The 115,343-nt window shown below is 31.9% G+C and carries 119 protein-coding genes, 1 other RNA gene, 1 pseudogene and 2 riboswitches (2 of these 123 running past the window's edge); of the genes and pseudogenes, 16 read left to right on the forward strand and 105 right to left on the reverse strand.

Translation table 11 applies throughout. The annotated features are described in order from the left end of the window. From L987_RS07060 to L987_RS07090, 7 genes are all read right to left on the reverse strand, one after another. A protein-coding gene (locus L987_RS07060; RefSeq protein WP_047503801.1) for a DegV family protein crosses the window boundary here: on the reverse strand, positions 1 to 561 show its 5' portion. Its footprint begins 279 nt before the window's first position; the window shows 561 of its 840 coding nt (coding positions 1-561); the start codon lies at positions 559 to 561; its stop codon lies off the left edge, out of view. Positions 562 to 571: 10 nt separating this feature from the next. Beyond that, positions 572 to 1,057: a dihydrofolate reductase gene (locus L987_RS07065; protein WP_011303097.1), complete on the reverse strand. Its 486-nt coding sequence runs from the start codon at positions 1,055 to 1,057 to the stop codon at positions 572 to 574. 94 nt (positions 1,058 to 1,151) lie between these two features. After that, positions 1,152 to 2,108: a thymidylate synthase gene (locus L987_RS07070; protein WP_011303096.1), complete on the reverse strand. Its 957-nt coding sequence runs from the start codon at positions 2,106 to 2,108 to the stop codon at positions 1,152 to 1,154. A 291-nt stretch (positions 2,109 to 2,399) separates the two neighbouring features. Further along, entirely contained in the window at positions 2,400 to 2,834 is a 435-nt protein-coding gene (brxA, locus tag L987_RS07075; protein ID WP_002483285.1) for a bacilliredoxin BrxA, read from the reverse strand. A gap of 37 nt (positions 2,835 to 2,871) precedes the next feature. Beyond that, positions 2,872 to 3,990, reverse strand: a complete 1,119-nt coding sequence (locus tag L987_RS07080; RefSeq protein WP_047503804.1) for a conserved virulence factor C family protein — start codon at positions 3,988 to 3,990, stop codon at positions 2,872 to 2,874. Between the two features lie 15 nt (positions 3,991 to 4,005). Beyond that, positions 4,006 to 4,263, reverse strand: coding sequence for a NifU N-terminal domain-containing protein (locus L987_RS07085; RefSeq protein ID WP_047503807.1), 258 nt, complete (start codon positions 4,261 to 4,263; stop codon positions 4,006 to 4,008). A 17-nt stretch (positions 4,264 to 4,280) separates the two neighbouring features. Then, the gene (locus tag L987_RS07090) at positions 4,281 to 4,475 is read right to left on the reverse strand and encodes a zinc-finger domain-containing protein (protein ID WP_011303093.1); all 195 of its coding nucleotides are present in this window, start codon (positions 4,473 to 4,475) and stop codon (positions 4,281 to 4,283) included. Positions 4,476 to 4,726: 251 nt separating this feature from the next. Between L987_RS07090 and L987_RS07095 the strand changes: the two genes are divergently transcribed. Further along, complete coding sequence (locus L987_RS07095; protein ID WP_047503810.1) at positions 4,727 to 5,431, forward strand: queuosine precursor transporter; 705 nt, start codon at positions 4,727 to 4,729, stop codon at positions 5,429 to 5,431. Between the two features lie 16 nt (positions 5,432 to 5,447). Here L987_RS07095 and L987_RS07100 read toward each other — a convergent pair whose 3' ends face one another. Then, on the reverse strand, positions 5,448 to 6,029 hold the full coding sequence (locus L987_RS07100; RefSeq protein ID WP_047503812.1) for an RBBP9/YdeN family alpha/beta hydrolase: 582 nt from the start codon (positions 6,027 to 6,029) through the stop codon (positions 5,448 to 5,450). A 162-nt stretch (positions 6,030 to 6,191) separates the two neighbouring features. Between L987_RS07100 and L987_RS07105 the strand changes: the two genes are divergently transcribed. Next, positions 6,192 to 6,599, forward strand: coding sequence for a ribonuclease HI family protein (locus tag L987_RS07105; RefSeq protein WP_002483280.1), 408 nt, complete (start codon positions 6,192 to 6,194; stop codon positions 6,597 to 6,599). Positions 6,600 to 6,874: 275 nt separating this feature from the next. On the opposite strand, the gene L987_RS07110 is transcribed toward L987_RS07105, so the two are convergent. The 10 genes from L987_RS07110 to L987_RS07150 form a co-directional block, all read right to left on the reverse strand. Further along, positions 6,875 to 7,756: a 5'-3' exonuclease gene (locus L987_RS07110; protein WP_011303091.1), complete on the reverse strand. Its 882-nt coding sequence runs from the start codon at positions 7,754 to 7,756 to the stop codon at positions 6,875 to 6,877. A gap of 20 nt (positions 7,757 to 7,776) precedes the next feature. Further along, positions 7,777 to 11,217, reverse strand: coding sequence for a dynamin family protein (locus tag L987_RS07115; protein ID WP_047503816.1), 3,441 nt, complete (start codon positions 11,215 to 11,217; stop codon positions 7,777 to 7,779). Between the two features lie 448 nt (positions 11,218 to 11,665). After that, positions 11,666 to 12,433, reverse strand: a complete 768-nt coding sequence (locus tag L987_RS07120) for an autolysin (RefSeq protein ID WP_047503819.1) — start codon at positions 12,431 to 12,433, stop codon at positions 11,666 to 11,668. Positions 12,434 to 12,825: 392 nt separating this feature from the next. After that, positions 12,826 to 13,461 carry an SDR family oxidoreductase gene (locus L987_RS07125; RefSeq protein WP_047503823.1) on the reverse strand — a complete coding sequence of 212 codons (636 nt, stop codon included), beginning with the start codon at positions 13,459 to 13,461 and terminating at the stop codon, positions 12,826 to 12,828. 265 nt (positions 13,462 to 13,726) lie between these two features. Beyond that, complete coding sequence (gene rarD / locus L987_RS07130) at positions 13,727 to 14,632, reverse strand: EamA family transporter RarD (RefSeq protein WP_047504288.1); 906 nt, start codon at positions 14,630 to 14,632, stop codon at positions 13,727 to 13,729. Between the two features lie 39 nt (positions 14,633 to 14,671). After that, positions 14,672 to 15,805, reverse strand: a complete 1,134-nt coding sequence (locus tag L987_RS07135) for a THUMP domain-containing class I SAM-dependent RNA methyltransferase (RefSeq protein ID WP_011303086.1) — start codon at positions 15,803 to 15,805, stop codon at positions 14,672 to 14,674. Positions 15,806 to 15,967: 162 nt separating this feature from the next. Beyond that, positions 15,968 to 16,342: RNase P RNA component class B (rnpB, locus tag L987_RS13500), an RNA gene on the reverse strand. Between the two features lie 141 nt (positions 16,343 to 16,483). Next, entirely contained in the window at positions 16,484 to 16,837 is a 354-nt protein-coding gene (gene gpsB, locus L987_RS07140) for a cell division regulator GpsB (RefSeq protein WP_002483273.1), read from the reverse strand. An 11-nt stretch (positions 16,838 to 16,848) separates the two neighbouring features. Continuing rightward, positions 16,849 to 17,415, reverse strand: a complete 567-nt coding sequence (locus L987_RS07145; protein WP_047503826.1) for a DUF1273 domain-containing protein — start codon at positions 17,413 to 17,415, stop codon at positions 16,849 to 16,851. Beyond that, the gene (locus tag L987_RS07150) at positions 17,412 to 17,750 is read right to left on the reverse strand and encodes a DUF1798 family protein (protein ID WP_047503830.1); all 339 of its coding nucleotides are present in this window, start codon (positions 17,748 to 17,750) and stop codon (positions 17,412 to 17,414) included. Before L987_RS07150 ends, L987_RS07145 begins: the two co-directional genes overlap by 4 nt. A gap of 248 nt (positions 17,751 to 17,998) precedes the next feature. Between L987_RS07150 and recU the strand changes: the two genes are divergently transcribed. Continuing rightward, complete coding sequence (recU, locus tag L987_RS07155) at positions 17,999 to 18,625, forward strand: Holliday junction resolvase RecU (protein ID WP_002483270.1); 627 nt, start codon at positions 17,999 to 18,001, stop codon at positions 18,623 to 18,625. Continuing rightward, on the forward strand, positions 18,622 to 20,796 hold the full coding sequence (locus tag L987_RS07160; RefSeq protein ID WP_011303082.1) for a transglycosylase domain-containing protein: 2,175 nt from the start codon (positions 18,622 to 18,624) through the stop codon (positions 20,794 to 20,796). Before recU ends, L987_RS07160 begins: the two co-directional genes overlap by 4 nt. 446 nt (positions 20,797 to 21,242) lie before the next feature. Here L987_RS07160 and L987_RS07165 read toward each other — a convergent pair whose 3' ends face one another. The 25 genes from L987_RS07165 to cmk all read right to left on the reverse strand — a co-directional run bounded on the left by L987_RS07165 (position 21,243) and on the right by cmk (position 46,483). Next, positions 21,243 to 21,575 carry a YpoC family protein gene (locus L987_RS07165; RefSeq protein ID WP_002483268.1) on the reverse strand — a complete coding sequence of 111 codons (333 nt, stop codon included), beginning with the start codon at positions 21,573 to 21,575 and terminating at the stop codon, positions 21,243 to 21,245. Positions 21,576 to 21,579: 4 nt separating this feature from the next. Further along, positions 21,580 to 22,239, reverse strand: coding sequence for an endonuclease III (nth, locus tag L987_RS07170; protein ID WP_011303081.1), 660 nt, complete (start codon positions 22,237 to 22,239; stop codon positions 21,580 to 21,582). Further along, the gene (locus tag L987_RS07175; protein WP_002483266.1) at positions 22,229 to 22,915 is read right to left on the reverse strand and encodes a DnaD domain-containing protein; all 687 of its coding nucleotides are present in this window, start codon (positions 22,913 to 22,915) and stop codon (positions 22,229 to 22,231) included. Before L987_RS07175 ends, nth begins: the two co-directional genes overlap by 11 nt. 92 nt (positions 22,916 to 23,007) lie before the next feature. Then, positions 23,008 to 24,300, reverse strand: a complete 1,293-nt coding sequence (gene asnS, locus L987_RS07180; RefSeq protein WP_047503833.1) for an asparagine--tRNA ligase — start codon at positions 24,298 to 24,300, stop codon at positions 23,008 to 23,010. Positions 24,301 to 24,391: 91 nt separating this feature from the next. Continuing rightward, positions 24,392 to 27,094, reverse strand: a complete 2,703-nt coding sequence (locus tag L987_RS07185; protein WP_047503836.1) for a helicase C-terminal domain-containing protein — start codon at positions 27,092 to 27,094, stop codon at positions 24,392 to 24,394. Between the two features lie 26 nt (positions 27,095 to 27,120). Continuing rightward, on the reverse strand, positions 27,121 to 28,092 hold the full coding sequence (locus L987_RS07190; RefSeq protein WP_011303078.1) for a biotin--[acetyl-CoA-carboxylase] ligase: 972 nt from the start codon (positions 28,090 to 28,092) through the stop codon (positions 27,121 to 27,123). Next, positions 28,085 to 29,284 carry a CCA tRNA nucleotidyltransferase gene (locus L987_RS07195; RefSeq protein ID WP_047503838.1) on the reverse strand — a complete coding sequence of 400 codons (1,200 nt, stop codon included), beginning with the start codon at positions 29,282 to 29,284 and terminating at the stop codon, positions 28,085 to 28,087. The genes L987_RS07190 and L987_RS07195 overlap by 8 nt, the downstream gene beginning before the upstream one ends. Continuing rightward, positions 29,277 to 30,425 (reverse strand): N-acetyl-alpha-D-glucosaminyl L-malate synthase BshA, encoded by a 1,149-nt coding sequence (bshA, locus tag L987_RS07200; protein WP_011303076.1) that lies wholly within the window; start codon positions 30,423 to 30,425, stop codon positions 29,277 to 29,279. The genes L987_RS07195 and bshA overlap by 8 nt, the downstream gene beginning before the upstream one ends. 32 nt (positions 30,426 to 30,457) lie before the next feature. Next, positions 30,458 to 30,775 (reverse strand): nucleotide pyrophosphohydrolase, encoded by a 318-nt coding sequence (locus tag L987_RS07205; RefSeq protein ID WP_037538413.1) that lies wholly within the window; start codon positions 30,773 to 30,775, stop codon positions 30,458 to 30,460. Positions 30,776 to 31,048: 273 nt separating this feature from the next. Then, complete coding sequence (locus L987_RS07210; protein WP_011303074.1) at positions 31,049 to 31,744, reverse strand: zinc metallopeptidase; 696 nt, start codon at positions 31,742 to 31,744, stop codon at positions 31,049 to 31,051. A 39-nt stretch (positions 31,745 to 31,783) separates the two neighbouring features. Next, on the reverse strand, positions 31,784 to 32,383 hold the full coding sequence (locus tag L987_RS07215) for a DUF1405 domain-containing protein (protein WP_011303073.1): 600 nt from the start codon (positions 32,381 to 32,383) through the stop codon (positions 31,784 to 31,786). Between the two features lie 4 nt (positions 32,384 to 32,387). Further along, on the reverse strand, positions 32,388 to 32,948 hold the full coding sequence (locus tag L987_RS07220) for a YpiB family protein (protein ID WP_047503842.1): 561 nt from the start codon (positions 32,946 to 32,948) through the stop codon (positions 32,388 to 32,390). A gap of 20 nt (positions 32,949 to 32,968) precedes the next feature. Continuing rightward, positions 32,969 to 34,216: a tetratricopeptide repeat protein gene (locus tag L987_RS07225; protein WP_047503845.1), complete on the reverse strand. Its 1,248-nt coding sequence runs from the start codon at positions 34,214 to 34,216 to the stop codon at positions 32,969 to 32,971. A gap of 4 nt (positions 34,217 to 34,220) precedes the next feature. Next, a complete protein-coding gene (aroA, locus tag L987_RS07230) occupies positions 34,221 to 35,519 on the reverse strand; it encodes a 3-phosphoshikimate 1-carboxyvinyltransferase (protein WP_047503848.1) in 1,299 nt (432 codons plus the stop codon). A gap of 11 nt (positions 35,520 to 35,530) precedes the next feature. Beyond that, positions 35,531 to 36,598, reverse strand: coding sequence for a 3-dehydroquinate synthase (aroB, locus tag L987_RS07235; protein ID WP_002483254.1), 1,068 nt, complete (start codon positions 36,596 to 36,598; stop codon positions 35,531 to 35,533). A gap of 39 nt (positions 36,599 to 36,637) precedes the next feature. Further along, entirely contained in the window at positions 36,638 to 37,804 is a 1,167-nt protein-coding gene (gene aroC, locus L987_RS07240; protein ID WP_047503850.1) for a chorismate synthase, read from the reverse strand. A gap of 292 nt (positions 37,805 to 38,096) precedes the next feature. Then, on the reverse strand, positions 38,097 to 38,546 hold the full coding sequence (ndk, locus tag L987_RS07245; protein WP_002483252.1) for a nucleoside-diphosphate kinase: 450 nt from the start codon (positions 38,544 to 38,546) through the stop codon (positions 38,097 to 38,099). A gap of 146 nt (positions 38,547 to 38,692) precedes the next feature. Then, a complete protein-coding gene (locus tag L987_RS07250) occupies positions 38,693 to 39,646 on the reverse strand; it encodes a polyprenyl synthetase family protein (protein WP_011303068.1) in 954 nt (317 codons plus the stop codon). Positions 39,647 to 39,672: 26 nt separating this feature from the next. Beyond that, on the reverse strand, positions 39,673 to 40,374 hold the full coding sequence (locus tag L987_RS07255; RefSeq protein WP_047503853.1) for a demethylmenaquinone methyltransferase: 702 nt from the start codon (positions 40,372 to 40,374) through the stop codon (positions 39,673 to 39,675). 1 nt (position 40,375) lies between these two features. Continuing rightward, complete coding sequence (locus tag L987_RS07260) at positions 40,376 to 40,948, reverse strand: heptaprenyl pyrophosphate synthase subunit A (RefSeq protein ID WP_047503856.1); 573 nt, start codon at positions 40,946 to 40,948, stop codon at positions 40,376 to 40,378. Positions 40,949 to 41,401: 453 nt separating this feature from the next. Next, complete coding sequence (locus L987_RS07265; protein ID WP_002483248.1) at positions 41,402 to 41,674, reverse strand: HU family DNA-binding protein; 273 nt, start codon at positions 41,672 to 41,674, stop codon at positions 41,402 to 41,404. A 168-nt stretch (positions 41,675 to 41,842) separates the two neighbouring features. Then, a complete protein-coding gene (locus L987_RS07270; protein ID WP_047503860.1) occupies positions 41,843 to 42,841 on the reverse strand; it encodes an NAD(P)H-dependent glycerol-3-phosphate dehydrogenase in 999 nt (332 codons plus the stop codon). Between the two features lie 17 nt (positions 42,842 to 42,858). Next, entirely contained in the window at positions 42,859 to 44,169 is a 1,311-nt protein-coding gene (gene der, locus L987_RS07275) for a ribosome biogenesis GTPase Der (RefSeq protein ID WP_002483246.1), read from the reverse strand. Between the two features lie 177 nt (positions 44,170 to 44,346). Next, positions 44,347 to 45,528, reverse strand: coding sequence for a 30S ribosomal protein S1 (gene rpsA, locus L987_RS07280; RefSeq protein WP_002483245.1), 1,182 nt, complete (start codon positions 45,526 to 45,528; stop codon positions 44,347 to 44,349). Positions 45,529 to 45,823: 295 nt separating this feature from the next. Further along, complete coding sequence (gene cmk, locus L987_RS07285) at positions 45,824 to 46,483, reverse strand: (d)CMP kinase (protein WP_002483244.1); 660 nt, start codon at positions 46,481 to 46,483, stop codon at positions 45,824 to 45,826. Between the two features lie 78 nt (positions 46,484 to 46,561). On the opposite strand from cmk, the gene L987_RS07290 reads away from it, so the two are divergent. Then, positions 46,562 to 47,536, forward strand: coding sequence for an asparaginase (locus tag L987_RS07290; protein ID WP_047503863.1), 975 nt, complete (start codon positions 46,562 to 46,564; stop codon positions 47,534 to 47,536). Positions 47,537 to 47,613: 77 nt separating this feature from the next. Here L987_RS07290 and ypdA read toward each other — a convergent pair whose 3' ends face one another. The 4 genes from ypdA to L987_RS07310 all read right to left on the reverse strand — a co-directional run bounded on the left by ypdA (position 47,614) and on the right by L987_RS07310 (position 52,963). Beyond that, positions 47,614 to 48,600: a bacillithiol disulfide reductase YpdA gene (gene ypdA, locus L987_RS07295; RefSeq protein WP_047503866.1), complete on the reverse strand. Its 987-nt coding sequence runs from the start codon at positions 48,598 to 48,600 to the stop codon at positions 47,614 to 47,616. A gap of 253 nt (positions 48,601 to 48,853) precedes the next feature. Beyond that, the gene (gene ebpS / locus L987_RS07300) at positions 48,854 to 50,485 is read right to left on the reverse strand and encodes an elastin-binding protein EbpS (RefSeq protein WP_052190975.1); all 1,632 of its coding nucleotides are present in this window, start codon (positions 50,483 to 50,485) and stop codon (positions 48,854 to 48,856) included. A gap of 146 nt (positions 50,486 to 50,631) precedes the next feature. Continuing rightward, entirely contained in the window at positions 50,632 to 52,011 is a 1,380-nt protein-coding gene (locus L987_RS07305) for a RecQ family ATP-dependent DNA helicase (protein ID WP_047503869.1), read from the reverse strand. Continuing rightward, positions 52,004 to 52,963 (reverse strand): helix-turn-helix domain-containing protein, encoded by a 960-nt coding sequence (locus L987_RS07310; RefSeq protein ID WP_047503872.1) that lies wholly within the window; start codon positions 52,961 to 52,963, stop codon positions 52,004 to 52,006. Before L987_RS07310 ends, L987_RS07305 begins: the two co-directional genes overlap by 8 nt. Before the next feature lie 109 nt (positions 52,964 to 53,072). Here L987_RS07310 and L987_RS07315 point away from each other — a divergent pair, with 109 nt between their 5' ends. Beyond that, positions 53,073 to 53,321 (forward strand): ferredoxin, encoded by a 249-nt coding sequence (locus L987_RS07315; protein ID WP_002483238.1) that lies wholly within the window; start codon positions 53,073 to 53,075, stop codon positions 53,319 to 53,321. A gap of 155 nt (positions 53,322 to 53,476) precedes the next feature. On the opposite strand, the gene L987_RS07320 is transcribed toward L987_RS07315, so the two are convergent. The 6 genes from L987_RS07320 to L987_RS07345 form a co-directional block, all read right to left on the reverse strand. Then, positions 53,477 to 54,022, reverse strand: a complete 546-nt coding sequence (locus L987_RS07320) for an ECF transporter S component (RefSeq protein ID WP_037538408.1) — start codon at positions 54,020 to 54,022, stop codon at positions 53,477 to 53,479. 67 nt (positions 54,023 to 54,089) lie between these two features. Next, positions 54,090 to 54,225: riboswitch (FMN riboswitch) on the reverse strand. A 224-nt stretch (positions 54,226 to 54,449) separates the two neighbouring features. Next, positions 54,450 to 56,213, reverse strand: coding sequence for an ATP-binding protein (locus L987_RS07325; protein WP_047504293.1), 1,764 nt, complete (start codon positions 56,211 to 56,213; stop codon positions 54,450 to 54,452). Beyond that, positions 56,197 to 56,922 (reverse strand): response regulator, encoded by a 726-nt coding sequence (locus L987_RS07330; RefSeq protein ID WP_011303060.1) that lies wholly within the window; start codon positions 56,920 to 56,922, stop codon positions 56,197 to 56,199. Before L987_RS07330 ends, L987_RS07325 begins: the two co-directional genes overlap by 17 nt. A gap of 126 nt (positions 56,923 to 57,048) precedes the next feature. After that, the gene (locus L987_RS07335; protein ID WP_002483234.1) at positions 57,049 to 57,786 is read right to left on the reverse strand and encodes a pseudouridine synthase; all 738 of its coding nucleotides are present in this window, start codon (positions 57,784 to 57,786) and stop codon (positions 57,049 to 57,051) included. Continuing rightward, on the reverse strand, positions 57,779 to 58,327 hold the full coding sequence (scpB, locus tag L987_RS07340; protein WP_047503875.1) for an SMC-Scp complex subunit ScpB: 549 nt from the start codon (positions 58,325 to 58,327) through the stop codon (positions 57,779 to 57,781). Before scpB ends, L987_RS07335 begins: the two co-directional genes overlap by 8 nt. Then, entirely contained in the window at positions 58,311 to 59,045 is a 735-nt protein-coding gene (locus L987_RS07345) for a segregation and condensation protein A (protein ID WP_011303059.1), read from the reverse strand. Before L987_RS07345 ends, scpB begins: the two co-directional genes overlap by 17 nt. Before the next feature lie 91 nt (positions 59,046 to 59,136). Between L987_RS07345 and L987_RS07350 the strand changes: the two genes are divergently transcribed. Next, complete coding sequence (locus L987_RS07350) at positions 59,137 to 59,643, forward strand: DUF309 domain-containing protein (RefSeq protein ID WP_011303058.1); 507 nt, start codon at positions 59,137 to 59,139, stop codon at positions 59,641 to 59,643. Between the two features lie 67 nt (positions 59,644 to 59,710). Here the strand turns inward: L987_RS07350 and xerD are convergent, their stop codons facing one another. From xerD to L987_RS07365, 3 genes are all read right to left on the reverse strand, one after another. After that, complete coding sequence (xerD, locus tag L987_RS07355; RefSeq protein WP_002483230.1) at positions 59,711 to 60,598, reverse strand: site-specific tyrosine recombinase XerD; 888 nt, start codon at positions 60,596 to 60,598, stop codon at positions 59,711 to 59,713. A 39-nt stretch (positions 60,599 to 60,637) separates the two neighbouring features. Next, positions 60,638 to 61,084: a ferric iron uptake transcriptional regulator gene (fur, locus tag L987_RS07360; protein WP_002483229.1), complete on the reverse strand. Its 447-nt coding sequence runs from the start codon at positions 61,082 to 61,084 to the stop codon at positions 60,638 to 60,640. A 103-nt stretch (positions 61,085 to 61,187) separates the two neighbouring features. Continuing rightward, complete coding sequence (locus tag L987_RS07365; protein ID WP_011303057.1) at positions 61,188 to 61,730, reverse strand: NUDIX hydrolase; 543 nt, start codon at positions 61,728 to 61,730, stop codon at positions 61,188 to 61,190. 159 nt (positions 61,731 to 61,889) lie between these two features. Between L987_RS07365 and L987_RS07370 the strand changes: the two genes are divergently transcribed. Continuing rightward, positions 61,890 to 62,804 carry an aldo/keto reductase gene (locus L987_RS07370; RefSeq protein WP_011303056.1) on the forward strand — a complete coding sequence of 305 codons (915 nt, stop codon included), beginning with the start codon at positions 61,890 to 61,892 and terminating at the stop codon, positions 62,802 to 62,804. Between the two features lie 108 nt (positions 62,805 to 62,912). Here L987_RS07370 and L987_RS07375 read toward each other — a convergent pair whose 3' ends face one another. Further along, on the reverse strand, positions 62,913 to 63,671 hold the full coding sequence (locus L987_RS07375) for an SDR family NAD(P)-dependent oxidoreductase (protein ID WP_011303055.1): 759 nt from the start codon (positions 63,669 to 63,671) through the stop codon (positions 62,913 to 62,915). A gap of 151 nt (positions 63,672 to 63,822) precedes the next feature. On the opposite strand from L987_RS07375, the gene proC reads away from it, so the two are divergent. After that, a complete protein-coding gene (gene proC, locus L987_RS07380; RefSeq protein ID WP_011303054.1) occupies positions 63,823 to 64,638 on the forward strand; it encodes a pyrroline-5-carboxylate reductase in 816 nt (271 codons plus the stop codon). A gap of 152 nt (positions 64,639 to 64,790) precedes the next feature. Here proC and rnz read toward each other — a convergent pair whose 3' ends face one another. Beyond that, positions 64,791 to 65,711 carry a ribonuclease Z gene (rnz, locus tag L987_RS07385; protein ID WP_002483224.1) on the reverse strand — a complete coding sequence of 307 codons (921 nt, stop codon included), beginning with the start codon at positions 65,709 to 65,711 and terminating at the stop codon, positions 64,791 to 64,793. A gap of 150 nt (positions 65,712 to 65,861) precedes the next feature. On the opposite strand from rnz, the gene zwf reads away from it, so the two are divergent. Next, on the forward strand, positions 65,862 to 67,346 hold the full coding sequence (zwf, locus tag L987_RS07390) for a glucose-6-phosphate dehydrogenase (protein ID WP_037538404.1): 1,485 nt from the start codon (positions 65,862 to 65,864) through the stop codon (positions 67,344 to 67,346). Positions 67,347 to 67,755: 409 nt separating this feature from the next. Then, a complete protein-coding gene (locus tag L987_RS07395; RefSeq protein ID WP_011303052.1) occupies positions 67,756 to 68,637 on the forward strand; it encodes an AraC family transcriptional regulator in 882 nt (293 codons plus the stop codon). 85 nt (positions 68,638 to 68,722) lie between these two features. Here L987_RS07395 and L987_RS07400 read toward each other — a convergent pair whose 3' ends face one another. The 4 genes from L987_RS07400 to L987_RS07415 all read right to left on the reverse strand — a co-directional run bounded on the left by L987_RS07400 (position 68,723) and on the right by L987_RS07415 (position 74,246). Beyond that, entirely contained in the window at positions 68,723 to 70,387 is a 1,665-nt protein-coding gene (locus L987_RS07400) for a glycoside hydrolase family 13 protein (protein ID WP_011303051.1), read from the reverse strand. Between the two features lie 11 nt (positions 70,388 to 70,398). After that, positions 70,399 to 71,403 carry a LacI family DNA-binding transcriptional regulator gene (locus L987_RS07405; RefSeq protein ID WP_047503879.1) on the reverse strand — a complete coding sequence of 335 codons (1,005 nt, stop codon included), beginning with the start codon at positions 71,401 to 71,403 and terminating at the stop codon, positions 70,399 to 70,401. 228 nt (positions 71,404 to 71,631) lie between these two features. Continuing rightward, on the reverse strand, positions 71,632 to 73,041 hold the full coding sequence (gene gndA, locus L987_RS07410) for an NADP-dependent phosphogluconate dehydrogenase (protein ID WP_011303049.1): 1,410 nt from the start codon (positions 73,039 to 73,041) through the stop codon (positions 71,632 to 71,634). A 68-nt stretch (positions 73,042 to 73,109) separates the two neighbouring features. Then, positions 73,110 to 74,246: a M20/M25/M40 family metallo-hydrolase gene (locus tag L987_RS07415; RefSeq protein ID WP_047503882.1), complete on the reverse strand. Its 1,137-nt coding sequence runs from the start codon at positions 74,244 to 74,246 to the stop codon at positions 73,110 to 73,112. 187 nt (positions 74,247 to 74,433) lie between these two features. Here L987_RS07415 and prli42 point away from each other — a divergent pair, with 187 nt between their 5' ends. After that, complete coding sequence (gene prli42 / locus L987_RS13725) at positions 74,434 to 74,532, forward strand: stressosome-associated protein Prli42 (RefSeq protein ID WP_150873476.1); 99 nt, start codon at positions 74,434 to 74,436, stop codon at positions 74,530 to 74,532. Between the two features lie 227 nt (positions 74,533 to 74,759). Here prli42 and L987_RS07420 read toward each other — a convergent pair whose 3' ends face one another. From L987_RS07420 to ahrC, 10 genes are all read right to left on the reverse strand, one after another. Then, the gene (locus L987_RS07420; RefSeq protein ID WP_011303047.1) at positions 74,760 to 75,749 is read right to left on the reverse strand and encodes an aromatic acid exporter family protein; all 990 of its coding nucleotides are present in this window, start codon (positions 75,747 to 75,749) and stop codon (positions 74,760 to 74,762) included. 11 nt (positions 75,750 to 75,760) lie between these two features. Next, positions 75,761 to 76,198, reverse strand: a complete 438-nt coding sequence (brxB, locus tag L987_RS07425) for a bacilliredoxin BrxB (RefSeq protein ID WP_002483216.1) — start codon at positions 76,196 to 76,198, stop codon at positions 75,761 to 75,763. 234 nt (positions 76,199 to 76,432) lie between these two features. After that, on the reverse strand, positions 76,433 to 77,716 hold the full coding sequence (locus L987_RS07430; protein ID WP_011303045.1) for a dihydrolipoamide acetyltransferase family protein: 1,284 nt from the start codon (positions 77,714 to 77,716) through the stop codon (positions 76,433 to 76,435). Between the two features lie 12 nt (positions 77,717 to 77,728). Then, a complete protein-coding gene (locus L987_RS07435) occupies positions 77,729 to 78,712 on the reverse strand; it encodes an alpha-ketoacid dehydrogenase subunit beta (protein WP_002483214.1) in 984 nt (327 codons plus the stop codon). Continuing rightward, positions 78,705 to 79,703, reverse strand: coding sequence for a thiamine pyrophosphate-dependent dehydrogenase E1 component subunit alpha (locus L987_RS07440; RefSeq protein WP_011303044.1), 999 nt, complete (start codon positions 79,701 to 79,703; stop codon positions 78,705 to 78,707). The genes L987_RS07435 and L987_RS07440 overlap by 8 nt, the downstream gene beginning before the upstream one ends. A 16-nt stretch (positions 79,704 to 79,719) precedes the next feature. After that, positions 79,720 to 81,141, reverse strand: a complete 1,422-nt coding sequence (gene lpdA / locus L987_RS07445; RefSeq protein ID WP_047503885.1) for a dihydrolipoyl dehydrogenase — start codon at positions 81,139 to 81,141, stop codon at positions 79,720 to 79,722. A 591-nt stretch (positions 81,142 to 81,732) separates the two neighbouring features. Beyond that, positions 81,733 to 81,957 (reverse strand): hypothetical protein, encoded by a 225-nt coding sequence (locus tag L987_RS14165; RefSeq protein WP_142921915.1) that lies wholly within the window; start codon positions 81,955 to 81,957, stop codon positions 81,733 to 81,735. A 224-nt stretch (positions 81,958 to 82,181) separates the two neighbouring features. Next, positions 82,182 to 83,000 (reverse strand): phosphate acyltransferase, encoded by an 819-nt coding sequence (locus L987_RS07450; protein WP_011303042.1) that lies wholly within the window; start codon positions 82,998 to 83,000, stop codon positions 82,182 to 82,184. A 143-nt stretch (positions 83,001 to 83,143) separates the two neighbouring features. Then, positions 83,144 to 84,826, reverse strand: coding sequence for a DNA repair protein RecN (gene recN / locus L987_RS07455; RefSeq protein WP_047503888.1), 1,683 nt, complete (start codon positions 84,824 to 84,826; stop codon positions 83,144 to 83,146). Between the two features lie 21 nt (positions 84,827 to 84,847). Continuing rightward, positions 84,848 to 85,300, reverse strand: a complete 453-nt coding sequence (gene ahrC / locus L987_RS07460) for a transcriptional regulator AhrC/ArgR (RefSeq protein ID WP_011303040.1) — start codon at positions 85,298 to 85,300, stop codon at positions 84,848 to 84,850. 225 nt (positions 85,301 to 85,525) lie between these two features. Here ahrC and L987_RS13505 point away from each other — a divergent pair. Next, positions 85,526 to 85,756, forward strand: a pseudogene (locus tag L987_RS13505) (IS110 family transposase); the annotation flags it as partial. 162 nt (positions 85,757 to 85,918) lie between these two features. Here the strand turns inward: L987_RS13505 and L987_RS07465 are convergent. The 9 genes from L987_RS07465 to L987_RS07505 form a co-directional block, all read right to left on the reverse strand. Then, positions 85,919 to 86,806, reverse strand: a complete 888-nt coding sequence (locus L987_RS07465; protein WP_011303039.1) for a polyprenyl synthetase family protein — start codon at positions 86,804 to 86,806, stop codon at positions 85,919 to 85,921. Further along, a complete protein-coding gene (locus L987_RS07470) occupies positions 86,796 to 87,041 on the reverse strand; it encodes an exodeoxyribonuclease VII small subunit (RefSeq protein WP_002483207.1) in 246 nt (81 codons plus the stop codon). Before L987_RS07470 ends, L987_RS07465 begins: the two co-directional genes overlap by 11 nt. After that, positions 87,034 to 88,371, reverse strand: coding sequence for an exodeoxyribonuclease VII large subunit (xseA, locus tag L987_RS07475; RefSeq protein WP_047503891.1), 1,338 nt, complete (start codon positions 88,369 to 88,371; stop codon positions 87,034 to 87,036). Before xseA ends, L987_RS07470 begins: the two co-directional genes overlap by 8 nt. A gap of 14 nt (positions 88,372 to 88,385) precedes the next feature. After that, complete coding sequence (gene nusB, locus L987_RS07480) at positions 88,386 to 88,772, reverse strand: transcription antitermination factor NusB (RefSeq protein WP_011303036.1); 387 nt, start codon at positions 88,770 to 88,772, stop codon at positions 88,386 to 88,388. Positions 88,773 to 88,885: 113 nt separating this feature from the next. Beyond that, a complete protein-coding gene (locus L987_RS07485; protein ID WP_002483204.1) occupies positions 88,886 to 89,248 on the reverse strand; it encodes an Asp23/Gls24 family envelope stress response protein in 363 nt (120 codons plus the stop codon). Positions 89,249 to 89,260: 12 nt separating this feature from the next. Further along, on the reverse strand, positions 89,261 to 90,619 hold the full coding sequence (accC, locus tag L987_RS07490) for an acetyl-CoA carboxylase biotin carboxylase subunit (protein ID WP_002483203.1): 1,359 nt from the start codon (positions 90,617 to 90,619) through the stop codon (positions 89,261 to 89,263). Further along, positions 90,619 to 91,098: an acetyl-CoA carboxylase biotin carboxyl carrier protein gene (accB, locus tag L987_RS07495; protein ID WP_002483202.1), complete on the reverse strand. Its 480-nt coding sequence runs from the start codon at positions 91,096 to 91,098 to the stop codon at positions 90,619 to 90,621. The genes accC and accB overlap by 1 nt, the downstream gene beginning before the upstream one ends. Before the next feature lie 277 nt (positions 91,099 to 91,375). Next, complete coding sequence (efp, locus tag L987_RS07500; RefSeq protein WP_002483201.1) at positions 91,376 to 91,933, reverse strand: elongation factor P; 558 nt, start codon at positions 91,931 to 91,933, stop codon at positions 91,376 to 91,378. A 28-nt stretch (positions 91,934 to 91,961) separates the two neighbouring features. Beyond that, a complete protein-coding gene (locus tag L987_RS07505) occupies positions 91,962 to 93,020 on the reverse strand; it encodes a M24 family metallopeptidase (protein WP_047503896.1) in 1,059 nt (352 codons plus the stop codon). A gap of 103 nt (positions 93,021 to 93,123) precedes the next feature. On the opposite strand from L987_RS07505, the gene L987_RS07510 reads away from it, so the two are divergent. Both L987_RS07510 and L987_RS07515 read left to right on the forward strand, forming a co-directional pair. After that, positions 93,124 to 93,711 carry a hypothetical protein gene (locus L987_RS07510; RefSeq protein ID WP_011303033.1) on the forward strand — a complete coding sequence of 196 codons (588 nt, stop codon included), beginning with the start codon at positions 93,124 to 93,126 and terminating at the stop codon, positions 93,709 to 93,711. A gap of 21 nt (positions 93,712 to 93,732) precedes the next feature. Further along, complete coding sequence (locus L987_RS07515) at positions 93,733 to 93,954, forward strand: SA1362 family protein (RefSeq protein ID WP_011303032.1); 222 nt, start codon at positions 93,733 to 93,735, stop codon at positions 93,952 to 93,954. Positions 93,955 to 94,013: 59 nt separating this feature from the next. Here L987_RS07515 and L987_RS07520 read toward each other — a convergent pair whose 3' ends face one another. Continuing rightward, complete coding sequence (locus L987_RS07520) at positions 94,014 to 94,844, reverse strand: lipoate--protein ligase family protein (RefSeq protein WP_011303031.1); 831 nt, start codon at positions 94,842 to 94,844, stop codon at positions 94,014 to 94,016. A 173-nt stretch (positions 94,845 to 95,017) separates the two neighbouring features. On the opposite strand from L987_RS07520, the gene L987_RS07525 reads away from it, so the two are divergent. Beyond that, positions 95,018 to 95,404, forward strand: coding sequence for a rhodanese-like domain-containing protein (locus L987_RS07525; RefSeq protein ID WP_011303030.1), 387 nt, complete (start codon positions 95,018 to 95,020; stop codon positions 95,402 to 95,404). A gap of 122 nt (positions 95,405 to 95,526) precedes the next feature. On the opposite strand, the gene gcvPB is transcribed toward L987_RS07525, so the two are convergent. The 23 genes from gcvPB to L987_RS07650 all read right to left on the reverse strand — a co-directional run. Further along, the gene (gene gcvPB / locus L987_RS07530; protein WP_011303029.1) at positions 95,527 to 97,005 is read right to left on the reverse strand and encodes an aminomethyl-transferring glycine dehydrogenase subunit GcvPB; all 1,479 of its coding nucleotides are present in this window, start codon (positions 97,003 to 97,005) and stop codon (positions 95,527 to 95,529) included. Continuing rightward, positions 96,992 to 98,344, reverse strand: coding sequence for an aminomethyl-transferring glycine dehydrogenase subunit GcvPA (gene gcvPA / locus L987_RS07535; RefSeq protein WP_047503899.1), 1,353 nt, complete (start codon positions 98,342 to 98,344; stop codon positions 96,992 to 96,994). Before gcvPA ends, gcvPB begins: the two co-directional genes overlap by 14 nt. A 17-nt stretch (positions 98,345 to 98,361) precedes the next feature. Beyond that, the gene (gene gcvT, locus L987_RS07540) at positions 98,362 to 99,453 is read right to left on the reverse strand and encodes a glycine cleavage system aminomethyltransferase GcvT (RefSeq protein WP_011303027.1); all 1,092 of its coding nucleotides are present in this window, start codon (positions 99,451 to 99,453) and stop codon (positions 98,362 to 98,364) included. Positions 99,454 to 99,528: 75 nt separating this feature from the next. After that, positions 99,529 to 99,640, reverse strand: a riboswitch (glycine riboswitch). After that, positions 99,637 to 100,110 (reverse strand): shikimate kinase, encoded by a 474-nt coding sequence (locus tag L987_RS07545; RefSeq protein ID WP_002483192.1) that lies wholly within the window; start codon positions 100,108 to 100,110, stop codon positions 99,637 to 99,639. (Overlaps the previous riboswitch by 4 nt.) A gap of 203 nt (positions 100,111 to 100,313) precedes the next feature. Beyond that, entirely contained in the window at positions 100,314 to 100,757 is a 444-nt protein-coding gene (comGF, locus tag L987_RS07555; protein ID WP_011303025.1) for a competence type IV pilus minor pilin ComGF, read from the reverse strand. Positions 100,758 to 101,014: 257 nt separating this feature from the next. After that, positions 101,015 to 101,470: a competence type IV pilus minor pilin ComGD gene (gene comGD / locus L987_RS07565; RefSeq protein WP_225791589.1), complete on the reverse strand. Its 456-nt coding sequence runs from the start codon at positions 101,468 to 101,470 to the stop codon at positions 101,015 to 101,017. Further along, positions 101,451 to 101,762 (reverse strand): competence type IV pilus major pilin ComGC, encoded by a 312-nt coding sequence (comGC, locus tag L987_RS07570; protein WP_011303023.1) that lies wholly within the window; start codon positions 101,760 to 101,762, stop codon positions 101,451 to 101,453. The genes comGD and comGC overlap by 20 nt, the downstream gene beginning before the upstream one ends. Positions 101,763 to 101,789: 27 nt before the next feature. Next, positions 101,790 to 102,854: a competence type IV pilus assembly protein ComGB gene (comGB, locus tag L987_RS07575; RefSeq protein ID WP_011303022.1), complete on the reverse strand. Its 1,065-nt coding sequence runs from the start codon at positions 102,852 to 102,854 to the stop codon at positions 101,790 to 101,792. Beyond that, on the reverse strand, positions 102,826 to 103,800 hold the full coding sequence (comGA, locus tag L987_RS07580) for a competence type IV pilus ATPase ComGA (protein ID WP_047503902.1): 975 nt from the start codon (positions 103,798 to 103,800) through the stop codon (positions 102,826 to 102,828). Before comGA ends, comGB begins: the two co-directional genes overlap by 29 nt. 87 nt (positions 103,801 to 103,887) lie before the next feature. Then, positions 103,888 to 104,511: an MBL fold metallo-hydrolase gene (locus L987_RS07585; RefSeq protein WP_011303020.1), complete on the reverse strand. Its 624-nt coding sequence runs from the start codon at positions 104,509 to 104,511 to the stop codon at positions 103,888 to 103,890. 5 nt (positions 104,512 to 104,516) lie between these two features. Further along, a complete protein-coding gene (locus L987_RS07590; RefSeq protein ID WP_047503905.1) occupies positions 104,517 to 104,837 on the reverse strand; it encodes an MTH1187 family thiamine-binding protein in 321 nt (106 codons plus the stop codon). Next, on the reverse strand, positions 104,837 to 105,823 hold the full coding sequence (locus L987_RS07595) for a glucokinase (RefSeq protein WP_011303019.1): 987 nt from the start codon (positions 105,821 to 105,823) through the stop codon (positions 104,837 to 104,839). The genes L987_RS07590 and L987_RS07595 overlap by 1 nt, the downstream gene beginning before the upstream one ends. Before the next feature lie 3 nt (positions 105,824 to 105,826). Beyond that, entirely contained in the window at positions 105,827 to 106,024 is a 198-nt protein-coding gene (locus L987_RS07600) for a YqgQ family protein (RefSeq protein ID WP_037538382.1), read from the reverse strand. Beyond that, a complete protein-coding gene (locus tag L987_RS07605) occupies positions 106,008 to 107,465 on the reverse strand; it encodes a rhomboid family protein (RefSeq protein WP_047503908.1) in 1,458 nt (485 codons plus the stop codon). The genes L987_RS07600 and L987_RS07605 overlap by 17 nt, the downstream gene beginning before the upstream one ends. 11 nt (positions 107,466 to 107,476) lie before the next feature. Beyond that, on the reverse strand, positions 107,477 to 108,022 hold the full coding sequence (locus L987_RS07610) for a 5-formyltetrahydrofolate cyclo-ligase (RefSeq protein WP_011303016.1): 546 nt from the start codon (positions 108,020 to 108,022) through the stop codon (positions 107,477 to 107,479). A 208-nt stretch (positions 108,023 to 108,230) separates the two neighbouring features. After that, on the reverse strand, positions 108,231 to 108,380 hold the full coding sequence (rpmG, locus tag L987_RS07615; protein ID WP_002483181.1) for a 50S ribosomal protein L33: 150 nt from the start codon (positions 108,378 to 108,380) through the stop codon (positions 108,231 to 108,233). 127 nt (positions 108,381 to 108,507) lie between these two features. Then, positions 108,508 to 110,559 carry a peptidoglycan D,D-transpeptidase FtsI family protein gene (locus tag L987_RS07620; protein WP_047503910.1) on the reverse strand — a complete coding sequence of 684 codons (2,052 nt, stop codon included), beginning with the start codon at positions 110,557 to 110,559 and terminating at the stop codon, positions 108,508 to 108,510. Positions 110,560 to 110,680: 121 nt separating this feature from the next. Continuing rightward, entirely contained in the window at positions 110,681 to 111,280 is a 600-nt protein-coding gene (locus tag L987_RS07625) for a superoxide dismutase (protein WP_011303014.1), read from the reverse strand. A 278-nt stretch (positions 111,281 to 111,558) separates the two neighbouring features. Then, positions 111,559 to 111,972 carry a Fur family transcriptional regulator gene (locus L987_RS07630; protein ID WP_002483178.1) on the reverse strand — a complete coding sequence of 138 codons (414 nt, stop codon included), beginning with the start codon at positions 111,970 to 111,972 and terminating at the stop codon, positions 111,559 to 111,561. Further along, on the reverse strand, positions 111,962 to 112,822 hold the full coding sequence (locus L987_RS07635; RefSeq protein WP_041080610.1) for a metal ABC transporter permease: 861 nt from the start codon (positions 112,820 to 112,822) through the stop codon (positions 111,962 to 111,964). Before L987_RS07635 ends, L987_RS07630 begins: the two co-directional genes overlap by 11 nt. Then, positions 112,819 to 113,592: a metal ABC transporter ATP-binding protein gene (locus L987_RS07640; RefSeq protein WP_011303012.1), complete on the reverse strand. Its 774-nt coding sequence runs from the start codon at positions 113,590 to 113,592 to the stop codon at positions 112,819 to 112,821. The genes L987_RS07635 and L987_RS07640 overlap by 4 nt, the downstream gene beginning before the upstream one ends. Before the next feature lie 156 nt (positions 113,593 to 113,748). Continuing rightward, the gene (locus tag L987_RS07645) at positions 113,749 to 114,639 is read right to left on the reverse strand and encodes a deoxyribonuclease IV (protein WP_011303011.1); all 891 of its coding nucleotides are present in this window, start codon (positions 114,637 to 114,639) and stop codon (positions 113,749 to 113,751) included. 9 nt (positions 114,640 to 114,648) lie between these two features. Continuing rightward, positions 114,649 to 115,343 carry the 3' portion of a DEAD/DEAH box helicase gene (locus L987_RS07650; protein ID WP_047503914.1) on the reverse strand. The gene runs 646 nt beyond the window's last position, so the window shows 695 of its 1,341 coding nt (coding positions 647-1,341); the start codon falls outside the window, past its right edge; the stop codon is at positions 114,649 to 114,651.

A 115,343-nucleotide genomic window follows, 5' to 3' on the forward strand; every position in this document is an offset into this window, starting at 1 on the left:
GATTGGTTTGATTTTCATCATATTACCAATTAAACCTTTCGTTTTGCTAATACGTCCGCCTTTAATTAATTGGTTTAATTGTCCTATAACAACATAAAGTTTAATGTTTTTTTGTAGTTCAACAATGTTTTCAACGATTTCATTTGTTGATAGTCCAGTATTATTCCAATCAACAATGTGTTGCACTTGGTAACCTAAACCAAAAGAAATAGACTTAGAATCAATGACAGTAACTTTACTATCAGTCATTTCGCTAGCTTGCAGTGCAGTATGATAAGTTCCGCTTAAACCTGATGTCATATGAATGCTTATGATTTCAGAACCATCTTCGCCTAGTTCATCGTATAATTCAATGAATTTACCGATAGCAGGTTGACTTGTTTTAGTATCAGCATTTTCTTCCAGTTTTTGAATATATTCTTCCGACGATATATCTATTTGGTCAATGTAGGATTCACCATCAATTGTTAAATTAAGAGGTATCACATGAATATTATTTTCATTTAAATATTCATGTGATAAATCAGATGTTGAATCAGTAACAATTTTCTTTTTTATCATAAATTTCCTCCTATGAAGTTCCCTTACGGATTAAATGTAAAAAGGTATGAGGAATCGTATTTTTTTCATCCAATACACCTTTATTTGATGATGCGACTTCCCAGTCTTTAAAAGTATATGGTGGGAAAAAAGTATCACCGTTATATTTATCTTCAATAACAGTAATATACATATCATCAACCTTATCTATCATTTCTTCAAATAAGGACTGGCCACCAAATATAAAAACATGGCCAGGTAAGTCGTAGATTTCTTCGAAAGAATGGATAACATCCACACCCTCTGGTTTAAATGATTTATTTCTAGTTAACACAACATTTCTTCTATTAGGAAGAGGTTTCCCGATAGATTCAAATGTTGCACGACCCATGACAAGCGTATTTCCAGTAGTTAACGACTTAACGTGCTTTAAATCACTAGGTAAATGCCAAGGCAATTGGTTATTTACGCCAATAACCCGTTGTTGATCATGGGCTACAAGTATTGAAAGTGTCATAATGTTCCTCCTAATATTGAAATGAAAACAGTTTAATATGAAACACAAAGTGCATTATATAATAAATTATTGATGTTTTTAAGTCATTTCCCATTTAAACTGCGATGGGTGCTTTAATCGCTGGATGTGATTCATAATCAACAATTTCTAAATCCTCGTAATCAATATCAAAAATAGATGCATCTGAATTGATATTAAGTGTTGGTGGATTATAGCTTTCTCGTGCTAATTGTGTCTCAATAGCTTCGATATGATTAGAGTATATATGTGCATCGCCAAAGGTGTGTACAAATTCTCCAACTTCAAGGCCACATTCTTTCGCGATGAGGTGAGTTAATAAACTATAACTTGCGATGTTAAAAGGAACCCCTAAAAAGATGTCTGCACTTCTTTGGTATAATTGACAACTTAATTTGCCATCTTGAACATAAAACTGAAACATTGTATGACAAGGTGGTAACGCCATTGTATCAATTTCTGTTGGATTCCATGCAGATACGATATGACGTCTTGAATTAGGATTCGTTTTAATTTGATTGATCACCGTTTTTAATTGATCATAATGATTACCATATTTATCTTCCCAATCACGCCATTGTTTACCATAAACATTACCTAAATCACCATATTTTTTAGCAAAATCATCATCATTTAAAATACGTTTTTTAAATTGGTTCATTTCGTCTTTATAGATTAGGTTAAAGGACTCGTCTTTTTGTGCCCTATGGCCAAAATCAGTCATGTCAGGTCCGTTATAGTCTTTGGATTGAACAAATTTTTCGAATGCCCACTCATTCCAAATGTTGTTATTATATTGAAGTAAATACTTAATATTTGTATCTCCTTTGATAAACCATAAGAGCTCTGTAGCAATTAATTTAAATGATACTTTTTTAGTTGTTAGTAATGGGAAGCCTTTTGATAAATCAAACCTCAGTTGGTGACCAAATTTTGAGATGGTTCCAGTATTTGTGCGATCATTCTTTTGTTTACCGATTTCTAAAATTTCTTCACATAATTGATGATACGCTTGATCAAAAGCATTTAACATTTAATCCACTCCTTCCAAAATTAATTTTATTTGTATCTTATTGGATAATTGTTATAAGTTAAAGGATTTAACATTAATTATGTAAAAATAATGTACTTTGAGTAAATTATACATCATTTTTTGTAAACGTTATACGCGTTAGTACTTATTTTTATGGAATAAATGCCAACTTACTATATCTTATTGGCTTGTTTAGACACAGTAAGTTGGCATAATGACCATTTAATGAATTTTTACGCTATGTTATTCAATACGATTTAACAGCGATATTTATATAACCATACGAACCATTTAGCAGTAATCGTCAAATGCGTCTTTAATGTCCATACAAATATCTTGAATATCTCTACCTTCAATGTGTTCACGAGGTATAAAATGTTTCAATTCTTGTCCTTTGAAAAGCGCATAGGATGGACTAGATGGAACCTGTTGGATATAATCACGCATTGTTGCAGTAGCTTCTTTATCTTGACCTGCGAATACTGTTACTTTATTTGTAGGTTTTTTATCATTTTGTTCTACAACTGTAACAGCCGCTGGTCTTGCTAAACCAGCTGCACAACCACATGTTGAATTAATAACAACAAATGTTGTATCGTCACTACCCACATTTGTCATAAAGTTAGATACTTCATCTGCGGTTTCTAAACTTTTGAAATCACGTCCAGTTAATTCACTACGCATTTGAGTTGCAAGTTCATTCATGTATGCTTCATATGCATTCATTTAAAACACTCCTTTATAAATTCATATCATCAAATTATTACGATTTATTTCTATTAGCAATTTGTTTCCACACAGAACCTAATGCTTCATCACCATTTTCAATTCTTGCTATTGCCATTTCTATTTGAAGTTTAACTTCATATGCAGGGTCATTTTCATGTGTGCGAAGTGCATCAAGTTGTTCAGGACCGCCTTCATCAAATATAAACATAGCAGCTCGCCATCTTACTATTTTATGGGGATCATCTAATGCTTTTTCCATTTCAGGCAAAGCTTGTTTGAATCCTAAATCGCTTAAACAATCACCAGCTGTTCTTCTGACTGCTGGACTTTTATCATGTAATCCTTTAAATAAATAAGGTAATACTGCTTTATCTTCTATCATACCAAGCAACACGATCGCTTCACGTCTTAATGGTGTTTTCTCTTCTTCACTAACAGCATCACCTAATAATGGGAAATCTCTCTCTGTTGGTGTTGGGAAAGCTTTTAACATTCTTAAGCGTTCTTTCCAATCATCAGTTGCTTGATAAGTCTCAAGCGTCACATGTTGGTATTTTTTTTCAGGAATAACGACATCTGTATTTAAAGCATTTTCTACAAGATGGTTTAAATCTTTTTCAGGATAAAGTGCTAGGATTTCTTCAGTGACTTCAGACATAATATCATCTAATTCACCATAACGTATACCTAAGTCTTCCCATTTACGTTGGAAAACAATATTGTCATCATCTTTTTGAGCTGCAAGCATACTATCAATATACACTTCAGGTAATTGCTTACGTTTTTCTTCGGAACTAGAAGTAAGTTTAACCTGATATGGAATCCCTTTGAACTGAAGTACTTCAGCTTTAACTTCGCCAAAGTGTTCATCTGGTGCTGGTGTATCAATAGATTCAGATTCGTCGCTTAATGTTGCTGTTACTTTAGGTAATAAAACTTCCCAATCATATTTGGGCTTTTTATCTACAGCTAAAAAATCCATAACGTAAAATATAGATTTCACACCATCAACTGCTAATACATCATTGATAAACTTGGGCTGATTATCAAGAATAGTTGTATACGTATTTGACTTATTATCTTTTCTTTTCTCATTCAAAACAATTTTCATTGTGTTGGGACTGGGCGTTGGTTCGACACGTACAATTTCCATTCAGAAAACTCCTTTTTATATTTCTTCTAAGGTTTTAGTTACTTCAGGTAATAGTGTTTCCCACTCATAGTCCGCCTTTTTATCTACGGAGATAAAATTCATTGCTTGGAAAATAGATTTTATTCCTTCGATTTGTAAAATATCGTTAATAAACTCAGGTTGATTATCTTTTACTGCAGTAAAGGTATTCGGTTTGTAATCTTCACCTGATAATTGTAAAACGATTTTCATTGTATTTGGGTTTGGTGTTTGTGATACTTCTAAAATCTCCATAATAAAATGCCTCCTAATTATTGTAACTCATTTCCTAATTGTTTAATTTCTTTGCCGATTGAACATTCATTTATACAAAAATGATGTGCTTGTGTTTTACCTTCTGACTTTCTTATATGATGTTTGAGCAAACATGATTTGCAATAAGTGTTCATTAAATCATCTATTGAAGCCATAGCTTCTTTTTCAGAATAAGTAAGAATGTTTGTCACGCTCCTATATTACTTAAAATATCATATTTCTATCGATTGATTCATTTTATAATGTTTTGACACTTGAAGACATTATATCATTTGTAACTAGGATTGTTTAATCTTTAAATTTATGAAAATAGATATTCAACTTTTTATGTACGATATGAATAAACACACTTGTATTTTTAATTTTTTCTGATAAAATTACTTAGTTGTTTATTTTGCGGTTTCTAAACTCCCGCATTATCAAAATTTAGGAGGAATTTAAATTGTTTAACGAAATATTTGGTGTACTGACATTTTTAGTTACCTTTTTATTATTAGTAGCTATGTATCGCTTTTTTGGGAAACAGGGATTAATCGCATGGATTGCAATTGGAACTGTACTTGCTAATATCCAAGTTCTTAAAACAATCGACATATTTACTATTTCAGCAACATTAGGTAATGTAATGTTTGCTTCTATATATCTTGCCACAGATATTTTAAATGATATTTATGGTAGAAAAGTTGCAAAGCGTGCAGTCTGGATTGGCTTTAGTTCAACACTTGTTATGATTATCGTAATGCAAATGTCGCTGCATTTTACACCATCATCTATTGATACTTCGCAAGGTGCGTTGGAATCAATATTTAATCTTGTGCCAAGAATTGCATTGGGATCAGTGGTTGCCTATATAATCGGACAACATTTAGATGTACTACTCTTCTCGTTAATAAAAAAAGTGTTTAGCTCAGATAAAACATTTATCATTAGAGCATATGGTAGTACGATCATAAGTAACATAATCGACACTGCTTTATTTGTAACCATTGCATTTTATGGTTCAATGCCAAATGCAGCAGTATTTGAAATTTTTATTACTACGTATCTATTGAAAGTAATCTCAACGATATTTAATGTACCATTTGGTTACTGGGCGAAATCCATGTATCGTAAAGGAAAAATTAGTAAATTAGATGAAGGTTATTAAAAAACTCTGAAATTGGTTAAATGCCAATTTCAGAGTTTTTATTATTTAAAATAGCAGTGATTTGATTTTTAAGAAAATCAAAAGTAAGATAACCATCGCAATCTTGGAAGTGTCCATTATGATGCAGTTCGACTGTTTCTGTATTTAATTGTTGAGATAATCGGTTTGTTGCATTTATGTCGACAACTGGGTCATTATCTCCAGCTATGGTCATGATATGTTGCGCATTATTATTTTCAAATTGTACTTGTGTTTGATTGATAAATTGATTCAATTCAGGGAGATTGTGTAAAGGTTCATTGAAACCTGAAATTAAAAACAGCCCTTTTATATTACTAAATACCTTTTCTTTTGATAAATAATTTAAGACAGTAACCACACCCAGGCTATGAGCAACAATGATAGAATCCTTATCGAGTTTATGATTTAAACTATGTTGAATTGCGCTGTCCCAAGCATCTAAATCGGGGTTATTAGTATTTGGTAAATATACGATTTCAGTATGATAATCATAGGATTTCATCTGTGTTGCTAACCATTCAAACCAATGATTTTCGGTGCTAGCTTGGTAACCATGTATGATGAACATATTTTTCAATATAACAGCCTCCTTTAATTCCGACCTTTATAGTATGTTATTTATTATACATCACCTTACGTCAAAATGTCTAAATATCCGATTAGTATCGTTTCACTTATATAGAACAAGTACCATTTGTTTGGTAGTATAAATGTAAATATAGTTATAAGGATGATATGAATGGCGAAAATTTATTTTGATGCTGCAACAGCTGGCAACCCTGGTGAAAGTGCCAGTGCAGTTGTCATTATCACAGAAGAAGAACGATTTCATTACACGAAATCATTGGGTCAAATGGATAACCATAGTGCTGAATGGGCATCGTTTCAGTTCGCGTTGGAATGTGCTATAGCACATAATATAACAACTGGCCTTGTATATACGGATTCTAAACTTATCGAAGATAGTTTTAATAGAGGGAATGTAAAAAATGAAAAATTCAAATCTTACTATAATGAAATTATAAAATTAGAACAAAAATTTGAATTACTCTTTGTTCGTTGGGTACCGAGAAACCAAAATAAAGAAGCGAATCATCATGCAAAACAAAGTTTATATCAAATAACCAAACATAACAAAAAATCATAACGCTATCTAAAGCTACTACAAAGAAGCGGTTATGAATCGAAAAACGAGACTGAGACATTAATAGTTGCCTCAGTCTCGTTTTTAAATAAAGAAATAACTGTATAATCCTGCACTTTATCATCTTATTTGTCGATTCAAAAAAATGAGTTAGGTTTGTAAATTTTTAAATTAGCCACCTTTAATCATTTGGTGCAAAAAAACATTTTCTATCAAAATCTTTTCCTGTGTCTTGCCTACTACATTATTCACATTGTTATGATAGTTAAATTATGAATTTAACTGAAATGTGTGGATAGATATTTACCAGAAACATACAACTCATGTTCTTTACATATATTAAGAATTTTAGTAAGTTCTGTTCCAAATTGCATCTTATCCAGCAAATCGACTGTATTTAAAGGCACTTTGGTATGAATTTCTGCTAATGTTTTTGACAATTTAAGGTTATCGATATTAGCTTCGATTTTAGTTCTTTGACCTGGTGTTAATTGGTCTAATGCATTTAAAACAGATTCTACAGACCCGTGATTTTGAATGAGTTTAATTGCTGTTTTTTCACCAATCCCTTTCACACCTGGATAACCATCAGCTGTGTCTCCCATAAATGCTTTGACATCGATTAACTGTAAAGGATTCAACCCGTATTCACTTTGAAAACGATCTAAAGTATAGCGGTTATAAATATTAAAGCCTTTTTTAGTTAGCCATATTTCTACATTAGGATTAATACATTGCAAAATATCTTTATCACCTGTTACGACATAAACTTGATTTTGATCAGAATATTGTTGTGCAAGTGTACCGATAACATCATCAGCTTCATAATTTTGAACGCCAATATTTACAAATCCAAATTGATTAGAAACTTCTTTGACATAGTCAAATTGTGGAATCAGTTCTTCTGGTGGTGCAGGTCTATTTTGTTTATATCCATCAAACATATCATTTCTAAATGTTGATTTACCCATATCCCAGCACACTGCGACATGAGAAGGCTGTATTTCATTGATAGCGGTAAACACATGGCGAACAAATCCTTGAACACCATTTGTAGGTATACCTGATGAATTTCTCATAAATTGTTTATGCAAACTTGTTGCAAAGAAGTGGCGAAATAATAAAGCCATGCCGTCTATTAGTAATATTTTTTTGGTCATATTGTGTCCTCTTTCTATTTTTACAATAATGCTTTTAATTTTTCGTTTGTTTCTTGTAATTGTTTAATAAGAGCGTCGTCCATTTCAAATGCTAATAGTTCTTGAATTTGATGATGCGCTTCTTTTTCTAATGTTTTGAATTTAGTTTCAGCATTGTAATCCATTGTAGAGACAATGTCGCTCATTGCTTGTTTTAAATTTGCAATACAAGGTGCTAAAAGTGCTATGGTTTCGTGTGTGATTTGTTCTTGAATCGCACTTTGAGATTTAGGTTGCAAAATCGTTTTCTTAGTTAAACCTTTTGGTAAAGCATTGAGCATGGTTTCTAAATCAATTTTTAAATAAGGGTCATCAAGTTCAATAATTTCTTGACTAAACTCAGGTTGTATAAATACATGTACTTGTTCAAGCTTTTGTTTTAATGGTGCAATCTCTGCATGTACTTGTTCATGAAAATACTTCTTGATACGTTCTACTAAAAGGGACTGTTCTAAATATAGACGTTGGTGAATCTGATCTAAGTAAATTTTGGTTGATTGACGTTTTTCATCATTAAAATTACTATTTTTTGTCATTTGTCCATTGTAAATAGATTTAACCTCGTCTTGTAATTGTAGTTTTAATCGTTCATTTAAATGGTATAGTTGATCTTCTACTTCATTTGATGTGCGTTGTTCAGCAATTTGTAATATATTATTGTTGAAAATTGAAGAATTTTTATATTCTTGTAGCTTTTGTTTTCTTTGTTCAATTTGTTTTTTATTATTGTTAAATTCTTCAATCATTTGCTCATAAGCTTCAGAAATATTTTTTAATTGATTTAACAATTGTTGCTGTAAGATATCTTTGGATTCGATTTGAGTAAAGTGCTGAATACTGTCTTGAAGGCGTTTGATACCCTCATTGCCTGATTTCAGTGCTTCTCTACTTGATACTGCAAAAATATCTGAATCCATATTGACTTGACTTAAAGCATCACCGACATACTCAATAACAGCATTTAAATCCTCTTCCGTTTCTGCTAAATCAGTAGCATTGACAATCATTTTAAAGGCCTGATTTTCGTTCAATTGATTCATTTCTTTCATATGTTCAATAAAACGTTTATCATTTTCCGTAAATGAATGATTAAAATAACTAACATAGAGTATTAAATCGGAAGAAGTTAGTACTTTTTCTGTCTCATTCGTATGACGCTGATTATTTGAATGTAAACCTAATGAATCTACTATAATTTTATCTTTCAACCATTCTAAAGGTAAATTTAGATGAACTGTATTAACAAACGTTGCATATTCATCCTCTGCACTCCACTTTTTAATTTCATCTTGTGCAATCGTATGTGTTTGCCCATCTTTGAGCATGTCTTGGTACATATCGTAATGCTTTTCAACAGCGTTCACAAAAGCTAACTTATTTTTCTCTAATGTTGCTTTCAATTTATTCGTGTTTTTAGATAGAAAATCTTCAATTGTTTTAAATGTTTTATTTTCTACTTGAAACACATGATTTAATTCTTCTAATAATTGTTTAGAGGATTTTAATGTGATTTGGCTTTCATGACCATAAGTTAATTCGGTCATTGCAGCTGTCGTTGGGTTGGGCGAACTCACTAAGTATGCATCTCCTAAGAGTGCATTGATTAAACTACTTTTACCTGCACTAAATGTGCCAAAAACACCAATTTTTATTATTTTCTTATCTAATCTCTTAAGCGTTTCTTCTATATCTGATTTTGTTTGTTCGAATAATGGCACATCTTTTATGGTATTCAAGGCATTTTTAATATTTTGAGTATTATTGGAATGCTTCTGCTGTTTACTTACATCAGATTTTGTTTGTTTCTTTAGATTAGTTTTGTTGTTTTTCGGTGTGAAAGTAATTTCTTTTCTATCTATCAATTTATCAAGAGAATCGTCCATGTGAATATAGTAATGCATATAGTTTTGTGTTTCTAATGACTCTCTTAAGCTACGCATTTCTATAAACTTCTCATAATCATTGTAATCATCTGCTTGTTCTGTACCAATATCATTAGCTTGCGCATGGCTTATAGCTTTTTTAAATAATGGATCTGATGCTTTAGCAATATGTTGTTTAAGTGCTTTCATCAAATCGTCGCAGAAAGTTAATACATATTGATTACTAATCGTTATTTGCATTTGATATAAATCGTTAATCAATGATGAAGGGATAGTGTAATGTTGATTTAAAATCTCATCATTTATATCAGATGAATTGATGAATCTCGTTAAAAATGACATATCTTCTCTTAATGGTTGTCGTATTTCTTGATTAACTTTATCTTGTAAGTGTTCTAAGACTGTAGTTAATCGTCGTTGTTGTTCTTCTTCTGTCTTTTTCTTTTTATTAAATAATCCGCCAACACTAAAATCTTTTGTGCGACTTTCTAAGTATATTCTGATTTTTTCTCTTGTGTCATGCGTCATGATATAAGCATTATCGATGATTGCTTTTCTCTTTTGCTTTAAAAAATCATATAATTCTTCAGGATTGTTTAGCAGTTTGGCTTCTTCACTAACTACCTGATGTTGTTTGAAATTAAGATAAGCTTGATCAAAATCCGCTTCATTAATATCTAACTTATCTAGTAAATCCTGAATTTCATATTGTACATAAGATAATTGTTCGTTAGTAATAAATTTAACAATGTGTTCTACATAAGCAGCTATAGATTCACGATGCGTATCTTTCTCTATTAAATAATTAGAAAGTGACGTGATTTCATTATGCTCATGTTCATATTTTGAAACGTAAAATGTTTGATCTAGGTCGATTTCCCACTCATTGATGGATTTATCTACACGACGCTTAAATGTTTCGAAACTAATTTCTTCTTCATTATGCTTATCTATCTGATTTATCACAAATACGACTGGTACACCTGCTTGATTAAGTTGTTTCATAAACTGAAAGTTTAATGCTGATTGTACGTGATTATAATCTACAGTATAAAATAATATATTACTTGTATACATAAATTCTTCAGTGCTAGATTGGTGCGTTGCAACATTTGAATCTACCCCAGGTGTATCTTGTAATGTGAAGCCTTTATTAAACTTAGTTGATGGAAATTTAATTTCAACAGATTCTACATCGAAATTCTCGCGATTCATTTGTTTCACTTCATCGTAGTTATTTAAGATTGTGTATTGTTGATGGCTTAAATTAGCAATGATACCAGGTTGTTCAGCAACAGATACAATTGCGGTATTACTAGTAGTTGGTACAGGTGAGCTTGGTAAAATACTTTCTTCTAATAACAAATTGATTAATGTGGATTTACCAGCCGAGAAGTGACCAACAAATGTCGCTGTATATTGTTCTAAAAACACCTTTTTAATAACCTGATTGATAATGTGAACCAGTCTATCGTTTTTAGATTTTTCTACTTCTTTTTTTAATTTATATAAAATATCGAGTTGCTCAGTATTAGACATCTTTCGTATCCCCTTTATTACTTATATGTAATTAATCCTTATTGTATAACAAATGATTGCATGTCTAAAGTAAGTATTTGAAATTAAATTGTTTCATTGCAAATTTTATCAAACAACTTAGAACTTTTTTGAAGTTAATTAGCATTAGTCATTGAATAAATAATTACTTAAAGTGACAGTCTATATTTTTATGCACCATATTCAATTTATGACATTACAAAATTATTTATTGTCATGCTAACTACACCATATTTTAAATATATTCACTTTACATCTCAAAACAACAGGGGGCATTTGTTTATGCACCCCACTTTTAACATTGGATATTATAGCTATATAAGAAAAGGCTATTTTGTTGAACTATAAATAACACTTTTTTTAAGTATCTTAATTATCCACTGTATTTTATTATGAAATAATTTAGTGCAAATGAATGACTAGGCATAACTTACATATGATTATAATGATAGGTCACTAGTTCGAAAAATTGTTGCATATCATATCCCCATTTTCCATAATAAGCGATAGTATCAACATGTGTCGTACCTCCCCAATACTGTCTTACTGCATTATGACTAATGATTGTACCTATCCCCTTATTCTTATCTGCAAAGCTAGGGGTCAAACCATTTTGTTTTAACATATATGTAGCAAGCCACGCTTGATTATTTACTGATCTTGCAAAGTCGTCAAATGTATAAGCACGCACAACCTCTATCTGATAAAAATATGGATTAGTCGCTTTGCCTGCACCCCAAACGTAGTATTCAGATGGTGCGGTAAGATGAATTTCTTTGTTATCTACAAATGCATGTACAAAGGCAGTGTTATATGTGTCATACATCCGATGAACCCACTGTTGTAGCGTTCGATTATCTTCGCCTACTTCATGAATGACAACACCTTTATAAGTACCATATTTATATGGCAATTTAGGAAGTGTATTCATTCTACTGTCCTTTATCACGTTTGAGTGATTTATATTATTTTGAATTATATATTGATTGACATCGGGGTAATTAATAAGTGTTGAAGTATCTTTATTTTGGGAAGGCTGATTCGCATTTAGTAATATATCATTTATTTTAGTAGTTTGTGTCATCACAGCAGAATGAGACTCATTAAAATTTATTAACGGATTTGTGGCATAAGTAGCAGGAGCGAAAATAACTGATGTTAAAATTAGGGAGACAAACAGCAAAAATATTTTTAACATAGAATAAAACTCCTTTCGTTTTTTTTAAATAAAAAATATTGTACAATACAATAATTATAATACTCCAAAAAACCATGATTACAAGTGTATTATTCCACCTTGAAAACGCTATATATAAAATTATGTGTATTCATGCGCTCTGTCGTTGCAATAATCTGGACTTGCATGGAATTCGACAAATTAGTGAATTTAAAGATGTTGAAGTAGCAGTGAAAATGCTACGACTTCAATAAGTTAATATTTAAAATTATAATCATGCGCTAAGGATGGTTTAAACATAAAAAAACTGAAACATTAATTTATGTCTCAGTCTTTTTTATCAATTTATTAAGTTATTAGTAATTATGCATGTGCTTTAGCTTGAATCATAATTATTTTAAAATTGACTTATTCTACTTCCATCTAGGTTTGTCAAAATCAGTATTGGGTTTATTAATCCCTATATTATCTCTTGAATAAAGGGCTGGATCTTTAGCAATTTGTACTGCAATGGCTGCCACACTCTTTCTAGAAACTTCTGTCCCTTTAAAAGGTTCATCTTTTTTGGTGATTTCATAATCGATTTCGTTCGTATGTGTTAACCAGGCAGGTCTAAAAATAGTGTAATCTAAATCAGTTTGTTCAATGATATCGGCTGCTTTTCTATAAATTACTAAATAATCACTAATTTGATCTTGTACCCATAATCCGAAATTCCCTGGTACTTCATTATATATACCAATGGAAGTAACGAAAATAAGTCTTTTGACATTATTCGCATTCATTGCACCTACAATGGTCTGTGCTTCTTTATCTAATTCACCAGATAACGAAGCTAAAACGATATCAACGTCTTCCATAGCACGATTTACATCTTCAAAATTTGTTGCGTCACCTTCTCTAACGCGTATACGATCAGAAGCGTAATCAGGCAATCGATTTGCATCTCTTAAAAATAAGCGCAAAGTATAGGAAGTGTTTTCTAAAAATGAATTGATCGCCGCTTTAGAAACAGCACCATTAGCTCCCAATATTAATACTTTAGTCATTTAATCACTCCATTTCTTTTATTGTAATACGAGATATGTTGTCCATATCGTTTATAAGATATTTTTAGGTTCGTTTATATTATAATTATAAATGCTTGAAAGTTCACATTTTCTGTTTAATGACACTTCATAGTACTCACAATATTATAGTTATCCTATTTCTAACTACTTAAACGTAATCAATGAATTCGATTGTATACGCTTAGATTTTAAGGTATTAAAAAAGCCTCTTATTCGCCACGACGAACAGAGACTTTTAGTAAGGCTAATGAATGATCGGATTTTTATCTTTCTTAATTTTAAAATATTGAGAAATACTATATATAATAATACCAATCCATATAAATACAAATGTGATTAATTGATCAATATCAAATGGTTCTTTGAATAAAAATATTCCTAGTATAAACATTAAAGTTGGTCCTATGTACTGAATAAAACCAGTTAAAGATAAAGGAATACGTCTTGCACCTGCCGAGAACAAAATAAGTGGTATAGCTGTAACCGCACCTGAAAAGATTAACCAAAATGAAGAACTATTCATCCCAAAAGATAAACCACCATTTTGCCAAATATACCATAAATAAATGAATCCAGCGGGAGCAGTAACAATACATTCAATTGTAATGCTACTTATTGCATCGATAGGGACTATTTTTTTAATTAATCCATAGACACCAAAAGAACCTGCAAGTAACAATGAAATGCCTGGGAAGACGCCCATTTTCAACGTCATATAGAGTACTCCGATAACCGCTAGGCCTATGGCTATCCATTCAAGCTTATTAAAACGTTCTTTTAAAAATATAAGCGCCAACAAAATACTGACCAGTGGATTGATATAATAACCTAAACTTGACTGAAGTACATGTCCATTTGTAACGGCCCATATAAAAGTACCCCAATTTATTGTAATAACATAACCCGCCGCAATGATAGCAATAAGTTGGATAGGATTTGTAAAAAGTTGTTTAATATCCCGTTTAAATGGAGCCGTATTTTTCGTTATGATTAAGATGAATAACATAAACACCATCGATAATACAATTCTAAATGCTAATATTTCAAATGCACCAATATCACTAATTAATTCCCAATATATAGGGAGTATACCCCAAAGAATATATGCTCCGAACGCAAAGAAAAAGCCTTTTTTAAATTCTGTATTCAATTGAGTCACCGCTTTCCAAAATACTAATTGCACTAAAAACTAAGAACGAGGCTTTTTGTCTCCCCAATATTGGTAATATGTACATTCAATATAACCATTAAATAATTTTCTACGTTTAGTCGCTTTTTTATTTACTAAAAATTCGAATTCTGTACTACTTGTAAGAATATATGTAGATAGTTGCGAATGTTGTTGCATAAGTTCTCCGATGTAGCGGTACATTTCTTCTACTTTATCTCTATCCCCGATACGTTCACCATAAGGTGGATTGCCTATTAAAGCCATAGGTTTATCTTCATCAATGGTAAGTGTATTAACATCTTTAACACTAAACTGAATGATGTCGGCTAATCCAACTTCTTCTGCATTTCTTCGTGCTATTTCTATCATTTCAGGATCGATATCAGATGCATAAATTTCTAATTTACGGTCATAATTCGCTTGTTGATCAGCTTCATCTCTCATTTCATCATATAAACGATCTGGCATAATATCCCAATTCTCAGAAACGAAATCACGGTTAAATCCAGGCGCAATATTTTGAGCGATTAAACATGCTTCAATTGCTATCGTACCAGAACCACAAAATGGATCCACTAAAGGTGTGTCACCTGTCCAGTTCGCTAAACGGATAAGGCTAGCAGCAAGTGTTTCTTTGATAGGAGCTTCACCTTGCGCTAAACGATAACCACGTTTATTTAAACCTGAACCAGAAGTATCTATAGTTAAAAGTGCATTATCTTTTAAAATGGCTACTTCAATTGGATATTTAGCGCCCGTTTCATTTAACCAGCCACTTGCTTGATATGCACGTCTCAAACGCTCAACGATTGCTTTTTTCACGATGGCTTGGCAATCAGGTACACTAAATAATGTAGATTTAACACTTCGACCTTGTACTGGGAAATTACCATCTTGTTCAATGAGCGTTTCCCAAGGTAGTGCCTTTGTTTTTTCAAATAATTCATCAAAGGTTGTGGCTTTAAATTGGCCAACAACAATTTTGATTCTATCTGCTGTGCGTAACCATAAATTACATTTAACAATGGCAGTTTCGTCGCCTTCAAAAAAGATTCTACCATTTTCAACAGTTGTGTCGTAACCTAATTCCTGAATTTCCTTAGCTACAACTGCTTCTAATCCCATTGGGCATACTGCTAGTAATTGATACATTGTTTTGCTCCTTCTTTATAATGATTTGCTTTTATTTTATCAAAAGTTATTTTAAATAGATATGACATTGCCTAAAGATGTGTATGGAACGTAGGTTTTTAATAGATTATAGCAATGAAAAAAGCTCTCCGATTTGGGAGAGCTTGGGTCTAGTGATGATATTTCTGTAAGCCATGTTTTGTACCATTGTACTGCTAACGTGTACTAGAAACACTCGTACGCAGGTGGTAACCATCTGTCTACATACTTTTAAAAGTATGTCTTATATATACGTTGAATTCCGTTAAATAAGTGCTCCTACCTAATTTGGATTGCTCACTCGAGGGGTTTACCGCGTTCCACCTTTTGCATTTCTGCAAAAGCTCCGTCACTGTGGCACTTTCAAACTAATCTAACCTTATCTAAGGACTTAGGTTATTTCGTTGCCGTCAACTTAATGCCTTGACTTATTGTTTCATCAAGCACGAACACTACAATCATCTCAGATTGTGTGAGCATGGACTTTCCTCTATATCGCTATAGCGATTACCCGAAACACCATCTTTAGAAGTATATCATTATTTTATAGCCTAAACAAATAAAAAATAAGATAAGTTTTGAACGAATTCAAAACTTATCTTTATGTAGATGTTGCTATATCTACGGTCATCATCATATTCTCTATGTGATAATAGTTGATTATTTACCGAAAACAGCTTTTTCTAGGTTGGATATTCTTTTTAATATATCAACATTGTTGTTACTACTATTATTCTTAGTTGTAGCATTGTTGTTTGAAGAGAAGTTTTTATTTTCTTGTGGTCTCGATGTTGCTACACGTAATCTTAACTCTTCAAGTTCTTTTTTTAATTTGTTGTTTTCTTCTGAAAGTTTAACTACTTCATTATCTAAATCTGCCATTTTTTGATAATCAGCTATGATGTCGTCTAAGAAAGCATCTACTTCTTCCCTTCTATAACCACGCGTCATAGTTTTTTCAAAATCTTTTTCATAAATATCTTTTGCTGATAATTTTAATGAAACTTCTGACATTTTTCTCCACCTCATTCGAAACTTTGCTCTTGAGACCACTGCAAGTCATTGATGAATTCAGTTAACTCATCGAACGTCACAATATCACAAGTATAATTTGTTTTTTCCATAAAATCAACTAACATCTGCTTAAAGAACTTTGGACTAGCTTCTTGTTCCTCATCATAAATCAAAAGCGTTGTATCAGAATGTGCTAACATAAATTGATCGGTTTGTTTAAATTGATGAGGCCCTTCATATGAAGAATGGAATACGCTATCAACAAAATCAGCATGATGCGCAATATGATTATATTTTGCTTGATTTTGTTCGTTCCATCTATCAATATGATCATAAAACGGTGTGATAATTCCTAATTTTAAATCTGGATAGGTTGCTTTCAACGCTAACACGACCTCTGCTGTCCATAGCTCTATACCCATCTGTCCTTGTATCAATACCCATTCTAATCCTTCTTCAATCAACTGTTTTAATTTATGTTCAATAAATTTTTTTAAATAGGAAACTTCAGGTGCATCATCTTTAAAAATATTAAGTTCAAACGACTTATATCCAGTAACATATACAGTTTTAATCATAAAAATTGCTCATTTCTTTGTATGTAGCTTAAATCATATTGAACAGCCTTTACTTTTTCATTAAATAATTTTCTGCTCGTACGTTTAAAGTGACATTCAACAGACAAAGATTCAATATTTGAAATAAGTAAATCGAATTTTTGTTTATTCATATATTGTAATTGAATTACTTGTTGCTCATATGTAACTAGCTTTTTAAGTTGTTGATCAATATCATTTGTGAATGGTACAACCTCAACATAAAAATCGTAATCTTCGCCAGTTGATTTGACAGTCTCGTATTTTTCTACCATTTTCAAAACATCATTTAATAATTGCATTAATAGTTGTTGCATGAGGATTCCCCCTACTTCACAAATTTACCATAAATGCCCTACTTCGTCATTTTTAAAGTGTCGTTTATCATTTATATGATTAACTATTTTATTTTGTTTCAAATATTGTTTAATTGAGCAAAGCACGTTAAAATGTATGTGATGTATTTATAAATACATTGGTTCATATTTCATAGTTTGGAAAAATTTGCTAAAGTCATGTATAATGAAACAGGTTTTGGATGACCAAACTAAAGTGGTGAAAATAAATGAATTATCCAAATGGAAAGCCATTTAATAGAAATAAGTCTCAGGTCGGACGAACTCATAAGGGACAAACGAGTAAAATTGATTATGGTGGCAGAGGTATGTCACTTGAAAAAGATATCGAACTGTCGAATGATTATTATTTAAATCGAGGTATTGCTGTAATACATAAGAAGCCTACCCCGATACAGATAGTGAATGTTCATTATCCTATGAGAAGTAAGGCAGTAATAAATGAGGCTTATTTTAGAACGCCGTCGACAACTGACTATAATGGTATTTATCATGGTCGTTATTTAGATTTTGAAGCAAAAGAAACAAAAAATAAAACTTCATTCCCTTTAAATAATATGCATGAACATCAAGTTCGCCATATGGAAGCATGTTATCAACAACAAGGGATTGTATTTTTATTAATTCGCTTTAAATCGCTCGATGAAGTGTATTTGCTCCCATATGCAAATTTCAAAAAGTTTTGGGAGAGACACATTCAAGAGATTAAAAAGTCGGTAACGGTTGAAGAAATAAGAAAAAATGGTTACTATATTCCTTATCAGTATCAACCACGATTGAATTATCTCAAAACAGTTGATAAGTTGATATTAGATGAAAGCGAGGACCGCGTATGACGGAGAAAAAGAGGACTTCTCAATCTAATAATAAGAATGGAAAGTCCGAGCAAAAAAAGAATAGGAATATAAAACGAACGATTATTAAGATATTTGGGTTTCTAATTATAGCCTTTATCGTTCTAGCTTTAATAGGAATCTTGTTGTTTGCATATTATGCTTGGAAATCTCCTGCATTTAATGAAGCAAAATTAAAAGATCCCGTGCCAGCTAAGATTTATGATAAAGATGGCGATTTAGTTAAAACAATCGATAATGGGCAACGACGAGAGCATGTCGATTTAGACGAAGTACCTAAGACAATGAAAGAAGCTGTTTTAGCTACTGAGGATAATCGATTCTATGATCATGGAGCACTTGATTACAAACGTCTCTTTGGTGCTGTAGCTAAGAACGTCACTGGTGGCTTTGGTTCACAAGGTGCATCAACATTAACACAACAAGTAGTTAAACGTTCATTCTTAACAGATCAAAAATCAATTGCACGTAAAGCTCAAGAAGCTTACTTGTCCTACAGATTAGAACAAGAGTATAGTAAAGATGAAATTTTTGAGATGTACTTAAATAAAATTTACTACTCTGATGGTGTATACGGCGTGAAAGCTGCTGCTAAATATTATTTCAATAAAGATTTGAAAGACTTGAATTTAGCGGAATCTGCTTATCTTGCTGGTTTACCACAAGTACCAAATACTTATAACATTTATGATCATCCTAAAGAAGCTGAGTCTCGTAAAGATACAGTACTTTATTTAATGGAATATCATAATAGAATTACTAAGAAACAAAAAGAAGAAGCACAAAATACTTCTTTACAAGACAATCTGGTCCAACGTTCATCTGAAGATCGCGAAGTAAGTGAAGATAATTCAAACGAGGCATACGATTCATATGTAAACTTTGTAAAATCTGAACTTATGAATAATAAAGAATTTAAAGATGAAGATTTAGGTTCTGTATTAAATAGCGGCGTTAAGATTTATACGAATATGGACAAAGATGTTCAACAAACATTACAAGATCGAGTGAATAATGGTAGCTATTATAAAAATGAAGACCAACAAGTTGGTTCTTCTATTGTAGATAGTGAAAATGGTGGCCTTGTCGCAATATCTGGTGGTAGAAATTATAAAGATATTGTAGATAGAAACTTAGCAACTGATGCCCACCCTACTGGTTCTTCACTGAAACCATTCTTAGCGTATGGTCCTGCAATTGAAAATATGTCATGGGCAACGAACCATGCGATTCAAGATGAAGAATCTTATCAAGTAGATGGTGTAACATTTAGAAACTATGATACTAAGAGCCACGGTACGGTAAAACTTTATGATGCATTACGTGAAAGTTTTAATATTCCAGCACTTAAAGCATGGCAATCAACTAAAGAAAACGCCGGAAACGATGCACCAAAAGATTTTGCTAAAAAAGTTGGGTTAGATTATGAAGGAGACATTGGTCCATCTGAAGTATTAGGTGGTTCAGCATCTGAATTCTCTCCTACTCAATTAGCTTCTGCATTTGCTGCAATTGCTAATGGTGGTGAATATAACAATGCCCACTCTATTAAAAAAGTTGTCAAACAAGATGGCGAAACGGTTGAATACGATCATACTAGTAAAAAAGCTATGAAAGACTCAACATCATATATGTTAGCAGAAGTACTTAAAGGTACATTTGAAGCATATGGTTCTGCATACGGTCATGGTGTATCTGGCGTTAATCTAGCAGCCAAAACTGGTACAGGTACTTATGGTGAACAAACTTACCAACAATATAATCTGCCAGACGATGCAGCGAAAGATGTTTGGATTAATGGTTTCACACCTAAATACAGTATGTCAGTATGGATGGGATTCAATGAAGTTAAACAAGGCGGTACAAACTCATTTGTAGGCCATGAAGAACAAGAATACCCACAATACTTATTAGAAGATGTCATGGAAAGTATTTCACCAAAAGATGGCAAAGATTTCTCTAAACCAGATTCAGTTTCTGGAGACTCAAAAGATGATTTATCTGTTAAAGGTAAACCAGATGATAATACCACTAGTAATAAACCTCAGGGTCAAGGTGGTAGCAGTAACAGTTCATCATCTTCTAATTCAAGTAATAATAATTCAACTAGTAATACAAACAACTCAAGTAACCAACAAAGTGCAGCACGTTAATTCATTTAGCTACACTCATACCCGGTATGCCATTTCATTTGGCTACCGGGTATTTTTTTGAAAATAAGGATATCTTTAAATAACACTAAGTATTCATTTTTTGATAGCAATCACTTAATTAAATAACTGCATTTGCAATAAGTACTTATATTACAAATAGCAATTATAATAAAGCGTACGCATCCATCATATATGGATGCGTACGCTTTATATTTAGAAGTTTATGATCTCGGCTGCGCATAGCAGAATTGTGGTATGTCTCGAAGTCTAGAGAATCTTATTTATACTATTTTTCTAGCTGTATGCATTCGTTACAAAATTAGTGAAAAATGTGTGTTCATATTCAAAAATAAGACACCTCATTTTAAAATGACTATAACATAGTTTTAAAATAGAGTGCCTTATGCCTTAAATTATCTACAAATCGAGCAATACGAACAAAGTAACTATAATTTTCGGTTTTTGCTTCTAATTTGATAAGAAGCATTCATTTTTATAAGTTCAGATTTTAAAGTTTTCATTTGACTGTAGCCCATAAAATGATATTTTCTAGCAATCATATAATGATAACGTTCTTCAAAATTCATTGGCACTACAGGGTATGCATCTAAATCTGAAAAATTTATAGTTTGGATATGATTAATCTGTTTAAAATATTGTTCGATTAAAGCAAAATAGTCATCTAATTTTAATTTAGCTTCTGATGATTTCAATTGCTTTGATTTCGCATATTGATCAATTTGAGCTTCTAATTCAGTAAAGTCTTCTTTTGTAATCATAAAATTACGCCTCTTTCAAATTGGCTTTATAGCGTTTTTGACCTTCTCTACAATCATTAAATAACGGACAAACATCACACTTTGGACTTCTAGCAAGACAGTGATAACGACCAAAGAATATAAGTTGGTGGTGTGTTTTATTCCAGCGCTCTCTTGGTACAACGTGGCATAACTTATCTTCAACTTGTCTCACGTTATCTTTCCATCTACAAATGCCTAAACGTTTAGATATTCTTTCAACGTGTGTATCAACTGCTAAAGATGGTTCGCCAAAAGCAACACTCATAACTACATTAGCGGTTTTTCTACCTACGCCAGCCAAACTTTCTAATTCAGCATGCGTATGTGGAATTTCACCATCAAATTGATCCAACAAAGAACGACATAATTTTTGAATATTTTTCGCTTTGTTTCTATATAGACCAATGGTACGCAAATCATTTTCTAATTCAGAAATATCTACATTTAAGTAATCTTCAGGTGTTTTGTATTTTTGAAATAAATCTTTTGTTAATTTATTAACAGAAACATCCGTCGTTTGAGCTGATAATAACACAGCAATCGTTAATTCGAAAGGATTGTCATGTTTGAGCTCACATTCAGCATTTGGAAACATATTTGCTATGACATCAACCATTTCTAATGCTTTTTTATTACTTATCATTTGGATTCTCCCCATTCAGCCAATCGAATTTAGGCACTTTTTTAATTGTATGCTTCATTTTAGGTTGATTGAATTGGCGACTAATTTTTTTAGAATCTTCAATTGTTTTTACATTATTTTTTTTCCAATTTAATAAAATACGATCGATATATTTAAAACTTAACTTATTCTGGCTCGTCGCTTCATCTAGAGCAGCTTGAATGACACTTAATTCATGTTTATCAATATCTAACCATTGGTTTAACGTTTCGATTTCAAACGGAGATAACGGCCTACCAAAGGCTTGTTCAATTTGTTGAAATAAAACATTAAATTCAACTTCCGTATTTTCTTCTTCTACTTTAATATTTACTTGTTCCATTATCTCACTTAATTTCACATAGAATTGGTTGAGGTTCATATATTCAGTAAATTTACCTTCTTCATCTTTCTCAACCTTTAATTCAAGTAAATCATGTTGTATTAAACTTTGGATGATAGTTGTGACTTCTCTAGAGCCGAATGTCGTCCCTTGCTGCAAGGATTCAATAGAAGGTTGTTTGTTTGAAGATTCAGAGGCATGTAATAGTTTAATTAATATAACCAATTCAGCTTCATTTATCCCGAGTTGGTTATAATGATCTAACAGTTCACGTCTAATAATGACGGGCCGTATTTTAAGTTGTTCACTATTCAAAGATAGATACCTCCTGTTCTATATTCATGTTATAAAAACGTCCAGCCATTGATAACTAGACTGGACGTTTTTGACACATATTCTAAAATAAATTATGGGTATAAACGGTTTAATAAGCGTGGGAATGGTGCTGTTTCACGAACGTGTTCAACGCCTGATAACCAAGCTACAGTTCTTTCTAAACCTAAGCCAAAGCCACTATGTGGCACACTACCATAACGACGTAAATCTAAATAATAACTATAACTTTCAGCATCTAATTCGAATTGACTTAGTCGTTCTTCAAGTAATTCAAGATCATTAATACGTTCAGAACCACCTATAATTTCACCATAACCTTCTGGTGCAATTAAGTCTGCACATAAAACAGTGTCCTCATTTTCTGGATTAGGCTGCATATAGAATGGTTTGATTTTAGTTGGATAATTCGTGATGAACACCGGTAAATCATAGTGATTAGCGATTGCTGTTTCGTGTGGTGCACCGAAATCTTCACCCCACTCTATATCATCAAAACCTTGTTCTTTTAAGAAAATAACAGCATCAGCGTAAGTTATACGTGGGAATGGTGTTGTTACTTTTTCTAATTTAGATGTATCTCTGTCTAGCGCTTTTAGTTCTAATTTACAATGATTCAATACTGATTTAACAACATGAGAGACATATTGTTCTTGTACTTCTAAACTTTGTGCGTGTTCACAAAATGCCATTTCTGGTTCTATCATCCAGAATTCAATTAAGTGACGACGTGTTTTAGATTTTTCTGCACGGAATGTAGGACCAAATGAGAATACTCTTCCGTGTGCCATTGCAGCGGCTTCCATATATAGTTGGCCACTTTGAGATAAGAAAGCATCTTGGTCAAAGTATTTTGTATGGAATAATTCACTTGTACCTTCTGGTGCACTTGCTGTTAAGATAGGCGGATCAATTTTTGTAAATCCGTTATCATTAAAGAATTCGTATGTGGCACGAATAATTTCATTTCTGATTTTCATAACCGCATGTTGTTTTTTTGAACGTAACCATAGGTGACGATGATCCATTAAAAATTCTGTACCATGATTTTTAGGCGTAATTGGATAATCATGTGCTTCAGATATTACTTCTATTGATTTAACTTGCATTTCGTAACCGATATCAGAACGATTATCTTCACTAATTACACCTGTCACATATAATGATGACTCTTGTGTAATTTCTTTTGCTTTTTGGAATATCTCTTCATCTACTTCAGCTTTAGCAACAACACCTTGGATAAATCCTGTGCCATCTCTTAATTGTAAGAAAGCAATCTTACCACTTGAACGTTTATTCGTTAACCAAGCACCGATTGTAACTTCTTGGCCAATATACTGTTTTGCTTCTTTTATCGTTGTATTCATAACCAGTCTCCTATAATAGTGTATTCTACTTTTCTTATCCTTATATATTTTAACAAAATCCATATATAAGTTCTAGTTGCTTGTGCTATGTTTATGGTTTCTTAGCATTTTCTTTTTTTAATTTTTTAAGGAGTGTAGAAAATTGCTTAATATCCCCTTTTTTCTGACGATATCGTTCTAATGATTGTTCAAAAAACTGTTTGTAATTACTACGAATTAAACGGTCATCAAAAGATACGATAATGCCTTTATCATTTTCACTACGAATTAATCTACCTAGCCCTTGTCTAAAGCGTGTCACAGCATCAGGTAACACATATTCTTTGAATGTAGAAGTAAACTCAGACTCCATCAACCAATATTTAGTATTATTTTGGTTCATAAACGGTAATTTAGCAATCATGACACATTTAATGCCATTTGACTGAAAATCGAAGCCTTCAAAAAATGTACCTGTACCTAACAATATGGCTTTATTAAAACTATTAAATTGTTGGACAATCTTATAGTTTTGGTTCTGTTGTTGTGTTAATACAACATAATCTTCAAATTCAGGCAATTCATTTATTAATTCTTGAACCATATGCATCATTTTATAACTCGTAAATAGGATCAGACATTTGGATTCTACAACAGATACGTATTCAATTACATAATTAACAATGGAACTTACATAATCGTTAATATTCTTATAATTATAAGATGATACATCATTTGGTATAAAGACAGTCGTTTGATTCGGTGATGTTATGGTCGTATCAATTTCATATGTGTTAAATTCAATATCTTTATTAAACCATTGTTTAAAGTTCTCAAAGGAATGATTGAATGTTAGTGTCCCTGAAATAAATGTTAGTGATTTGAATTTATCGAGCACTTGCTTCGTGAGGATTTTTTTAACATCGTAATCTTTAACATTAAGTCTTATAGTAGATTTCTGATTTAAATTTTTGATAGATAAATAACATGTGTGTTTATTTTTAAGACTTTGTTCAATATCTTTAAAACGATCATTAATATATAGAAATTGCTTTCTCACTGATTTAATTGATTTATGGCTCATACCATTAAAGAATTCTAACGTCATGTTTAATTTGTGAATAATGTCATGTAAGTCGTTTAATATAGGTGTGACATCAAAGTGATATACGAAATGAAGTTTATGGACTTCATCATCTTGTATTTCAGAAGATTGAATAATATCATACATCGTTGTAAACAATTGTTCATTCAAATCATGTATCTCATTCACAGTCGTTTTTAAGCCAAAAACATCTATAGGTGGTATGTCTAATTTTTCGAGAATACGTTGCTGTTCAAGTAGATCTATAGATTTTAGTAACTTTTCATTTTCAGTCTTACCAATCAACCCTAACTGATATTTAATATCTGCGTAACTCAATTCATTAGTTACTTGATTTAAAGCATAATCTGGCAGCCTATGTGCTTCATCTATAATACAATCATCAAATAATTGATAAATGGAGTTATCGTGAGCTGCGTGAATTAAGTGGGCATGGTTTGTGATACCAATTTGAATGTTTTGTGCATTGCGCTTAATAAAATTAAAATAATGTATATCATTACGGACTGGAACATAGGTTTCGAGTTTTTGTTCGAAATACATTTTTTGTCCGCCTTTTAAATCTAATTCCTGAATATCACCCGTGTCTGTTTCCGTAATCCAAATCAGTAATTGCATCTTCAAAATGCAAACTTCATAATTACTAGATTCTTCTTTAAGTATTTGACTTATTAACCCTAAAGCGATGTAGTCACGTTTGCTTTTGATTAGCGTCGCATTTATTTTGAAATCTAATGCTTTTTTAATCGCAGGAACATCCTTTTCTAATAATTGGTTTTGTAATAATTTTGTATTTGTAGAAATCATGACATGTTTGCCAGTTTCGATATTATACATCAGTGAGGCAAGTAGATAAGCAAATGACTTACCGCTTCCTAAAGGGGCTTCAATCATTGCTTTTTCACTATGCATGAGTTGTTCCAATATAATTTCAGATAAATATAATTGTTGAGGGCGATATGTTAACCCCAGTTCTTTAGTCACTAAAGTGTATAGTGCTTTTAAGTTACCACCGAATTGTACGGTTGGTGCTTTAAAATCTATTTGTTTTTTATATATGATTTGTTCGAATTGATCAAATCGATCACTAAGCGTTTGTTCATCATAATTTCGCACCATTTCAAATATAATATCATGTAAATCGTATTTTAGATTTTTACTTAGGTAATAAAGTTGCTTAAGTGTATCTAATGGTAAAGATTCAAATTTTTCGAATGCAATAATCATCAGTTGTGCCGTTGTGGTAGCGTCTTCATCAGCTCTATGGGCATTGTTTAAGATAATCCCATGTGCTTCAGCTAGTTCGCTTAATTGATAGCTTTTATCCGTTGGGAAAGCAACTTTGAATAATTCTAACGTATCCATGACTTTCTTTGGACGATAATTGATATGGCATTGTTTAAATGATTTCTTGATAAAATTTAAATCAAACGCCACATTATGCGCTACAAATATACAACCATCTATTTGTTTGTATATATCTTCTGCAATTTCATGAAAATACGGTGCTTGATTTAACATATCTTCTTCAATTGAAGTTAACGCTTGAATAAAAGGAGGAATTTCTAAATCTGTTTTAATCATGGAGTGATACGTTCCAATAATTTTATTTTCACGCACAAATGTTATGCCTATTTGAATAATTTCATCATAATCTAATTGGTTGCCTGTAGTTTCTAAATCTACGACAGCATAGCAAGGTTTTGCCATTCTACTTCCTCCTTTCATTATTTGAGTTATAATTCAATATCAGCGCTCATCAATTGGTGTTGTTGTTTATTCTCATCTAAAACAATTAAAAATCCATTATCATCTATATCAATGGCTTCACCTTTAAATTGAACATTATTTTCAGTGAATCTTAACTGTTTGTGCCATATATTTGAAGTAGCTATGTATTCATCACGAATAGATGAAAATGGTTCTTTAATAAATTGTTTATATCGATACTCGATTTGTGAAATAAGCACTTCTAAAAAATCATAACGATTCACTTTATCTTTCTTGTGTATTCTAATACTGGTTGCTTTTTGAGCTAATTCACCAGTAAAATCGCTTGGTTCTTGATTCATATTAATGCCAATACCACATATAACAGCTTCAATACCGTCACTATTAGCAACCATTTCGGTTAAAAAGCCACAGACTTTTTGATTATTGATATAAATATCATTAGGCCACTTTACAGAAACATCACTTTTACTAAATTGTTGAATAGCATCTCTTATACCAAGCGCCATAAATAAATTAAACTTAGTTATCGTATCGAAAGGTACATCTGGTCGTAAAACAATTGACATCCAAAGCCCTTTTCCTTTGGCTGAAGCCCACGGTCTATTGAAACGGCCTTTTCCTTTCGTTTGTTCATCACTTAGGATTAAAAACGTATCTGTATTGCCTACTAATTTTTGTTTCGCTAATAATTGTGTGGACTCTACTTGATCGAATACGTCAACATGTTCAAATAAATGTTGAGATTGAATGGTTGGCATAACGATACCTTTGTACCATTTATCTGGTAATTGAATTAAGCGATGTCCCTTATGATTAATGGATTCTATCTGACACCCTTCTTCTTTTAATTGATCAATGACTTTCTTTACAGCTGTTCTTGATATAGAAAGTTGCTCAGCAATAAATTGGCCAGAAATGTATTCAGATTCATATTGGTATAACATATAGACAACTGCTTTACTATATTTAGACACGTGTTTTCACCCACTTTTTAAGTTCAGGTTTGAAATTGACTACTTCACCTGATATTATAGCGTATTCGACTTCACGTAAGGTTTCTTTGAGCCATGGTCCGCTTTTTTTATTCGCTATTTCTAATATATCTTTCCCATTGATATCCATTTCACTTCTTGACAGCATCGGTAATTGTTTTGCAACTTCAGTAACTGTTTGGTCGTTAACTATTAATGGTGATATAGATGTAATACGATTTCGTTTTAATTCATCTAAATAGCTTAATACTTCTAGTATATCTTTTTTTCCATAGTCATAAACAAATAATTTTAATTGTGATTTTGTTTGTACTTCATCTATTTGATCGATAAGTTGAACTAATGTTTTAATACGTTTTTTTTCATTGTTGCTCACTTTTAAATCAGCAATATTCGCATCTATTTCACGCTGTTGAGATATTAAAAACGCTACAAACGTCGTAAAAGGCATGGCATTACGTAATGTGAATTTGGTGATGTCGTAGTGTTTGAAAAATGGAATATATTTAAAAGCCATAAAATGCTTTAAATTATTAAAACTTTTCGATACAAAGTCACCATTTGTTAGTTTCTTTAATTCAACAACAATGCGTTCAATTGCCAAATATTTAATATCTGCAATGTGGTTTAACATCGCGGTAAAAGTAGCTTCTTCTAAGTGAAAGCCAAATTGTGATTGAAAACGTAAGCCTCTGATAATTCTTAATGCATCTTCATCAAAGCGTTCATCAGGATTACCAACAGTTCTAATGAGGTGATGTTTAATATCCTGCTGTCCTTCAAAGTAATCAAAGATTTGATAATTAATATCCATCGCAATTGCATTCATTGTAAAATCTCTGCGCTGTACATCATCATATAAGTTTCTAACAAAAAAGACCTCATTAGGTCTACGGTGATCATCATAATCACCCTCAGAACGAAAAGTTGTAACCTCATACTGCTCGCCTTTGTATATCACATTAATTGTGCCATGTTCTCTCCCAATAGGTATGGTCTTATCAAATACTGTTTCAATTTCATCCGGCGTTGCGCTCGTTGTAATATCGATATCATGAATGGGTCTATTCATAAGATAGTCACGCACAGAGCCACCAACAAAATAGGCTTGAAAATGATGAGCTTGTAATTTTTCTAGAATTGGTTTGGCTGTTTCAAATAAAGAATTAGTCATTGTTACCCTCTAACATTTTTTTGTAATAATACTCATATTGATCTGCAATTAAATCAGATGAAAATCTATTTGCAACATCTTCTAGCATTCGCGTTTGCATTTCGTGATATAGTTCAGGATTAGTTAGTAACTGAATCGCATACGCACTTGCAGCTTCATCGTCTCCAACATTAACGATATATCCAGTATCTTCATGTTTAATTACTTCTTTAATACCACCTGCAGTTGAACCAATTGGAACCACACCAGATTTCATAGCTTCAAGCAATGTTAATCCAAAGCTTTCTTTTTCACTCAATAATAGAACTAAGTCTGAAATTTGATAGAATTGACTCACCCAATTTTGCTTACCTAAAAACAACACTGCATCTTCTAAATTAAGTTGACGTGCTTTTTCTTTCATATCCATAAGTTCAGGGCCATCGCCAAGTAAGATTAATTTAGATGGGATAGCTTTATGCACTCTTGCAAATGTATCAATAATCGTATCGATACGTTTCACTGATCTAAAATTGGACACATGAATCAGTACTTTTTCATCAGGTTGGATACCGTAACAAGCTTTTAGTTGTTCATCCTCTGAAGTTGGTGTATTGAGTTTGGTAGGAAATTCTTTTTCTCTTACAAAATTATATATAGGGACAATCTCTTTATCAGTTTCGATGATATCATAAGTTTGTTGTGCAAGTGATTGACTTACACTCGTCACCACATCGCTGCCCTCAATACCGAATTTAATTGCATTTTTTAAAGAATGGTCATAACCGAGCACTGTAATATCAGTACCGTGTAAGGTCGTCATTATTTTTATATCTTTTTGTGACATATGTTTTGCTAATATACCACACACAGCATGAGGCACAGCATAATGCATATGTAGCACATCTAAGTCATATTCATTGATGACTTCAGCGATTTTTGTACTCAGTGTTATATCATAGGGTGGATATTGAAAAACGGCATATTGGTTTACTTCAACTTGATGGAACGTCATATTTGGTAAAGGCTTTCTTATTCTAAACGGTATATTAGATGTAATAAAGTGAATATCATGACCACGCTCAGCGAGTTTGATACCTAATTCTGTAGCTATAATGCCTGAACCACCCATAGATGGATAACAAGTGATGCCTATTTTCATAAGGCGGTACATCCTTTCTCATTCATGTAAAATTATTTTCGTTCGAAACGATTTTTGTCACGTGTATTAAATTTCTCCATCGTCTCATCAAAGCTTTCAGTTAAATCGATATCTAAAGAATTGGCAATACACATTAAGACAAATAAGTTATCTCCTAATTCTGCTTTAATTGTATTATCATCTTCTGAAGCTTTTTTCTTCTTCTCACCATATACATGATTGATTTCTCTTGAAAGTTCCCCGACTTCTTCAGTTAAGCGCGCTAGGTTCGCTAATGGAGAAAAATATCCTGTTTTAAACTGTCCAATATAGTCATCTACTTCGGTTTGCATTTCTTTCATAGATTTCATAATATATGCCTCTCATTTCTAACGGTTTCTTTTATAGTATAGACTAATTTTATGTTTCATGCATTATTCCTGCAACAGTTAAGGCTTATGCTTGATTGTGAAAAAATATATTTAGAAAGCAGTAGGATACTTGTGTATCTAGATGAGGAAAAATGTACTATACATAAGGAACTCAATAATTGTATTACAACGGTCGTATTTTGATTATGAGAAAATTTAAGAATTAGCACATAAAAAAACCCAAACATCAAAGATGTTTGGGAATCAATTATATTAATCACTTGATCTAGCAATTAGAATAAATCTTGCAAGTTCTGCTAAAGCAACTGCAGTTGATGCAACATAAGTCATTGCAGCAGCTGTAAGTACTTTTTTAGCATGACGATATTCTTTTTCATTTACGATATCTAAACTTTGAATTTGTTTCATTGCTCTACTACTAGCATTGAATTCAACTGGTAATGTGACAATTGAGAACAATACTGCAAATGACATAAATGCTATACCAATCCATAGTGCTGTAGAACCTAAAGTACTTTGTAAGCTTGTTAAAATAATACCTGCAAATACAGCTAAATAGCCGATTGAACTACCAATATTAGCAAGCGGTACTAAAGAAGTTCTGAATCTCAAGAAGAAATAGCCCTGCGCATGTTGAATTGCATGACCAACTTCGTGTGCAGCAATAGCAGTACCAGCGACTGAAGGTCTGCTAAAGTTAGCTGGAGATAGTACAAGTACTTTCTTACGTGGATCGTAATGGTCCGTTAAGAAACCTTGTCCTTCTACAACATCAACATCGTAAATGCCATTAGCATGAAGTATTTCTAAAGCTACTTCTTGACCCGTTTTTCCGCTTGTAGATCTGACTTGTGAATATTTTTCATAATTAGATTTAACTTTGTGCTGCGCCCAAAGAGGCAGTACCATTAATATAACAAAGTATATAATCATATAGATAAAAGACAAAAACCTCACTCCTTTATAAACATTTTACTGTGTCCTTCATTAGTGGTCAAATATTTTATCTTTTTTAAATCGAGTTAAATTTAAATATAGAATTAACGGAATAATACTCAACCAAAAAGCGAGATAAGCAACACCTTCAATATGACTCGCGATAAAATCATAATAGGGATACTGCATAAAAACGTAATCGATAATATCGTTATGAAATACCCAGATCATAGCAATAATAAATGCTGAAATAGATATTTTAAACCTTGGATAAAAGACGAATGCTTCAACTGCCATTACGCCATGCGATAGTATAAGCATGCAACCCGTAATCGTTACTGCATCGTATTGTATAAACATGATGATATTCATAATGACTGCCCAAACACCGTATTTAATAAGCGATACAAAGGCCAAAGCCTCAAAAATGGGTGTTTGTTTACCGAATATATAGGCCAGAATGATAATACATAGAAACAGTGATGCAGTCGGACTATCAGGTACAAAGGCCTTAAATTGTATATCAGTAACACTAAGTTGACTACCGTACCATATATAACCATATACCGTTCCTAGTAAATTACAAATAAGTAAGAAGTAAAGCACACCCTTATGATATATCATTGCATGCCATAACGTTTTTATATTCATAGCGTCAGTCCCTCGTTGATGTATTTACATTTCTTAATTTAAACGTATTAAGGATTTGTGATAATTGATAAAACAACGCTTTATCATGTAATTGTAAACTTAAATCAATATTATCTTGTAAATGAGAAATAATAGAAGTCTCACTTTGCTTCGATAAAGGAATGCTGTATATATCTTGCATATATACAGCATAATAAGGTGAATTGAGTAATTGTGTTAACAATAAATTATCTAATTTATAATCTCTTTTTTGCGTGTCGCTAAAATATACTTTTATATCAAAAGACAAAGCATCATTTGCTATAAATTCAAAGATTTCATTGCTATTGATTAATTGTTGATTGTCTAGTTTAAATCTTATTGCAGGCTCTACCGTATTTTCTGTAGCTATTTCTAGTGTGTTATGATTTGGAATACGTGCATCTACAAAGTGTATTTGTTGCAATAAATTCGGTGATGACTTGATTAAATTCAATACCCATACACTAATTCTAGATTTAAACTGATAATGAAATAGAAGGTATTCAATAAAAGCTGCTTTAGATTGTTGTAGGGTATAAGTCATTCGAACCCACCTTTCCTAATTTAGAAAGATAGTAATCTTTCAGCTTCGTCGTGCCAAGTTTCATTACTAGGCTCTAATTCTAATAATTGGTCTAAAATCATTTTGGCTTGTTTAATTTGGCCAATTTCAATCAAATAATAATAGTAATCACTTAAAAATGCTGATTGTGTTTGTAACGTCGTATACGCTAATTCGAAAAAGTGTTGCGCTTCTTTATCTCGTTCTTCTTGGCCAAGTGCATAGGCAAGATGCCACATAAAGACAGGATCCAAGTCTTCTTCGTCAACATATTGTAGTAATCCTATGAGTGATTCGTAATCTTCTTCTTGTCTATATAAATCACTTAATATTAGTAAAGGTTCTTGGTATGCATTATCTACTTCTAATGCTTGAATAAGCAATTGGACACCTTCATTTGCATCGCCATGCTCTATTTGAATTGTTCCTGTAGAGACCATTAATTCTTTATAAAATTGTGTTAAGCGCAAACCTTCTTTACCAATTTCAATTGCATCTGCATGGTTGTGTTCATTTTCATATAATTGTTGTAAATAAAAATAAGCTTGTAAGAAATCAGGATCTTTAGATAATAAAGTCTGTACTAAATTAATTGCCTCTTGCGTAAGATCATTTTTTTCATAAGCAATTGCTTTTTTAAAATAGTCTTCAGAGTCCATCTCGTCTTCACTAATTTCATCAAACATTTTGATAGCATCGCTATAATTCCCACTTTGCAAACTACAGTCAGCTAGACGTGAAAATAAATTCACGCCATTTACTTCATATTCGCCTGTTTCAAGGACAGTTTCGTATTCAGACGTAGCTCTTAAATACTGTCCGTCATAGTATAATAATTCTGCTAATGCATAATGAATAATTGGATCATTTGGTTCAATGTCAATTGCTTCATCAAGTTTACTAATTGCAACTTCAAGCATATTTAATTGTTGATATAAATCAGCTTCTAACATTAATCTTTCAGTGGACATTTCCACTTCACTTAAATACTCTAAGGCTTCATCAGTATGGTTCTCAGACATTAACCCTTCGATGAAATAGATTAATAGTTCACTTTCATCAGGATATTTGTGGTAAAGCGTACGGAACACTTCTAAGCCCTGAGGCATTAAACCATAATTATATAACGTTTCACCAAGAATAAATAATGCATCGTCTTTAGGGGAACTTAATGCATCATTTACCCGTGTATCTAGGTTATCTAATTTTTGTAAGTTGATATCGTCTATGAGTTTGTAGATATCTTCCATACTATTATCCCTCTTTTTCTAATTGTTTTAACTTTGGTAAGAAACCTGGGAAAGAAACATTGACAGCATCAAATTGCTCGATTGGTAGTGCTTCATTTGATAACAATGACGCGATGGCTAACATCATTCCAATACGATGATCAGTGAAACTGTTAACTGTCGCCGTTTGTTCAAATGCAGATGGGTGGATGATTAAACCATCATTCGTTGGTTGCAATGTAAACCCTAACAAATTAAGCATATTTGCGGTCGTATCAATGCGGTTTGTTTCTTTAACTTTAAGTTCTTCCGCTTCTTTTACAATACTTGTACCATTCGCTTGCGTACAAAGTAAGGCTACAATTGGAATCTCATCAATCGCTCTAGGTACAAGGTCACCATCAATATGAATAGGTTTCATATTAGGTGAATATTGCACGCGAATTGATGCTGTTGGTTCTGGATTATCTGTTTGATTAAACAATGTGATATTCCCTTCCATTTGTGTCACGATATCTATGATACCTGAACGTGTAGGGTTAATGCCAACATTGTGAATTGTAATATCACTGCCCGGCGTAATCAAGCCAGCAACAATAAAGTATGCTGCGGACGATATGTCACCTGGTACGTGAAAATCAGCAGGTTTAATATGTTCGATACCAAGACTTGGCATTTCAATAATGTCATTATTTACAGCAATAGGTATATTGAAATGTTCAAACATCGTTTCTGTATGATTTCGTGTTGTATCAAATTCTTTAATTTTCGTTGGTTCATTAGCAAAAAGACTTGCAAAAAGAATTGCACTTTTAACTTGTGCGCTGGCTACTTCCATTTCATAAGTAATACCGCTGATAGAAGCAGGTTTAATAATCAGTGGCGTATAATTATCATTAATTCCAGTAATATTTGCATTCATGTATCTTAATGGTTTCATAATTCTATCCATTGGGCGTTTACCAATAGATTCGTCCCCAGATAAGACTGTTTCTATGCCGAGTCCGCATAATAATCCGGCGACTAAACGCGTCGTTGTACCAGAATTCCCAGTATATAACACTTGGTGTGGTGTTTTGAAATACTTATAGCCAGGTGAATCAATTTCGATTTTATCTTCATTGACTTCAATTTGAACGCCTAGAAGTTTAAATATTTCGACTGTACGAAGACAATCTTCACCTAGAAGCGGCTTATAAATGGTTGATTTTCCAGTTGCAAGCGAACCTAACATAATCGCTCTATGTGTCATTGATTTATCGCCAGGTACTTCGATTTCCCCAACAAGTGGTCCGTTAATTTTTACTAATTTACTATTTGACAATTTTTAGGCACCTACTTTTCAAAATGTGTTGTGAATATTTCAAAAGCTTGTGAAAGTGTGGCTTTATCTACGTGTTTGACTTGAGGATCCCCAATAGCATTTAAAAGCACCATTTGCACACCTTGTTGATCATTTTTTTTATCTTTTAACATTAATCCATACAATGAATTAAATTCAAATGATTGGATGACTTCTAACGGATAGTTTAGTGATTTTAAATACTGAATATAATGTGAAATATCATAATGTGTATTTAATATGATATTAGAAACTATAAATTGATAAATTATACCTATCATGACGGCGTGACCATGTGGGATTTTAAATTGATACTCAACAGCATGTCCAAAAGTATGCCCCAAATTTAGATATTTACGTACATTAGATTCTTTTTCATCTTGAACAATAATATTTAGCTTTGTTTCTATACCTTTATATAGAAAATATTCAATATCCTTTAACGAAGCAAGTGCTTGTTCATTTGGATACTGTGCTTCAATATTATTTACAGACGTTATATCGTTTAGTAAGGCATGTTTATAAACTTCTGCATAACCACTTAATATCTCAGTGTAAGGTAATGTTTCTAAAAAATTCAGGTCATAAATAACAGCTTTAGGTCTATAAAAAGCGCCTATTAGATTTTTACCATGTTTAGAATTAATCCCTACCTTGCCACCCACACTTGAATCATGTGCCAAAATAGTTGTTGGAACTTGAATGAAATCAACACCTCTTAATAAAGTCGCAGCAAGAAAACCTGTGAAATCACCAGTAGCACCACCACCGATCGCAATGAGACATGTATCACGCGTTAATTGTTTAGCTAATAATGATTCGATGGTCTTTTCATAAAATGATAAGGTTTTTGTCGTTTCTCCTGAAGGAATGATCAATTTATGCGCATTATTTTCAGAAGTGATAAAATCTAACAATTCGTGCCAATCATGGTTTACATGTTCATCGACAACAAGTACGACATCTTCATAGTCTTTGATAAACTGATGTAAATGGTCTATTGCTTGGTGTTCTACAATGATAGGATAATTATTAGATTTATAAGTTGTTTCTAGTTTCATGTAATCACCTCAATAATCTGTTAATTTTTTAGTTACATTTTAGTATTCTATATTTAATAAACGACGTTCTTTGATTTGTGATTGAAGCTGTTCAATATGATTACATTGAAATTCTTCGAGCAATGCTTTTGCTAATTCAAATGCGACTACGTTTTCAACAACAACACTGGCTGCAGGTACAGCACAACTATCAGAACGCTCAATAGATGCTTTAAATGATTCTTTAGTATTAATATCTACTGAATTTAATGGTTTGTATAGTGTCGGAATAGGTTTCATTACGCCATTAACAACGATTGGCATTCCATTAGACATGCCGCCTTCAAAGCCGCCTAAATGGTTTGAGCCTCTATAATACCCATTTGTTGTATCGTATAATATCTCATCTTGAATTTCACTTCCAGGTTTTTCAGCTGCTTTAAACCCTTCACCAAAACTAACGCCTTTAAACGCATTGATGCTTACAACACCCTGTGCAATTCGACCGTCTAGTTTACGATCATAATGTACATAGCTACCAATTCCAACCGGTACACCTTCAATGATTGTTTGTACAACGCCACCGATTGTATCACCAGCTTTTTTAGCAGCATCGATTTTATCTCGCATCGTTTGCGCGATTTCATCATTAACGACACGCACATCATTTTTATCGATATTTGATTTGATTGTATCTAAGTCATATTCTAAATCATCTTTAACTCCACCAATTTCTACTACTCTACTATAAAAGTTAATATCTAATTGTTTTAAAAGTATTTTTGAAACGGCACCTACAGCAACACGTGCTGCTGTTTCACGTGCAGATGAGCGTTCTAATACATTTCTTAAATCTCTGTGATTGTATTTCATCCCACCGATTAAATCTGCATGACCAGGACGAGGTTTAGTGATAACACGTTTCATATTATCTTGATCTTCCTCGCTAATTGGGTCTGCGCCCATTATTTTTTTCCAATGTGTGAAGTCATCATTTGTAACAATCAGTGTAATTGGGCTTCCAAGTGTATAACCATTTCTCACACCTGAAACAATCTCAACAGCATCTTTTTCAATTTGCATACGGCGACCACGCCCATATCCACCTTGTCTTTTAAACATTTCTTCATTTATATCAGCTACATTAATTTCTAAATTAGCTGGCACGCCTTCAATAATCACCGTTAGTTGAGGTCCATGTGACTCACCAGAAGTTAAATATCTCATACTTTGCCCACTCCGTTCTTTAGTACTTTAAATTAATATATGTTCTATATCTTATCATATTCAATAGTTCAAATTAATAGGAAAATTAATAATTGCTGAATATTCATAAAAATGACTTCTAATATTATTATTTTACAAGTGTAACACTTGAGTTATTTAAATTATATTAAATCCTGTACTTGATTACTATAGTCATGTAAAACGAGTGGAAAATTTGTTTTGTACATATAAAAAACTGATTAGATACAATGATCTAATCAGTTTAATTATTGGTATTTACAATTTTTAATGATTATTCGTATAACCAAGATTCTCTAGACTCTGAGTACTCACTTAACTCATCAGCCTTAAACCAAAGATTAATCTCTTTATTTGCTGACTCAACTGAATCTGAGCCATGTATAATATTTCTTCCTACTGTTAAACCAAGGTCTCCTCTAATTGTACCTGGCGTAGCTTCTGATGGGTTTGTTTTACCTATAATATGACGAGCTACATGTACTGCATCTTCACCTTCAACAACCATCGCAAATACTGGTGCAGATGTTATAAAACTAATTAAATGTTTATAGAACGGTTTGTCAGTATGTTCAGCATAATGCTCTTCAGCTAGTGATTGTGGTACAGTCATAAATTTACCACCAACTAATTTGAGACCTTTCCTTTCAATGCGAGAAATAATTTCCCCTATCAAATTTCTTTGTACTGCATCTGGTTTAATCATTAAAAATGTTCTTTCCATTGTGTGTGCTGCCCCCTGTTTGTTATGTATCAGTGTACGATTAATAAATTAATGTACACAAATATGTATTAAAAATAAAAATATGTTTTGAATCACATTCATATATTAACAGGTTATTAAAGCGCCTTCAATGTTTTTCACATAAGTTACACATTTCTTTTACCAACTTTTTTAATTAACTTTTTAAATAATGATTTTGAATCTTCGTTATCTAATTCATCAATTAAATGTAAAGCCTTATTAAGATATTTGTCGCTTACAGCTTGAGATTGCGCAATGACATCAGAGTTTCTAATTTGATCAATTAGTTTAACGAATGTTTCATGATCCGTTTCTGAATTTAATTGCTGGATTTGTTGTTTAAATGTTTCATTTTTTCTCATTTCGAAAAGCACAGGCAAAGTTAAATGACCATTCATCAAGTCACTTCCAACTGGTTTGCCTAGTTTTTTCTCAGTACTAGTAAAATCTAATATATCATCTACAATTTGGAAACTCATACCTATATAGTGGCCAATCATTTTTAGATTATGTACAGTTTTTGCGTCAGCTCCAGAGGTGATTGCACCTACTTCTGTAGACAATTGAATGAGCAATGCTGTTTTACGATTAATTCGACGTAAGTAGTTTGTTATTGTCTGATGTCCATTGAATTGATCCTGAAACTGATATAGTTCTCCCATGCATACTTCTACAATGGCGCGAGAAATAACAGCGTGTACACGATTAGCTTCAATATTGGATATATGTTCAAGTCCACGAGCGAGTAAGAAATTACCAGTGAGTATGGCTGTGTTTTGATCCCATTTTTTTGAAATCGTCAAACTGCCTCTACGTTTGTCGCTTTTATCTATAACATCATCATGGACTAAAGTAGCCATGTGAATTAATTCAAGCGTAACTGCGACACGATAAACATCTTCATTCATTTCTTTGCCGAATTGGCTACTTAAAATTACAAAAGCTGGTCTAACGCGTTTACCACCAGAAGAAAATAAATGATGTGAAGCAGCCTCGAGTACTTTATCGTGACTTTTAATTGACTGTTCTAATCGTTTTTCTATTTTTTTAATTTCACTATTTATATTTAACTTTGACACGCTAATCACCTTTGGTTGATTCATTTTTATTTATAGCCAAGGTGCATTGCTGCAACGCCACCTGTAAAGCTACGGACTTTAACATTACTAAAACCTGCTTGATTAAATAGTCTTTTCAGTTTTTCTTTATCTGGAAAATTAAATGTTGATTGTTGTAACCATTCATATTCATCTTTAGATTTTGCAAAAATTTTACCAAAAATTGGCATCACAAATTTAAAATAAAGTTTGTAACATTGTTTAAATACTGGCGTTGTAGGTTGACTTGTTTCAAGACAAACAATCATACCACCTGGTTTAAGTACACGATTTAATTCTTTCAATGTTGCTAAATAATCAGGCACATTTCTTAAACCAAAACCGATTGTTACATAATCAAATTCGTTATCTTTAAATGGCAAATTCATTGCGTCACCATGAACAAGTTGAATATTATGCATATCTTTGGTCTTGCGTTTTCCAACTTCTAACATGTTTTCACTGAAATCTACACCGATGACCTCTCCAGTGTGACCTACAGCTTTACTTAAAGAGATTGTCCAATCTGCTGTTCCACAACAAACATCTAATGCTTTAGATCCAGACTTCACATTCATTTCTTTCATTACGCGCTTTCTCCATGTTTTATGTTGCTCGAAACTTATGATGTTATTCAGTCGATCGTATTTACCAGAAATATTTTGGAAAACATCATGTACTTGTTCTTTTTTTGCTTTATTATCTGCCATATTAATTACCTCTTTTTTGATGAATTTCAGTTTTTAGTTGGTCTAAAAATGATTCTAACGTTTCTTTAGAATAATTACTTAAATATGAAGGATGATTTTCACTTAAATTTGCTATTAATTTATCGTTGATAAAAGAAGTATCAGCATTTGGAATAAATCGTTTTATTGTAATTAGTGGAAATGTATTTTCTATTTTTAATATATATGCTCCAATAGCGTTAATATCTATTGCTTCGTGGTGAATAGAAGATTTCATTTCATTTACTTCTACAATGGCTGTACTAATTTCTTTTTGATAAGTTGGATCATTTAAATTTGCTAATAATGTATAAAAATGTGCACTTAACAAGTCACCTATTAAAATAGATTTTTTAGACGATAAAGTTGTAGAAACTTCGTCTAAGTGACGCATTGCTGTATCTATTGTGAGGCAAGCTAATTTAGCTTCTTGTGGTATATCATAAGAATCAAGAATTTGTGCCAACGTTTTATTTATATAGATTGATTCATAATGATTTACACCGCGAAGTCGCTGTGTAATTTGTGTTTCTAATATGTTTAATGTCGTTTCCATGTTCACACCTCACGTTATTATCCATATACATATTAACATTATATAGAGAAAAATAAAATCAACGAAAACCATAGTTAACAATAATCGTGCATTATATATAAAAAAAGCGTAAGAACTACTTATATCATTTTGCTAAAAAAGTTTCGTCTTCTCAATTTGGAAAGAATGGCTAGTGCTTGAAATGACTGATTTAAAGCTGTTTTAATCCAATCACCAGTTGTTCACATTATAATTCAGACTAAAACGAATGTGCTTGTCTTAGTCTGAACTGTGATTTATTTCATCGTATGTATTAATTTTAGTTTCATTGTATCTTAAATCATTGTGAATATATAGTTTGTAGTTAACACAAATGATATCATAAAGTTTTTGTTTATATTGATAAGTATTTAATTAAAAGATTAATAAAAAAAGAAAAAGCCCCTTAAAAAGGGCTTCACTTTTAGTAAAGAATTATTTTACTGCGTCTTTTAAAGCTTTACCAGCTTTGAATGCTGGAACTTTGCTTGCAGGGATATCAATTTCTTTACCAGTTTGAGGGTTACGGCCTTTACGAGCAGCGCGTTCGCGTACTTCAAAGTTACCGAATCCAATTAATTGTACTTTTTCACCTTTAGAAAGTGATGATTGAATTGATTCGAATACTGCATCTACAGCTAAACCAGCTTCTTTTTTAGTTAAATCAGCTTGCTCTGCTACAGCATTGATTAAATCTGTCTTGTTCATTATGAATTCACCTCCCCTAGGGTTTATAATGATACTTAATATCATTATGGTATGACTTTAACACAACGATTACTGCTACTGCAATGATTTATGCGCAAAAAACGTTGAAATAATAGGATTTTGATAGCAAATTGTTATATATTTTATGAAAAGTGTAATTATACTCTGTTATTCTGCTTTCTTTCCTCGTCCCATCAAATCTTTAACGCTTTCATCTACGGGTCTATTTTCGAATAATACTTTGTATAGAGCGGTTGTTATTGGCATATCAACATTGACTTCTTTTGATAAATGGTAAACTGATTTTGTAGTATATACACCTTCCACAACCATATTCATTTCATTTAAAGCAGTATCAAGTGATTTTCCTTCACCTAATTTATAGCCTAATGTATAGTTTCTGGAATGTGTTGAAGTACATGTCACAATTAAATCGCCAATACCACCTAAACCAAGAAAAGTAATAGGATTTGCACCTAATTTTTCGCCTAAACGACTAATTTCAGCCAAACCTCTAGTCATCAATGCCGCTTTAGCATTATCTCCGAAGCCCATTCCTGAAATTACACCGCTTGCAACAGCGATGATATTTTTTAGAGCGCCTCCGAGTTCAACACCTACGAGATCTTCATTTGTGTAAACACGTAAATAATCATTCATAAATAAATCTTGTGTTAGTTGTCGTACAGATTCTGATTTTGAAGAAGCTGCTACTGTTGTAGGTTGTTTAATGACTACCTCTTCGGCATGACTTGGTCCTGATAGTACGCCAATTCCTGCATTATGTTTAGGTGAAATAGAAGCTTCTAACATTTCAGATACGCGTTTATAAGTATCATTTTCAATACCTTTAGCAACGTGTATAAACGTTTTCTTACTAGATAATAACGAATCAATTGTTTGAGCTACTTCTCTCATCGCTTTGGTAGGTAGTGCCATTAAATAAATATCAGCAAAAGCAACAGCGGTTTCAATATCAAGTGTTGCTTCAATATCTTCATTTAACTCAGCGGTTTTTAAATATTTACTATTAATGTGTTGTTCATTAATTTCATTTATTGTGGTTTCGTTTTTCCCCCACATCAATACTTGATGTCCATTTTCGGCTAAGACATTTGCTAATGCTGTACCGAAACTTCCAGTACCAAAAACGGTAACTTTAGACATGCTATCCCCTCCGATGATTAATTTCTCTTTCTTGCTATAATATGCACTGGTGTACCTTCAAATCCAAATGCAGCCCTGATTTGATTCTCTAAATAACGTTTATAAGAAAAATGCATCAATTCTACATCGTTGACAAAAACGATAAATGTTGGTGGTTCAATTGCAACTTGTGTAGCATAAAATACGTTTAAACGACGTCCTTTGTCTGTAGGTGTCGGGTTCATTGATATAGCATCAGTAACAACTTCATTAAGTGTAGAACTTTGAACACGTTTTTTATGATTCTCACTGGCTTCTTTAATATATGGGAATAACGTTCTAAGACGTTGTTTTTCTTTAGCTGAAACAAATGCTATTTCTGCATAGTCCAAGAATTGAAACTCTTTACGTACTTCATCCTTGAATTTTTTCATTGTATTTGTTTCCTTATCTACCGTGTCCCATTTATTAACTACGATAACGATGGCTTTTCCTTCTTCATGCGCATATCCTGCAACACGTTTGTCTTGTTCTATGATACCTTGTTCAGCATCTATGACAATAAGTATGACGTTCGATCTTTCTATTGCTTTTAGTGCACGTAAAACGGAGTATTTTTCAGTATTTTCATATACTTTACCCTTTTTACGCATGCCGGCAGTATCAATTAATACATAGTCTTGATCATCATAGCTATATTCAGTATCTACAGCATCACGTGTTGTGCCTGCTACATTGGAAACAATGACGCGGTCTTCACCTAAGATAGCATTCACTAAACTTGATTTGCCCACATTTGGACGCCCTATAATTGATAATCTAATTGTATCGTCATCATATGGATCAGGTTCTTCTTCTTTAAAATGTTTAACAACTGCATCTAATAAATCACCTAGACCAAGTCCATGTGAACCGGATATTGGGTATGGATCTCCAAAGCCAAGAGAATAAAAATCATAAATTTCATTTCTCATTTCTGGATTATCGACTTTATTAACGGCTAACACGACAGGTTTTTTTGATTTATATAACATTTGTGCAACCATTTCATCACTTTGAGTTAAGCCTTCTCTTACATTAACCATGAAAATGATAACATCAGCTTCATCAATTGCAACTTCTGCTTGAGCTCTTATTTGAGTTTGAAATGGTGCATCTCCAATTTCAATACCACCCGTGTCAATGATATTAAAATCGTGCGTTAACCATTCACCTGATGAATAAATTCTATCACGAGTCACTCCTGGCGTATCTTCTACAATCGATACACGCTCGCCTACGACTCTATTAAAAATTGTCGATTTACCAACGTTTGGCCTACCAACAATTGCTACTATAGGTTTAGTCATAACTAACTTCCTCTCTTTTTTAATCTCTATAATTCTATCATACGGGTTAGATAAATAAAAAGAAATATTAAAACAATATGACTGTTATAGTTATTACATTGTAATTTTATGGCAAAAAAAGAAATCTTGCCCTAGTTATCATTAGGACAAGATTTAAAATTGGCATCATACTTTGTATTAAAACTTAAAGTCTTTTAATTTATCACCGAATACATCACCCAATGTTGGATTATCTTCGTCATCAGAACCATTATCTAAATAGGATTGTGTTGTTTCACTATCACTTTCGATAACATTTTCATTTGGTAAGGTAGCTTTTATAGATAACGAAATACGCTCATTCTCTACATCTACACCAAGCACTTTGACACTTACGACTTGGCCAGGTTCTAACGCTTCACTTGGAGAACCAATATGTGAATGACTAATTTCAGAAATATGCACTAAACCTTGTACACCAGGTTTAATTTCTACAAATGCACCAAAGTTAGCTAATCTTACGACAGTGCCTTCGATTACATCGCCTTCGTTGAATTCACCTTTAATTGATTCAAATGGGCTAGGTAACGTATCTTTAATAGATAAAGAAATGCGTTCAGAATCTTTGTCTACAGATTTAATTTTCACATTTACCGTTTCACCAATTGAAACCACATCTTCAGGAGATTTTACATGTTCATGTGATAATTCAGAAACGTGAACAAGTCCATCAACGCCACCTATATCTACGAATGCACCAAAGTTTGTAAGTCGAGCGACTTTACCTTCTATAACGTCACCTTCATTAAGTGATTCCAATAATTCATCTTTTTTCTCTGCATTTTCCAATGCCTCTACTGCTTTACGACTAAGAATGACACGATTATTTGCAGGGTCTAATTCTTCTACTTTTAATTTAAGAACTTGACCTTCAAAATCAGAGAAATCTTCAATGAAATCTGTAGAAATTAATGAAGCCGGAACAAATCCTCTTTGACCAACATCAACCACTAAACCACCTTTAACAACTTCAGTGACTTTAGCTTCAATTGTTTGGTTATTGTCTAGTTGTTCTTGTAAAAATTCATATGATTTTTCAGTTTCAAGTTGACGTTTCGAAAGGATGTAAGCACCCGTTTCATTCTCTTCGTCATATTCTACTTTAGTAACATATGCACCAATTTCATCACCAACTTTGACAGCATCACTAGGATTATCAATATGATGTGTTGAAAGTTGACTTATTGGGATAATACCGTTAAATTTTGCACCATTAACAGCAACAATTACTTGCTTTTCTTCAATTTCTTGAACTTCGCCTGTAACTTTATCCCCTTCTTTAATGTCATTAATCATTGATTCGTTAAACTCTTCAGTCATCTTGTCTGCCTCCTTATTACACTACATATTTATAACATCTTATAATCTGACAAAATTGTCAAGAAATTCCACTTTAATTAAGGAATTCAAATATTAATTGTTAAAATGCTGTAAAATAGGGTCATTTAGCTAACTAAATTTTAAATAACTTTACCTATTTTTTACAATTTCACTTTATATGCAGCTCGTATTAGTATAAAAATTCATGTAAGTTTTATACCCGATAATTGTATTATATAACCTTTTTACACAATTTGGAAAGAAAGGGCTTTATATATCTAGCTATTATTTGAGATTAACTAATTTTATGAACAAGTGCTAATATTTCTTGTGTAACAATTTCTATGCTCTTTCCTGTTGTATCAACTGTAATCGCATCATCTGCTTTTTTCAAAGGTGATATGTCACGGTTCATATCATATTGATCTCGATCAGCAATTTCTTGCTTAAGTTGTTCAACATTGGAAACAATACCGCGTTCTTCATTATCTTTTTGTCTTCGAACTGCACGTTCTTCAACTGAAGCAATCATATATACTTTCAAATCTGCATCTGGTAATACAACGGTACCAATATCTCTTCCATCCATTACGATGCCTTTTTTAGCTGCTAATTCTTGTTGTTTGTTTACAGAAAATGTTCTAACCGCTTCTTTAGATGCAACATAAGAAACATGATTGGTTACATCGTTTTCTCTTAAATAGTCAGTGACATCTTGATTATCTAAAATAACTCTTTGACCTTTGTCTTTATCATAAGTTAAAGACAATTCAGTAGTTTCTATAAGTTGATCAAAATCTTCAGGTTTGTTTTGTTGTAAGTATTTGTAAGTTATTGCGCGGTACATTGCGCCTGTATCTACATAAATCATAGATAATTTAGCTGCTAATAATTTAGCGATGGTACTTTTTCCAGCCGCAGCAGGTCCATCTAGTGCGATATTTAATAATTTCATTTTTGTAACCCTTCCTTGTTGTTTTATGAATAATATTTTATCATAAATATGTATATTATAAATAGGAGGAATGCTAGCATGAAAAATGTTCTTGTTATACATACCGGTGGAACGATAAGCATGTCACAAGATGAAGCTAACAAAGTGGTGACAAATAAAGATAATCCTATATCTAATCATCAAGATGTGATTGCGCAATATGCAAATGTGACAGAAATAACACCGTTCAATGTACCTTCACCGCATATGAATATTGAATATGTGGAAAAGTTGAAAGAAATTATTGAGGAAGCAACTAAAAATGAATCTTATGATGGATTTGTTATTACTCACGGTACAGATACGCTAGAAGAAACAGCTTATTTACTGGATTTAACAACAGATATTTCAAAACCTATTACGATTACTGGTGCTATGCGTTCTTCAAATGAAATAGGTTCAGATGGTTTATATAATTTCATATCTGCGATTCGTGTTGCAACAAGTGACGAGTCTTCAGATATGGGTGTCATGGTAGTGTTTAATGATGAAATTCATACTGCGCGTAACGTTACGAAAACACATACATCAAATACAAATACTTTTCAAAGCCCTAATCATGGCCCACTAGGTGTTGTCACTAAAAATAGCGTTCAATTTCACCATAAACCATATGAGCATCTTATCTTAAATGAAATAGACCATACTTTAAATATTCCATTAGTTAAGGCATATATGGGAATGAATAGTGATGTGTTAACGTTTCATAGTGATAATAATGTTGATGGCATCATCATTGAAGCGCTTGGACAAGGTAATTTACCACCAACAAGTTTGGAAGGACTAGACAAATGTTTAGATAAAAACATACCTATAATTTTAGTATCTAGATCATTTAACGGTATTGTAGGACCAATTTATGCTTATGAAGGTGGCGGTGCAACCTTAACAGATAAAGGTGTTATTTTCTCAAATGGTTTAAATGCTCCTAAAGCTAGGTTAAAACTTCTAGTTGGATTAAGTAATGATTTAACATTTAAACAATTAAAACGATACTTTGAATCACAACTTTAAAATGATTAAGTATACTATTTGAATTATAAAAAGCTGAGACAATTTTTAGTTGTCTCAGCTTTTTATATCTTAGGAATTTAAGATTCTAAAGGTGTTTGTTTTTTTGATAAGATACTTTGTGTAATAATACCGCCATGGTATTTGCCATTTTCAATAAAAATTGTATTTGCATCATTACCAGCAGCTATGACACCAGCTATATAGCAATTTTCAACATTAGTTTCATATGTTTCTTTATTATATACAGGTGCAATACCATATTCATTTTGATTAATTTCAATGCCGATAGATTGTAAGAATTCGTAATCTGGGTGATAACCAATCATGGCAAACACATAGTCATTGGCTATCTCAAATGTTTGGCCACCCTGTTCATAGAAAACACTATCCTCAGTAATTTTAGTGACATTTGCATTAAATGCCATATCGATTTTTTCATGGCGTACAAGCGATTCGAAATTAGGAAGTATCCATGGTTTGATCGCTTTTGGATATTCATTGCCACGATAAATAACTGTGACATTTGCGCCTGCTTTTTCAAGTTCTAAAGCAGCATCGACTGCTGAGTTTTTACCGCCTATGATGACAACATTTTGATCGAAGTAAGGATGCGCCTCTTTAAAATAATGCATTACTTTTGAAAGTTCTGCACCTTCGACTTCAAGTTGATTGTGATGTCCATAGTATCCTGTTGCTACAGTGAGAAATCTACATTGATAAACATCTTTCGTAGTTGTAATTGTGAAACGGTTATTGATTTTTTTTACAGTGAGGACTTCTTCGAAAGCATTGATTCGTAACTGATGGTGTTTAACTACAGCTCTATAATAAACCAGTGCTTGATTTCTATGCGGCTTGCTTTCTTCAACTATAAAAGGTATGTCCCCAATACTTAATTTGTCACTAGAAGAAAAGAATGTTTGGTGTGTAGGATAATTATAAATCGCGTCTACAACATTACCTTTTTCAATAACTAATGTATCTATTCCTTTTTTCTTTTGCTCAATGGCAGCACTTAATCCACAAGGACCGCCACCTATTATGATACTTTCAACTGTTTGCATACTTTATTCGTCCTCCTTTTACCACCCATATATTATACCAATAGTTTTAAAAATTCCAAATGAAAGAATTTGAAAACTTTATAACAATTGAATTCATAAGGTTTATGCTTGAAAGAAAATTATATTATTTAATATTTAACTCGATAAATAAACATAGATAAACCCTACGCAAATATGTGCGCAGGGTTTATCTATAATTTGATAGCTACTCTATTTAATAGTTATCCATAAAAATTATCAGTAGTAAAGAAAATTATTGTGGTATCACAAGACGTTGACCATTATGAATATCGTTGCCTTGAATATTATTTGCTTCTCTGATTTTTTCTACATTTTCTGGAGTACCTTCACCATAGTATTGGATCGCAATTCTATATAAATTTTGTCCATTTACAACGTGAGTGCGTTGTCCAGAATTACTATTTGAAGATTGATTATTTTGTTGGTTGCTATCGTTTGATGCATTTTGTGACTGGTCTGATGAACCATTTTGATTGCTATTAGCTTGACCATTTTGTTGTGATTGATCGCTTTGTTGATCTTGATTGTTTTGACTATTTTGTTCATCTTGTGTGCCTTGGTTTTGATCGCTGTTAGCTTGATCTTGTGAATCGTTGTTACCTTGGTCAGAATCAGAATTGGCATTATCAGAGCTATCACTACTATCAGAATCTGTTGTAGCTTGATTATTGTCATCATCTTTAGCTTTGTCTTTATCTTTATCTGATTTACTGTCTTTATCAGAATCAGCATCTTTAGCTTTATCAGAATCTTTATCTTTGTTGTCAGCTACTTTTTTGTCATCGTCGCTGCCTTTATCATCGTTGTTACCTGTTAACGCCATACCACCAAAGATACCTATAGCGGCTAAGATTAAAATAGCTGCTATAATTGGGAGGAGTTTACCAAGTAAACCACCTTTTTTCTTGTTGTTATCTTCAGAATCATGGTTATTGTCACCATTATTACCATTTCCGCCGTTGCCGCCGTTACCATTACCACCATTGCCAGTACTTGATTTAGAATGTGAAGCAGCGGCAGCGCCAGTACCAGCAGCTGCTGCACCGCCTGCTACAGCAGCACCTTTTTTCTTAGAACCATGTTTTTCTTCGTTTTTAACGTCAGATTTGGATTCATTTTGTTCTGGTTCATTATCATTTTTATCTTTTTTGCCTTTATGCTTGCCAGCTGCATAAGCACCAGCTCCAGCAGCGGCAGCGCCACCTGCTACAGCAGCACCTTTTTTCTTAGAATCATGATTGTTTGTATTTTCATCTTGCGTTTCTGTCGAATCATTCGTTTGATTGGATTGTTCCCAATCTTGATTTTGTTGATGCGCTTTATCGTTATGGTCTTTAGAACTTGAAGCTGCATCGTTATGTTTACTAGCAGCATAAGCACCAACGCCTGCAGCACCACTACTGGCGATAGCAGCACCTTTTTTATTATTGCTATCTTTGTCAGATTGATCTTTTTCATTGTTTATATCATGACGATTTTCAGATTGCTGATTGTTTGATGATTCGTGAATCAAATTGTTATTTTGTGAAGGATCATTAGATTCTTTGTCTGCATTTGAATCTCTTGAAGAATTGTCTTCGTGTTGTAAACCATTATCACGATCACCAACTTCATTATTTTCGTTGTGATGTTCTTGGTTAGACTGCTCATCTTCTCTTTGATTTGTTGCTGTGTCTCTTCGACGTTGTCTGCGTTGAGCATTTCTAGGAGGAAATTGTTCATCTGATTTATCAGACACTTCCTCTTTTATATTGTCAACTGAATCGTTAACCGAGTCTTGAGTATTTTCTTGGTGTTCTTTTGGATCAATGGATTGACGATTTTTTTCAAAATCATCTTTAAAATTGTTGTTAGACAAATTCATCATCCTTCCTTTTTTTATTTAAGTATATACTGTTTTACCCTAAAAGATTGTAAATATGTATGACTTTTTGAAGAAAAATTACTATTAAACAAGTGTATACACCGTATTATAGCTTGATTGAAAATATGAAGTAAAGTAATTGTCTATTATTTAAATAAATTTTGTATTTTTTCATTAAAATCCATTTTTCTTTTAACTTTTTTTCTATTTAATATATTTATTGCATTAATTTCAGAATCATTATCACAGCACTGATTTGGTTTTTCGCTCAATTGTTCATTAAAAAATTCTATCATATAAGCACGTCGACATTGATCAAGATGCTTATAGCCTAACATGCGCATATATCCTAAATGTTTACGTTTGTATGAAATCTCGAATATATTACGTAATTGTTGATATGTATAATAGCTATAAAGTATTTGTAGAACTTCTGATTTTTCAGGAGGCAAAAATTGACCGAGTTCGAATATTTCAACATCCTCCATCGTTATCATATCGGTAAATAATAGTGTTTCTAATAAAAAGCGATCATCTGGTTGATAAAGACTAATGGCTTGACTTTGTCCCCCGTCACGACCAGCACGACCTATTTCTTGCATATAATTAGAAGGACTTGTAGATAAATGAAAATGGATAATTGTTCGGATGTCTTTTTTATTAATGCCCATACCAAATGCACTTGTAGCAACAATGATTGGGATTTCATTATTTAAAAATTGATGTTGTACCGTATGACGCTCTTGATAAGATAAGTCGCCATGATAAATACCAGTTAAAAAGCCATAGTTGTATATTTGTTGCGCTAATAATAGACACATTTTTTTAGATGATACATAGATAATTGTTGGACCAGCGTGTTCTAATGAAGGTAGTAACCATTTCAACTTCTCATCATCATCAGCAAAGTTTTTATGCGATAACGAAATATTATCTCTATTCATGGTTGTCTTTACGATATGAAAAGATTTATTTAATATTTGCTTTAAATCAAATGTTAAATAGGATGGTGCTGTTGCTGTTAAAGCTAATACAGTAGCGTTATGAAAATGGTTGACGATTTTGCCAACTAAGGCGTAATGCGGTCGGAAATCATAACCCCATTCTGAGAGACAGTGTGCCTCATCTAATACGATGATTCCTAGATTTATATGTTTTATTAATTTAAAGTTATGAGGTTGTAGTAGAAATTCAGGACTTAAGAAAATAAAGCGACTTTTCGTCAATTGTTTAATGTTTTGAGCCCTTTCATGTTCATCCATTCCTGAGTGAATGCAAGCTACATGATGCTCACCATGTAGTTTAAGTTGCATGACTTGATCATCCATTAATGAGATTAATGGAGAGATGATTAGTGTTGGTTGTTGATTTATATATGTTGGCAATTGATAGCATAGGCTTTTGCCACTTCCAGTTGGTAAAATACCTAATGTATCTTTCTTTTCAAGTACATGCGTTATGATTTCTTTTTGTCCAGGTTTAAAAGTATCAAAACCAAAGTGTTTTTTTAACGCTTCATTAAGCATGCAAATCACCTCTTTCAATGCCAACAATGATTAATTTAATTTCAAAATAACTAAGATCTGGAAATATAGTTTTATAATTTCTTAAACGTTCACTACGGTTTGACAAGTAATGTGGAATAAATTGTTCATAAGTTTTATGTATTAAAAATGAAGGATAATCTGTTAAATAACCTTTGATAAATAATTCTAAGATATGATCTTGTATCGTATTTTGTTTAACATTTTGTTGAGCTGCTAATTTATCAAAATGCATGCCTTGTTTTATACCTTCATAAGTTAATGTTGTCTTATGTAATAAAGCAGGTAATATAATAAGTTGATTTAATAAAGGATATTGTGAATCATCTTCTATTTCATACATTAAAGTAACTAAATCTCTTATTTCCAATTCATATAAGTGTTCTTGAGATACAGATTCAATTAAACTTACTTGTTGTCTAGTGTACATGCTTTCTTCAAAACCTTGTAAATAGTAATGGAGATAAACATGATTGTTTTTTTCTGATAACGTATGAAATAAGTTTGTAAGTTCTTCGATGAATTGAGATTTTAAATCTTCATCTGTTATTTTTTTATATAGTTGTTTAACTTGTTTTTGCACAGTACGATGTTGTGTGATCGGTACAAATTCATAAATAGCATGGCCAGTATTGGAAAGTGTCTGAGTTAACAATTGAATTGCATTAAACGTGTTCACAAGACTGTCGTATGTGTGTCGAGGATGATTAATGATACTTTGATATTGCGCTGTTTCAATGTTAAAATTATTAGAATATCGCTCAAACGACGGATATTTTAAATTAGGTAAGCTATGATACAATGACAATAGTTGTTGACTACAGGCGTCAAAAAAGGTTTGATGAGACTTTTTCCCTGTGATAATATTAAATATACTTTTTTCGGTTTTGTAATTATGTGCATTTGTGTATGCAAAATGAATTATATTATACATAGACGCTCCCTCATCTTATAAATCGAAAACATTTGAAAAAACGATAAACTGTGATTACAATAATATTTGTGTAATTATTGTAGCATTTTTGTCAAAGGAGGCGAAGAAATTGGCTAAATATACAATTGTAGATATGGATACATGCATTGCATGTGGTGCTTGTGGTGCCGCTGCCCCTGATATTTATGACTATGATGACGAAGGTATTGCATATGTTATTCTAGATGATAATCAAGGTACTGCGGAAGTGCCAGAAGAACTATATGAAGATATGGAAGATGCATTAGATGGTTGTCCTACGGATTCAATTAAAATTGAAGAGGAATCATTTGATGGCGATGCATTAAAATTTGAATAATGCTATTATTGCAAAATAGTATTTATATACAACCATGTTAGTAACGTCATCACTGTGACATTTGCTAACTTTTTATTTTTTTAAAGCGATAGATAAAACGAGTCGTGATATTAATATATCATGGCTCGTTTTGTCTATCTTTCTTTTATTTAATTTTATTTAGGTAAGACATTTTTTAGTCTGTTGTATAACAAAATAAATATGATAGAGATGACAATACCTTTAATGATGTTAAAGGGAATCACACCAGATACGATGACGATTTTTACATTTTCAACAACGTCAGATAGATTCATAATCATGCCATACAGTGGGAGTAAAACGAAATAGTTCAGTATACTTAATACAATTGTCATAACTACTGTCGCAATACTTAGTCCAACAATTTGTGACTTAATTTTATCTTTATATTTCGTTACAAAATAAGCTGTTAATAAAAAGCTAGATGCTGCTAAAAAATTTGCAACTGGTCCAACTGGATCACCTATGTTAAATAAAAAGTTGAGTAAATTTTTTATGAATTCTACAATAAGACCTGCTACAGGCCCTAAAATAAATGTTGCTAATAATGCGGGAACATCACCAAAATCTAACGTTAAATAAGGTGGCAAAAATGGTATTGGAAATTTTATAAACATTAAAATGAAAGCCACCGCACTCAACATACTTATGGTAATGAGTCTTTTTGTTTGTTGATGCATATTTAATTGTCTCCTTCCATTCATCTTACATAGAATAGGAGGAATAAATTGCACAACAAATCATGTCCTCCATCTTCTCCCATCCAGACTTTACTGTCGGCTCTAGATTTTCACTAGATCAGCCATTTTATTATATATAATAAAATGGGTCGCAGGCTTTATTTACTGCCGGTTGGGAATTGCACCCTACCCCGAAGATGAATTTCTTAAATTTTATAAATTTATCATAGCTTATTAGTCAGATAAAAACAATAGAATTGCTTAAAATAACTCATTGCCGAGCCATTGTGTGTATTGCGCATGGGATAAAATGATTAAAAATTAAATTAAATTAAATTCAAGATACCAACGAAAATAATCCGCCACAAGCCATAGTAGTACCATGCTTGTGACGGATTTGTAATAGATTAGAATTATTAAAGATAAATTAGTTTGTTTTAGGTTTTGGTAGAGTGATGATAAATGTAGTCCCTTTACCAAGTGTACTTTTAACATCTATAGTACCACCATGCTCGTGTATAATCATGCGACATATGAACAACCCTAATCCTGTTCCTTGTTTACCTCTTTTACGAGCAGTGTCTACTTTATAGAATCTATCAAATACTTGTTGTAAATGTTCAGGTGCTATGCCTGATCCAGTGTCACTAATATAAAGGATGTTTTCAGTTTGCGTTTCTCCAAACTCAATCTTTATTTCGTCACCTGGTTCAGTATATCTTGAAGCATTGTCTATAAGATTGGTTAATACTTGTTCAATTCTATCAGAATCATAATACCACATCTGATTGTGAGTATTTGGACTTAAATTCATATTTAAACCTAAATCTTTAGCATGTTTTTGATACTTTTGTTGCACCTTATCAAGCAAATGATCAATGGGTTGAACAACTTTTTTTACAGTTAATCCTTCTGCGTCCATACGAGCAACATTTAATAACTCATTCACTAATCTGTTCAAGCGTTTTGTTTCATCTAACACAATTGATAGTGACTCATGAATTTCTGCAGGTTCGGTGACGATACCATCAACGATGGATTCTGTATACCCTTGCAGTAAAGATATAGGCGTGCGTAATTCATGTGATACATTTGCAATAAAGTCTTTTTTCATTTGGTCCATATTATGTTCATTAGTCATATCACGAATGATAGCTACAATACCACTGCGACCATCAGGTTGAATTTGTTCGATATAGCTTGTAATAATTACAAAATAGCGCGTGTTAATTTCATAAACTTCAAATTGCGTTTTTTTATTTTTAAATGTAAGTTCATTTTGTTCATCAAGTTTTTCTAAAGCAAAATCATCTAACATTTGCAATGTAGTATTAGCCATTTTGTTTGAAATGATAATTTCTTTTTTATCATTAAAACCTAATACGCCTTCTACCATTGAATTGATTAGACTATCGCGGATATTTTTAGATGAAGATAACGCGTCAATGTGTTGCTGTATTTCGGAACTCATTGTATTAAATGCGCGTGATAATTCCCCTATTTCATCTCGCGAATTGACTGGGACAACTTGCGCATAATCACCTTTAGATACTTTTAACGCTTGTGTTCTTAAATTTCTTAAAGGCTTTGTAATTCTAGAAGATAAGAAGAAGGCAAAGATAGTTGTTATCGCTAAAAAGATAATCGCAATAATTAAAATGATAACGGTAATGACATTGTTTGTGTCTTCAATCGTTTTTAGGTCTTGATAAATGAATACACCACTAAACTTATTTGTGTGATTATCCGCTGATGAAATGGCTTTTGTAGGATAACCGATTAATACATAAGTTCGTTGATTTCCATTCATATTTAAGGTGACATGTTCAGAAACTTGTTTACCATTATTAAATACTTGATTGTAATCATTGCTTTTTTTAATTTCTTTGACCATTTTGTTTTTCGTTTTATCTTTATCCTGTCTATCTATATGCTTATCATTCATTATGATAAGTCCAACTGGTCCTTCGATTAATTTTCTACTATGTTGAATTGCAGTTTCTCTATTATCTGCGCTTTCTAAAAGTTGACTAATTCGTTTTGCATCTTTTAATAATGAGTCTTCTGTTTCTTGCGTGAAATAAGATTGTATAAACGTTATAAGCGCTGCACTTAATAAAATTAAAACTGTAGTCACTATAAAAATAATAGTTAACCACAGTTTAATGACGACGCTATTGAGTTGATTCATTATTTGATTTGATTTCAAATTTATAACCAACACCCCATACAGTTTGTATCATATGTGCAGCGTCCTCTGATACACGATTTAATTTCTCTCTTAAACGTTTAACGTGAGTATCTACAGTTCGTAAGTCACCATAGAACTCATAATGCCATACTTCTTTTAGTAATTGTTCTCTATCAAATACTTTATTAGGTGTTTTTGCTAGGAAGATCAATAATTCATATTCTTTAGGTGTTAAATTCACTTGACTACCATCTGCCAACACTCTGTGTGCATCGTTATCAATCACTAAGTGATCAAATTCTATTAAATCACGTGCATGTGGTTCGCTTTGTTCGGCAGTTGCCACTTGTGTACGTCTTAATAATGCTTTAACACGTAGGACCACTTCTCTTGGAGAGAATGGTTTTACGATGTAGTCATCCGCACCAGATTCAAATCCTTCTACACGATTTGTTTCCTCACCTTTAGCAGTTAACATGATAATGGGTGTTTCCTTATGCTCTCTTAATTTAGACGCAACGGTAATGCCATCCATTTCAGGTAGCATCAAATCTAATAAAATGCAAGCATAGTCATGTTCCATTGCCATTCTATATGCTTCATTTCCATCATTTGCTTCATGTATTTCAAAAGATTCTCTTTCGAGATATAGTTTCAATAATCTTCTAATACGATCTTCATCGTCTACAATTAGTATTTCGTTTGACATACGTATATACCTCCCACACGACTAACTTTCTAATTCAACCATATTATATCATAGCTTTAAGGTTAAAAGTGGTTATGAAGAAAAAGTTTGTGAAAAAATTATCATAGTTGATAATTTAAATTCAGATTAATTACCGTGTTCTGCAATTTGGCGTATCATTTTAACTTCGTGTGGCGTAAGTACTCTACCTTCACCAGCATTTAAACCTTTCAAGTTTAATGGTCCAAATTCAATGCGTTGCAATTTGGTTACTTGATGTCCAAAATGTTCAAACATGCGACGCACTTGTCGATTACGTCCTTCAGTAATAGTGATTTCAACTAATGTTGTGTTTTTATCTTTATCTTGATTTTTCACTTTAATTATAGCAGGTTGAGTAACACCATCTTCTAGTTGGACACCTTGTTCAAGCGATTTCACTTCTTCACGCATGAGATAACCTTTTAATTTTACTACATATTTTTTCTTTATTTTATAACGTGGATGTGTCATAAGATTAGTGAATTCGCCGTCATTTGTCAGTAATAATAAACCAGATGTATCATAATCTAAACGGCCAACTGGATAAATTCTTGTTTTAATTTGTTTAAAGTAGTCAGTTACAACTTTACGCCCTCTGTCATCTGAAACACTGGTGATGACTTGTGCAGGTTTATAAAATAGTATATATAATTTGTCTTCTTGTTCTAATTTGATACCCTCTACTTCGATGCTATCAGAAGGTTTAACTTTAGTGCCTAATTCAGTTTCAACTGTGCCATTCACTTTTACTTTGCCTTCAGTAATTAAAGTTTCTGCTTTTCTACGTGAAGTATAGCCACTGTTGGCAATACGTTTTTGAAGTCTTTCTGTATCTTTATTCATGATTATCTCCTTTTTGATTAACTAAGTTACTAAAGAACGCTTCGATTTCTTCATCTTCTTCGTCTGTAGTAGGTAAATCGTCTAAATGTTCAATACCAAATACGTTTAAAAATAGTTCAGTGGTATAAAGTTGATGACTTCTAGAATCGGCTTGCTCTTTAGCTTCTACTAAACCGCGAGCGATTAATGTTTTAACAGCGCCGTCTGAATTAATACCTCTAATTAGTTCAATATCACTGCGTGATAAGGGCTGATTATATGCAATGATGGATAAAGATTCCATTGCAGCTTGTGATAATTTCATTTTTGATTTTTGTTCAATTAATTGTTCGATATAATCAGATGCTTCTTTCTTGGTAGTTAATACATAAGTATTACCGTAGTGTTGAATCGTTAAACCGGGTGAATCATACGCTTCAATTAATTCTGTTAATGTTGTTGGTTCAATTTCTAAAATTTCTAGTAGTTGCTGTTGATCCAAACCTTCGTCTCCGGCTGTGTATAGTAGTGCTTCTAATATGCCTTTATCTTGCAACGCCATAGTTTACTCCTCTTAAAATATTAATATCATCAAAACTTTTTGCTTGTTCAATATTTACTATACCGGATTTCGACATTTCAAGTATAGCTAAGAAATGTGTCACTACCATTTCTATCGGTTCTGTAAAATTAAATAAGCTAAAGAAGTTAAAGGACTCATGCTGCTTTAATTTATCAGTGACTTGTGAAGTTGCTTGTTGTATTGTGAATGTTTCTTTACGTATATCTACTGTTTTAGGTGTATGGAACTCAACTCTGTTTTTTACTTTTTGATAGGCAATGATTAATTCTGTTAAATCAATTGTATTATCTGGGCTCCATGTTTCATTGGATTCTAAATGGGATAAATCCGTTGGATGTTTAGAAAAATATAAAGCACGTTCGACTTTACGTTCATTTAAAAATTCAGTGTAGGCTTTATAATTTTGATATTCGATTAAACGATCCACCAATTCGTCTCGTGGATCATCATCTAAATCTTCCACTTCATTCGTTTGAGGTAGAAGCATTTTACTTTTTATCATCAATAATTCTGAAGCCATGACTAAGTATTCACTAGCAATATTAATTTCTAATTGATTCATCGTATGTATATATTGCATATACTGCTCAGTTAATGCTTTCATAGGAATATCATAAATATCAATTTCAATTTTTTGTATAAGATGCAATAATAAATCTAATGGTCCATTAAAGGCATCTAGTTTTACTTCGTACATTTTATCTACCTCATATCGCAAGTTAAGTGCGTAATTCACTAAAGTATTATAGCATGTTTAATGAAAACATTTAAATTTGGAGCGATTTTTTATGGAAAATGCATTAAAGGAATTTTATTTTCAATTTCATACGAATCAACATTACTTTTTATGTCACGACATTTTAGAGGAAGCTTGGAAGGAAAATAAATCTTTCAGTAAGGATGACGCTGTCGTCAGTTTAATTTTATTTGCAACTGGATGTTATCACTTTCGTAGAGAAAATGATAAAGGTGCTATCAAATCTTTTAGAAAAGCATTAAAAGTTATTGAACCTTACAAAGAAGAAATCAATCTAGGTATTGATATCAAAGCATACCAAAAAGTGATTGCTGAATTAGTACATGCTATTGAAAATGGTCAAAAATTTGCACCAGTACAGTTACCAATCACTTCACAAATGCAACAAAAAATTTTAACAACGTATCCAAACTATATCATGACGGAATATGTTATTAGAGATAGTTACATTGTTAATCATCATTTAGAAAGAGATAGAACAGAAGTGAATGAGGCTCGTTTAAACGCATTATATCAAAAACAACAAGAAAGAAAATAAAAGTACTAAACCAATTGTTTGCATATAAAAACACAGGCGAGTATTCAACGAATCAACTTGTCTGTGTTTATGCACGTGGATGAAATTCATTATACATTTTTCTAATTTGTGATTTGGATACATGTGTATACAATTGTGTGGTAGATATATCAGAATGTCCTAACATTTCTTGAACTGCACGTAAATCTGCCCCATTTTCTAGTAAATGCGTGGCAAATGAATGTCTCAATGTATGTGGTGTTAATGATTTTGTGATATTAGCTTTGATAGCGTTTTGTTTAATCATTTTCCATATAGCTTGTCTTGATAAAGGTTTGCCATGCATATTTAGAAATAAGGTATTCGTCACTGTTTTCTTCAACAATTGAGGACGAATGGTTTCTATGTATGTCTTTAAATATTCTATTACTGTGTCACCTAAAGGTACAATACGCTCTTTATTACCTTTTCCAAATACTTTGACAAAGCCCATAATTAAATTTACATCTTCTAACTCAATTTGGATGAGCTCAGAAACACGCATGCCTGTCGCATATAATAACTCTAGCATTGTGCGATCTCGATACCCATTTATTTTAGCCAAATTGGGCGTTTCCAATAGTGCTAACACTTCATTTATTTCTAATACATCAGGTAATTTGCGATCATATTTGGGTGTCTCGATAAGTACAGTTGGATCTTTTGCAGCATACTTTTCTCTCAACGCAAATTGATGAAAACTTCTAATTGTTGAAATAAACCGTGCTAACGATTTAGCAGAAGCGCCATTATCATGTAAATACCCCAGACATTGTTGAATGGATGCTCTATCAATAAAATCAATATGACTAATCTTTTGTAACTCTAAAAAAGTATTATATTTTTTTAAATCTCTCCGATAAGCTCCTATTGTATTCGAGCTTAATCCTTTTTCTAATTGAATGAATTTCAAATATTCTTCAATAATCGTATCCAAGATACCACCTCTATCTTTAAAATGGTGTACGTAGCTGAGTTATTTACCCAATGCCTGGCAATCAGAACATACACCATGGAATGTCAAACGATGATCAGAAATTCTAAAATTAAAATCATTTTCGACACGTTCTTCAACTTGTGGCAATAAGTCTTCTTCAATTTCTTCTACTTTGCCACATTCCATACAAACAAGGTGGTGGTGAAAATGTTTTGCGCCTTCTTTACGTAAATCAAAACGAGCGACGCCATCTCCGAAATTAATTTTATCAACAACTTTTAATTCTGATAATAGCTCTAACGTACGATATACTGTTGCTAGACCTATTTCAGGTGCTTTGTCCTTCACTTTTAAATAAACATCTTCAGCACTTAAATGATCTTTTTCATTTTCAATTAAAACACGCAACGTAGCTTCTCGTTGAGGTGTCAATTTATATGAAGATTGTTGTAATTGTTGCTTCACGCGATTTAAACGTTCTTCCACGGAAGCCTCACTCCCCTACTAATAATTATAATCATTTTAATTTACATAATGATTTATATATAAAATACCAGTAATTGATAAAATACGCAAGTCAACTTGCTTCTTATTTATAATCATTATAATTAAGGAGTAAATGTTGTAATGCAATAATCGTTTTAGCATCTTCGAAATACTTATTTTTTAACATATCTTTAATGTCGTCTACATCGTAATATACTAATTCAATAAATTCATCATCATCGAGATGCATTTCTCCAACTTTTAAACTATTAGCCATATATATGGAAATTTTCTCATTTGAAAAACCCGGAGAACCGTACATTTCTGTAATTAGTTCTAACTCTTCAGCTATATAACCTGTTTCTTCTTCTAATTCACGCTTAGCTGCAGAAAGCCGTGCTTCGCCTTTTTCTAATTTGCCTGCTGGAATTTCTAATAATGGCTTTTCAGCTGGTTTACGAAATTGTTTTACTAAGATGACTTTGTTTTCAGGTGTCACCGGACAAACTGCGACTGCCCCATTATGATAAACTAATTCACGTTTAGATGTGTTGCCATCGGGTAATTCAACATCGTGGACTTCTAAATCAATAATTGCGCCTTTATAAATGGATTCTTTATGTATTGTTTTCTCATATAAATTCATTTTAATCACGTTCCTTTAATTTGATTTAAGTTACTGTTAAGATAAATACGTTAGTATATAGGGAGCAATTAAAATAAGTATTTCAAATGACTAATAAGTCGTATTTAGTAAAATTATTTTTAATCCCTATGATTTGAGTGTATCGAAAGGAGAAACGACATGCAAAAAAATGTTTTAAAAAGTGGTATTGAACTCTCAGAATTAGGATTAGGTTGTATGAGTTTAGGCACAGATATTAACCAAGCTGAACCAATTATAGAACGTGCAATAGAACATGGTATTACTTACTTTGATACAGCAGATATATATGATAAAGGTGTAAATGAAGATATTGTAGGAAAAACACTTAAAAAATATCAAGATAGAAGTGACATCGTCATTGGTACTAAAGTAGGAAATCATTTAGCTGATGATGGTTCTACGTTTTGGGACCCTTCGAAAGCTTACATTAAAGAAGCAGTAAAAGGTTCATTAAGTCGCTTAGGACTTGACCATTTAGACTTGTATCAATTACATGGTGGAACGATAGATGATCCTCTAGATGAAACGATTGCTGCATTCGATGAATTGAAACAAGAAGGCATCGTCCGAGCATATGGTATTTCTTCAATTAGACCCAATGTTATCGATTATTATTTAAAACATAGTGATATTGAAACACTCATGTCTCAATTTAATTTAATAGATAATAGACCGGAAGCGTTATTAGATGATGTACATGCTAAAAAAGTGAAAGTTTTAGCTCGTGGTCCAGTTTTTAAAGGATTGTTAACTTCTAACAGTAATCAAGCCTTAGATCGTAAGTTTTCAGAAGGTATTTTTGATTACACATATCCTGAATTAGGCGAAACTGTTGCATCTATTAAAGAAATCGAAAGCAATCTATCCAGTTTAACATTTAATTACTTAACCTCTCATGATGCGTTAGGTTCAATCATTGTAGGGGCAAGTAGTGTGAATCAACTGGATGAAAATGTTGAAAATTATAAACTGTCTAAAGATATCAGCTTAGAAAAATTGAAAGCAGCACGTGATCGCGTTAAAAATTTAGAATACACGCAACATTTAAAATAAGTTAACCAATTAAAGCGTATGAGTTATTTTAGATAGGAAAGTGAACTAAACTGTATCCTATTTAATCTTACTCATACGCTTTTAATATTATATAACCACTCATATTGATTAAGATTTGTTATTAAATAAAAAAGTGAAGTGCTTTTCAATAAATCGAGGTGCTAACTGATAGATACGTAAGAGATGATGCAACCAACTTGGTGCATTAATTTCTTCTTTTTGAGTGATTATCGCATTAACAATACGTTGTGCTAATTTATCGGAGTTTAGCATGATTTTTTTATATTTTTTTGAATATGTTAATGAAGGATCTGCTTTTTCATGGAATGGTGTTGCTATTGGTCCTGTATTAACTGTTAGTACATGGTAATTGGGTTTTTCAATACGGAGTGCATTTAGTACTTGATTAAATGCAGCTTTACTAGCACCGTAATGGGCAGCAGAAGCTTGTGTCAAAAATGCAGACTGACTTCCAATGCCTACGATTGTAGGCATGCGACTGAAATGTGGTTGTAATGTAGTTAATAATGAATTAAAGCTAATTACATTTAACATATATGTTTCTTGCATTTCTTCTATTGTGTGTTGATTAATTGATTTGAAATAACCTAACCCAGAACTATAGATGATACCATCGATGGATTGTCCTTTAAAATGGTTGCTAAGTTGGACGATTTGCGATGTGGACTGTAAATCACATTGGATAATCTTTAAATGTGAGGAGCCATATTTTAATTGAAGCGGCTTTAGCTTATTAACGTCACGTACCAGTGCAGTCACATAGACCTGTTTTTGTAATAGAATGTGTAAGATAGATTTACCTAATCCACTTGATGCGCCTGTTAAGACATAATGTCTACCTATCATATGTATCCCTACCCTTTGTTAATATATGGATAGTATATATGAAGTCATTACGTTATGCCATTTATTATGGAAATATTAGGCATATTGTGAAACTATGTTACTATAGATACATAAATGAAACATAAAAACTCAGAGGAAGTGAAATGTTCACATGAAACTAGTATTTTATGGTGCTGGTAATATGGCACATGCAATTTTTACAGGTATCGTTAATTCTAAAGTTATAGATTCCAATGATATTTATTTAACAAATCGTTCTAATGAAGTTGCACTTAAAGAATATGCTGAAAAGTTAGGTGTCAATTATAGTTATGATGATGAAGCGTTATTAAAAGCGGCAGATTATGTATTTTTAGGAACTAAACCTTATGATTTCGAATCATTAGCAGAAAGAATTAAACCATTTATAACAGACAAAAATAAATTTATCTCTATCATGGCTGGTTTACCCATTAGTTATATAAGAGAAAAATTGGAAGCGGACAATCCAATTGCACGTATTATGCCAAATACCAATGCACATGTAGGTCATTCAGTTACTGGAATTAGTTTTTCAAGTAATTTTGGTCCAAATTCTAAAGACGAAGTCGATGAATTAATTAATGCCTTTGGTTCAGCAATAGAGGTTCCAGAGGATAATTTACATCAAGTGACAGCCATTACAGGAAGTGGTCCAGCATTTTTATACCATGTATTCGAGCAATATGTTACAGCTGGTACACGCTTAGGTTTGGAAAAAGCACAAGTCGAAGAATCGATTCGAAACTTAATTATTGGAACAAGTAAAATGATTGAACGTTCTGAATTAAGCATGGAACAACTTAGAAAAAACATCACATCTAAAGGTGGCACTACTCAAGCAGGATTAAATGCCCTTTCACAACATGACTTAGAAAGTGTTTTTGAGGATTGTTTGAGAGCTGCAGTGGATCGTAGCGTTGAACTTTCAAGCCAGGATGAAGATTAAGGACTGACATTTTACAACAATAATAAATAGAAACATGTTTTTTCATAAAATTATAAACACCCTTTAAAGTAGAAGTTCTAAAAATTTCACTTTAAAGGGTATTTTATATATGGGATTTTAATTTCCACTATATTCATTATTATAAGCAAGTTTTAAAAAGACCACGAATCAAAATCTTTCACAAATTTAAATGGAGGTGTAGTGGGAAGTGATTTGAGTGATTTACTAATCGTTTCAACTTCTTCAATTGTGTAACGATTACTCATGTGTGTAATCAAGCTATAATCTACGTGGGCATTTTCTATTAGTGTAAATACATCCTCAATATGGCTATGATGATAATTGTTTGCTAATGATTTATCACCTTCTATATAAGTACTTTCATGAACCATAACATTAGCATGATCGGCGATGATTTCTTCATTTTGACACGGCATTGTATCACCAAATATAGCGATAACAGGTCCTTTCACAGCATCCCCTTTAAAATCTTTGGAATTATAAATAATGCCATTATATTCAAATGTTTCATTATTTTTTACATCTTGATATTTAGGCCCAGGCTCTAACCCAATTTCTTTAAGCGCCGATACATCTATTTTTCCAGATGTATAAGGTGCTTCGATACGATATCCGAAAGAAGGTATACCGTGATTTAACATATGCGCTTCTACATTAAAACCATTATTTTGATAGGATAAGTGGTTTTCGATTTCTATATATGTAATTGGATAATTTAATTTAGATTCAGATAAACGTAAAGTCGTTTCTATATATGCTTTAATTCCTTTAGGTCCAATGAGTGTTAGTGGCTTACCTTCACCACCTTGAAACGACCTACTCGTTAATAATCCTGGTAACCCAAAAATATGGTCTCCATGCATATGCGTTATAAAAATGTGATCTACCTTTCCTAATTTAATAGAATGATGCAATATTTGGTGTTGTGTACCTTCACCGACATCAAATAGCCAGATATTATTAGAATATGGTTCCAAGTTTAATGCAATTGCTTGTGTATTTCGTTCTTTTGTTGGTAGACCAGCACTCGTACCAAAAAATGTGATTTCCATGCATATGCCTCCTCTTCTTGTTCACATTTTATCATAGAAAAGAATAAAAAATATATTAAAATTTTCTTCTCTCAAGCAAAAAGGTATGAACTAAACAGATTATTGTTCTATAATATAAAGAGATTTATAAAAAGAATTGAGGTTTTGATCTTGAATACTAAAAATAAAGACATTCCATGCTTAATAACAATATTCGGAGCAACGGGTGATTTAAGTCACAGAAAATTATTCCCATCATTGTTCCATCTATATCAACAAGAAAATTTAAATGAACAAGTTGCTATAATTGGTATAGGTCGAAGAGAGTTAACAAATGATGATTTTCGTAGTCAAGTGAAATCATCTATTCAAGAACATGTTAAAGACACGAAGCATCTTGATAAATTTATGGAACATGTATTTTATCATAAACACGATGTAAGTGACGAAGCAAGCTATCAATCATTACTAGAAGTTAGTAATAAACTAGACACTGAATTTAATTTAAATGGTAATAGATTGTTCTATTTAGCTATGGCGCCAAAATTCTTTGGTGTAATTTCTGATTATTTAAAATCATCTGGATTAACAGAAACGACTGGTTTCAAACGTTTAGTCATCGAAAAACCATTTGGCTCTGATTTAGCCTCTGCTGAAGATTTAAATGAACAATTACGTCGTTCATTTAAAGAAGAAGAAATTTATCGTATTGATCATTACTTAGGTAAAGATATGGTACAAAATATCGAAGTGCTACGTTTTGCTAACGCAATGTTCGAACCACTATGGAATAACAAATATATTTCCAATATCCAAGTAACATCTTCTGAAGTATTAGGTGTAGAAGATAGAGGTGGTTATTATGAATCAAGTGGTGCATTAAAAGATATGGTACAAAACCATATGCTACAAATGGTTGCCCTACTTGCTATGGAAGCGCCTATCAGTTTACACAGTGAAGATATTAGAGCAGAAAAAGTAAAAGCGCTTAAATCATTACGAAAATTAGAACCAGAAGAAGTGAGACAGAACTTTGTCCGTGGTCAATATGATGAAGGTGTAATCCAAGGTCAAAAAGTACCAAAATATAGAGATGAAGATCGTGTTGCTGAAAATTCTACTACCCCTACTTTCGTAGCAGGTAAATTAACGATCGATAACTTTAGATGGGCAGGCGTACCTTTTTATATTAGAACTGGTAAACGTATGAAGAGTAAAACAATACAAGTTGTTGTTGAATTTAAAGAAGTGCCAATGAACTTGTATTATGAAACTGATAAAAAATTAGACTCAAACTTACTTGTAATCAATATTCAGCCTAATGAAGGTGTGTCATTACACTTAAATGCTAAGAAAAATGTACAAGGCATAGAGACAGAACCTGTTCAATTATCATATGCAATGAGTGCACAAGATAAAATGAACACAGTCGATGCATATGAAAACTTATTGTTTGATTGCTTAAATGGTGATGCTACAAACTTTACACATTGGGAAGAATTAAAATCGACATGGAAGTTTGTAGATGCAATTCAAGAAGAATGGAATCAAAATGAACCAGAGTTTCCTAATTATGAGTCAGGTTCTAATGGTCCGCTTGATAGTGATTTATTATTAAGTAGAGATGGTTTCAAATGGTGGGACGATATTCATTAAATAATATATTGCTAATCATACGAGCATCAACATTTGTAACTTTACAATGTTGATGCTTTTTTGTTAACTATTTTTTATGTTATGATTTAAGCTATTGAGTAAAAAAAGTGAATGCCAAATAACTTATTTACATTTTACCCTATTTAATATTTTTAAGATGTAAGCGGAATGAAAATGATGTAGAATATACTTAATCAGTTAAAAACATATTATATTATGTAGTCATTTTTTAAGAGTAGTAAAACACGGGATCATATGTTTTTTGTGTTATTCAGTTGATACATCGGCTGATAAATATAGAGGGTTACTTCGTGAGAAAAGTGATTCGTTGTGAATTTGATTCGTGCTCTATCAGTAGATAGTTTATGTTTTTTATTTGAATGGAAAATCTAGTTTAGGAGTGAAAGTTTTGGACGTTATCAAGCAAATACAACAGGCAATTGTTTATATAGAAGATCATTTATTAGTGCCTTTTCATTTGCAAGCACTCAGTGATTACGTTGGTCTTTCACCATATCACCTCGATCAATCGTTTAAAATGATTGTTGGTCAATCTCCGACAGAATATGCTAGGTCTCGTAGAATGACATTAGCAGCGAATGAAATTATAAGTGGATCTAGTCGATTAATGGATATTGCTAAAAAATATCATTACAGTGACACAAATGCTTTTGCAAATGATTTTAGTGACTTTCACGGGGTTTCACCTATTCAAGTCAACACAAAACGTGAAGAGCTAAAGATGCAACCACGTTTATATATTAAATTAACAACAACAGAAAAACCGCCCAATGCATATCGTTTAGAGGATGCAGCGGGCATAGCTTTAGTTGGTTATGCACAATTTATCGATTCAGAACATTTAGAGAATCCTTTTAAGGTACCAGATTTTCTTGAGGACTTAATGGAAGATGGAAAAATCAAGGAGCTACAACGTTACAATGATATTAGCCCACATGAATTGTTTGTAGTAAATTGTCCGCTAGATGAAGGTATGGAAATATTTGTTGGTGTGCCTAGTGAAAGGTATCCGTCTCATTTAGAAAGTAGATATCTTCCAGAAAGGCAATATGCAAAATTTAATCTACAAGGTGAGTTAGACTATGTTGTGAATGAGGCATGGTATTATATAGAAACAAGCTTACAAATGACTTTACCTTATGAACACAATAGTCTTTACGTTGAAGTATATCCATTTGATATCTCATTTGATGATCCATTTTGTAAAATTCAATTATGGATGCCTGTAGATCAAGAACAATACTTAGATTATGATGAAACAAACCGATAAAATATAAATAGATAGACCCACCACTCATTATTGTGGTGGGTCTATCTATTGGCTAAGCTGAGACGTTTGTAGGCTCAGTTTATTTTTATTTGTTTGTTAAATCAAGGACAAATGCTTCAAAAGGTCGTAATGCATTCATGTTAATAGCGCGGTCTTTATAGTTATGAAGTAAAATATGATTGCTATGATTGGACATATAATCAGGCATATTTAAAGATGTTATTTGATCAGTAAGATTACCGACAATTAAGATCTGCTTATCATCTAATGTTCTTGTATATGCGAATACTTGTTCATTATTTGTATCAACAAGATCAAATTTACCATATGTGTAGACATCATCAGATTTTTTCAATTGAATCATTGCTTTATAAAAATTGAGTATTGAATTTGGATTATCTTGTTGTTCAGCAACATTGATTTGTTGATAATTAGGATTTACTGGGAACCACGGTTGATGATCTGAAAATCCAGCATTTTTATTTTGGTTCCATTGCATAGGCGTTCTTGAATTATCTCTATTTTCCATTTTATGTTTTTCTAATAATGCAGACGTATCACCATTTTGCGCTTTTACAATATTGTATTCATTAACTACGGCGACATCATTAAAAGTCTCGATGCTTTCAAATGGATAATTTGTCATACCTATTTCCTGTCCTTGATAAATAAATGGGGTGCCTTGTTGTAAGAAATAAACAATTGCATGGCTTGTTGCAGATTCATACCAATACGTTTTGTCATCTCCCCATGTAGATACACGTCTAGGTTGATCATGATTTTCTATAAATAACGCATTCCAACCTACATTTTCTAGTTTCTTTTGCCATCTATTTAATATAGTTTTGTATGATTTTACATCAAATTTTACGTCACCGGTGTTCCATAAACCTAAATGTTCGAATTGGAATATCATGTTAAATTTGCCTTTATCTTCCCCTACCCAATCCTCTGCATTATCTGGATTAACACCATTGGCTTCGCCTACAGTCATAATATTATACTGACTTAGTGATTTATCTTTCATTTCCTGTAACCATGTTTGAATGCCAGGTTGATTCATATCAACATCAAATGCCGGTGCATATGTTTTACCTTCAGGTACGGATAAATCTCCAGCCTCGAATGATTTTTTTATATGTGTAATTGCATCTACTCTAAAACCATCAATTCCTTTTTCAAACCACCAATTCATCATATCAAATATTTCATTACGAACTGCTGGATTATCCCAGTTTAAATCAGGTTGTTTTTTACTAAACAAATGGAAATAATATTCTTGAGTTTGCTCATCAAATTCCCAAGTTGAACCATTAAATATGCTTTCCCAATTATTTGGTTCAGAACCATCTGATTTTGGCTTTTTCCAGATGTACCAATCTCGCTTGGGGTTGTCTTTGCTTGATTTTGATTCAATGAACCAAGGATGTTCATCTGAAGTATGATTAACAACAAGATCAAGGATTAATTTCATGCCACGTTTATGTACACCTTCTAGTAATTGATTAAAATCATGCATCGTACCAAATTCATCCATAATATCTTTATAATCACTAATATCATATCCGTTATCATCATTTGGTGATTTATACATTGGGCTTAACCAAATAACATCGATACCTAAGTCCTTTAAATAATCCAACTTTTCTATAACACCCGGTAAGTCACCGATACCATCGTTGTTTGAGTCATTAAAGCTTCTTGGATAAACTTGATATGCGACAGCTTCTTTCCACCATTGTTTATTCATAATGTTTCCTCCTAAAATTTTTTGGTTGAGCAACGATTAATGATATGCGTTGGTATGATTTTATTCATATATTCAATGTGGCTATCTTTTACTAATTTAATAATACTTTCACCTGCAGCTTTACCTAGTAATTGAGGTTGAATATCTACAGCAGTTTGTGGTGGTGCTGCGTATGCTGATATATATGAGTCATTAAAAGTTGCAGTTTGTATGTCTTCAGGAATAGTAATATTCAATTCATATAGTGCACTTAAAACGAGTTGATTAAGCATAGTGTCGGAGGTAATAATGATAGTTGGTAAAGCGTTTTCAGTAACAAGCGCCTTTAAGTGATTTATAATTTGTTGGCGACTCAAATCTGTAAACATTATACTCGGTTTTAAATTAGCAACCTTCAATGTTTGTTTATAACCTTTAATGCGATCTTTCACTACCTCATAATCACCCATCTCCGCTAAAAATAGAAACGTTTTATGTCCTAAATCTATTAAATAGCGCGTTAATAATTGTGATGCCAAAATATTATCATTATCTATATGTACCACATTTTCATTGTTGATTGGTTTACCTATAACAACATAGGGTATGGCATGTTGTTTTAATAAATTAGCAATCTCGTCGTTTTCTTTTGAATAAAGCAATATAAATCCTTCAACTGCATGAGACTGAATCATATGTTTTACTTCAGCTATGATTTCACTAGTTTGCTCACCTGTTGTAGATATGGTTGCATAATCATGGTATTTACATTCAATATAAACACCAGACAATACTTCTATAATAAATGGATTTTGTCTTGTTGCTTTGTCACCTTGCTTTTGAATAATACCAATTGTTTTTGATTTTTTTGTTATGAGCGTTCTTGCAGCATGGTTTGGCTGGTAATTAAAATCAGCCATTATTTTTTTCACTTTTTCCTGTGTGGCTACACTTATGCGACTATTACCACTAATCACACGGGAAACAGTAGAAGGAGACACGTTTGCTGCATTTGCAATATCCTTTATAGTTACCAATATAACGACATCCTTTAATTAACTAATAAAGCGCTTTCTCTTTCTAAAATAAATAATAAAGAAAATATAAACCAAAGTCAAAAGATTTGTGCAAACGTTTGCGCGAAAATATTTTTTCTTTCTCTAAAATCCACTAGCATATAAAAAAAGAGCCAAGACATTATTATTTAAACAATAATGTCTTGGACTCCTCTATGATACAAATACAATTAGAATTTTAAAATCGTATTATTCTTCAATCCATTGTGTATGGAAGACACCTTCACGGTCTTTACGTTCATAAGTATGTGCTCCAAAATAATCACGTTGTGCTTGAATTAAGTTAGCTGGTAAGTTTTCTGAACGATAACTGTCATAATAGTTAATACTTGCAGAGAAACCAGGTGTTGGAACACCATTTTGTACACCAGTTGCAACAACATCACGTAATGCGTCTTGATAATTAGTTACAATATCTTTGAAATATGGATCTAATAATAAGTTTTGTAACTCAGTATCATTATCATAAGCTTCTTTAATTTTTTGTAAGAATTGCGCACGAATAATACAACCTTCACGCCAAATCATGGCTAATTCGCCTAATTTGAGGTTCCATTCGTTATCTTCACTTGCTTTTCTCATTTGAGCAAAGCCTTGTGCATATGAACAAATTTTACTCATATATAGTGCTTTACGAATTTTTTCTAAGAATTCATCTTTATTACCTTCGAATTTAGCGTTAGGTCCATTTAATTGTTTTGAAGCATTTACACGTTCTTCTTTAATTGATGAAATGAAACGCGCAAATACTGATTCAGTAATAATTGTTAATGGAATACCTAATTCTAAAGCGTTAATTGAAGTCCATTTACCAGTACCTTTTTGACCAGCTGTATCTAGTATTTTTTCAACTAAAGCATCATCAGCGTTATCATCTAATTTTGTAAAGATATCACCAGTGATTTCAATTAGATAACTTGATAATTCGCCAGCGTTCCAATCTTTAAATGTTTGAGAAATTTCTTCATGAGACATACCAAGTAAATCTTTCATCATTGCATAACTTTCAGCAATTAATTGCATGTCTGCATATTCAATACCATTGTGGACCATTTTGACGTAGTGTCCAGCGCCATTTGGTCCAATGTAAGCTACACAAGCTGCACCATCATCAGCTTTAGCAGAGATAGATTCTAATATGTCACTTACTTTATCAAAAGCAGCCTCTTGACCACCAGGCATTAATGAAGGACCAGTTAACGCGCCAACTTCTCCGCCTGATACACCCATGCCGATAAAGTTAACGCCACTTTCAGCAAGTGCTTTATTTCGTCTGATTGTATCTTGATAGTTTGTATTACCACCATCAATTAATATATCATCATTGTCTAATAATGGTAATAAGCTATCAATTGTTGCATCTGTTGCTGGACCAGCTTTAACCATTAATAAAATTTTACGTGGTTTTTCTAGAGAATTAACAAATTCTTCTATAGAGTATGTTGGATGTATGTTTTTTCCTTCAGATTCCTTAACCATTTCATCAGTTTTTTCTGAAGAACGATTAAATACTGAAACACTATATCCACGAGATTCAATATTCCAAGCAAGGTTTTTACCCATTACGGCTAAACCTACTACACCAATTTGTTGTGTCATTTAACTAACCTCTCTTATTTAAGTTTTCTAGTATATTGTATCACAAAGCGATAATAATAATCACTTAATCAGTTCGTAGATTGTTGAGTAATTATTTCTACAATTTTAAGTAATTGTTTTGTTAATAAATTTAAAGAATTTATTGGCATGCGTTCTTCAGTTGTGTGAATGTTTTCATAACCTACGCCTAAAATAACAGTAGGAATTCCCAATTGATTAATGATATTACCATCTGATCCTCCACCTGCCAGCACAGTGTTAGGTTTTAAGCCTAATGCAGTTGCACTTGCCTTTGCTACTTGAGTTACTGTAGCTTCGTCATGAATTTTAAAACCAGGATAGCTCTTAATGATTTCAACTTCAGAAGTACATCCATATTTTTCTGCCGTTTCTTCAAACACTGTTTTCATATGCTGTATTTGAGATTCAATACTTTTATCTGAATGAGAGCGTGCTTCAGCTTTAAGTGTAACTTTATCTGCAACAATATTTGTAGCAGAGCCACCTTCAAATCGTCCAATATTTGCAGTAGTATAGTCGTCTATTTGTCCTAATTTCATTTCACTTACTGCTTTAGCTGCTATATTAATCGCGCTTACGCCTTTACTTGGGGTACTCGCATGTGCGCTCTTTCCATAGATTGTAGCATTTACTTTCATTTGAGTGGGCGCATGTGTCACAGTTGTACCTACGCCAACACTGGCATCAATAGCATATCCATAATTGGCATCTAATAAGGTTTGATCTAATGTTTTTGCACCCTCAAGTCCTGATTCTTCACTAACAGTAATAACGAATTGGATTTGACCATGAGGTATGTTTTGTTCTTTTAAAACGTTTATACATTCTAAAATAGCAGCTAACCCTGCTTTATCATCAGCACCTAAAATTGTAGTTCCATCAGAATATATGTATCCATCATCTTTAATTTGAGGTTTTACATTTAAACCGGGGACAACAGTATCCATATGACTAGTAAAATAAATTTTATCTATATGATCTAAATTTGATGTAGCAGGTAAAGTGCAAATCAAATTGTTAGCACCTAAATTTTCATTTTTACTAGCATTATCTTCTTGAACTAATAATCCTAATGATTCAAATTGTGATTTGAGATGTGATTGAATCATTTGTTCATTACCACTCTCAGAATTTATTTGGACTAATTCTAAGAATGTGTCTAAAAGTCGTTGTTCGTTAATCATCTATAATTCCCCATTCTAATATTTATATGTCTTATAGTTCAGTTTAACGAATTATATAGAGCAGTAAAACTAATATGATTCAACGTATGTAGATGCTATGTGATATAATATGTATATAAATATATATTGATGCGTATTTAATTATGTGCATGATATTGATGAAATTAGATAAGTTGGAGGAATAATTTTGAATAATAATAAAGTATTAAGAGTTATTATCGTAGTTATGTTAATAGCTGTCGTTCTTGCATTAATCTTGACGAGCGTCGTGCCATTAGTAAATTAATCGTTAATGTATTAATAAATGTGTGTAAGTAATATAATTTAATAATCGCATTTAAAATGACTGAAACATGAGTATGATCTTTACTCAAATCTCATTTGAATTATATGAGCGTAGTAATTTGCTATTAGAAAAGCATATTAAAAATATCATCAATTTAGTTACTTATACCTCAAATCAATGAAACAGGCCGAGACAAATTGTTGTCCCGGTCTGTTTCATTGATTTGTTTAAATGGTAACTTTTTGATCGCTATGTAACCTTAATGAACCGAATTGTGATTTAACAGCCAAATAGGCTTCTAATTCATTTAATAATTGTAATAAACTTGCTCTCGTTCTAAATGATTCGTGTGTTGTGGGTAACTCTGCCTCATTCAGTTCTAATCTTATTTCATATAAAGAATGTAAACGTAATGCAGTATAGTCATTGCTATTTACATTCGTAGCTACTTCGGCAAATAAATTAGAAATCTTAGTTAACATACAGTCCTTTGTTTCAATATTTTCTATAATTAAAGCCATACGATGCAATAATTCTAATTGTTCTTCTCTCATATCAAAATAATGATAATAAGAGTTTTCGTTTCTAACAAAATGGTTTTTAACATCTCTAAACGCAATAGATTTTGCTTTACGAATCGTGAATTTTAATTGTTTGAAAGAAATATCAATCGATATATTAGTTTTTTGACATGTTTCGCTAAATGTTTCAAAAATTGCTGTGAACTGTTGTTCAATTTGTTGTTTATAATGCTTTAAATTGCTATCTAAACTAGGCATAATACTATTCATTAAAAAAGCTATTCCTAATCCGACAACGAGCAATAAAATTTCATTTATAAATAAATGTAAATCGATTGTTTGAGCATTGAACACATGTAATAAAATAACACAACTTGTTACCACGCCTTCTTGAACTTTAAATACCACAGTTAGTGGTATAAAAAACAATACGATGATGCCTAATACGATTGCATGTTGCCCTAAAAGGCTGAAAGCAATAGAGCCAAATATTAAAATCATAAAGCAAGATACAAAGCGTGATACAATGGCTTGTAGTGAATGTACTTTCGTATGCTTAATGCATAAAACAACTAAAATAGCGCTTGAAGCAAAATTATCAAGGCCAATTAATTTGGCAATAATGATACCAAGCGCCATTCCAACAGCAGTTTTAATTGTTCTAAATCCAATTCTATAGGGATTTAAACTAATCATTTTTCACGCCTCTATTTTTCAACACAATAATTATCGAATAAATTTTGTAATTGTGTGATGACGTTCATTACGTCATGACCTTCTATTTGATGTCTTTCTATCATTTCAGTTACTTTACCATCTTTAATCAATGCGAATGAAGGACTTGATGGTGCATAACCTTCAAAGTAATCTCTAGCACGTTGAGTTGCTTCCTTATCTTGACCCGCAAATACTGTTACTAAACGATCAGGTAATTTATCATAATGTAAAGCATGTGTTGCTGCTGGTCTAGCAATACCGCCTGCGCAACCACATACAGAATTGACCATTACTAAAGAAGTGCCTTCTTGTTTTAATACATTATCCACTTCATCTGCACTAGTTAATTGTTCATAACCAGCTTCTTCAATTTCATTTCTAGCTTGATTAACAACGTCTGTCATATATAAATCAAAATTTAAGTCCATAATCAACTTCACCTTTCATTTCTAGATTAATACTTTTATTCTACTAATATATATAGAATACTTCAACAGGTGTGCGTTATATTGTATCATTTCCTAATATTTAAATAATCATTTTAAATCAAACCTGTTCATTTAATTAATGATATAAAAAAAGCACAATCACATGATATATAACATTAAGTTTGATATCACATGATTATACTCTTATCTAACATTGGTTAATTATTTTATATATTAATAAATGCTCGTATGTTCTATTGAATATTGTTCAATACGTGTTTTAACGAAATTCATAAATCTACCAGCTTGTAAGCCATCTAAGATACGGTGATCAATTGAAATACATAAATTGACCATATTACGAATAGCTATCATATCATCAATAACAACTGGTTTTTTAATAACTGATTCAATTTGTAGTATCGCCGCTTGAGGGTGATTGATGATACCCATTGATGAAACTGAACCAAATGTTCCAGTATTATTTACAGTGAATGTTCCACCTTGCATATCTTCTGAGCGTAATTTTTTATTTCTAGCTTTTTGTGCTAACTCATTTATTTCTCTAGCAATACCTTTAATTGATTTTTCATCAGCATTTTTAATCACTGGCACATATAATTTATCTTCATCTGCCACAGCAATCGAGATATTCACATCTTTATGCATAACGATTTCTGAATCTTGCCAACTACTATTAAGTAATGGATATGCTTTTAATCCTTCAGCCACAGCTTTAACGAAGAATGCGAAAAATGTTAAGTTGTAACCTTCACTTTCTTTAAAACTTTGCTTATGATAATTTCGCGTTTTTACTAAGTTAGTGGCATCTGCTTCTACCATCATCCATGCATGTGGTATTTCATTTACACTATTGACCATATTTTGCGCGATTTGTTTACGAACGCCATTTACAGGTATAGATGAACCAGGTGATGGTTCATTATATACTGCTTGTTTAGAAACTTTAGGCGAATCTTTAGGTGAAATGATATTAGAAGACGTTTTACTTGTACCTTCTTTGATTGCTTTTTCAATATCTTTTTTAGTTACACGACCTTCGAAACCAGTACCAACAACTTGCGATAAATCGATATCATTTTCAGAAGCTAATTTAAATACAACTGGAGAATAACGACCATTATTTTTAGCTTCACTACTTTGAGCATTAGCAGATTGATTTGTTAATTCACTATCCTGATGATCTTTTTCAATATCTTCATTTGATGTATTATCTTGTGTTTCTGATTCTGTCTCATTTTCAGTGGCAGTTTCAAGTGTTTGGTCGTCTGCATCTAATATGCAAATGACTTCGTCAACAGCAACAGTAGTACCTTCATTTACGATTATTTCACGAATTGTGCCGGCGTATGATGAAGGTACTTCTGCAGTTACTTTATCAGTAATAACTTCGCATAGTGGATCATATTCTTCAACTTTATCGCCTACTGAAACTAACCACTGTTCTATTGTGCCTTCATGCACACTTTCACCGAGTTTAGGCATTTTTATTTCCATTATAGTGCCTCCTTAGAATTCTGCGAGTTCACGCATTTTAATTTTTATCTTATCTGGATTAATCATAAACTCATCTTCAAGTGGTGGTGCGAATGGCATAGAAGGAACATCAGGTCCAGCAAGTCTCATAATTGGTGCGTCTAAATCGAATAAACAATTTTCTGCAATAATGGCAGCAACTTCAGAAATGACACTACCTTCAAGATTATCTTCAGTAACTAACAACACTTTACCAGTTAATTTGGCTCTTTCAATAATCGTTTCTTTATCTAATGGATACACTGTACGTAAATCAACTACTTCAACATTGATATCATCTTCAGCAAGCATATCAGCTGCTTGAATACAATAATTCACACAAAGTCCATAAGTGAATACTGTAATATCATCACCTTCACGTTTAACATCAGCTTTACCAATTGGCACCGTATAATAAGATTCAGGGACTTCCTCTTTTAATAACCGATAAGCTTTTTTGTGTTCGAAATATAACACTGGGTCATTAGACTCTATTGATGACAGTAAAAGCCCTTTTGCATCGTAAGGTGTAGAAGGAATTACGATTGTTAGACCAGGTGTGTTAGCAAAAATAGATTCGACACTTTGTGAATGATAAAGCGCACCGTGTATGCCACCACCAAATGGAGAGCGAATCGTAATCGGACAATGCCAATCATTATTTGAACGGTATCTCATTTTTGCAGCTTCACTCATAATTTGATTTGTGGCTGGTAAAATATATTCAGCGAATTGAATCTCTGCAACTGGTCGTTTACCTAACATCGCCGCGCCAATACTAGTACCAACAATATTAGATTCTGCAAGTGGTGTATCTAAAACACGTGCTTCACCATATTTTTGTTGTAAACCTAAAGTAACACCAAATACACCGCCTTTTTTACCAACATCTTCACCTAAGACGAATACGTCATCATCCTTAGCCATGGCTTGATCTAATCCTTGTTGAATTGCTTCTAAATAGCTTAATTTAGGCATTGATTGAGCTCCCTTCTTCGTAAACGTGAGTGTAAGTTTCTTCTGGAGATGGATAAGGTGCTTTTTCAGCCTCTTTTGTTGCTTGGTTTACGATTTCTTTATGTTCCGTTTCGATTTTTTCTAACCATGCTTCATCGATAATACCTTCTTCAAGCAGAAATGTTTTAAATTTGAGGTTACAGTCTAAAGATTTTAAACCATCTCGTTCTTCTTGAGTACGATACTTGTCATCATCATCTGATGAGTGCGCAGTCATTCTAGTACACATAGCTTCAATAAGTGTTGAACCTTCACCATTCAATGCACGTTCACGCGCTTCTTTCATCACTTTGTACATTGCAATGGGATCATTACCGTCAACATGTTCCCCGTGCATACCATAACCAATGGCACGGTCAGATAATTTTTCAGCACCATATTGCAAAGAATCAGGAACAGATATGGCATATTTATTATTTTCTATTACACAAATAAAAGGAAGATTGTGGACACCAGCAAAGTTAAGGCCTTCATGAAAATCACCTTGGTTCGAACTACCTTCACCAACCGTTGCCATTGCAATATTTGGTTTTTTATCCATTTTTAAAGCTAACGCTGCACCTACAGCATGTACAATTTGTGTCCCAACAGGTGAACTCTGTGATAATATACCTTTTTCTCTTTTCCCAAAATGAGAAGGCATTTGTTTACCACCAGAGTTTATATCATCACGTTTACCAAATGCAGCCAACATTGAGTCTAATGCTGTCATACCCATATAAGTTACAAATGCTAAGTCTCTGTAATAAGGTGAAGATATATCACCTTCACGCATAGCATATGCCATCCCAATTTGAGTAGCTTCTTGTCCTTGACAACTAATGACAAATGGAATCTTCCCTGCGCGATTTAATAACCACATGCGCTCATCTATTTTACGACCTAAGTCCATCCATTTATACATCGTTTGTAAGTCGGACGCTTCAAGTCCAACCGATTTATAATCAAACATCTTATTTCCTCCTTAATTAAACGTGAATCGATCTGTTTTCAACTTTTAAGCCTAGTTCCATTAACACTTCTGAAAGTGATGGATGGGCATGTGTTGTTAATCCAAGTTCTAAAGTTGATCCATTCATAAATTGCAACAATGACACTTCGTTAATTAATTCTGTTACGTGAGGCCCAATCATATTTAAGCCAAGTACAGTATCATTATCTTGATCGATTACGATTTCACAAAAGCCATTTTGATTTGTAACATTTTCAATAACTGCCTTACCAATCGCTTTAAACGGCACTTTAATAGCTTTTGCATTTAAGTTATTCGCTTTTGCTTGTTCTAGATTTTGTCCCATACTCGCTACTTCAGGTTGTGTGTACACACATTTTGGCATCTTATTATAATCCAATGATAAAGGTGATTTATCAAACATATGTTCAATTGCTGTAGTACCTTCTTTAGAACCTACATGAGCAAGTTGTAACTTTCCAATGCAATCACCTGCTGCATATATATGTTTGTCCTCTGTTTGTTGGAATTCATTGACGATAATATGATTGCTATTAGACAATTTTATTTTTGTGTTATTTAAGCCAATATCTTCGGTATTTGGTTTGCGACCAATTGCCACTAAAGCTTTTTCAAAATGAGTGACTTCTTCATTTAATTTAATATCAATACTTGTTGCTTCAATTGTAATTTGCGATTCAGTAAGTTGTGTATTTTCATAAAACGAAACACCGCGTTGTGTTAATTCTTTCTTTAATGTATTGGCAATTGATTTACTTTCAGTAGGTAAAATACGTTCTCCTGCTTCGATGACTGTTATGTCTACTCCCAAATCAGTCATTAAAGACGCAAATTCTAAACCTATAACACCCCCGCCAATAATGGCTAGTGATTTAGGTAACGCTTCTAATTTTAAGATGTCATCACTAGATAAGACAATTTTATGATCAAACGGCAAAAATGGTAAGTCCATTGGTTGTGATCCAGTAGCGATAAGTACATTGTTATTAGGTATTAATTCTGATTCACCATTTTCAAATTCTACAGATACTGTACCACTTTGAGGTGAAAATATAGAAGGGCCTAATATACGGCCAACGCCATTAAACACATCAATTTTATTATGTTCCATCAAATGTGTTACACCATTAAACATCTGATTGACGATATCATTTTTTCTTGATTGCATCTGAGAAAAGTTAACTCTAAAGTTATCCACATCCACACCATAATCAGTAGCATTGGATATTGTCCTCATAACTTCTGCGGATTTTAATAATGCTTTTGTCGGTATGCATCCTTTATGTAAACAAGTTCCACCTAAAAGCGATTGCTCTACAAGTGCCACTTTTTTTCCTAGCTGTGATGCTCTAATTGCAGATACATAACCTGCAGTGCCTCCACCTAGTATCACTAAATCATATTTTTCTTCTGACATTTTTTTGCTCCTAACTATAAACCTCAGCAATTTCAGCTATTGTTAATACTATTCATGTACCTATTGCCATAGTTGCCTTTGCGCTGTAACCTGGATAAATAGGTTCTATTGTAATCCAAGAAACTAAGATTTTAAATTTTTCTAAACCCTGTTCTTTAAATTTTAATGCTTCATGTAAACCATTCGACTCATTTCAGCTTAATACGCCTATGTAACTCCATGTAATGATTTTCACCTTTTGACTCACTCATATATCGAAAATATATTAATTATATGGCTTAGATACTTATTCAGTTGATTAGTAGTATTCAATCAATTGTTTAGAACACACTAATGAAACCACCTTTTTACTTAAAAAGTGATTCATTTCTTTAAGTGTAAAATTGTAATTGTATCATCTGGTTTTTGAACATTCCCGCTACATACATTTAAAAGTCATGTACTAGATAATTAATCATCGTTATCGAATATATTTTCAATTTTTTATGAACCAACTGTAATACAATTTCAAAAAAGTATGTCAATAATAGTGATATCAAGATTAAATCTTTAAATAAACATTACCTTTTAATCAAGCAAACACTTTTGAAATTAATACGTGAAAATGTCGGCATTCTTTTCCCTAAGATGTCTTCCTATCGTTATAATCATTAATGCCTCAATTACTATAAGCGCATCGGTAAAAAACATCATTAATGAACATCTAAAACCATAAACAATAATACCACTCAGTTTCGCTACATGTACACCATATTTAAAAATTTTAGGCGAATGATCAACTTGCGTTAAATAGAATGTCAGGACGTCCCATATCATAAACACAACTGTAATTTAATTTTTAATGTTATACGGAATACCTTGGTTCATTTAAAGTGAAAATATTGATTAATGCTACATGAATTCAAGTTTTAAGTTTTCAAAACTACGGTAATATTAACCAATTTATGATATCCATTTATATTTTACATCAATTAAAGGCATTATAAAATTAATAACCTATCCCGAAAAATATAATATGACACTTCAATAGAAAAATTACGTTAGTTTAACACTTTTAGCGCTAAAAGTAAGGAGTCTAATTTATTTTGCTTTGTATCTGAACGAGATGTTAATACGATTGGAAATTTTGCCCCTAATATTAAACTTGCAACGCGTGCTTCTCCGAAATAAGTAAATGATTTATACAATGCATTACCAACATCAATATGTGAAACGAGTAATGCGTCGGCGTCCCCTGCAACCGACGATTTAATATTTTTCTTAATCACGTTTTGCATACTAATTGCATTTTCAAATACAAAAGGACCATCAACGAATAAAAATTCCGATTGTTTCCGACTGAAAATTTGCTTTAATTTCACAGCATCCAAAGAAGATTGTATTTTTTTAATTGGTTTTTCTACAGACGAAAGCAAGGCAATTTTAAATTTTTCATAACCTAGTGACATTGCAAATTTTGATAAATTATTAATTATTTGTTTCTTCTCTTCAATTGTAGGACTAATATTAAAAGCTGAATCGCTCAGCATAAGCGTTTTGTGATAATTAGGGATGTGAAAACATGCTACGTGATTTAAAAAACCATGATAATCAACAAAATTTTTATTGCCTAATACAAATGTTAATAAAGTTGAAGACACAATATTTCCCTTCATTAATAAAGACGCTTTACCAGTAGCTAAATCATGTGCACACTGTTGAAATAATTTGTTCTCATCCTCAAATGTTAGGATATGAATTCTATTTAATCTTTGTACTTCGACGTCAAATGATCGGATAATTTCGGTAGGGTCTTGCGTATCATAGAGATAAACATCAATATCTGTTAGCAATAATGCATCTATAACTACAGATAACATTTTTTCATCGTTGGCAAATAAAATGGCAACATCACCTTTAACACTTTTTTAGGCTCAATTAAATGTTGATATTGCATGAAAATCAACACCTTTCTTATTTTATAAAATTAATTTTTATAATAAATTAAGAAATTACGTTTTGCTTATTCACGTAAACGTTGGTTTTGCTCAATCATTTCTTTCGCATTTTGACGTGTGAGTTCTGTAACGCTTGCGCCAGATATCATCCTTGCTATTTCCGTTACACGTTCATGGCCAGATAATTGTTGTACATGTGTAGTTGTACGGTCATCTGTAGTGTCTTTGCTTATAAATAGATGGTGGTCACTCATCGTTGCTACTTGTGGTAAATGTGAAATACATATAACTTGAATATAAGTAGCTAAGTCTTTCATTTTTTCTGCCATTTTTTGTGCAGCTTTACCAGAAACGCCAGAATCAACCTCATCAAATAATATTGCTGTTTGACCTCTTGCTTTGACAAAAATGGTTTTAAGCGCCAACATAATTCTAGATAATTCGCCTCCAGATGCGATTTTGTTTAAACTTTTAAGTGGCTCACCTTTATTAGGACTAATTAAAAATTCAACAAATTCAATACCTTCACGGTTTGGAACATCTAGTGGTTTGAATGAAATTTCTAGGTTAGCATCTTTCATTTGTAAGTTTTGAATTTCTTCTACAATATGATTTCTTAATGTTTGTGCAACACTACGTCGCTCTTTAGATAATTGTTCACCTAATTTAATTACTTTATCGTATAAAGTATCAATTTCTTGTCTTAATTGAGAGGTACTTTCTTCATAATTCTCAATTTTATCAATTTCATTAGCCAGTTTACTTTGGTAAGTAATAAGTTCACTAATATCCTTGCCATATTTTCTTTTCAAATCATTGAGTACATTCATTCTAGACTCTAGTTCATTTAAATATTGTTCATCAAACTCTGTATTCGTTAATTCATCATATAACTGATGTTTAGCGTCTTCTAAGGTGTAATAAAATTGATCCACCTCTTCTTTCAATGAATCATATTTTTCAGGTAAAATATGACTAATTGATTGTAATTGATTACTTAATTCATATAATCGATCTGTTATTGCATGTTCATCAGTTAATGTGAGGTGTGCATTATTTAATGCTAAGTTTAGGTTTTCAGAATTTTGTATACGTTTAATATCAGTTTCGAGTTGCTTAACTTCACCTTCAACCAAATTTGCTTCTTGTAATTCTTCATGTTGAAATTTCAACAAATCTAAACGTTGTAATAAAGCCTGGTCCGCAGACTCTAAATCTTCTAGTTCTTTCTTTTTGGCTTTGTACTGGTCAAAAGTAGCCACATACGAATTTAGTAATTTCTTATATTTGTCTTCAGCATAATTATCAAGAAGTTGCAGATGATATTTTTGTTTTAATAGTGTCTGTGTTTCGTGCTGACCGTGAATATCTAGTAATTCTTGCATAATCTTACGTAAATCTTGTAGAGTTACGATTTGATTATTAACTCTGCACATACTCTTGCCAGTACTGAAAATTTCTCTTTTTACTAGAAGAAAATCTTCGTCGATATCAATATCTAGAGCTTCTAATATAGAAATTGCTTCTTTGCTCTCATCAATATCAAAAATACCTTCAATAATAGCTTTTTTTTCACCATGTCGTACATAGTTAGATGAAGCACGCATGCCAATTAATTGACCAATTGCATCAATTATAATTGATTTACCAGCACCTGTTTCACCACTTAGGACAGTTAATCCATCACCAAAATGAACTTCGAGTTCATCAATAATTGCAAATTGTTTTATAGATAGCGTTTGGAGCATCCTTTTAACACTTCCTTATACTTATAATAAATTAAAGATGCGTGTTTTAATCTTCTCGCTTGCAGCATCATCTCGACATATAATTAAACAAGTATCGTCACCACAAATTGTACCTAATACATCTTCCCAATCGATTTGGTCTAATATTGCACCAATAGATTGCGCATTACCTGGTAGTGTTTTTAATACTAATAAATTACCGGTTCCATCAATATTTACAAATGAGTCAATTAAATAACGACCCAATTTTTCTAAAGGATGATATTTTCTATCATTTGGTAAACTATAAACATATTGTCCCGCTGGCGTGGGAACTTTTATAAGTTGTAGTTCTTTAATGTCTCTAGAAACGGTCGCTTGGGTAACATTTAATTCATATTCATTTAATCGCTTTACTAATTCATCTTGTGTTTCAATTTTTTCATTTGAAATTATTTCTCTTATTTTTATATGTCTTACCGATTTTTTAGCCATATATAGCACCTCTATAAACGAATATTTATACATTGATTTTACCACAAGCCATAGCATTCGACTACTAAAGACGGTTTGTAATTTTACTTACTTAAATGGATATTCCGTTGTAATTATAGTCTTGACAATACTTTTTCAGTGATTCTAAATATGAAGCATTTCAATCATGACTTATATCATATTATGCGTATGCTGAATATTTATTGAATAGTACAAAACTAAATAAAACAAGGAAATAAAAAAACGGAGACCGTTATTTTTCGTTGTGATGAATATAATTCGGAGTCAGCGACATTACGATAATCACATTATTGATTATTACTATAAATTAAAAAGCAGCCTCATGAGAAAACTCATAAGACTGCCATGGTAGCTTGTATGAATCGCTTGTTAAAAACAATTCATTATTTAGTTACCAATAATAAGCAATATGACTATCAAATGTCCCCACATTAAAATAATCATAATTACAAATATAGATTAACACCTTATTTAAAAATATTAAATCATAAGGTTTATTTAGTATACTTAATTTACTATATAACCAGTTGACTAATCGTAGGAAAGAGTCTGAAACATCCATTTTTGTCCCAGACTCTTAAATAAATACATTTGATTTTATGATTCACGATTATTAAAAAGTTCTATAATATAAACTAAATTGTCAGTATTATATTGTTTTGGTAATTGATTTAAACATTTGTAAGCTTTGTCTGTATGATGTTTCAATTTGTCTTCAGCCCCTTGTTGGCCTAAAAGTGAAACATAGGTACTTTTATCATTTTCAATATCACTACCGACAGCTTTACCAAGTTTTGCTTCATCACCATAAATATCTAATAAATCATCTTTGATTTGGAACATTAATCCCAAATGTTCACTATATGATTCTAAAGCATTGGAAACTTCATTTTCTGGTTCAGCAATATCGACTGCTGCCATGACTGCAAATTTTAATAGTGCACCTGTTTTTGCATTATGAATTTTCTCTAAAGTGTCTAGATCAATATTTGTTTCTGCACCTTCGCTTTGCATATCAAGCGTTTGACCACCTACCATACCCAGATGGCCACTAGCAAAGGATAAACGTTTAATTAATTTAACTTTAGCAACATCATTAAGTGAATCATCGTTTACAATCATATCAAATGCTTTAGTTAGTAATGCATCACCTGCTAGTATTGCTTTCCACTCTCCAAATACTTTATGGTTTGTTAATTTACCTCTACGATAATCATCATTATCCATTGGTGGTAAATCATCATGTATTAATGAATATGTGTGTATCATTTCTAGTGCAAGTGCTGATGAAAATCCTTTTTTATACTGATCTGTTAACATTTCTAAAGTTAACAGTAATAATACAGGTCTTATGCGTTTACCACCTGCTTCTAGTGAATAACGCATACTTTCTTCTAGATTAGTATTTAGTTTTGAATTTGGAATTGTTTCAGATAACAATTGATTAACTTCTTCAGTTAAATGTTCCATTTTTTTATTCATCATCACTATCTACCTTCTCAGTATCGTCATTATTGTCAGTATTTTCATCAGACATCAATTCATTTACTTTTTTCTCAGCATCTTTTAATGTTTCATCACAAGTAGCCGATAATTTCATACCACGTTGATATAGGTTTAAAGATTCTTCTAAAGAAACATTTTCATTGTCTAATTTTTGAACGATTGTTTCTAGTTCTTTCATCATTTCTTCAAAACTTTGTGTATTACTATTACTCATCATTACACCTTACTTTCTTTACTTGTGCATCAACAAAGCCATCTTTCATTGTTAACACAATATTATCATTTTCAGCCAAGTCTTTCGTACTGGTAATAACTTTATCATCCTTATTTACGATTGTATAACCACGCAACATAGTATTAGTAGGACTTAAATTATTAAGATTTTCTAGTTTTCTAGCAAGATTGTTTTTTTGATTATCAAGTAAATTATGCATGACTTTACTTAATTCAACACGTTTTTGATTATTTGTTAATTGGTCTCTTTTAATACGTTGTTTAAACGTTTTTAAATTGAAATTGTTAAAGAGTAACTGTAATTGTTGTTGCTGATTTTTAATTTTCAAATTCAAAGACAACTTAAGTTGTTTCTCAAGATCATCACGTTTTTGTATTTGTTGATCATAAAGTAGTGAAGGCGTTTGGAATTTATAATAAGATGCAACATGTTCCAAATGTTTTCGTTTTTGCTGCATATATTGTTTGATAAATCGAGTCAATGATAAATTAGCTTGCTGTAAATATTGACGTAATTCATATTGGTCCGGCGTAGCCAATACTGCTGCTTGAGTTGGTGTTGCTGCTCTTACATCTGCCACAAAATCACTTAATGTAAAATCAGTTTCATGTCCTACTGCGGAAATAATCGGTGTTTGACAATTATAGATGGCTTTAACGACATCTTCTTCATTGAAATTCCATAAATCCTCGATAGAGCCTCCGCCACGACCGATAATAATTGTATCAACATTCAAAGCATCAGCTTGATTAATTTTTTCAATAATGTCGCTTTTAGCTTGTTCTCCTTGAACAAGTGTATTGATCTGAACTTGTTCTGCTAACGGATACCTACTATTAATAGTCGTATGAATATCTCGTATTGCAGCGCCAGTTCCGGCTGTTAGCACAGCTATTTTTTGGGGGAATTTAGGTATCACTTTCTTATGATTTTGATCAAAAAAGCCTTCTTTAGTTAATTTCTTTTTTAACTGCTCTAATTTTTGATAAAGATTACCTATTCCATCCATATGCATTTTATTAACATATATTTGATAATTACCACGACGTTCATAGACAGAAACACGTGCTTCTAATAGCACTTCGTCCCCTTCTTTAGGTTCAAAATCAATTTTTGATGCATTTCCTTTAAACATCATTGCACTGATGACACTGTTTTTATCTTTTACATTAAAATACAGATGTCCACTACTATGCTTTTTAAAATTAGATAATTCGCCTTTAATCAATACGGATTGTAAATGAGGATCTTGATCAAATTTATATTTAATATATTTAGTTAACGAAGTTACACTTAAATATTCTGACATGTTATATCACTCTTCTATTCAATATTGCTCAATACACCGTTTATAAATTTGTAATGATCATCATCACTGAATTGTTTTGCTAATTCAACAGCTTCATTGATAATTACTTTTTGTGGTGTTGAACTATGTAACATTTCAAATGTAGACATTCTTAAGATAATTCGATCAGATTTTAACAATCGTGCTAAAGTCCAGTCCTTTAAATGAGGTTGGATTTTTTCATCTAGCACAACTTCGTGATCTTTAACACCAGTTACTAACCAACTGATGAATTCGAATTCTAAATCTGGATTATCATCTTTAATAAAACTGATTGCTTCTTCAATTGTTAAATCGCTATTTTTCATTTCAAGTTGAAATAGAGTTTGAAAGGCTTGCGTTCTGGATTCTTTTCGACTCATTATAAACTCCTTCAAGCATAGTATTATAGTAAACCATTAACGAAAAGAGATGCTTAAAATAGAAGCAATCGCTTTTCGCAAAATGAATTTAAAGTAAATTTGCTTTTATAATTTTAATTTATTGGTTCTATATGTGTAATATGAATATTGATTTGACTAGGTTCAATTGTTGTCATCGTCGTTAACGAATTATAAATAGCTTGTTGAATTTTTTTAGCAGTTTCCGATATATTGATACCATACGCTAATGAACAATATACATCGATATAGATGCCTTCATCATTTGTATCTACTTTAACACCGCGACTAAGCTGTTTTTTGCTAATGTTTTCAATGCTGCCTTTTTTTAATTCTTTAAAATGCCCTTGTATACCTTTTACTTCTGAAGTGGCAATACTAGCTATGACTGTTAATACCTCGGGTGCTATTTCTATTTTACCTAATTGGGAATGTGAGGTTTCTGAAACTTTGACCATGTCAATTACCTCCTATTTAGATTGATCATCCATAATATTATGTGTTTCTAAAAACTTCGTATTAAATACGCCGCTTCTAAAAATATCATTATTTAGTAAACGAATATGGAATGGGATTGTTGTATCAATGCCAAGAACAAGATACTCACCTAGTGCGCGTAAACCTGTCATAATTGCTTCTTCTCGTGTTGGTTCATGAACAATGAGTTTCGCTACCATAGAATCATAATAAGGTGGAATCGTATAATTAGTATAACAAGCTGATTCAATTCTCACACCAAAACCGCCTGGAGCTAAATATTGAGTGATTTGACCTGGAGAAGGCATGAAATTTTTATATGGATTTTCAGCATTGATTCTGAATTCCATTGCATGTCCCTCGATTTTAATATCTTTTTGTTTGAAAGGAAGTTTTTCACCCATTGCAACCTTCAATTGTAGTTTAACTAAGTCTACACCCGTAACCATCTCTGTAACTGGATGTTCAACTTGAATTCGCGTGTTCATTTCCATAAAATAAAAGTCATTCGTATCTAAGTCATAAATGAATTCTATCGTCCCAGCATTTTCATAATTTACGGCTTTTGCTGCTCTGACTGCTGCATTTCCCATTTCTTGGCGTTTTTCTTCGGTAAGTATCGGTGAAGGAGCTTCCTCAACTAATTTTTGCATTCTTCGTTGAATTGTACAGTCACGCTCACCTAAATGTACAACATTACCAAAGCTATCACCCATAATTTGTATTTCAATATGACGGAAATTTTCAATGAATTTTTCTAGATATAAGCCATTATTGCCAAATGCGGTTTCTGCTTCTTGTTGTGTCATTTTAAAACCAGTTTCAAGTTCTTTTTCGTCACGTGCCACTCTAATCCCTTTACCACCGCCACCAGCAGTTGCTTTAATGATTACTGGATAGCCAATTTCAGTAGCGATTTTTTTAGCTTCATTGATATCTTGAACTAACCCCTCGCTACCAGGAACTACAGGTACTTCTGCACGTTTCATTTCTTCTTTAGCTACATCTTTAATCCCCATTTTTTGAATTGATTCATAGCTAGGTCCAATAAATTTTAACTGGCATGCTTCACATAATTCTGCGAAATCTCCATTTTCTGCTAAAAACCCGTACCCTGGATGAACACCGTCGCATCCAGTAGAAGTTGCTATTGATAAAATGTTTGGGATGTTTAAGTAAGAATCTTTAGATTGAGTTGGGCCAACGCAATATGCTTCATCAGCAATTTGAGTATGTAGTGCGTCTTTATCTCCTTCAGAGTATATTGCCACTGTTTGCAATCCAAGTTCATGACATGCACGAATGATTCTTACTGCAATTTCTCCTCTATTTGCTATTAAAATTTTATTCATTATTTCACCTTAAATAACGGTTGGCCATACTCTACCATTTGACCGTCTTCTACTAAAATTTCTGCAATTTCCCCAGTTACTTCGGCTTGAATTTCATTAAATAATTTCATCGCTTCTAATATACAGACAGTTGATTCGTTTGTAACAGAATCACCAACTTGTACGTAAGCACTTTCTTCTGGTGATGGCGATTTATAAAATGTACCTACCATTGGCGCATTAATAGTTTGTAGGTTATCGTCAGTTGTACTTGCATCGCTAGTAGTTTCTTCTGTACTACCTGTAGCTACTGGATTTGATGCTACACCTTGTTGCGGCGCTAATTGTTGCATCGGTTGTTGTGAAATTTGTGGTGTAATGATTTCAGTTTCTTTTTCTTTTTTTAAATTAACAACATTGCCCTTGTCTTCTATATTAATTTCAGTCAAACTTGATTGATCAAGAATTTCAATTAATTCTTTAATTTCTTTAAAATTCATAAATACTGACTCCTTCAGATTGTTTTCATTTACCTAGTTTATTTTACTTTAGAGATATGCTCAATTCAAGCATATACATACTTTCTATATTAAACTGATTCACTTTTGTAGTGTTCCATATAACTATACCTTATTTCAAAAGTAAACTATTAGTGCAATTTTAAATAATATTATTTGATTCTATCTATTTTAACATAATAAAAACCTTTCCAAAGTATAGCGCATTGGAAAGGTTTTTTTAAATGTAATTTCGATAAGTAAATACAAAATTAAACTATTATGCTCTTGAGATGTAACTACCGTCACCAGTATTAATCACAAGTACATCGCCTTCATTTACAAATAAAGGTACATTTAACGTATACCCTGTTTCTACTGTTGCTGATTTAGTTGCACCATTTGCAGTATCACCTTTGATACCAGGTTCTGTTTCAGTTACAGTAAGTTCAACTGTTTTAGGTAATTCAACACCTAATGTTTCATTTTCATAAGACTGAATTTGAACTTCCATATTAGCTTTTAAGAAGTTAAGTTCATATTCTAAATAGTCAGCTGGTAATTCTGTTTGTTCAAACGTTTGATTATCCATGAAAACATGTGTATCACCATCTGCATATAAATACTGCATACGACGGTTTTCAATTAAAGCAGTTTCTACTTTCTCTCCGCCTCTAAATGTTTTCTCCTGGATTGCACCCGTTCTTAGATTACGTAACTTAGAACGTACAAAAGCAGAACCTTTGCCTGGTTTTACGTGTTGGAAATCTAATACTTTCCAAATACCATTATCTACTGATATTGTTAAGCCTGTTTTAAAATCATTAACCGAAATCATTCAGTTTCCTCCTCGATTATAAGGTCTTCTATAAAATAATAAGGTTTTTAGAGCATTTAGTAAAGCGTTCACAGCCATTTTCTTTAATTAAAATGTCATCTTCTATACGAACGCCACCTAGACCATCTATATAAATGCCAGGTTCAATTGTAACACAATTATTGACGTCTAATTCAGTTTCAGATTTTCTAGAAAGATTGGGACCTTCGTGAACATCTAACCCTATACCGTGACCTAACGAATGTCCAAAGGCATCTCCATACCCTTTTTCCGTAATGTAATCTCTTGCTACTGCATCTAGAGCTTTACCTGTAATGCCTTTTTTAGCTGCTTCTATTCCTTTTAAGTTCGCTTCTAAAACAATATTGTAGATTTCTTTAAGTTGTGGGTCTGGCTCACCGATTGCAAATGTTCGTGTAATGTCTGAACTATAGCCCTTGTAATAAGCACCAAAATCTAAGGTGATCATTTCACCATGATTAATTACTTTATCGCTAGCTACACCATGTGGTAAAGCTCCTCTTACGCCTGAAGCGACTATGGTATCAAACGATGTCCCTTCTGCGCCTAATTCTAACATTTTACTTTCTAACTTTGCTTTTAGTTGCTGTTCCGTCATACCAGCTTTTGCAACAGTTAATATATACTCAAATGTTTCATCAACAATGTCTGAAGCTTTTTGTATTAGCTGAATTTCTGCTTCATTTTTTACTTCACGAATTTTTTCAATTACACCACTAATACTAATTAAACTAATGTAGGCTATACTCAATTGTAAGTAAGTATCATAACTAACTAGATTACCTTCAAATCCGACATTTTGCACACTTAAGTTTTCAAGTTGTTGCTTTATTTCATCAATTAAGGAACCTTGTTGTTTGATGATTTTAAAATCTGGTGCTTGCGCAGTGGCTTGCTCTATGTATCTAAAGTCAGTAATTAATAAATTTTGTTCTTTCGTTATTATTAATGCACCACTTGTACCTGTGAAACCGGATAAATATCTTCTGTTAAAATCTGATAATATGACTGCTGCTTCTAAATGTTTTGTTTCTAAGGCAGAATTTAATTTTTCAATTCTAGTCATCTTTCTTCCTCCTATTTAATAAATTTGTACATTTTCCATTTATACATTAAAATGATAGCATAATTATTATATAAATTTATAGTTTTTGAATTAGGAGCGTATTATGAAGAAAAAAATTGTAGCTATTTTAGGTGCTTCATGTTTGTTAGTTGGTTGTGGTAGTCAAAATTTAGGGCCACTAGAAGTAAAGACCACGCAACTTCGCGATGAAAATCATAAGTTGAAAAGTAACATTCAGGATTTAAAACAACAAATTAGTAAAGAAAAAAGTAACATCACAGCTTTGGAAAAAGATAAAAAAAACATAGCTACAGCTAAAAATAACAATAAGAAAGTTACAAACTTAAAAGCATCTTCTACATATTATCAAGACATTGCTAAATCTATTAAACAGTACGATGTAATTGAAAGTGATGTCACGAAAAATAAAGGTGATAAAAAAATTCAAGAAAAACTTACCGATATCACTAATAAAATTGATACAGCCTTTACTACGTACAAAAACGATATAAATAAAGAAAAAATGAGTAGTGATGACAAGGAAAAAAATAAAGACATTACTAAACTCAATAAAAAATTAAGTGATGCAATGAGTGATATTAGAGAAGGTTACAATGGCAAAGATAAGAAAAAAATTCAAAAGGGACAAAATGCTTTATCAACTATAAGTATCAATAATAGTCAAAGTTAGAATCACATAGGAGTGTTTTAAGTGAAACAAGCGATATTTTATATTGTCATCGCCGTGGCAGTAGTTGGATTAATTCTTAATTTAGATGCATTTATTTTTAGTTTTGTAAGAATGGCAATTAGCTTAGCGGTATTTGCTGGAATTATTTACGCAATTTATTATTTCTTCTTTTTGACAGAAGATCAACGTAAATATAAGCGTGCGCAACGTAAATATAAAAGACAAAATAGAAAGAAAAAATAAGTGCTATTTTAAAAGCGCAACGACATTGAATGTCGTTGCGCTTTTTAATACTTTTTCATTTATTTTCTATAATTCCATTCATCCGATTTATACTTTTCAATTAAGGTATTTATTTCTTCTTTTTGGTTTTGATTAAGCTCTAGTGGTTTGAAATTGATGTCTAAGCCTTTTTTAAATCCAATTTCAAAAGCTTCTTCCATTTCTTCTAGTGTAATATATCGATCTGAAATATCATTAATGGCGACTGCTTTGTCTACAAAGGCTTGTTTCATTTTATCTTTTAAACGCTCATTTTTGAATATAAACATGTCAAATAGATCGTCAATGTCCACATCTTGCAATAACGAACCGTGTTGTAAAATAACACCTTTTTGTCTAACTTGGGCGCTACCTGCTATTTTTCTACCTTCTACTACTAATTCATACCAGCTCGGAGCATCGAAACATACAGCACTTCTTGGTTGTTTGAGTTTAGCTCTTTCTTCTTTCGAGCGAGGAATGGCAAATGAAGCATCAAAACCTAAATGCTTAAACCCTTCTAACAATCCCTCAGAAATTACTCTATAAGCCTCTGTAACCGTCGAGGGCATGTCTGGATGTGATTCTGGAACAATGACACTATAAGTTAATTCTTTGTCATGTAGCACACCTCTACCGCCTGTTTGACGTCTGACAAGTCCATATCCTTTTTCTTCAACTTTATCGATATCAATTTCTTTTGTAAGCCTTTGAAAGTAACCAATAGATAATGTTGCAGGATCCCAAGTATAAAATCTAATGACAGGATCTATTTCCCCTCTGGAAACAAAATTCAGTAAGGCTTCATCCATCGCCATATTAAAATAAGGATCTTTACTCCCAGTATTGATAAAATTCCATGTTTCTGTCACATTCAAAACTCCAATCGCTAAATTAAATTGTGATAACATATATTTTGTGTTATCGTTTTCAATAATTGTATAAGTTTGTCAGTCTTTCTTATTAATCAAAAGCAAAAATATTTTGATAAATTGGGCTAACAGTCTTATAATATATAATATCGGTTAATTAGGGAGGATGCAAGATGAGTAATTTTTGGTTTATAGCGTTAGCAGTTTTAATAATTATTATCGCTTACATGCTAATCAATTATCTTCTTAATAAAAGAGCAGTCACAGAATTAAACCAAAATGAATTCCATAATGGTTTGCGTAAAGCTCAAGTTATTGATGTAAGAGAAAAAGTAGATTATGATTACGGCCACATCAATGGTGCGCGTAACATACCAATTACTATGTTTAAACAAAGATATCAAGGTTTGAGAACAGATCAACCTATTTATCTGTGCGATGCTAATGGCATTGCCAGTTATCGTGCCGCTAGAACTTTAAAGAAAAATGGGTATAAAGATGTTTATATGCTTAAAGGCGGATACAAAAAATGGACTGGTAAAATCAAATCTAAAAAGTAGTTTAAATATTTCACTTAATAATAAGCGAGTCACTATATTTCATGTATAGTTACTCGTTTTTTATTAAAATAGACAAAAATAAATCCGGATAATTAATTATCCGGATTTATTTAATATAATACTTATTCTTTTTCAGAACGAAGATTTTCAAATTTTAAAACAGGTTGTCTAGCTGCTTTAGTTTCATCTAATCTATCTATGATTGTTGTATGTGGTGCTTCTAAGACTTTATCTGGATCTTCTTTTGCTTCATTTGCAATTTCAATCATTTTATCACAGAAATAATCAAGGGTTTCTTTAGATTCTGTTTCAGTTGGTTCAATCATCATACCTTCCTCAACATTAAGTGGGAAGTAAATTGTTGGTGGATGAACACCGAAATCAAGTAATCGTTTAGCCATATCTAACGTTCTGACACCGTGTTCTTTTTGTTTTGAACCACTTAATACAAATTCATGTTTACAATATTGTGGATAAGGGATTTCGAAATGATCCTTCAATCGAGCTTTAATATAATTTGCATTTAATACAGCTGCCTCAGAAACTTCTTCAAGTCCTTTATTCCCCATCGTACGAATATAAGTATAAGCTCTTAGATAGATACCAAAATTACCGTAAAAAGGTTTTACACGTCCTATAGAATTTTCGATATCATTATCATATTTATATACATCGTCTTCTTTGACTACCATTGGTTTTGGTAAGAAACTAGCTAATTCTTTTTTCACACCGACTGGTCCAGAACCTGGTCCACCGCCACCATGAGGTCCAGTAAATGTTTTGTGCAAGTTAAGATGTACCGCATCAAACCCCATGTCTCCTGGCCTTACTTTGTCCATAATGGCATTTAAATTCGCACCATCATAATATAATAATCCGCCAGCTTCATGAACAATATTTCTTATATCCATAATATTTTTTTCAAATATACCTAATGTATTAGGATTTGTAAGCATAATTGCTGCAGTGTTTTCATTTACAACTCTTTTTAAGTCGTCAATATCAACTTCACCGCGTTCGTTCGATTTAACTGTAACCGCTTTGAAACCAGCAAATGCTGCAGAAGCTGGGTTAGTACCATGTGCGGAGTCAGGTACAATAACTTCATCACGATGTCCTTCACCATTTTTTTGATGGAATGCCTTGAATATCATCAATGCAGTCCATTCACCATGTGCACCGGCAGCTGGTTGCAACGTTACTTCATCCATACCGGTTATTTCTTTAAGTTCTTCCTGTAAACTATGAATTATTTCTAAAGAACCTTGAACTTGTGATTCATCTTGCAGTGGATGTGACTCGGCGAATCCTGGTATTCTTGCTATTTTTTCATTGATTTTTGGATTGTATTTCATTGTACATGAACCTAAAGGATAAAATCCTGAATCAACACCAAAGTTTTTATTAGAAAGCTCAGTATAATGACGTACTAAATCTAATTCAGCGACTTCAGGTAGTTCTGCTTTATTTTTTCTTATAAATTTGTCGTCTAATAATTTTTCTACTGCACCGTTATCTATTTCTTTTTTGGGTAACGAATATGCATAACGACCTTTTTTAGAACGTTCAAATATTAATGGACTAGATTTACTTACTACCATTTAATTCACCTGCTTTCTTAACAAATGTATCTATCTCATCTTTAGTTCTTAATTCTGTTACTGCTACTAACATTTGATTTTCATAATCCTTTGAGACTTCACTTAAATCAAAACCGCTAATAATATCTTGTTGTAGTAATGCATCATTAATATCTTTTACAGGTTTATTAAACTTCACGACAAATTCATTAAATGATGTGCCATTTGAAACTTCTAAACCAGCTTCTTTAAATTGTGCTTTTGCATAATTAGCATTTTCAAAGTTTTGTACTGAAATGTCATAAATACCTTGTTTACCTAATGCGGACATGCAAATTGAAGAAGCTAATGCATTTAATGCTTGGTTTGAACAAATGTTTGAAGTGGCTTTATCTCGACGAATATGTTGTTCACGTGCTTGTAGCGTTAAAACGAAACCACGATTTCCATCTCCATCTTCAGTCTGTCCAACCAAACGTCCCGGTATTTTTCTCATTAATTTTTTCGTTGTTGCAAAGAAACCACAATGCGGACCACCAAATTGCGCTGGTATACCAAATGGTTGTGTGTCTCCTACAACAATATCCGCTCCAAAACTACCTGGCGGTGTCAATAAACCTAAAGCAAGTGGATTGGCATAAACAATAAACAGTGCCTTTTTGTCTTCAATAAATGAATGTATTTTTTCTAAATCCTCAATAGATCCATAAAAGTTTGGATACTGCACAGCAACTGCCGCTGTATCATCGTCAATTGCATTTTCTAATTTTTCTAAATCTGTAATTGTACCATCAAGGTCTACTTCTACAACTTCAAATTCTTCTCGAGTTTTAACGTAAGTTTTTAATACTTGCAAAGCTTGATAATGTAGTCCTTTTGAAACAACTATTTTATTTTTACGCGTTTGATTAAATGCTAAAATACATGCTTCTGCGAAACTTGTAATACCATCATACATAGATGAGTTTGCAATATCCATATCTGTTAATTCGCAAATTAATGTTTGGAATTCAAAGATAGCTTGTAATTCACCTTGCGAAATTTCTGGTTGGTATGGAGTATAAGCAGTATAAAATTCAGAACGAGAAATCATTGCATCTACAACTGCTGGTGCGTAATGATCATAAACACCTGCGCCTAAAAATGAACTATGCGTTTCTTTAGTTACATTTTTGCTTGCAATTCTGCTTAAGCGTTTTGTCAATGTCGTTTCAGCTTCACCATCTGGTATGGCCAACTCTCTATTTAATAAAATATCTTTTGGAACATCTCCAAATAATTCACTTATAGAGCTTGCTCCGATTGTATCCAACATTTCTTTTTTATCTTGTTCAGTTAATGGAATATAACGATGACTCACAGTAACACCCCTTTGATTTATTTACTAATCTGATTTTTTTTAACAATTTTAGCTTTAACTTGTCTTTTTCTAACCTGTACAACAACTTCTTTTCCCATTTCAAAAGCATCTCGATTGATTAGGGCTAGTCCAATTGATTTACCAGTTAAAGGTGATTGCGTACCTGAAGTAATTTCTCCAATTTGATTACCGTCTAAATCATATACTTCATACCCTGTTCTTGGAATACCTTTGTCGATCATTTCTAATCCTACTGTTCTTCGTTTAGAACCATTCTCTTTTTGATCTTTTAGTACTGATTTACCAATAAAATCGGCTTCTATTAATGGTTTTGCAGCAAATGCTATACCCGCTTCATATGGTGTGATTGTTTCGCTTAAATCTTGACCGTGTAATGGCAGTCCAGCTTCTAATCTTAATGTGTCTCTAGCACCTAAACCGCATGGTGTCACATCATTTTTTAGAATTTCATCCCACAAATATGGTGCATCGTCTGCATTACAGTATATTTCAAATCCATCTTCACCTGTGTATCCAGACTGTGACAGTATTACATTTTTACCAAAGAATTCAACGTTTTGTTCAAATTCAAATGGTTTCATTTCAGATACATCAATATTTACATATTGTTGGACTAAATCACGTGCTTTTGGCCCTTGTATAGCTAGTTGACCATATTCAGTTGATACATTAATAACTTCAGCATCAAATGCTTTAGCTTTTTCGTACATCCACTCAAAATCTTTTTCAGTATTTCCAGCATTAACAACTAAAAGATAAACATTTTCTTCTAATTTATAAGTAATTAAATCATCAATGATGCCACCTTGTTCATTACATAAAGCTGTATACTGCGCTTTATGCGTTGTTACATTGTCAGTATCATTTGAAAGCAAATACTGTACTAAATTAGAAGCATCTGAACCTTTTATGATAATTTCTCCCATATGACTTACGTCAAATAAACCCATTTCAGTTCTAACTGCATTATGTTCTTCTTTAATACTAGAAAATTGGACTGGCATAGCCCATCCACCAAATTCTACGATTTTAGCCCCACTATCTACAAAAGTTTGATATAGTGGTGTTTTTTTAAGTTCATTGGACATGAAGAAACCTCCTAAAGATTATATAATAAAAAAACAGGGTAGCCTAAACTACCCTGTTGTAATATTTCAGGAATGCGTTACAGTATTATCCTTTTGCCTGAGAGTTTCGTAAAAACTTGCACCTTCGGCGATGGACTAAAGTTAAGTTATATTAAGTATAACTACCATTCTCTCTAATACTGATCATTCGCAAACAATCGCTTCCATGATATCATTTTGTAAATCTGAAAGAGATTGACTACTATTTACTTTTATGAATGCGATTTCATTATATCTTGAAACCCTAGATGAATACAAGCTTTTTAATTCAAATAACGATTTATTATTTGCATTTGGTCTATTGCTGTCATTTTTAATTCTTTTGTAAAGAATTTCTATATCACAATCTAACCAGATTACTTTTGGCTGTTCTTTTAATATTCGGAATGATTCATCGCCTTCTATTATACCACCGCCGGTTGAAATGATATCATAACGTTGAACACATTCTTGTAGATATTCATTTTCTAATTTTCTAAATCCTTGCTCACCAATGGCTTCGAAAATTTCAGGGATAGATTTATTTTCCTGTATTGCTATATGTTCATCTAAGTCAATATAGGAGAGTTGATTATTACTTGCTAGAAATTGACCCAAAGTTGTCTTACCTGTTCCCATAAATCCAATAAGTATGAGTGGTTCTATTTTATTATTCAAAACTAACTTCCTTTTTTATGTATGTGTTTATTTGATCTTTATAATACGATTCAATATTATCTAAGATTTTTAATTGTAATCCAATTTGAAATGTATAAATCGTAATTAAAGATAAATATAGCATAAATATGACTAGCATAAAAGGATACATATAAGCAGGATGATTAGAAAACAATTTTCTTTTCATAATAAATACCTTTCTCAAAAATTTTAAAATTAATTACTACAGATTTATCATTAACAATTTTGAACTTTGCACTAACAACATTATGTAATGTAGTAATGTTTCCTTTTCCATCTAACGTTTTAATTAATTTGTTATTTTTAAATTCATAAATGATGTTTCTCTGTTTATTTCTAATTACAATATGGTGTTCATCGGATTGATTTTTAAGAACATAAGCATTTTCTTTAATTAAATCTTGTGTCAAATCTCTTGAGAAAAATGCCAAGTCTACTTCTTGAGCATTCATAATTTGCTCATTGATGGTGCCTGTCGTTCTAATTAATGCGGGTAATATTGAAAAAATGAGTATAGTTATAAAAAGTGCAAACAAGACTTCTATATATGTAAAAGCTCTAAATTTATTTGAAGAAACATTTTTCATATGCTTCTCCCTTTTTGAAAACACAAATTTTGTCGTTACTCATTTTAACGCTATAATCTTCAATCATAATTCCACTTTTCAATTCCTGTCTTTTATAGTGGTAAAGTGAATTAAGTAATATTCTAGTTAGATCTATTTCATGGCTTTTGTGTTGAATATCCAACTTTAATTGCAATATCATAGGTATAAATAAGATACAAATCAGTGTGATAATTGAAAAAGATAAAAGACTATCCATCAATAACGAGGCATTAACATTAAATTTTCTCATATCTAATACGTCCTTTTTCAATATGAAATATGATTTTATAAAGATTTTTATTCGTTTTTAGGTAGACACTTCCAAATTTGTTTGTTTCTCCAATTTTATTAAATGTTATAAATTTCAAATTTGTTCTTGGATGTATAAAGCTATTTAAAGGGAGTATTATTGCTTTGGCGCTTTTATTAGAGGGGAATTGTTCATTAATAATAATTTTATTAGAGTAATCATTAAAGACCAGTGTAATTGATTGGTTATCTTTAATCGCTTTAGATTTAATATAGTTGAATTGCATAATTAAATTATTAATTTTACGTTGTTCTATTTTGTTATTATTAGTATCGAAAGCACTGATATTAAATAGTTGGAAATATAAGAGTAAACTAATAATACAGACCACAAAAAGCATTTCTATATAAGTAAATGCGCTTTTAATTTGCAACAGCTTCACCATTGTTAATAGTGATGGCTGCACCAGATTTACATGACTTTTGATTTTCTTTAATGTATCCTTCTGTAACTAAGTCTTCTATAGACGATGGCTTTTTATTAAACTTTAAAGCATACGCTTCAATTTGGCTATCAATCATTTTAAGTTGTGCCTCACATCCAGTATTTTGCAAATGAGACGATTGTTTAGCTATATTGGGTATAATTAATATTAATAATAAGCTAATTATTAATAATACAAGTAACATTTCTATTAATGTAAAAGCATTTCTATTAATTTTTAGTTTTTTCATAATTGATTTAACTTCCTCTATTCGTAATTATTTAATTGTTTGCATTAAATCAAACATAGGCAACATAATAACTAGATATAATGACACTATTAATATAGCAATTAAAGAGAAAACAATAGGTTGTATGAACTTTATGATTAAATGAATCAACTGTTCTATTTGAGACAGTATCATTTCACTATATAGTTTCATTTCTATCTCTAGCCTCCCTTTTTTCTCACCTTCTTCAACAAAAATAATCAAATTTTTTTCAAAACACTGTAAATGCTTTAATACTTCACTTAAATTTAATCCTTGTTGTATCCCTTTTGAAATTTCATTTGCTAAAAATATTAAATATTCATCTTGCTGTTTAGCGTATATTTCAACAATCTTTTGTAAAGTTATACCATTTTTATAAAATAAAGATAATTCAGAAGCTAAGCAAAATGTTTTATAATACTTGAAAAATTTCGAAATAATGGGTATTGATAAGAGGATTTTATGCTTTATTTCTATAGATGACTTTCTATATATGATGAAAATACCTAAAATGATTAGTATAAAAATTATTGAACTATATAGGAAATACGATGGGAGGTTTGTGATGAATAAAGATAGATAGAGTTGTAATGGGGAAATACTTACATCCATACTACTATATAAATTTTGAAACTCGGGGATGATTGTATGGTTTAAAATAATTAACATTATCAAAAAAACGATAAGTAACAACGCGGGGTATTGTATTGTTTTTAAAAAGCGTTGCTTCGATTTATAGTTTTTTACTAAATATTCATAAGCGTGTGGCAAAGTAATAGTTAAATCTCCAAATATTTCTGCAAAATTGATTAACGTTACGATGGATTTAGGATAATTTAGTAACCTTAATATTTTTGCGCAGCCAGCACCATTATTTAATTCTGTTTCAATTTGCAACTTTAATTGGCGATTTTTAATGTTTGTATATTGAATTAAAAAAAGACATGCTTCACTTAGCGTATAACCGCGGTCTAACAAATCTTTTAATTTTATCAATAACGTTATTTTGTTTTTTTCTGATAAATTGAAAATATTTTTAAATTTAAATATAGCGCTCCATAGTTTCCTCACAAATAACACCTGCTTTGGCTAATTGAGTTAATTGAGTAGACAAATTAGAAAATGAACTAGGTAATGTATAGTCATTGTCTATTAAATGATTTATTTGTGCTTTAGTAAGTTGTTCATATACAAGTTTTCTTTGATTATTATAAGTCGTAATTAGTCTTTGGTTTAAAACGGTTAATAAAGCTTGTTTCATTTCTTGCATCGTTAGTCCCATTTCTTTAAGCCTTAATAATGGGCCTTTACAGTTATTAGCGTGAATTGTTGTTAATACTAAATGACCACTTAGACTCGCATGCATTACTTGTTTAGCTATTATGGCATCTCTAATTTCACCAATCAAAATAATGTCAGGATCACATCTTAAAATCGCTTTAAAAGTATTTGCATAATTGATACCTGCTTTTTCATTAATCGATACTTGTGTAATTCCAGATACTAGCTGCTCCACTGGATCTTCAACTGTTATGATATTTAAATCTAACTGCTCTTTTGCATGCATGACCATTTGATACATTAAAGTGCTTTTTCCGGAACCAGTGGGTCCACTTAATAATATAAGCCCCTGTTTTTTATTCATTAATTTATATAATGTACCTAAATTACTTGTATCACTTCCTTTTTGAAAATACTGTGGAACAATTCTGATAACACAACTTTCTATTCCCAGAGATAAAGGTAGCGTGGATATTCTTAAAAAGTAAATTTGCTTGAATTTGTAAGTATATCTACCACTTTGAGCAACATTATGTTTAGACACATCTAAACCAGCTTGATATTTCATATAGGTTAATAATTTCAAATAAATATGTTGCTGTATGGATTCAATTGGTGCAAGCGTATCTTGAACTCTGAATTTAATATATATTTTGTCATTTGAAGGAATAAAGTGCACATCAGTGGCCTTTGTACTAATCGCTTTTTTAAGTATATTATTAAATAAAAGTTTCAAAAAATCCACCTCCTACTTATATACACGTAAGAGATGGATAAATTACTTCTAATCTACTTATAAAGTTTGCGTTAAATTGAAAGCTATTCACCCATGCAAATATGGGTTAAGTTGTTCATCTTCAACAGTTGTATATGGTCCATGTCCAGGGAATAATGGTAGGTCCTCTTCAAGCGTAAATAATTTATCAAGTATCGAATCTACTAAAGTTTCATAATCTCCTTTATATAAATCCGTTCTACCGATACCTTGTTTAAACAAGGTGTCTCCTACAACTGCAAAATCTTTAAATACAAAAGTTAAACTACCTGGTGAATGACCTGGCATATGCAGGACATTGAACTCAAAGTTAGCAATATTTGTCTGGCCTTCAGTTAATGATTGTGGTGTCACTGAACTAATAACTTGTGGAAGGCCATATTGTTTGAATTTTTCTGAACCGTTTTTTTGAGTATCTGTTAAAAAATCAAATTCTGCTTTATGCATGTACACGGGTACTTGATACTTTTCTACAATAGCATCTAATGCACCTATATGGTCAAAATGTGCATGCGTTAATAAAATTGCAGATAATGGCTTATTAATTTGATTTAATTTTTTAATAATCAAGTCGCTATCACTTGCAGGATCAACTAAAAGTACATTTGTCTCATTTTCTATAAAATAAGCATTTGTATCGACCAATCCTAAAGTTAAACTTGATATTTTCATTATGCTTACCCTCCATTATTCAAATGGTTTTCCACAGATTTTAGTTTATCATTCATTTTACGTGATTTATCTCTTCTATCATCAATTCTAATATTTGTACAAACACGATCTAATCCTTTGTCAAAAGGTAACTCATGAATTGCTTGCACAACTTCGAATAGATCTTTCAAGTCACCTTCAATTAAAGTATTCATAGGTGTCAGTTGATAATCTATTTTCCCTTGATTTTTATACTCTTTTAATTTCGTTTGTATTTCAGCAATATATTTACTTACACTTGGCCCTTCTGTACCAACTGGTATAACGACTACATCTACAATTGCCATTATTTTGCACCTTCCTTTTCAATTACATAAGTATATATTAAACCTGCAGCACCTGTAATGCCTGCATCATTGCCAAGTTGCGCTTGTACGATTTCAGTATCTTTCTGTGCTGGAGTGAAAGTTAAATTATGATATTCCGTTTTAATGTTTTCAATCAAAATAAGTCCCGCAGTTGACATACCACCACCTAAAACAATGTATTTAGGGTTACTCGTTACACTTAAAATACTACATAAATAAGCAATATAATTAGCAACGCGTTCTGTGATAAATATGCAGAATTGATCTCCTGCTTTCGCCGCATCAAAAACAGCTTTTGCAGTTACATTATTTTCTTTTATTAATTGGAGTATAGATGACTTAAAAGTTAATTTTGGATAATAAAAGTTAACAAGATTAACTACGCCTGTAGCAGATGCAACTGTTTCAATACAACCCGATTTACCACAATTACATTTAAAACGTTGGTCATGGTCTACTCGGAAATGACCAATTTCAGCTCCTGAACCATTGTGTCCATGTACGATTTCGCCATTCGAAATAATACCTCCGCCAAGTCCTGTGCCAAGTGTAATTGCAACTACATCATCAACACCATTACCTGCACCTTTATGTTTCTCTCCTAGTGCAGCTACGTTAGCGTCATTATCAACATAAACTGGACAATCAACAAATTGTTTGAAAATATTCCTAACATTTACTGGTTCCGTCCAATATAAATTGACTGCACCGTTAACTTCACCCGTTTCAAAATTAACAGGACCAGGAACTCCTATACCAACACCGATAACATCAGAAAAAGTATAATCAGATTGATCAATATATGCGACAAAAGCATTATAAATATTTTTCAACAATTGATAACCCGTTGTATCTGATGTATCCGTGTTAATTGACCATTTTGAAATACGATTTAAATTTTCATCAAAACAACCTAATTTACAAGTTGTACCACCTATATCTGCTGCTAGTATGATTTTATTCATATATTACTTACTCCTTCTCTGACTAATGATTAATCTGCATTTTAAATATTCATCTTTTGATATAAGATTATAATCATATAAAGATTTTATCTCTTGTTCCATCATTTCATACATATCCGCTTTATCTTTAAAGTATATAATAAAGCCGAATTTTTTTAAAAGTTGCTGAACATCGTAAAATGAATTAATTTTCTGAATCACTATTATCGCTCAATTCTTTATTTAAATTAATATAATCTCTATTATTTGGATTAGCTTTTAATGCATTTTTGATATACTTTTTAGCTTTATCATTATTATCCAATGATCTATTTGCAATTGCGAGTTGGTAATTTAAGATACCTGAATTAGGGAAATATCGTAAGCCACGTTCCCAAGATGCGATGCCCTCAGCTTTAGAATTTTGTGTTGTTTTAATCAATCCACTTAAATAATATGTTTCATCATCTGCATAGCTTTTATTGATTGTACGTTGAACCATATTTTTCGCTTCATCATAATTACCTTGTTTCATTTCTTTAGTAATAATGCTGTTATAGATATTATCTTCCTTAATGGTGAAAATTCTAACCTGAGCAGCTAAAAATAAAACAAGAATAGTAATTAAAATAATCCAAAAACGTGTTTTATTCGTTTTGAAATAATATCCCATTAATGTAATCAATAATCCGCCAATAAATCCACCAATATGGGCCACGATATTTATATTTTGCATAAATAAAGATAAACCAATCATAATGACAAGTACAATTAATAATTGACCGATAAGCTTACGATTAAATTGTTTGCCTATATACATAAATGTGAAAATTGCACCAATAAGGCCAAAAATCGCACCGCTAGCTCCTACCGAAACGGTATCAGTATTAAAAGATAAAGAAGCAAAGTTACCAAATAAACCAGCTACCAAATAGATAACGAACATACGCCAATGACCTACAATTGATTCAACTATTTTACCAAATATGAATAAACTCAACATATTCATTAATATATGTTCAAAATTATAATGTAAAAATATAGATGTTATCAAACGATACCATTCACCATGAACAACATTAAAATGCACTAATCCACCAACATCTAAAAGCTTTAAATCTGAGGAACGATTTAAAAACAATACCATAAATAACCAAATCACAACATTTAATATGATTAAAGCATAGGTCACTGGAGAAAACTTCAACATGTGTTTTTCAATTGGATTCGTATTTAAAGCACGCTGTTTATAATACCCTTTTGTTTGCTTTGTATTTCTTTTATATAATTGTTTGATAAAGACATTAGGGAGCAAGCGTTCCATATGATCTACTTCTCTAATTATCTTGACCTTAAATTTTACTGGATGATTTTCATTTAAATTTTCATCTGTAAAATGCTTATCAGTAAAAATAAACAATTCATAATTATTAGGTTCAAAACCTAGAAAAGTACTGATATCTTGCTGATTTTCTTGGATTCTGCTTTTATCAAATCTCACTTCTTGTGTTGAATTTGCTCCATATTTGAAAATAACGATACTACGCTTACGTTGATTCGCTAACCAAACTTCGTTAGTTTCTTGATTTTTATGTACAACATGATAATTTAGATATTTAATCCAAGTGTAAATACACTTCCAATAATGCTTTTCTGTAATCATTTTCCCCTCCATTATCTTGTTGTCGCTATGATTAGTTTTTCTACAGGTTGATCATGTGTTTCAACTTTAAAGTCACTTAATTGAAAATCATAAATTAAACTCATCGTTAGTTGATTATATGTACTGATAAATTTATCAAAGTAACCGCCACCATAACCAATTCTATAGCCACTATCATTAAAAGCTACCCCAGGAACAACTAATAAATCTAATTCATTGGATATTTCAGTCTTTGTATTTATATGATTTATCCCTTTAGCATCTTTATCAATATGCTTTAAATCGTCAATATGTTTAAAAGACATTTCACGCAATTGGTAATTTGTTTCAGGTACAAATACTTGTTTACCATCGTCTAGCATCTGTTGAATCAAAGTATATGTATTAACTTCGTGTGGCATGGATAATACAATACCTATACGAGAAGCAGTGCGGTATTCATCGGTATTAAAAAATTGATTAGCTAAAAACTGATCTGCTCGTTGTTTTTCCTGTTTGTTTAACATAAAAGATTTCATTAATTCAATATGTTTTTTTCTCAATAATTTTTTATCCATTTTGTACACCTTCCCGTAATTCATACTTTTATCATTATAACGTTAATGAATTATAATGTCATTAAACTGCAATTTGAATCACAATTTTTTTATAAGATTTAAGTTATGAAAATTTAAAATGTTAATTATAAATTGATTTATTCACTCATTTTAATAAACCAGATAAAAATAACCAGATTCTAATAGAATCTGGTTTAAATAATATTAATTATTTTGTTTCACGGTGCATAGTGTGCTTGTTATCACGTGCACAGTGTTTTTTCATTTCTATACGTTCAGGATTAGTACGTTTATTTTTTGTAGTGATGTAGTTTCTTTCTCCACATTCTGTACAAGCTAGAGTTACGTTTACGCGCATGCTAATTCCTCCTTACCTTTTCAAAATACGACTAATTAATCATACCATTTAGTTATAAAATTGAAAAGTATTATTTTTCAATAAAGGCGACTATACCAGTATTTTCAATAAAATTGATGCTAAAATATTAATCTTTTGACTTTTCTTTGAAATAGTAATTAATAACATCTCGTCCTAAATCGCCACCATTTAACCATGGCTCAGGTACTGGTTGGTTTGTATATACAATAGAAAATGCAAGCTGTGGATTTTTGATTGGCGCATAACCAATGTAAGTTGAATTAACTCTTGGTTCGCCATCTTGAAATACTTCCGCAGTTCCAGTTTTACCAGCTGATGGTACTTCTGTATCTTTGAAACTTTGATAACCAGTTCCATCTTTTTCGTTAAATGCCATTTTGAATCCTTCTTGTACTTCGTTCACTTCATTTTGTGTATTATTAACTTTATTCAACACTTGACCTTTCACTTTTTCTTTAACTGGCCCAAGCGTTTCTTTGTTAGTCGCTTTTCTAATTTCTAAACCAACATGTGGTTGAACTCTATAACCATTATTACCGATTGTTGAAACGTATTGAGATAATTGCATAGGAGTGTAGGTATCATATTGTCCTATGGCTAAATCAAGGTAATTACCAGGATTGTCTGTTAATGGCTCAATTTGTCCGTTTGTTTCATTTGGTAAATCAATACCTGTTTTCACTCCTAAACCAACCTGATTTAAACCTTTACGCAATTTTTGTCCAGCGCTCGTAATATCGGTTGGTAATGACATATTCGGAGTATAAGGTGATCCGGCTAATTTTAATGCTGTTTTGAACATATAAACGTTTGATGAATGCATGAGTGCTTCTTTATCGTCAATTCTTACTTTACCATCTTGGTTGAAATAAGAATGTTTTGTTAAACCACCAGCGAATTTAAGCGGCTCATCAATCATTTCTTCTCCAACTTTAATTGCATTATTTTGATAGCCAGCAAGTAGCGTGCCGCCTTTTACTGAGGAACCAACTGCATATTGAGAAGTAAATGTTCCAATATCATAATCTGTTAAATCACCATTTTTATCTATTTGCTTACCTGCCATTGCTAAGATATCACCATTATTTGGGTTTTGCACAACAATTAATGCATTGTCCATATCTTTAGCGCCTTCACTACGCAATTTTGAGATTTGCTTTTCTAAATATTCTTCAGTTTTCTTCTGTAAATTTATATCAATACTTAATACAAGATCATCGCCACGTGAACCTGGATTAATTACTTTAGAGTCTATAACTTCACCTGATTTATCAGTGGTATATTTCATTTCTTTTTTCTTACCTTTTAAAATATCATCATATTGATATTCTAAATATGATTTACCTACACGATCGTTTCGAGAATACCCTTTGGCTAAATACTGCTCAGTCAATTCTTTTGGAATACCTTCTTTAGTCGTAGAAACGTCACCGAAAATGCCTCTTAACGTATCACCATATGGATATTTTCTATCCCAATCCATAGTCGTATTTACACCCGGCATATCAGATAATTTTTGCGAAACGGCTGCATACTCTTCATCACTTACATCTTCATTTTTAATTGTTTGTGGATCAAGTGCAGAACCAGACATCATTTCTCTATAAATAGCAAGGATTTGTAAATCTTTATCATTTAGTGAGTTGATTTGATTTTTACCTACTTTATTATATAAAGCATCATCATATTCATCTTGGGTAATATTACCGTCATCTAACAATACTTGCTCGTTTTTCATTAAACTTTTAGCTTTATTTGGATGAAGTTGTATCCAATAATCTTGTTTATCACGATCAGTAATTTTATCTGTATCCATTTTAATAAGTTTTGATAATTTTTCAGCAGTTTTCAATACTTCTGATTGTGAAGTTTTTCTTCCTCTTGCATATGTAATCGCTTTTTTAGAAGCATTGTCGACAAGGACTTTGCCATTCCTATCTAGAATACGACCTCTAGGAACAGCTTCGTTGACTGTCAGGTTTTCACTATTTTTAATAAGTTGCTTATAATGAGAACCTTGTGCAATTTGTAAATATCCTAATCTTAAAACAATTATCGCAAAAATGAATACAATGATTCCAAATATAAAGCTAATTCTTTTATTCATCGTATTTCTAATTTTTTCATCATTTGATTTTTCTTTTAATCTTTTTAGCAAAACAGCATACCTCTATTCAATAGTTCTCACTACAAATGATATATGAAATCAGTCAATATTTCTATTATTTTAGTTAAAAAAATGACGACCTTTGAAAAGGCCGTCATAATCGTCCGCGCAATTATTTTGCAGCGTTATATAATTCGTCAACTTTTTCCCAATTAACAACATTCCAGAAAGCACTAATATAGTCTGGACGTTTATTTTGGTATTTAAGGTAATATGCGTGTTCCCAAACATCTAATCCTAAGATTGGTGTTTTACCTTCAGTTAATGGGTTATCTTGGTTAGGTGTTGTAACGATTTCTAAGTTACCGTTATTCACAACTAGCCATGCCCAACCTGAACCGAAACGAGCTGCTGCTTTGTCAGCAAATTCTTCTTTAAATGCATCTAAAGAGCCCCATTGTTCTTTAATTTTATCAACAACAGTACCTTTTTCTTCTGAGTTTGGAGTTAATAATTCCCAGAATAGTGAGTGGTTTAAGTGTCCACCACCATTATTTCGAACAGCTGTTTGAATATTTTCTGGAACACTGTCTAAGTTTGCAACAATTTCTTCGATTGATTTAGATTCTAAATCAGTTCCTTCTACTGCTGCATTTAATTTAGTTACATAAGTGTTATGGTGTTTGTCATGGTGAATTTCCATTGTTTGTTTATCAATGTGTGGTTCCAATGCATCAAAACCATAAGGTAAATTTGGTAATTCAAAAGCCATAAATAATCATCCTCCTAATTAATCTTTAAATAAAGCATAACAATTATTAATGATGACAACAATTAATATGCTTAAACATTAATTGTAATGTCATAATATAGTATTTGTTATCTTTAGTTACTCTATTAGTATATCTCAAAAACAGCTTATTTAAACATGTTTATCAAACAATTTTAAAAATTCACTTTAATTCATACTAATGACCTATGTTTAAAAAGAGATAAGCTTGTAGAAAGAATGAATTTGTCACGTTTTACATTAAATCAATTACTCATATATTATGCTTTTTGGCACGATTCGCATATGCCATAAACTTCTAATTTATGTGTGTGAATATCTACTTTTGGTAAAAATGCTTTAATTTGATCAATTGGACAAAAATCTATTACTTTTGTATCGCCACAGGATTCACAAATAAAATGATGGTGATGATGATCAGTACATGCAATTCTGAATTTCATTTCTCCATCTAATTCAGTACCTTCTACAATACCTAAATCTTTAAATAAATGTAAGTTTCTATAAATTGTATCGAATGAAATGCCAGGGTAATTTTTGTCCATTTTTTGTTGTATTATTTTTGCATTGATGTATTTATCTTCTTCTACAAAAATATCAATCATTTCACGTCTTTTATTTGTATATTTGTGTCCATGATTTTTAATAATGCCAATAGCTTCTTCAGTCTTCATCTTTAGCAACTCCTTTAATCGATTTTACTTTTAATCTTTGATACATCATCGTTATTGCTAAAATAAGTACAAGTAGTACTACTATTACACCGCCAGGAGATATATTCATATAAAATGCTAGAACAAGTCCAGCGATAACAGAAAACTCTCCAATAATCACGCTCAATATAATTAATTGTTTAAATCCTTTAGTTATTCGCATTGAAACTGCTACTGGTAACGTAATTAAAGCACTTACCAATAATATGCCTACAACACGCATAGAAGCAGAAATTACCATTGCAACGATAATTATAAATAAAAATTGTATCCATTTTGGAATTCCAATTACTTTACTATATTCCTCATCGAACGATAATATAAATAGTTCTTTATAAAATGAGAAAATAAATATGAGTACGATAACTACAATCACGATAATAGTTGATAAATCACTTAATGTAACAGCACTGATTGAACCAAATAATAGCCCAACTATTTCTTGGTTAAATCCATCAGCGAGTGATATAAAGATAGCACTTAATGCAATACCTGCGCTCATGATGATAGGTATCGCAATTTCCTGATAATTACTATAAGATGTTCTTAAATTCTCTATAAGTAAAGCGCCTATAATAGCAAATAAAATACCAAACCACATTGGGTTAATAAATACAAATGCTGGTATCACCGTTATAATGAACATGCCAAAGGAAATACCTCCCAGTGTAACATGACTGAGTGCATCGGCAATGAGTGACAATCTTCTAACAACGATAAAAGCACCAATAAGTGGTGCAATGAAACCAATTAATATACCACTGATAAGTGAATATCTCATAAAATCAAAATTCAGTAGGGCTTCTATCATGATGAACAACACTCCCTACTATGTTGATGATCAACAAATTGTATTGGATGACCATAAATTTTTGAAATTTCTACTTCGTCTAGAGATTTAAATGCTTCTGTTGTTCCATGGAAATGTAAATGTTTATTGAGACATGCAACCTCTGTAGCTGTATCGGCAACCACACCAATATCATGCGTTACTAGTATAATTGTTACGCCTTCATTTTTGAGTCTTTTCAACGTTTCATAAAATTCACTAACATGTTTTGCATCAATACCACTGGTCGGTTCATCTAAAATTAATACCGAAGGCTCACTTATAAGTGCTCTAGCTATTAAGACGCGTTGTTGTTGTCCTCCGGATAATTCAGCAATGTTTTTATCTATTAAATGTTCTATATTCAGTCTTTTTAATACAATTTCTACTTTTCTCTCATCTTTTTTATTGAACCATTGAAACAGTCTTTTACGTTTAGTTAGACCACTTATCACAACTTCTTTAACACTTGCAGGGAACCCCGCTTTAAAGGCTTGTGCTTTTTGTGAGACGTAACTTATTTTTAACAATGATTGTTTGCCATTATAATCTTTTCCATCCACATATATTTGACCTTTTTGGATAGGTAATAACCCTAGGATAATTTTCAATAGTGTTGATTTTCCAGCACCATTGGGTCCTACAATTGCAACAAACTCTCCTCGATTAATTTTTATATTTATATTTTCAAGTACTTGTTTGTTATCAAAATAATAATCAATATTTTTTAATTCGAATACTGGTGTAGTCATGTTTTCACCTCGTTCTATACTATACAACGTCGAACCCAATATGTAAATAGTAATGTTTCCGAATTAACAAAAAAGAGTAAGCACAAATAGCCTATTTTATATCTAGGATACTTACGCTTACTCAATTCAATATATTAGTTTAATTTTAAACAAACATTATTGTTGTAATATTTTATTTTTTAAATCTTCATCAAATTTTTGCTGTTTTAACATTTCAATTTCTAATTTATATGGTGGTTTTTTATTTTTTTTATCTTCACCTACATAAGGTGTTTCTAATATCTTAGGTATATCTTTAAATGTATCATGATGTACGACATAATTTAATGCATCAAAGCCAATATATCCAAAACCGATATTTTCGTGTCTATCTTTATGTGCACCAATATCATTTTTACTATCATTGACGTGTACTACTTTAATTCTATCTACACCGATAATTTTATCAAATTCATTTAGTACACCATCAAAATCTTCTTTAACATTATAGCCAGCATCATGTGTATGACATGTGTCGAAACAAACCGATAAACGATCATTATGGTTTACACCATCTATAATTCTTGCTAGCTCTTCAAAGTTTCTACCTACTTCAGAACCTTTTCCAGCCATCGTTTCTAATGCAATTCTTACATTATTATCGTTCGTTAAAACTTCGTTTAAACCTTCTATAATTTTTTTAATACCAGCATCTGTACCTTCTCCTACATGAGAGCCTGGGTGTAAAACAATATCTTGTGCACCAAGTGCTTGTGTTCTTTCGATTTCACTTTGAAGAAACTCTACACCCAATTCAAAGACATGGGGTTTAACAGTATTTGCGATATTTATAATATAAGGTGCGTGAACAACAATATTGGAAAGACCATGTGCTTTCATTATCTCATGACCTTTTTCAATATTTAATTCTTCGATAGGTTTTCTTCTAGTATTTTGAGGTGCACCCGTGTAAATCATAAAAGTAGATTCGCCAAATTTATGTGCTTCTTCAGCTGAACCTTCTAACATTTTTTTACCATTCATAGATACATGTGATCCTAATAACATAAAATTCACCTATCCTTTTCTATTTTTTCTATCTTGACGACTTTTCTGTTTACTAAATTGTTTACGTTCCTTACGTTTTAAATCATCTAAATCTCTTTTGAATTTTTTCTTATAGCCTGGCTTTACTTTTTTCTTATTCGTTTTAACTTTATATTTCAATTGATTTGTTAAGTGATCGTCTTTATTATTACGCGTTTGTCGCATATTATGCGCTTTTATTGGTTTTAATTCATCGTCTTTGATATCTACATTTTCGAATTTATAACCTCTTTGCTCAATTAATGCAATATTATGCTCTTCATCAGGACTGTACAATGTAATTGCTACACCTTTGTATTGACCACGTCCTGTACGTCCAACTCTATGTGTAAAGAAATCAATATCATTAGGCACATCGAAGTTAATTACATGGCTTACACCGTCAATATCTATACCACGTGAAGCTAAATCACTTGCAATCACAAATTGGAATTCTAAATTTCTAATTCTTTTCATTTGTTGTTTACGTTCTCTAGGTGTAAGACCACCGTGAATCATCCCTAATTTTAAACCAGCAGCATTTAATTGTTTTGCTAATTCATCTGCACTATCTCTACTGTTACAGAATATAATACATAAATATGGATTTAATATATCGATCAGTTTTAGTGTTTTTTCTATTTTTGCTTCACCTTTTGTAGGTATTAAATAAAATTCGATATTTT

This window comes from Staphylococcus sp. ZWU0021, assembly GCF_000798895.1.
Taxonomy (GTDB): Bacteria; Bacillota; Bacilli; order Staphylococcales; family Staphylococcaceae; genus Staphylococcus; species Staphylococcus saprophyticus.

Excerpts from the sequence above, each read along its gene's own strand:
- L987_RS07065 (WP_011303097.1), bottom strand. The coding sequence starts at position 1,057 with ATGACACTTTCAATACTTGTAGCCCATGATCAACAACGGGTTATTGGC.
- L987_RS07070 (WP_011303096.1), bottom strand. The coding sequence starts at position 2,108 with ATGTTAAATGCTTTTGATCAAGCGTATCATCAATTATGTGAAGAAATT.
- brxA (WP_002483285.1), bottom strand. The coding sequence starts at position 2,834 with ATGAATGCATATGAAGCATACATGAATGAACTTGCAACTCAAATGCGT.
- L987_RS07080 (WP_047503804.1), bottom strand. The coding sequence starts at position 3,990 with ATGGAAATTGTACGTGTCGAACCAACGCCCAGTCCCAACACAATGAAA.
- L987_RS07085 (WP_047503807.1), bottom strand. The coding sequence starts at position 4,263 with ATGGAGATTTTAGAAGTATCACAAACACCAAACCCAAATACAATGAAA.
- L987_RS07105 (WP_002483280.1), top strand. The coding sequence starts at position 6,192 with ATGGCGAAAATTTATTTTGATGCTGCAACAGCTGGCAACCCTGGTGAA.
- L987_RS07110 (WP_011303091.1), bottom strand. The coding sequence starts at position 7,756 with ATGACCAAAAAAATATTACTAATAGACGGCATGGCTTTATTATTTCGC.
- L987_RS07115 (WP_047503816.1), bottom strand. The coding sequence starts at position 11,217 with ATGTCTAATACTGAGCAACTCGATATTTTATATAAATTAAAAAAAGAA.
- L987_RS07120 (WP_047503819.1), bottom strand. The coding sequence starts at position 12,433 with ATGTTAAAAATATTTTTGCTGTTTGTCTCCCTAATTTTAACATCAGTT.
- L987_RS07125 (WP_047503823.1), bottom strand. The coding sequence starts at position 13,461 with ATGACTAAAGTATTAATATTGGGAGCTAATGGTGCTGTTTCTAAAGCG.
- L987_RS07135 (WP_011303086.1), bottom strand. The coding sequence starts at position 15,805 with ATGTATCAATTACTAGCAGTATGCCCAATGGGATTAGAAGCAGTTGTA.
- gpsB (WP_002483273.1), bottom strand. The coding sequence starts at position 16,837 with ATGTCAGAAGTTTCATTAAAATTATCAGCAAAAGATATTTATGAAAAA.
- L987_RS07145 (WP_047503826.1), bottom strand. The coding sequence starts at position 17,415 with ATGATTAAAACTGTATATGTTACTGGATATAAGTCGTTTGAACTTAAT.
- L987_RS07150 (WP_047503830.1), bottom strand. The coding sequence starts at position 17,750 with ATGCAACAACTATTAATGCAATTATTAAATGATGTTTTGAAAATGGTA.
- recU (WP_002483270.1), top strand. The coding sequence starts at position 17,999 with ATGAATTATCCAAATGGAAAGCCATTTAATAGAAATAAGTCTCAGGTC.
- L987_RS07160 (WP_011303082.1), top strand. The coding sequence starts at position 18,622 with ATGACGGAGAAAAAGAGGACTTCTCAATCTAATAATAAGAATGGAAAG.
- L987_RS07165 (WP_002483268.1), bottom strand. The coding sequence starts at position 21,575 with ATGATTACAAAAGAAGACTTTACTGAATTAGAAGCTCAAATTGATCAA.
- nth (WP_011303081.1), bottom strand. The coding sequence starts at position 22,239 with ATGATAAGTAATAAAAAAGCATTAGAAATGGTTGATGTCATAGCAAAT.
- asnS (WP_047503833.1), bottom strand. The coding sequence starts at position 24,300 with ATGAATACAACGATAAAAGAAGCAAAACAGTATATTGGCCAAGAAGTT.
- L987_RS07185 (WP_047503836.1), bottom strand. The coding sequence starts at position 27,094 with ATGGCAAAACCTTGCTATGCTGTCGTAGATTTAGAAACTACAGGCAAC.
- L987_RS07195 (WP_047503838.1), bottom strand. The coding sequence starts at position 29,284 with ATGACTAATTCTTTATTTGAAACAGCCAAACCAATTCTAGAAAAATTA.
- bshA (WP_011303076.1), bottom strand. The coding sequence starts at position 30,425 with ATGAAAATAGGCATCACTTGTTATCCATCTATGGGTGGTTCAGGCATT.
- L987_RS07205 (WP_037538413.1), bottom strand. The coding sequence starts at position 30,775 with ATGAAATCTATGAAAGAAATGCAAACCGAAGTAGATGACTATATTGGA.
- L987_RS07215 (WP_011303073.1), bottom strand. The coding sequence starts at position 32,383 with ATGAATATAAAAACGTTATGGCATGCAATGATATATCATAAGGGTGTG.
- L987_RS07220 (WP_047503842.1), bottom strand. The coding sequence starts at position 32,948 with ATGACTTATACCCTACAACAATCTAAAGCAGCTTTTATTGAATACCTT.
- L987_RS07225 (WP_047503845.1), bottom strand. The coding sequence starts at position 34,216 with ATGGAAGATATCTACAAACTCATAGACGATATCAACTTACAAAAATTA.
- aroB (WP_002483254.1), bottom strand. The coding sequence starts at position 36,598 with ATGAAACTAGAAACAACTTATAAATCTAATAATTATCCTATCATTGTA.
- aroC (WP_047503850.1), bottom strand. The coding sequence starts at position 37,804 with ATGAGATATTTAACTTCTGGTGAGTCACATGGACCTCAACTAACGGTG.
- ndk (WP_002483252.1), bottom strand. The coding sequence starts at position 38,546 with ATGGAAAGAACATTTTTAATGATTAAACCAGATGCAGTACAAAGAAAT.
- L987_RS07255 (WP_047503853.1), bottom strand. The coding sequence starts at position 40,374 with ATGGCAGATAATAAAGCAAAAAAAGAACAAGTACATGATGTTTTCCAA.
- L987_RS07260 (WP_047503856.1), bottom strand. The coding sequence starts at position 40,948 with ATGGAAACGACATTAAACATATTAGAAACACAAATTACACAGCGACTT.
- L987_RS07265 (WP_002483248.1), bottom strand. The coding sequence starts at position 41,674 with ATGAACAAGACAGATTTAATCAATGCTGTAGCAGAGCAAGCTGATTTA.
- L987_RS07270 (WP_047503860.1), bottom strand. The coding sequence starts at position 42,841 with ATGTCTAAAGTTACCGTTTTTGGTACTGGAAGTTTCGGTACAGCATTA.
- der (WP_002483246.1), bottom strand. The coding sequence starts at position 44,169 with ATGACTAAACCTATAGTAGCAATTGTTGGTAGGCCAAACGTTGGTAAA.
- rpsA (WP_002483245.1), bottom strand. The coding sequence starts at position 45,528 with ATGACTGAAGAGTTTAACGAATCAATGATTAATGACATTAAAGAAGGG.
- cmk (WP_002483244.1), bottom strand. The coding sequence starts at position 46,483 with ATGAAATTATTAAATATCGCACTAGATGGACCTGCTGCGGCTGGAAAA.
- L987_RS07290 (WP_047503863.1), top strand. The coding sequence starts at position 46,562 with ATGAAAAATGTTCTTGTTATACATACCGGTGGAACGATAAGCATGTCA.
- ypdA (WP_047503866.1), bottom strand. The coding sequence starts at position 48,600 with ATGCAAACAGTTGAAAGTATCATAATAGGTGGCGGTCCTTGTGGATTA.
- ebpS (WP_052190975.1), bottom strand. The coding sequence starts at position 50,485 with ATGAATTTGTCTAACAACAATTTTAAAGATGATTTTGAAAAAAATCGT.
- L987_RS07305 (WP_047503869.1), bottom strand. The coding sequence starts at position 52,011 with ATGCTTAATGAAGCGTTAAAAAAACACTTTGGTTTTGATACTTTTAAA.
- L987_RS07310 (WP_047503872.1), bottom strand. The coding sequence starts at position 52,963 with ATGTATAATATAATTCATTTTGCATACACAAATGCACATAATTACAAA.
- L987_RS07320 (WP_037538408.1), bottom strand. The coding sequence starts at position 54,022 with ATGCATCAACAAACAAAAAGACTCATTACCATAAGTATGTTGAGTGCG.
- L987_RS07325 (WP_047504293.1), bottom strand. The coding sequence starts at position 56,213 with ATGAATCAACTCAATAGCGTCGTCATTAAACTGTGGTTAACTATTATT.
- L987_RS07330 (WP_011303060.1), bottom strand. The coding sequence starts at position 56,922 with ATGTCAAACGAAATACTAATTGTAGACGATGAAGATCGTATTAGAAGA.
- L987_RS07335 (WP_002483234.1), bottom strand. The coding sequence starts at position 57,786 with ATGAATAAAGATACAGAAAGACTTCAAAAACGTATTGCCAACAGTGGC.
- scpB (WP_047503875.1), bottom strand. The coding sequence starts at position 58,327 with ATGGCGTTGCAAGATAAAGGCATATTAGAAGCACTACTATACACAGCC.
- L987_RS07345 (WP_011303059.1), bottom strand. The coding sequence starts at position 59,045 with ATGTACGAAGTAAAACTAGATGCCTTTAATGGACCATTAGATTTATTA.
- L987_RS07350 (WP_011303058.1), top strand. The coding sequence starts at position 59,137 with ATGGAAAATGCATTAAAGGAATTTTATTTTCAATTTCATACGAATCAA.
- L987_RS07365 (WP_011303057.1), bottom strand. The coding sequence starts at position 61,730 with ATGAATTTATATGAGAAAACAATACATAAAGAATCCATTTATAAAGGC.
- L987_RS07370 (WP_011303056.1), top strand. The coding sequence starts at position 61,890 with ATGCAAAAAAATGTTTTAAAAAGTGGTATTGAACTCTCAGAATTAGGA.
- L987_RS07375 (WP_011303055.1), bottom strand. The coding sequence starts at position 63,671 with ATGATAGGTAGACATTATGTCTTAACAGGCGCATCAAGTGGATTAGGT.
- proC (WP_011303054.1), top strand. The coding sequence starts at position 63,823 with ATGAAACTAGTATTTTATGGTGCTGGTAATATGGCACATGCAATTTTT.
- rnz (WP_002483224.1), bottom strand. The coding sequence starts at position 65,711 with ATGGAAATCACATTTTTTGGTACGAGTGCTGGTCTACCAACAAAAGAA.
- L987_RS07400 (WP_011303051.1), bottom strand. The coding sequence starts at position 70,387 with ATGAATAAACAATGGTGGAAAGAAGCTGTCGCATATCAAGTTTATCCA.
- gndA (WP_011303049.1), bottom strand. The coding sequence starts at position 73,041 with ATGACACAACAAATTGGTGTAGTAGGTTTAGCCGTAATGGGTAAAAAC.
- L987_RS07415 (WP_047503882.1), bottom strand. The coding sequence starts at position 74,246 with ATGATTAACGAACAACGACTTTTAGACACATTCTTAGAATTAGTCCAA.
- L987_RS07420 (WP_011303047.1), bottom strand. The coding sequence starts at position 75,749 with ATGATTAGTTTAAATCCCTATAGAATTGGATTTAGAACAATTAAAACT.
- brxB (WP_002483216.1), bottom strand. The coding sequence starts at position 76,198 with ATGGACTTAAATTTTGATTTATATATGACAGACGTTGTTAATCAAGCT.
- L987_RS07430 (WP_011303045.1), bottom strand. The coding sequence starts at position 77,716 with ATGGAAATAAAAATGCCTAAACTCGGTGAAAGTGTGCATGAAGGCACA.
- L987_RS07435 (WP_002483214.1), bottom strand. The coding sequence starts at position 78,712 with ATGCCTAAATTAAGCTATTTAGAAGCAATTCAACAAGGATTAGATCAA.
- L987_RS07440 (WP_011303044.1), bottom strand. The coding sequence starts at position 79,703 with ATGTTTGATTATAAATCGGTTGGACTTGAAGCGTCCGACTTACAAACG.
- lpdA (WP_047503885.1), bottom strand. The coding sequence starts at position 81,141 with ATGTCAGAAGAAAAATATGATTTAGTGATACTAGGTGGAGGCACTGCA.
- L987_RS14165 (WP_142921915.1), bottom strand. The coding sequence starts at position 81,957 with ATGATATGGGACGTCCTGACATTCTATTTAACGCAAGTTGATCATTCG.
- L987_RS07450 (WP_011303042.1), bottom strand. The coding sequence starts at position 83,000 with ATGTTATCTGTAGTTATAGATGCATTATTGCTAACAGATATTGATGTT.
- recN (WP_047503888.1), bottom strand. The coding sequence starts at position 84,826 with ATGCTCCAAACGCTATCTATAAAACAATTTGCAATTATTGATGAACTC.
- ahrC (WP_011303040.1), bottom strand. The coding sequence starts at position 85,300 with ATGGCTAAAAAATCGGTAAGACATATAAAAATAAGAGAAATAATTTCA.
- L987_RS07465 (WP_011303039.1), bottom strand. The coding sequence starts at position 86,806 with ATGATGAATAAAAAAATGGAACATTTAACTGAAGAAGTTAATCAATTG.
- L987_RS07470 (WP_002483207.1), bottom strand. The coding sequence starts at position 87,041 with ATGAGTAATAGTAATACACAAAGTTTTGAAGAAATGATGAAAGAACTA.
- xseA (WP_047503891.1), bottom strand. The coding sequence starts at position 88,371 with ATGTCAGAATATTTAAGTGTAACTTCGTTAACTAAATATATTAAATAT.
- nusB (WP_011303036.1), bottom strand. The coding sequence starts at position 88,772 with ATGAGTCGAAAAGAATCCAGAACGCAAGCCTTTCAAACTCTATTTCAA.
- L987_RS07485 (WP_002483204.1), bottom strand. The coding sequence starts at position 89,248 with ATGGTCAAAGTTTCAGAAACCTCACATTCCCAATTAGGTAAAATAGAA.
- accC (WP_002483203.1), bottom strand. The coding sequence starts at position 90,619 with ATGAATAAAATTTTAATAGCAAATAGAGGAGAAATTGCAGTAAGAATC.
- accB (WP_002483202.1), bottom strand. The coding sequence starts at position 91,098 with ATGAATTTTAAAGAAATTAAAGAATTAATTGAAATTCTTGATCAATCA.
- efp (WP_002483201.1), bottom strand. The coding sequence starts at position 91,933 with ATGATTTCGGTTAATGATTTTAAAACAGGCTTAACAATATCAGTAGAT.
- L987_RS07505 (WP_047503896.1), bottom strand. The coding sequence starts at position 93,020 with ATGACTAGAATTGAAAAATTAAATTCTGCCTTAGAAACAAAACATTTA.
- L987_RS07510 (WP_011303033.1), top strand. The coding sequence starts at position 93,124 with ATGAAGAAAAAAATTGTAGCTATTTTAGGTGCTTCATGTTTGTTAGTT.
- L987_RS07525 (WP_011303030.1), top strand. The coding sequence starts at position 95,018 with ATGAGTAATTTTTGGTTTATAGCGTTAGCAGTTTTAATAATTATTATC.
- gcvPB (WP_011303029.1), bottom strand. The coding sequence starts at position 97,005 with ATGGTAGTAAGTAAATCTAGTCCATTAATATTTGAACGTTCTAAAAAA.
- gcvT (WP_011303027.1), bottom strand. The coding sequence starts at position 99,453 with ATGTCCAATGAACTTAAAAAAACACCACTATATCAAACTTTTGTAGAT.
- L987_RS07545 (WP_002483192.1), bottom strand. The coding sequence starts at position 100,110 with ATGGGAACAGGTAAGACAACTTTGGGTCAATTTCTAGCAAGTAATAAT.
- comGF (WP_011303025.1), bottom strand. The coding sequence starts at position 100,757 with ATGAAAAATGTTTCTTCAAATAAATTTAGAGCTTTTACATATATAGAA.
- comGC (WP_011303023.1), bottom strand. The coding sequence starts at position 101,762 with ATGAAAAAACTAAAAATTAATAGAAATGCTTTTACATTAATAGAAATG.
- L987_RS07585 (WP_011303020.1), bottom strand. The coding sequence starts at position 104,511 with ATGAAAATATCAAGTTTAACTTTAGGATTGGTCGATACAAATGCTTAT.
- L987_RS07590 (WP_047503905.1), bottom strand. The coding sequence starts at position 104,837 with ATGGCAATTGTAGATGTAGTCGTTATACCAGTTGGTACAGAAGGGCCA.
- L987_RS07595 (WP_011303019.1), bottom strand. The coding sequence starts at position 105,823 with ATGAATAAAATCATACTAGCAGCAGATATAGGTGGTACAACTTGTAAA.
- L987_RS07605 (WP_047503908.1), bottom strand. The coding sequence starts at position 107,465 with ATGATTACAGAAAAGCATTATTGGAAGTGTATTTACACTTGGATTAAA.
- L987_RS07610 (WP_011303016.1), bottom strand. The coding sequence starts at position 108,022 with ATGGATAAAAAATTATTGAGAAAAAAACATATTGAATTAATGAAATCT.
- rpmG (WP_002483181.1), bottom strand. The coding sequence starts at position 108,380 with ATGCGCGTAAACGTAACTCTAGCTTGTACAGAATGTGGAGAAAGAAAC.
- L987_RS07625 (WP_011303014.1), bottom strand. The coding sequence starts at position 111,280 with ATGGCTTTTGAATTACCAAATTTACCTTATGGTTTTGATGCATTGGAA.
- L987_RS07630 (WP_002483178.1), bottom strand. The coding sequence starts at position 111,972 with ATGAAGACTGAAGAAGCTATTGGCATTATTAAAAATCATGGACACAAA.
- L987_RS07635 (WP_041080610.1), bottom strand. The coding sequence starts at position 112,822 with ATGATAGAAGCCCTACTGAATTTTGATTTTATGAGATATTCACTTATC.
- L987_RS07640 (WP_011303012.1), bottom strand. The coding sequence starts at position 113,592 with ATGACTACACCAGTATTCGAATTAAAAAATATTGATTATTATTTTGAT.
- L987_RS07645 (WP_011303011.1), bottom strand. The coding sequence starts at position 114,639 with ATGTTATTAGGATCACATGTATCTATGAATGGTAAAAAAATGTTAGAA.